Source organism: Lysinibacillus odysseyi 34hs-1 = NBRC 100172 (genome assembly GCF_001591965.1).
GTDB classification, from domain to species: domain Bacteria; phylum Bacillota; class Bacilli; order Bacillales_A; family Planococcaceae; genus Lysinibacillus_B; species Lysinibacillus_B odysseyi.
On the sequence record NZ_BCVX01000004.1, the window covers coordinates 57,672 to 173,014 of the forward strand.

Annotated in this window: 119 protein-coding genes, 1 tRNA gene, 1 other RNA gene and 1 pseudogene (2 of these 122 cut by a window edge); 88 read left to right on the forward strand and 34 right to left on the reverse strand. The window is 42.2% G+C overall.

The window, feature by feature from the left end; all coding sequences use genetic code 11:
• From BOD01S_RS07575 to BOD01S_RS07585, 3 genes are all read left to right on the forward strand, one after another.
• Positions 1–532, forward strand: partial view of an HAD family hydrolase gene (locus tag BOD01S_RS07575; RefSeq protein ID WP_036157505.1) — the 3' portion only. The gene continues 257 nt to the left of window position 1, outside the view; only the last 532 of its 789 coding nucleotides appear in the window; its start codon lies off the left edge, out of view; its stop codon occupies positions 530–532.
• 408 nt (positions 533–940) lie between these two features.
• Positions 941–1,276: a hypothetical protein gene (locus BOD01S_RS07580; RefSeq protein WP_036157501.1), complete on the forward strand. Its 336-nt coding sequence runs from the start codon at positions 941–943 to the stop codon at positions 1,274–1,276.
• A gap of 57 nt (positions 1,277–1,333) precedes the next feature.
• On the forward strand, positions 1,334–2,149 hold the full coding sequence (locus BOD01S_RS07585) for a hypothetical protein (protein WP_036157498.1): 816 nt from the start codon (positions 1,334–1,336) through the stop codon (positions 2,147–2,149).
• Positions 2,150–2,291: 142 nt separating this feature from the next.
• On the opposite strand, the gene serA is transcribed toward BOD01S_RS07585, so the two are convergent.
• Positions 2,292–3,914 (reverse strand): phosphoglycerate dehydrogenase, encoded by a 1,623-nt coding sequence (serA, locus tag BOD01S_RS07590; RefSeq protein ID WP_052124951.1) that lies wholly within the window; start codon positions 3,912–3,914, stop codon positions 2,292–2,294.
• A 661-nt stretch (positions 3,915–4,575) separates the two neighbouring features.
• Here serA and BOD01S_RS07595 point away from each other — a divergent pair.
• The 3 genes from BOD01S_RS07595 to BOD01S_RS07605 all read left to right on the forward strand — a co-directional run bounded on the left by BOD01S_RS07595 (position 4,576) and on the right by BOD01S_RS07605 (position 8,348).
• The gene (locus BOD01S_RS07595) at positions 4,576–6,222 is read left to right on the forward strand and encodes an FAD-binding dehydrogenase (protein WP_036157495.1); all 1,647 of its coding nucleotides are present in this window, start codon (positions 4,576–4,578) and stop codon (positions 6,220–6,222) included.
• Between the two features lie 60 nt (positions 6,223–6,282).
• Complete coding sequence (locus BOD01S_RS07600) at positions 6,283–7,065, forward strand: enoyl-CoA hydratase (RefSeq protein WP_036157491.1); 783 nt, start codon at positions 6,283–6,285, stop codon at positions 7,063–7,065.
• Positions 7,066–7,181: 116 nt separating this feature from the next.
• Positions 7,182–8,348 (forward strand): hypothetical protein, encoded by a 1,167-nt coding sequence (locus tag BOD01S_RS07605; RefSeq protein WP_036157488.1) that lies wholly within the window; start codon positions 7,182–7,184, stop codon positions 8,346–8,348.
• Between the two features lie 93 nt (positions 8,349–8,441).
• On the opposite strand, the gene BOD01S_RS07610 is transcribed toward BOD01S_RS07605, so the two are convergent.
• Complete coding sequence (locus tag BOD01S_RS07610; protein WP_036157485.1) at positions 8,442–8,627, reverse strand: YhzD family protein; 186 nt, start codon at positions 8,625–8,627, stop codon at positions 8,442–8,444.
• Positions 8,628–9,155: 528 nt separating this feature from the next.
• On the opposite strand from BOD01S_RS07610, the gene yhaM reads away from it, so the two are divergent.
• Entirely contained in the window at positions 9,156–10,091 is a 936-nt protein-coding gene (yhaM, locus tag BOD01S_RS07615; protein WP_036157482.1) for a 3'-5' exoribonuclease YhaM, read from the forward strand.
• Between the two features lie 88 nt (positions 10,092–10,179).
• Here yhaM and serC read toward each other — a convergent pair whose 3' ends face one another.
• Positions 10,180–11,268, reverse strand: a complete 1,089-nt coding sequence (gene serC / locus BOD01S_RS07620) for a 3-phosphoserine/phosphohydroxythreonine transaminase (protein ID WP_036157706.1) — start codon at positions 11,266–11,268, stop codon at positions 10,180–10,182.
• 336 nt (positions 11,269–11,604) lie between these two features.
• Between serC and BOD01S_RS07625 the strand changes: the two genes are divergently transcribed.
• Both BOD01S_RS07625 and BOD01S_RS07630 read left to right on the forward strand, forming a co-directional pair.
• Positions 11,605–12,246, forward strand: a complete 642-nt coding sequence (locus tag BOD01S_RS07625) for a TetR/AcrR family transcriptional regulator (RefSeq protein ID WP_081978037.1) — start codon at positions 11,605–11,607, stop codon at positions 12,244–12,246.
• A gap of 162 nt (positions 12,247–12,408) precedes the next feature.
• Positions 12,409–12,747 (forward strand): zinc ribbon domain-containing protein YjdM, encoded by a 339-nt coding sequence (locus BOD01S_RS07630; protein WP_036157476.1) that lies wholly within the window; start codon positions 12,409–12,411, stop codon positions 12,745–12,747.
• A gap of 266 nt (positions 12,748–13,013) precedes the next feature.
• Here BOD01S_RS07630 and BOD01S_RS07635 read toward each other — a convergent pair whose 3' ends face one another.
• Positions 13,014–13,847, reverse strand: coding sequence for a peptidylprolyl isomerase (locus BOD01S_RS07635; RefSeq protein ID WP_036157473.1), 834 nt, complete (start codon positions 13,845–13,847; stop codon positions 13,014–13,016).
• Positions 13,848–13,990: 143 nt separating this feature from the next.
• Between BOD01S_RS07635 and BOD01S_RS22495 the strand changes: the two genes are divergently transcribed.
• Positions 13,991–14,095, forward strand: coding sequence for a YjcZ family sporulation protein (locus tag BOD01S_RS22495; protein ID WP_081978036.1), 105 nt, complete (start codon positions 13,991–13,993; stop codon positions 14,093–14,095).
• Between the two features lie 53 nt (positions 14,096–14,148).
• On the opposite strand, the gene BOD01S_RS07640 is transcribed toward BOD01S_RS22495, so the two are convergent.
• The 6 genes from BOD01S_RS07640 to BOD01S_RS07660 form a co-directional block, all read right to left on the reverse strand.
• On the reverse strand, positions 14,149–14,334 hold the full coding sequence (locus BOD01S_RS07640; protein WP_036157470.1) for a hypothetical protein: 186 nt from the start codon (positions 14,332–14,334) through the stop codon (positions 14,149–14,151).
• A gap of 47 nt (positions 14,335–14,381) precedes the next feature.
• A complete protein-coding gene (locus tag BOD01S_RS22500) occupies positions 14,382–14,948 on the reverse strand; it encodes a DUF3267 domain-containing protein (protein ID WP_081978035.1) in 567 nt (188 codons plus the stop codon).
• Between the two features lie 225 nt (positions 14,949–15,173).
• A complete protein-coding gene (locus BOD01S_RS07645) occupies positions 15,174–15,734 on the reverse strand; it encodes an HTH-type transcriptional regulator Hpr (protein WP_174523073.1) in 561 nt (186 codons plus the stop codon).
• Between the two features lie 171 nt (positions 15,735–15,905).
• Positions 15,906–16,286, reverse strand: coding sequence for a YtxH domain-containing protein (locus BOD01S_RS07650; RefSeq protein WP_036157463.1), 381 nt, complete (start codon positions 16,284–16,286; stop codon positions 15,906–15,908).
• Positions 16,287–16,500: 214 nt separating this feature from the next.
• The gene (locus BOD01S_RS07655; RefSeq protein ID WP_036157459.1) at positions 16,501–17,028 is read right to left on the reverse strand and encodes a tryptophan transporter; all 528 of its coding nucleotides are present in this window, start codon (positions 17,026–17,028) and stop codon (positions 16,501–16,503) included.
• A gap of 283 nt (positions 17,029–17,311) precedes the next feature.
• On the reverse strand, positions 17,312–17,725 hold the full coding sequence (locus BOD01S_RS07660) for an HIT family protein (protein ID WP_036157456.1): 414 nt from the start codon (positions 17,723–17,725) through the stop codon (positions 17,312–17,314).
• A gap of 101 nt (positions 17,726–17,826) precedes the next feature.
• On the opposite strand from BOD01S_RS07660, the gene BOD01S_RS07665 reads away from it, so the two are divergent.
• Both BOD01S_RS07665 and BOD01S_RS07670 read left to right on the forward strand, forming a co-directional pair.
• Complete coding sequence (locus tag BOD01S_RS07665; protein WP_036157452.1) at positions 17,827–18,567, forward strand: ABC transporter ATP-binding protein; 741 nt, start codon at positions 17,827–17,829, stop codon at positions 18,565–18,567.
• A complete protein-coding gene (locus tag BOD01S_RS07670) occupies positions 18,560–19,756 on the forward strand; it encodes an ABC transporter permease (protein WP_036157450.1) in 1,197 nt (398 codons plus the stop codon). Before BOD01S_RS07665 ends, BOD01S_RS07670 begins: the two co-directional genes overlap by 8 nt.
• Before the next feature lie 11 nt (positions 19,757–19,767).
• Here BOD01S_RS07670 and BOD01S_RS07675 read toward each other — a convergent pair whose 3' ends face one another.
• Positions 19,768–20,274, reverse strand: a complete 507-nt coding sequence (locus BOD01S_RS07675; RefSeq protein WP_036157446.1) for an antibiotic biosynthesis monooxygenase family protein — start codon at positions 20,272–20,274, stop codon at positions 19,768–19,770.
• A 346-nt stretch (positions 20,275–20,620) separates the two neighbouring features.
• On the opposite strand from BOD01S_RS07675, the gene hemE reads away from it, so the two are divergent.
• The 8 genes from hemE (at position 20,621) to BOD01S_RS07710 (ending at position 28,028) form a co-directional block, all read left to right on the forward strand.
• The gene (gene hemE / locus BOD01S_RS07680; protein WP_036157444.1) at positions 20,621–21,673 is read left to right on the forward strand and encodes a uroporphyrinogen decarboxylase; all 1,053 of its coding nucleotides are present in this window, start codon (positions 20,621–20,623) and stop codon (positions 21,671–21,673) included.
• Positions 21,657–21,815, forward strand: coding sequence for a hypothetical protein (locus BOD01S_RS23520; RefSeq protein WP_218016440.1), 159 nt, complete (start codon positions 21,657–21,659; stop codon positions 21,813–21,815). Before hemE ends, BOD01S_RS23520 begins: the two co-directional genes overlap by 17 nt.
• A 73-nt stretch (positions 21,816–21,888) precedes the next feature.
• Complete coding sequence (hemH, locus tag BOD01S_RS07685; RefSeq protein WP_036157441.1) at positions 21,889–22,821, forward strand: ferrochelatase; 933 nt, start codon at positions 21,889–21,891, stop codon at positions 22,819–22,821.
• Positions 22,822–22,835: 14 nt separating this feature from the next.
• The gene (hemY, locus tag BOD01S_RS07690) at positions 22,836–24,272 is read left to right on the forward strand and encodes a protoporphyrinogen oxidase (RefSeq protein WP_322786797.1); all 1,437 of its coding nucleotides are present in this window, start codon (positions 22,836–22,838) and stop codon (positions 24,270–24,272) included.
• A gap of 233 nt (positions 24,273–24,505) precedes the next feature.
• Positions 24,506–25,462, forward strand: a complete 957-nt coding sequence (locus tag BOD01S_RS07695; protein WP_036157434.1) for a YncE family protein — start codon at positions 24,506–24,508, stop codon at positions 25,460–25,462.
• Positions 25,459–26,151, forward strand: coding sequence for a response regulator transcription factor (locus BOD01S_RS07700; RefSeq protein ID WP_036157430.1), 693 nt, complete (start codon positions 25,459–25,461; stop codon positions 26,149–26,151). Before BOD01S_RS07695 ends, BOD01S_RS07700 begins: the two co-directional genes overlap by 4 nt.
• Positions 26,148–27,533: a sensor histidine kinase gene (locus BOD01S_RS07705; protein ID WP_036157427.1), complete on the forward strand. Its 1,386-nt coding sequence runs from the start codon at positions 26,148–26,150 to the stop codon at positions 27,531–27,533. The genes BOD01S_RS07700 and BOD01S_RS07705 overlap by 4 nt, the downstream gene beginning before the upstream one ends.
• A gap of 3 nt (positions 27,534–27,536) precedes the next feature.
• Positions 27,537–28,028 (forward strand): FixH family protein, encoded by a 492-nt coding sequence (locus tag BOD01S_RS07710; protein ID WP_036157425.1) that lies wholly within the window; start codon positions 27,537–27,539, stop codon positions 28,026–28,028.
• A gap of 275 nt (positions 28,029–28,303) precedes the next feature.
• Here the strand turns inward: BOD01S_RS07710 and yhfH are convergent, their stop codons facing one another.
• On the reverse strand, positions 28,304–28,429 hold the full coding sequence (gene yhfH, locus BOD01S_RS22505; RefSeq protein ID WP_081978034.1) for a protein YhfH: 126 nt from the start codon (positions 28,427–28,429) through the stop codon (positions 28,304–28,306).
• Positions 28,430–28,569: 140 nt separating this feature from the next.
• Here yhfH and BOD01S_RS07715 point away from each other — a divergent pair, with 140 nt between their 5' ends.
• The 30 genes from BOD01S_RS07715 (at position 28,570) to BOD01S_RS07860 (ending at position 58,137) form a co-directional block, all read left to right on the forward strand.
• Entirely contained in the window at positions 28,570–29,562 is a 993-nt protein-coding gene (locus BOD01S_RS07715; RefSeq protein ID WP_036157423.1) for a lipoate--protein ligase, read from the forward strand.
• Between the two features lie 95 nt (positions 29,563–29,657).
• Positions 29,658–30,362 (forward strand): response regulator transcription factor, encoded by a 705-nt coding sequence (locus BOD01S_RS07720; RefSeq protein WP_036157420.1) that lies wholly within the window; start codon positions 29,658–29,660, stop codon positions 30,360–30,362.
• Positions 30,362–31,348 carry a sensor histidine kinase gene (locus BOD01S_RS07725; RefSeq protein WP_036157416.1) on the forward strand — a complete coding sequence of 329 codons (987 nt, stop codon included), beginning with the start codon at positions 30,362–30,364 and terminating at the stop codon, positions 31,346–31,348. The genes BOD01S_RS07720 and BOD01S_RS07725 overlap by 1 nt, the downstream gene beginning before the upstream one ends.
• A 10-nt stretch (positions 31,349–31,358) precedes the next feature.
• Positions 31,359–31,787: a hypothetical protein gene (locus BOD01S_RS07730; RefSeq protein ID WP_036157413.1), complete on the forward strand. Its 429-nt coding sequence runs from the start codon at positions 31,359–31,361 to the stop codon at positions 31,785–31,787.
• A gap of 10 nt (positions 31,788–31,797) precedes the next feature.
• Positions 31,798–32,571, forward strand: coding sequence for an ABC transporter ATP-binding protein (locus tag BOD01S_RS07735; RefSeq protein ID WP_036157410.1), 774 nt, complete (start codon positions 31,798–31,800; stop codon positions 32,569–32,571).
• A complete protein-coding gene (locus BOD01S_RS07740) occupies positions 32,543–34,471 on the forward strand; it encodes an FtsX-like permease family protein (RefSeq protein WP_036157408.1) in 1,929 nt (642 codons plus the stop codon). The genes BOD01S_RS07735 and BOD01S_RS07740 overlap by 29 nt, the downstream gene beginning before the upstream one ends.
• 148 nt (positions 34,472–34,619) lie before the next feature.
• Positions 34,620–36,173, forward strand: a complete 1,554-nt coding sequence (locus BOD01S_RS07745; protein ID WP_036157405.1) for a fatty acid--CoA ligase family protein — start codon at positions 34,620–34,622, stop codon at positions 36,171–36,173.
• A gap of 191 nt (positions 36,174–36,364) precedes the next feature.
• Positions 36,365–36,625, forward strand: a complete 261-nt coding sequence (locus BOD01S_RS07750; protein ID WP_036157401.1) for a (4Fe-4S)-binding protein — start codon at positions 36,365–36,367, stop codon at positions 36,623–36,625.
• A 176-nt stretch (positions 36,626–36,801) separates the two neighbouring features.
• Positions 36,802–38,772: a S9 family peptidase gene (locus BOD01S_RS07755; protein ID WP_036157398.1), complete on the forward strand. Its 1,971-nt coding sequence runs from the start codon at positions 36,802–36,804 to the stop codon at positions 38,770–38,772.
• Positions 38,773–38,927: 155 nt separating this feature from the next.
• A complete protein-coding gene (locus tag BOD01S_RS07760; protein WP_036157395.1) occupies positions 38,928–40,166 on the forward strand; it encodes an EAL and HDOD domain-containing protein in 1,239 nt (412 codons plus the stop codon).
• Between the two features lie 184 nt (positions 40,167–40,350).
• Positions 40,351–41,202, forward strand: a complete 852-nt coding sequence (locus tag BOD01S_RS07765; RefSeq protein WP_036157392.1) for a YitT family protein — start codon at positions 40,351–40,353, stop codon at positions 41,200–41,202.
• Positions 41,203–41,254: 52 nt separating this feature from the next.
• Positions 41,255–41,599 carry a cytochrome c551 gene (gene cccB, locus BOD01S_RS07770; RefSeq protein ID WP_036157391.1) on the forward strand — a complete coding sequence of 115 codons (345 nt, stop codon included), beginning with the start codon at positions 41,255–41,257 and terminating at the stop codon, positions 41,597–41,599.
• A gap of 370 nt (positions 41,600–41,969) precedes the next feature.
• Complete coding sequence (hprK, locus tag BOD01S_RS07775) at positions 41,970–42,911, forward strand: HPr(Ser) kinase/phosphatase (protein ID WP_036157388.1); 942 nt, start codon at positions 41,970–41,972, stop codon at positions 42,909–42,911.
• Between the two features lie 14 nt (positions 42,912–42,925).
• Positions 42,926–43,747 (forward strand): prolipoprotein diacylglyceryl transferase, encoded by an 822-nt coding sequence (gene lgt / locus BOD01S_RS07780; RefSeq protein WP_036157386.1) that lies wholly within the window; start codon positions 42,926–42,928, stop codon positions 43,745–43,747.
• 165 nt (positions 43,748–43,912) lie between these two features.
• Positions 43,913–44,551, forward strand: a complete 639-nt coding sequence (ppaX, locus tag BOD01S_RS07785; protein WP_036157383.1) for a pyrophosphatase PpaX — start codon at positions 43,913–43,915, stop codon at positions 44,549–44,551.
• 3 nt (positions 44,552–44,554) lie between these two features.
• The gene (locus BOD01S_RS07790) at positions 44,555–45,088 is read left to right on the forward strand and encodes an acyltransferase (RefSeq protein WP_036157381.1); all 534 of its coding nucleotides are present in this window, start codon (positions 44,555–44,557) and stop codon (positions 45,086–45,088) included.
• 371 nt (positions 45,089–45,459) lie between these two features.
• Positions 45,460–46,626 carry an ATP phosphoribosyltransferase regulatory subunit gene (locus BOD01S_RS07795; RefSeq protein ID WP_036157378.1) on the forward strand — a complete coding sequence of 389 codons (1,167 nt, stop codon included), beginning with the start codon at positions 45,460–45,462 and terminating at the stop codon, positions 46,624–46,626.
• Positions 46,623–47,246, forward strand: coding sequence for an ATP phosphoribosyltransferase (gene hisG / locus BOD01S_RS07800; RefSeq protein WP_036157375.1), 624 nt, complete (start codon positions 46,623–46,625; stop codon positions 47,244–47,246). The genes BOD01S_RS07795 and hisG overlap by 4 nt, the downstream gene beginning before the upstream one ends.
• 13 nt (positions 47,247–47,259) lie before the next feature.
• A complete protein-coding gene (hisD, locus tag BOD01S_RS07805) occupies positions 47,260–48,540 on the forward strand; it encodes a histidinol dehydrogenase (RefSeq protein ID WP_036157372.1) in 1,281 nt (426 codons plus the stop codon).
• A 1-nt stretch (position 48,541) separates the two neighbouring features.
• The gene (gene hisB, locus BOD01S_RS07810) at positions 48,542–49,138 is read left to right on the forward strand and encodes an imidazoleglycerol-phosphate dehydratase HisB (protein ID WP_036157369.1); all 597 of its coding nucleotides are present in this window, start codon (positions 48,542–48,544) and stop codon (positions 49,136–49,138) included.
• On the forward strand, positions 49,135–49,755 hold the full coding sequence (gene hisH, locus BOD01S_RS07815; protein WP_036157366.1) for an imidazole glycerol phosphate synthase subunit HisH: 621 nt from the start codon (positions 49,135–49,137) through the stop codon (positions 49,753–49,755). The genes hisB and hisH overlap by 4 nt, the downstream gene beginning before the upstream one ends.
• Positions 49,749–50,501, forward strand: a complete 753-nt coding sequence (hisF, locus tag BOD01S_RS07820) for an imidazole glycerol phosphate synthase subunit HisF (protein ID WP_036157364.1) — start codon at positions 49,749–49,751, stop codon at positions 50,499–50,501. The genes hisH and hisF overlap by 7 nt, the downstream gene beginning before the upstream one ends.
• Entirely contained in the window at positions 50,498–51,112 is a 615-nt protein-coding gene (gene hisIE, locus BOD01S_RS07825) for a bifunctional phosphoribosyl-AMP cyclohydrolase/phosphoribosyl-ATP diphosphatase HisIE (protein WP_036157360.1), read from the forward strand. Before hisF ends, hisIE begins: the two co-directional genes overlap by 4 nt.
• Before the next feature lie 485 nt (positions 51,113–51,597).
• On the forward strand, positions 51,598–53,115 hold the full coding sequence (locus tag BOD01S_RS07830; protein ID WP_036157357.1) for a tetratricopeptide repeat protein: 1,518 nt from the start codon (positions 51,598–51,600) through the stop codon (positions 53,113–53,115).
• Positions 53,116–53,188: 73 nt separating this feature from the next.
• On the forward strand, positions 53,189–54,133 hold the full coding sequence (trxB, locus tag BOD01S_RS07835) for a thioredoxin-disulfide reductase (protein ID WP_036157353.1): 945 nt from the start codon (positions 53,189–53,191) through the stop codon (positions 54,131–54,133).
• 232 nt (positions 54,134–54,365) lie between these two features.
• Positions 54,366–54,830, forward strand: a complete 465-nt coding sequence (locus tag BOD01S_RS07840) for an NUDIX hydrolase (RefSeq protein ID WP_036157350.1) — start codon at positions 54,366–54,368, stop codon at positions 54,828–54,830.
• A gap of 24 nt (positions 54,831–54,854) precedes the next feature.
• Positions 54,855–55,748, forward strand: a complete 894-nt coding sequence (rapZ, locus tag BOD01S_RS07845) for an RNase adapter RapZ (protein WP_036157347.1) — start codon at positions 54,855–54,857, stop codon at positions 55,746–55,748.
• Between the two features lie 28 nt (positions 55,749–55,776).
• The gene (locus BOD01S_RS07850; RefSeq protein WP_036157344.1) at positions 55,777–56,760 is read left to right on the forward strand and encodes a gluconeogenesis factor YvcK family protein; all 984 of its coding nucleotides are present in this window, start codon (positions 55,777–55,779) and stop codon (positions 56,758–56,760) included.
• A gap of 49 nt (positions 56,761–56,809) precedes the next feature.
• Positions 56,810–57,757 (forward strand): DNA-binding protein WhiA, encoded by a 948-nt coding sequence (gene whiA, locus BOD01S_RS07855; RefSeq protein ID WP_036157341.1) that lies wholly within the window; start codon positions 56,810–56,812, stop codon positions 57,755–57,757.
• 122 nt (positions 57,758–57,879) lie between these two features.
• A complete protein-coding gene (locus tag BOD01S_RS07860) occupies positions 57,880–58,137 on the forward strand; it encodes an HPr family phosphocarrier protein (protein WP_036157338.1) in 258 nt (85 codons plus the stop codon).
• A gap of 95 nt (positions 58,138–58,232) precedes the next feature.
• Here BOD01S_RS07860 and clpP read toward each other — a convergent pair whose 3' ends face one another.
• The gene (clpP, locus tag BOD01S_RS07865) at positions 58,233–58,814 is read right to left on the reverse strand and encodes an ATP-dependent Clp endopeptidase proteolytic subunit ClpP (protein ID WP_036157335.1); all 582 of its coding nucleotides are present in this window, start codon (positions 58,812–58,814) and stop codon (positions 58,233–58,235) included.
• Positions 58,815–58,993: 179 nt separating this feature from the next.
• Between clpP and BOD01S_RS07870 the strand changes: the two genes are divergently transcribed.
• The 4 genes from BOD01S_RS07870 to BOD01S_RS07885 all read left to right on the forward strand — a co-directional run bounded on the left by BOD01S_RS07870 (position 58,994) and on the right by BOD01S_RS07885 (position 62,079).
• Positions 58,994–59,068, forward strand: a tRNA-Arg gene (locus tag BOD01S_RS07870).
• Positions 59,069–59,839: 771 nt separating this feature from the next.
• Positions 59,840–60,631: a basic amino acid ABC transporter substrate-binding protein gene (locus BOD01S_RS07875; RefSeq protein ID WP_036157332.1), complete on the forward strand. Its 792-nt coding sequence runs from the start codon at positions 59,840–59,842 to the stop codon at positions 60,629–60,631.
• Positions 60,632–60,652: 21 nt separating this feature from the next.
• Positions 60,653–61,360 (forward strand): amino acid ABC transporter permease, encoded by a 708-nt coding sequence (locus BOD01S_RS07880; RefSeq protein ID WP_036157328.1) that lies wholly within the window; start codon positions 60,653–60,655, stop codon positions 61,358–61,360.
• A complete protein-coding gene (locus tag BOD01S_RS07885; RefSeq protein WP_036157326.1) occupies positions 61,357–62,079 on the forward strand; it encodes an amino acid ABC transporter ATP-binding protein in 723 nt (240 codons plus the stop codon). Before BOD01S_RS07880 ends, BOD01S_RS07885 begins: the two co-directional genes overlap by 4 nt.
• 52 nt (positions 62,080–62,131) lie before the next feature.
• Here BOD01S_RS07885 and BOD01S_RS07890 read toward each other — a convergent pair whose 3' ends face one another.
• Complete coding sequence (locus BOD01S_RS07890; protein ID WP_036157323.1) at positions 62,132–62,743, reverse strand: spore coat protein; 612 nt, start codon at positions 62,741–62,743, stop codon at positions 62,132–62,134.
• 98 nt (positions 62,744–62,841) lie between these two features.
• Here BOD01S_RS07890 and BOD01S_RS07895 point away from each other — a divergent pair, with 98 nt between their 5' ends.
• The 9 genes from BOD01S_RS07895 (at position 62,842) to eno (ending at position 72,162) form a co-directional block, all read left to right on the forward strand.
• A complete protein-coding gene (locus BOD01S_RS07895) occupies positions 62,842–63,432 on the forward strand; it encodes a LemA family protein (RefSeq protein WP_233153076.1) in 591 nt (196 codons plus the stop codon).
• A 162-nt stretch (positions 63,433–63,594) separates the two neighbouring features.
• Entirely contained in the window at positions 63,595–64,317 is a 723-nt protein-coding gene (locus BOD01S_RS07900) for a TPM domain-containing protein (RefSeq protein WP_244887292.1), read from the forward strand.
• Between the two features lie 79 nt (positions 64,318–64,396).
• Positions 64,397–64,630 carry a glutaredoxin family protein gene (locus BOD01S_RS07905; protein WP_036157700.1) on the forward strand — a complete coding sequence of 78 codons (234 nt, stop codon included), beginning with the start codon at positions 64,397–64,399 and terminating at the stop codon, positions 64,628–64,630.
• A 259-nt stretch (positions 64,631–64,889) separates the two neighbouring features.
• A complete protein-coding gene (locus tag BOD01S_RS07910; RefSeq protein WP_036157321.1) occupies positions 64,890–65,909 on the forward strand; it encodes a sugar-binding transcriptional regulator in 1,020 nt (339 codons plus the stop codon).
• A gap of 48 nt (positions 65,910–65,957) precedes the next feature.
• Positions 65,958–66,968, forward strand: coding sequence for a type I glyceraldehyde-3-phosphate dehydrogenase (gap, locus tag BOD01S_RS07915; RefSeq protein ID WP_036157319.1), 1,011 nt, complete (start codon positions 65,958–65,960; stop codon positions 66,966–66,968).
• 324 nt (positions 66,969–67,292) lie between these two features.
• A complete protein-coding gene (locus tag BOD01S_RS07920) occupies positions 67,293–68,480 on the forward strand; it encodes a phosphoglycerate kinase (RefSeq protein ID WP_036157317.1) in 1,188 nt (395 codons plus the stop codon).
• 12 nt (positions 68,481–68,492) lie between these two features.
• Positions 68,493–69,254, forward strand: coding sequence for a triose-phosphate isomerase (gene tpiA / locus BOD01S_RS07925; protein WP_036157314.1), 762 nt, complete (start codon positions 68,493–68,495; stop codon positions 69,252–69,254).
• Complete coding sequence (gene gpmI, locus BOD01S_RS07930; protein ID WP_036157312.1) at positions 69,247–70,806, forward strand: 2,3-bisphosphoglycerate-independent phosphoglycerate mutase; 1,560 nt, start codon at positions 69,247–69,249, stop codon at positions 70,804–70,806. Before tpiA ends, gpmI begins: the two co-directional genes overlap by 8 nt.
• Before the next feature lie 63 nt (positions 70,807–70,869).
• Positions 70,870–72,162: a phosphopyruvate hydratase gene (eno, locus tag BOD01S_RS07935; RefSeq protein WP_036157310.1), complete on the forward strand. Its 1,293-nt coding sequence runs from the start codon at positions 70,870–70,872 to the stop codon at positions 72,160–72,162.
• A 240-nt stretch (positions 72,163–72,402) separates the two neighbouring features.
• Here eno and BOD01S_RS07940 read toward each other — a convergent pair whose 3' ends face one another.
• Positions 72,403–73,368, reverse strand: a complete 966-nt coding sequence (locus tag BOD01S_RS07940; protein ID WP_036157308.1) for a nuclease-related domain-containing protein — start codon at positions 73,366–73,368, stop codon at positions 72,403–72,405.
• Between the two features lie 426 nt (positions 73,369–73,794).
• Here BOD01S_RS07940 and BOD01S_RS07945 point away from each other — a divergent pair, with 426 nt between their 5' ends.
• The 6 genes from BOD01S_RS07945 (at position 73,795) to smpB (ending at position 79,798) form a co-directional block, all read left to right on the forward strand.
• A complete protein-coding gene (locus tag BOD01S_RS07945) occupies positions 73,795–75,099 on the forward strand; it encodes a hemolysin family protein (protein WP_036157306.1) in 1,305 nt (434 codons plus the stop codon).
• An 88-nt stretch (positions 75,100–75,187) separates the two neighbouring features.
• Entirely contained in the window at positions 75,188–75,493 is a 306-nt protein-coding gene (locus tag BOD01S_RS07950; protein ID WP_036157304.1) for a hypothetical protein, read from the forward strand.
• Between the two features lie 113 nt (positions 75,494–75,606).
• Positions 75,607–75,834 carry a preprotein translocase subunit SecG gene (gene secG, locus BOD01S_RS07955; protein WP_036157302.1) on the forward strand — a complete coding sequence of 76 codons (228 nt, stop codon included), beginning with the start codon at positions 75,607–75,609 and terminating at the stop codon, positions 75,832–75,834.
• 81 nt (positions 75,835–75,915) lie between these two features.
• Positions 75,916–76,662 (forward strand): alpha/beta hydrolase, encoded by a 747-nt coding sequence (locus BOD01S_RS07960; protein WP_036157300.1) that lies wholly within the window; start codon positions 75,916–75,918, stop codon positions 76,660–76,662.
• A gap of 37 nt (positions 76,663–76,699) precedes the next feature.
• On the forward strand, positions 76,700–79,099 hold the full coding sequence (gene rnr, locus BOD01S_RS07965; RefSeq protein ID WP_036157298.1) for a ribonuclease R: 2,400 nt from the start codon (positions 76,700–76,702) through the stop codon (positions 79,097–79,099).
• Between the two features lie 234 nt (positions 79,100–79,333).
• Positions 79,334–79,798, forward strand: a complete 465-nt coding sequence (gene smpB / locus BOD01S_RS07970) for an SsrA-binding protein SmpB (protein WP_036157296.1) — start codon at positions 79,334–79,336, stop codon at positions 79,796–79,798.
• A 219-nt stretch (positions 79,799–80,017) separates the two neighbouring features.
• Here the strand turns inward: smpB and BOD01S_RS22895 are convergent, their stop codons facing one another.
• From BOD01S_RS22895 to BOD01S_RS08000, 7 genes are all read right to left on the reverse strand, one after another.
• Positions 80,018–80,191, reverse strand: a complete 174-nt coding sequence (locus BOD01S_RS22895; RefSeq protein WP_088321724.1) for a multidrug transporter — start codon at positions 80,189–80,191, stop codon at positions 80,018–80,020.
• A gap of 95 nt (positions 80,192–80,286) precedes the next feature.
• Positions 80,287–80,649 (reverse strand): DUF2294 domain-containing protein, encoded by a 363-nt coding sequence (locus tag BOD01S_RS07975; RefSeq protein ID WP_036157698.1) that lies wholly within the window; start codon positions 80,647–80,649, stop codon positions 80,287–80,289.
• Between the two features lie 711 nt (positions 80,650–81,360).
• Positions 81,361–82,302, reverse strand: a complete 942-nt coding sequence (locus BOD01S_RS07980) for a methyl-accepting chemotaxis protein (protein ID WP_036157294.1) — start codon at positions 82,300–82,302, stop codon at positions 81,361–81,363.
• Positions 82,303–83,015: 713 nt separating this feature from the next.
• Positions 83,016–83,375: a YxeA family protein gene (locus BOD01S_RS07985; RefSeq protein ID WP_036157292.1), complete on the reverse strand. Its 360-nt coding sequence runs from the start codon at positions 83,373–83,375 to the stop codon at positions 83,016–83,018.
• 22 nt (positions 83,376–83,397) lie between these two features.
• Positions 83,398–84,132, reverse strand: a complete 735-nt coding sequence (locus tag BOD01S_RS07990) for an ABC transporter permease (protein WP_036157291.1) — start codon at positions 84,130–84,132, stop codon at positions 83,398–83,400.
• Positions 84,133–84,149: 17 nt separating this feature from the next.
• Complete coding sequence (locus BOD01S_RS07995) at positions 84,150–84,905, reverse strand: ABC transporter permease (protein ID WP_036157289.1); 756 nt, start codon at positions 84,903–84,905, stop codon at positions 84,150–84,152.
• Positions 84,905–85,816 (reverse strand): ABC transporter ATP-binding protein, encoded by a 912-nt coding sequence (locus BOD01S_RS08000; RefSeq protein ID WP_036157287.1) that lies wholly within the window; start codon positions 85,814–85,816, stop codon positions 84,905–84,907. The genes BOD01S_RS07995 and BOD01S_RS08000 overlap by 1 nt, the downstream gene beginning before the upstream one ends.
• Before the next feature lie 169 nt (positions 85,817–85,985).
• Here BOD01S_RS08000 and BOD01S_RS08005 point away from each other — a divergent pair, with 169 nt between their 5' ends.
• The 3 genes and pseudogenes from BOD01S_RS08005 to BOD01S_RS23915 all read left to right on the forward strand — a co-directional run.
• On the forward strand, positions 85,986–86,699 hold the full coding sequence (locus tag BOD01S_RS08005) for a response regulator transcription factor (protein ID WP_036157285.1): 714 nt from the start codon (positions 85,986–85,988) through the stop codon (positions 86,697–86,699).
• Positions 86,699–88,087, forward strand: a complete 1,389-nt coding sequence (locus tag BOD01S_RS08010) for a sensor histidine kinase (protein WP_036157282.1) — start codon at positions 86,699–86,701, stop codon at positions 88,085–88,087. Before BOD01S_RS08005 ends, BOD01S_RS08010 begins: the two co-directional genes overlap by 1 nt.
• A gap of 359 nt (positions 88,088–88,446) precedes the next feature.
• Positions 88,447–88,580: pseudogene (locus BOD01S_RS23915) on the forward strand (Tn3 family transposase); the annotation flags it as partial.
• Between the two features lie 58 nt (positions 88,581–88,638).
• Here BOD01S_RS23915 and BOD01S_RS08015 read toward each other — a convergent pair.
• From BOD01S_RS08015 to BOD01S_RS08045, 8 genes are all read right to left on the reverse strand, one after another.
• Positions 88,639–89,637 carry an NADP-dependent oxidoreductase gene (locus BOD01S_RS08015; RefSeq protein ID WP_036157280.1) on the reverse strand — a complete coding sequence of 333 codons (999 nt, stop codon included), beginning with the start codon at positions 89,635–89,637 and terminating at the stop codon, positions 88,639–88,641.
• A 26-nt stretch (positions 89,638–89,663) separates the two neighbouring features.
• A complete protein-coding gene (locus BOD01S_RS08020) occupies positions 89,664–89,999 on the reverse strand; it encodes an ArsR/SmtB family transcription factor (protein ID WP_036157278.1) in 336 nt (111 codons plus the stop codon).
• Positions 90,000–90,366: 367 nt separating this feature from the next.
• Positions 90,367–91,110, reverse strand: a complete 744-nt coding sequence (locus tag BOD01S_RS08025; protein WP_036157276.1) for an amino acid ABC transporter ATP-binding protein — start codon at positions 91,108–91,110, stop codon at positions 90,367–90,369.
• A 12-nt stretch (positions 91,111–91,122) separates the two neighbouring features.
• Positions 91,123–91,788 carry an amino acid ABC transporter permease gene (locus BOD01S_RS08030; protein WP_036157274.1) on the reverse strand — a complete coding sequence of 222 codons (666 nt, stop codon included), beginning with the start codon at positions 91,786–91,788 and terminating at the stop codon, positions 91,123–91,125.
• Between the two features lie 32 nt (positions 91,789–91,820).
• A complete protein-coding gene (locus BOD01S_RS08035; RefSeq protein ID WP_036157273.1) occupies positions 91,821–92,603 on the reverse strand; it encodes a transporter substrate-binding domain-containing protein in 783 nt (260 codons plus the stop codon).
• A gap of 348 nt (positions 92,604–92,951) precedes the next feature.
• Complete coding sequence (locus tag BOD01S_RS23820) at positions 92,952–93,086, reverse strand: hypothetical protein (RefSeq protein ID WP_280520956.1); 135 nt, start codon at positions 93,084–93,086, stop codon at positions 92,952–92,954.
• Between the two features lie 4 nt (positions 93,087–93,090).
• Positions 93,091–93,726: a hypothetical protein gene (locus tag BOD01S_RS08040; protein WP_036157271.1), complete on the reverse strand. Its 636-nt coding sequence runs from the start codon at positions 93,724–93,726 to the stop codon at positions 93,091–93,093.
• A complete protein-coding gene (locus BOD01S_RS08045) occupies positions 93,727–94,806 on the reverse strand; it encodes an ankyrin repeat domain-containing protein (protein WP_036157268.1) in 1,080 nt (359 codons plus the stop codon).
• Positions 94,807–95,488: 682 nt separating this feature from the next.
• Between BOD01S_RS08045 and BOD01S_RS08050 the strand changes: the two genes are divergently transcribed.
• The 7 genes from BOD01S_RS08050 (at position 95,489) to BOD01S_RS08080 (ending at position 103,426) form a co-directional block, all read left to right on the forward strand.
• A complete protein-coding gene (locus BOD01S_RS08050) occupies positions 95,489–96,358 on the forward strand; it encodes a MurR/RpiR family transcriptional regulator (RefSeq protein WP_036157266.1) in 870 nt (289 codons plus the stop codon).
• Positions 96,359–96,363: 5 nt separating this feature from the next.
• Complete coding sequence (locus BOD01S_RS08055) at positions 96,364–97,500, forward strand: M20 peptidase aminoacylase family protein (protein WP_036157264.1); 1,137 nt, start codon at positions 96,364–96,366, stop codon at positions 97,498–97,500.
• Positions 97,497–98,312, forward strand: coding sequence for a GNAT family N-acetyltransferase (locus BOD01S_RS08060; RefSeq protein ID WP_036157262.1), 816 nt, complete (start codon positions 97,497–97,499; stop codon positions 98,310–98,312). The genes BOD01S_RS08055 and BOD01S_RS08060 overlap by 4 nt, the downstream gene beginning before the upstream one ends.
• Entirely contained in the window at positions 98,312–99,418 is a 1,107-nt protein-coding gene (gene menC / locus BOD01S_RS08065; protein WP_036157696.1) for an o-succinylbenzoate synthase, read from the forward strand. The genes BOD01S_RS08060 and menC overlap by 1 nt, the downstream gene beginning before the upstream one ends.
• A gap of 105 nt (positions 99,419–99,523) precedes the next feature.
• Positions 99,524–100,618 carry a YkvI family membrane protein gene (locus BOD01S_RS08070; RefSeq protein ID WP_036157260.1) on the forward strand — a complete coding sequence of 365 codons (1,095 nt, stop codon included), beginning with the start codon at positions 99,524–99,526 and terminating at the stop codon, positions 100,616–100,618.
• 250 nt (positions 100,619–100,868) lie between these two features.
• Entirely contained in the window at positions 100,869–101,927 is a 1,059-nt protein-coding gene (locus BOD01S_RS08075; RefSeq protein WP_036157258.1) for a YkvI family membrane protein, read from the forward strand.
• 62 nt (positions 101,928–101,989) lie between these two features.
• Complete coding sequence (locus BOD01S_RS08080; protein WP_036157256.1) at positions 101,990–103,426, forward strand: hypothetical protein; 1,437 nt, start codon at positions 101,990–101,992, stop codon at positions 103,424–103,426.
• 53 nt (positions 103,427–103,479) lie between these two features.
• Here BOD01S_RS08080 and BOD01S_RS08085 read toward each other — a convergent pair whose 3' ends face one another.
• Together BOD01S_RS08085 and BOD01S_RS08090 are read right to left on the reverse strand one after the other, a co-directional pair.
• Positions 103,480–104,169, reverse strand: coding sequence for a zf-HC2 domain-containing protein (locus BOD01S_RS08085; protein ID WP_036157254.1), 690 nt, complete (start codon positions 104,167–104,169; stop codon positions 103,480–103,482).
• Positions 104,166–104,648, reverse strand: coding sequence for an RNA polymerase sigma factor (locus BOD01S_RS08090; protein ID WP_036157252.1), 483 nt, complete (start codon positions 104,646–104,648; stop codon positions 104,166–104,168). Before BOD01S_RS08090 ends, BOD01S_RS08085 begins: the two co-directional genes overlap by 4 nt.
• An 898-nt stretch (positions 104,649–105,546) precedes the next feature.
• On the opposite strand from BOD01S_RS08090, the gene ssrA reads away from it, so the two are divergent.
• Positions 105,547–105,903, forward strand: a transfer-messenger RNA (tmRNA) gene (gene ssrA, locus BOD01S_RS08095).
• Positions 105,904–106,051: 148 nt separating this feature from the next.
• On the opposite strand, the gene BOD01S_RS08100 is transcribed toward ssrA, so the two are convergent.
• Both BOD01S_RS08100 and BOD01S_RS23475 read right to left on the reverse strand, forming a co-directional pair.
• Complete coding sequence (locus BOD01S_RS08100) at positions 106,052–107,209, reverse strand: site-specific integrase (RefSeq protein WP_036157250.1); 1,158 nt, start codon at positions 107,207–107,209, stop codon at positions 106,052–106,054.
• Positions 107,210–107,415: 206 nt separating this feature from the next.
• Positions 107,416–107,682, reverse strand: a complete 267-nt coding sequence (locus BOD01S_RS23475) for a MerR family transcriptional regulator (protein ID WP_174523071.1) — start codon at positions 107,680–107,682, stop codon at positions 107,416–107,418.
• A 543-nt stretch (positions 107,683–108,225) separates the two neighbouring features.
• Between BOD01S_RS23475 and BOD01S_RS08110 the strand changes: the two genes are divergently transcribed.
• The 8 genes from BOD01S_RS08110 to BOD01S_RS08145 form a co-directional block, all read left to right on the forward strand.
• Positions 108,226–108,447 (forward strand): helix-turn-helix domain-containing protein, encoded by a 222-nt coding sequence (locus BOD01S_RS08110; RefSeq protein ID WP_052124950.1) that lies wholly within the window; start codon positions 108,226–108,228, stop codon positions 108,445–108,447.
• A gap of 38 nt (positions 108,448–108,485) precedes the next feature.
• A complete protein-coding gene (locus BOD01S_RS23245) occupies positions 108,486–108,674 on the forward strand; it encodes a hypothetical protein (RefSeq protein WP_036157248.1) in 189 nt (62 codons plus the stop codon).
• Positions 108,675–108,920: 246 nt separating this feature from the next.
• Positions 108,921–109,898 carry a hypothetical protein gene (locus BOD01S_RS08120; protein ID WP_156117058.1) on the forward strand — a complete coding sequence of 326 codons (978 nt, stop codon included), beginning with the start codon at positions 108,921–108,923 and terminating at the stop codon, positions 109,896–109,898.
• Positions 109,899–110,196: 298 nt separating this feature from the next.
• Positions 110,197–110,778, forward strand: coding sequence for a restriction endonuclease subunit S (locus BOD01S_RS08125; protein WP_036157244.1), 582 nt, complete (start codon positions 110,197–110,199; stop codon positions 110,776–110,778).
• Complete coding sequence (locus BOD01S_RS08130; RefSeq protein ID WP_036157242.1) at positions 110,779–112,317, forward strand: type I restriction-modification system subunit M; 1,539 nt, start codon at positions 110,779–110,781, stop codon at positions 112,315–112,317.
• 122 nt (positions 112,318–112,439) lie between these two features.
• Positions 112,440–113,279 carry a DNA damage-inducible protein D gene (gene dinD, locus BOD01S_RS08135; RefSeq protein ID WP_036157240.1) on the forward strand — a complete coding sequence of 280 codons (840 nt, stop codon included), beginning with the start codon at positions 112,440–112,442 and terminating at the stop codon, positions 113,277–113,279.
• Positions 113,280–113,340: 61 nt separating this feature from the next.
• A complete protein-coding gene (locus BOD01S_RS08140) occupies positions 113,341–114,543 on the forward strand; it encodes a restriction endonuclease subunit S (RefSeq protein ID WP_052124949.1) in 1,203 nt (400 codons plus the stop codon).
• Between the two features lie 45 nt (positions 114,544–114,588).
• Positions 114,589–115,343: the start of a type I restriction endonuclease subunit R gene (locus tag BOD01S_RS08145; protein ID WP_036157238.1), read on the forward strand. Its footprint extends 2,347 nt past the window's final position; the window shows 755 of its 3,102 coding nt (coding positions 1–755); it begins with the start codon at positions 114,589–114,591; its stop codon lies beyond the right edge, outside the window.

Consider the following 115,343-nt stretch of genomic DNA (forward strand, 5'->3'; position numbering starts at 1 on the left):
CCAGAAAATGAAGGGAATTGTCGGGCAGTACCGTGCCAATGCATGGACAAATGGTCTTCAAAAGCTTGGAATTAAGGACGAGGAGTTCGGTCGTGAACTAGGTGAGCGATTTGTGGAAGAGCGTAAAGCTGCTCCGTTTTTATATGAGGATACATTTGCTGTGCTGGACGAGCTGAAGGGTCGCTATCAATTAGTCCTTTTAACAAACGGAGCACCAAGTCTGCAAAATTTGAAGCTTGAAATCACACCGGAAATCGCCCCGTATTTTGATCACATTGTGATCTCAGGAGACTTCGGTAAAGGAAAGCCAGACGCTTCTATTTTTGAATTTGTCCTGAAAGAAAACAATCTGCAGCCGGAAGATGCCATCATGGTAGGCGACAATTTAATGACTGATATTTTAGGTTCATCGCGTGTCGGTATGCGGAATGTATGGATCAATCGTGAAAATAAGCCGCACAGCCCGCATGTTACACCTACATATGAAGTAACATCACTTACAGAGTTTTCTGAGCTTTTAAAAGAGCTTTAAGTAAAAAGCATATAAACACAAACAAAGCTCCTCTTTTGCAATATAGATGATAGTATTTCGCTGTAAGCACTGCTGGATGAATGGTTTACAGTAGAGATTTATTTTGAAGAAAGGCTGTGCTAAAAGTTAACGTAACTTTTAACACAGCTTTTTATATTTAGTATGAATATTTACTATGAATACTAGAATAGTATAAAGAGAACAGGGCGATTTAATAGAGGTAATATGTATTGGCGAATTATCTTTCTTTTCTTCTTTCTTTCAGCATGATTCACTGTTCTTCAAATCGGCACGGAGAATTAGGTCAATGGCAATTTGTTTTCACGACCAGATAGCCCAAATAAGTGTTTGAATAGTCTGACTACTATTGGTATACTTGAGTGAATGAAAGTTGAAAGGAGCTCGCTCATGCATACTACATGTGAAAATTGCAGCCGTCCGTATACAGAATTAGCCACTTTAACAATGGAGGGGCATGCCGCAGACCTTTGTGTAACATGCCAGCATATATTGGCGCAGAATAAAGAGCGATTTCTTCAACTTGTGCGATCTAAAAGTATGGCTGAGTCCAATGTTGAAATGAAAAGGAAACATAGAATGTTATCCACCTTACTAGTAGCAGGTGTAGCAGGTGTTACTTTCATCATGGGAGTGGGAGCAGCCGAAAGTATCGGTATTTTTACCGAAAGCCAATCGATTGGTCAAACTGAATATTTATCATTTGCATTGCTTAAACAGCTATAGTGATCTGACGCCCGCATACTCCTTGTGGGCGTTTTTATATGAAATGAGGGGAGCCATATGAGAAAAACAATTCAAGGAGAATGTTTTAGCTGCCATGACAAGCAGCCGATGAATTTTATGCCGCGTGCAGTAGTGAATGGAGCGGATGTCATTTTATGCAGGAGCTGTAACTATCATCTGGAAAACTACGGATCAACTCCGCAGCCTATTATTTTTCCTCCCGCACCCATTCATTGTGATCAATGTAAGAGACTTTATACAAAGGTGGATATTTATCAAATAAACGATCGGAAGCTGTGCCTGCTGTGTGAATCGGTAGTCAAACGCAAAACGAAGCCTCCAGTTAGAAAAGCGCGATTATCCTTTTCCTGGAGAACCGGCATTGTGATTGTTATTTTGCTGGGAAGTCTGATCGGTGTGACAAAAGGGGAAGAGTTTTTCGATCCCTTGTATACGACACAGCAGGAGATAAGTGATTATGTACAAACAGTAACGAATCCATTAAATGAATTGAATAATCAATTGATGACGGATTTGGGAGTAGCTGGAGTGAGCATGGACAAGCAGAAAGCAATTGATTATGAAGAACAGCTGGAACGCATTGCCTCCTATACGGCAAGCAAAGAAGAAGAGCTGATAGAGTTAGTAGAGAGGGAGAAACACAAAATTGAGATTTTGAAAAAAATGATTAAAACTTCCCAACTGCCAGATCCAAAACAGCGAACTGCGGATATAGAATCATTAGTAAGCGAACTGCAGAATGCCCATGAACAGGGGAATAAAATTTTGACAGATTTATTTAATGAAAAGGAAATAAAATATAATCAAAAAGAAGGAGAGTTAATGCACTTTTATTATATAGGAGGGAAATAGAGTAAGATTACTATACAGTGGAGACCGGAGATAAATGGAGCTTTCCGAAAATGAAAAACCTTCCGGAAAGCTCTATTTTCCATGATTGCTGCTCAAAAGCAGTCCCTTGAAGAAGGGAAACGTCCTTATCTTTTAATCGAGTTTATAGTGTGATTGATTTTACCTCATCAATATTTTCAAGCTGGCTTACGTATAGAAGATCCTCTTCTGTAACTTCATTATCCACTACAAGCATCATAACGGCAGAACCGCCGATTTCGTTACGACCTACTTGCATTGTGGCGATATTGATGTCTTTTTCGGCTAACTTTGTTGCTACACGGCCAATTGCGCCCGGTTTATCCGTGTTTTTAATGTAAAGAAGATGACCTTGTGGAATCACATCCACGACGAAGCCTTCTACTTTCACGATACGTGCGCCAAGACCGTTTAGCAGTGTACCGGCTACTACATGTGTTTCTGTTTCAGTTTTCACTTCAACAGTTACTAAATTTGTGAAGCCTTTTGCTGTTGTTGTTTTGTGTTCATTGATTTGGATGCCTACACGTTCAGCGAGGTAACGAGCATTTACATCATTGACATGTGTGCCGTGGTTTGTTGACAATAATCCTTTAATTGTATTGGCAGTCAGCGGACGAACATCATAATTCGCTACCTCACCTGCGTAAGAAATATTCAATTCTTTTACTGTGCCCTCTGATACTTGGATAAGGAATTTGCCAAGTTTTTCAGCCAATGCAAAGAAGGGTTCTACTTCAGCAAGCTTTTCTTTTGGAATAGATGGCATGTTGACAGGGTTTGTTACTGTACCTGTTTTAAAGAATTTGATAATGTCATTTGATACGTCTACTGCTACAGATTCCTGCGCTTCTACAGTAGAAGCACCAAGGTGAGGTGTAGCGATCACTTGCGGTAGTGTAAGCAGCTTATGATCTGTTGCAGGCTCTTCTATGAATACATCAAGTGCTGCACCTGCTACTTTTCCTTCCAGGATTGCGTCATACAGGTCATCTTCATTGATAATGCCGCCGCGTGCACAGTTAATAATTCTCACGCCGTCCTTCATCATCGCAAATTTTTCCTTATTGATTAAGTTTCGTGTTTCCGGAAGAAGCGGTGTGTGTACAGTAATAAAGTCCGCCTGAGTACAAATTTCCTCCACCGTCGCTTTTGTTACGCCAAGCTCTGTAGCCCGTTCTTCAGATAGGAAGGGGTCATATGCCATAACGTTCATACGAGAGCCTTTCGCACGGTAAGCCACTTCAGCACCGATACGGCCAAAGCCGACTACGCCTAATGTTTTGTTTTTCAGCTCTACCCCTACATAAGATTTACGGTCCCATTTGCCGTTTTTTAATGTATTGAATGCCTGTGGGATATGGCGAGCTAAAGACGTCATCATGGCAATCGTATGCTCAGCAGCTGAGTTTGTGTTTCCATCCGGCGCATTGACTACAATAATTCCATGCTCTGTTGCTGCTGCTAAATCGATATTATCGACACCTACACCGGCCCGTCCGATTAATTTCAATTTTTTCGCACACTCGATAATTTCACGTGTCACAGTTGTCTGAGAACGCACTAAGAGCACTTCTACATCCGCAATCTTTTCTTTTAATTGCTCTGGTGATAAACCCGTGTCAATGATGACATTTAAATCTAATTCAGTTTCCAGGCGAAGCGGCTGAATGCCATCCTCGCTTAGTGGATCTGCGATAAATACATTAATTGTTTTTGTTGCTCTCTCAATTGTTTCAGTTGCCATTTGATTGTTTCGCTCCTCTTTTAATATAAAATAAAAAGCCTTCCCGTCCCCTTACAACAATGTGTAAGGGGCGAAAGGCTGTTAATGAACATACTTACGCGGTGCCACCCTTTTTCGCTGCGGGAATTTTCAAAGTAAAACCCTGCAACCTTCGTTCAACTGCGTAACGTGCATGTGACGGATAGGCATACTCTATTTCTGCCTACCTATTCAGGAGTTGAACTCAATCCGATTCTTACACCGATTTGCACCATCCACCGGCTCTCTTGAGAAAGAAATTCGAAGAGCATGTCTCCATCTTTATAGTTATTCTTGATTAAATTTGTTAACATCATAATCCGATTGTTCACTTCTGTCAACAATATTTAGAAAATTAATTAAAAATAATGTTTATTTTACGGGTTTATAAACTTTAAAGGCGAACTATTTTATATTATATATTAAGTAATGTTCGTATATTGTATTTCTTAATGAAAGCGTTACCGTTCCCTATATCTCCTAATGTGACTGAATTTACAGAAAAATCGAGTCTGCTTTTTAAAAGAGAGATAGTAAACAGCAAAACGAACATTCCAAAAAGGACACAATTTTGACAAGAAGGGCAGGGAAAGGAATGCCGCTTCGAGAAAGTAAATATTATACAAGTATTGGGGGTATGGGGATGAAATACGATGTAATTGTAGTAGGGGCTGGCCTTGCTGGACTAACAGCGGTATGTGAATTAATTGACACAGGAAAAAAAGTATTGCTGGTCGATCAAGAACTGGCCTCCTCTATTGGTGGACAGGCATATTGGTCGTTTGGTGGATTATTTCTGGTCGATTCACCTGAACAGCGAAGGATGGGGGTTAAGGACAGCTATGAGCTGGCTTGGCAGGATTGGATAGGGACCGCCGGATTTGACCGCCTCGAAGATGAGGATTCATGGGGGTATAAATGGGCGAAAGCTTATGTGGAGTTCGCTGCCGGCGAGAAGTATACATGGCTGAAATCAAAAGGAATTAAGTTCTTTCCGGTAGTCGGATGGGCAGAGCGGGGAGGAAGCCTAGCGGGAGGACACGGAAATTCTGTCCCGCGGTTCCATATTGTGTGGGGAACAGGCCCGGGGGTAGTCGAACCGTTTGCACAAAAGGTGTTAGAGGCTGCTGGGAAAGGGGATATAAAGTATAAGCCCCGCCATAAAGTAACGGATTTATTAGTAGAGAATGGGGCCGTTGTAGGCATTATAGGAAAAGAGCTTGAAGCGGATGATGTGGAAAGAGGAAGAGAAAGCTCACGTGTTGAAATAGGAGAATTTGAGTACCGTGCTGATGCGGTCGTAATAGCAAGCGGCGGCATTGGAGCCAACTTAGAGCTTGTGAGGGAAAATTGGCCATCCCGTTTAGGCACCCCGCCGAACGAAATGGTAGCGGGCGTTCCTGCATATGTTGATGGGAGTATGCTTAAGATTGCAGAAAAAATCGGCAGCCGTCTCGTAAACAAGGATAGGATGTGGCATTATACAGAAGGTCTGAAAAATTGGAATCCAATTTGGCAAAATCACGGAATCCGTATATTGCCAGGACCTTCATCGATGTGGTTCGATGCCACAGGAAATCGTTTTACAGCACCGAATTTTCCGGGCTTTGACACGCTAAGCACACTGGAGGCGATTCAAAAAACGGGATATGATTATTCATGGTTCATTTTAACGGAAAAAATTATTGAAAAAGAATTTGCGCTCTCAGGATCAGAACAAAATTTGGATCTTACAAATAAAAGCATTCGGGATGTCATCAAACGGGCTCTTCCTGGACCGCCGGTTTCTGTGCAGGCGTTTAAAGAGTATGGAGAGGATTTTATCATTGCAAACAGCCTCAAGGAACTAGTGGAGGGGATGAATCAACTGGCAGGTAATGAAAATCTTGATTTCCTGCATATAAAAGAACAAATTCTGGCCCGTGACAGAGAAATTGAAAATACATTCACAAAGGATGCCCAAGTGACTGCTATACGCGGCGCACGAAACTATATAGGTGACAAACTTATTCGTGTAGCAAAGCCTCATAAACTTCTTGATCCGAAAGCAGGACCGCTTATTGCTGTCAGATTAAATATTTTGACACGAAAAACGCTTGGCGGTCTGCAAACCAATCTTGAGGGAGCTGTGTTAAATGAGGAAGGTAATAGAATTCCCGGGCTGTTTGCGGCAGGAGAGGTATGCGGATTTGGAGGGGGCGGTGTCCATGGATACCGTTCGCTGGAAGGAACTTTCCTTGGAGGATGTTTATTTACAGGGCGTCAAGTAGGGAAATATTTAAGTAATTAAAGGGTTTTAAAAGAAAGTGTCGAAATAGTGAATGAGGATTCATAAAAAGGGGTGTAGAAGATGAATTATGAAACAATTGTGTTGGAAATATTAGAACGGAAGGCGATTTTAACATTAGATCGGCCAAATGCCATGAATGCCATGGACTTTACGATGATGCGTGAGCTAGCGGACTGCTTTGAATCGCTACATAATGAAAAAGACATCCAAGTTCTGGTCATTAAAGGAGCAGGAAAGGTGTTTTCAGCAGGCGGAGATATAAAAATGATGCTTGCTTCCAATGATTTTTCAGACTTTGGGGATATCATGGGACATATATCCCGGTTAGTAAAAGCTTATTACACACTACCGATGATTACAGTAGCCCAAATCCATGGTGCTTCAGCGGGGCTCGGCTTCAGTCTCGCACTAGGAAGTGATATTATCGTAGCGGAGGAAACAAGCAAGCTGGCGATGAACTTCATTGGAATTGGTCTGATCCCGGATGGTGGAGGTCACTTCTTTATGAAGGAGCGGTTAGGTACGCCAAAAGCAAAACAGATGATTTGGGAAGGCAAGGTGCTTAATGGGGAAGAGGCTCTCTCCCTTGGATTAGTCGATTATAATGTCCCAAGCGGCACCTTGGCAGCGACAGTCGATCAAATTGTTGGGAAACTGCTTGCTTCACCAATCGCTGCTATGCTGGAAACTAAAAAAATATTGCATAATGCAAAGCTGGCAGAGCTTGAAGCTATTCTTGATGCAGAGGCGAAAGGACAGACAGCAATGCGTCATACAAAGGACCATTTAGAGGGAATTGAGGCGTTTGTTGAAAAACGATCTCCGGAGTTTATCGGAAAGTAATAAAAGAAGGGATACCTCGCTTTAGGCGGGTTATCCTTTTTAATTGCGATTAAAACCTGTACAGCGCCAGTGCAAATAATTATGATGATGCAGGGCTGAAAAATGGGGGATTATAAATGGAACAAATAATATACTGTCTTCAAGAAGGTCAGCTCATTCATCATATATACTGCCCGACAGCTGAAGAAACAATCGCTGTATGTGAGGCAGAGCTTGCAATGTTGCAGGGTGATAAAAAAATTTACGTTGAAGTCCCTTTTGAACAGTTTGAACGCATATTTTTATATTTTGACGAATTGGACTCGATCAAACAGGGGGCTTTTACGTATAGACAAGCATGGCATATTGCAAAGTCAGGTAATATCCGTCATTTAATGATAAACGAGTATGACCGGGTCTTCTTCGAAAAAGAAGCAATTGGCATGAGCACCGCTTTGGCATTTGCACAAAGTAAGTGGAATGGAGCTTCCCGGGAAGAAGCGCTTGAAAATGCAGTCATGACAGGGTTGGCTGTTATAGGTGAGGCATTTATAGCTGAGCTCATCACTGCTTTTGAGCTATGTGCCAATGAAAATAGGAAACTGCAGGCAGAAGATGGAGCGGCAGATGCAAGAAGAAACAGGATAAAGACTATCGTAAACAGAGTAGCTGAGAAAGCTGCAAAAAAAGTTATGTACAGTTCTTTCATAGAGAAAAAGACAACTGCGATCCTGCATGCCGATATAGTGACAGGAGCGCTTATTACAGGGGGAATGTCAGGTGCAGATATCACAAGAATTATCAAAGGACAGATGTCACCTGCCGAGTTATTTAAAAGTGTTCCTAAAAGTGCTGCCAGTATAGTTGGGAGTATCATCGGCTTACTAATCGGCGGCGGTATAGGGTTGCAGATTCCGGATGTCAGTACAGCAGTTATTAGCTTGATCGGCGGGATAACCGGTCTCATTCTTGGAAGTATGCTGGCGGCGAAAATTGTAAAGAGAGCAGTAAATTTTTTGATGAAGGATGATACAGCGAAAATGTTAGAAGTTTTTAATGAGCAGCTGGCGGTAGCTGCTGAAGACTTTCTGCTAAATGAACAGGAACTGCGGCAGGCATTAAGCATTTTCAAGGAAAGGTATGACATGCTAAAAGAGCTTCGAGCCATGCATGCTGCAAAGGATCGAAAAGCGTATGCTAATTCGCTCATTGGGGATGAATTAATCCGTATTGTCAGATCACGCCTGTATCTGCAAATGCCGACAAATGGAGAACTTTACCAGGCTATTGAAAGACTGCAGTAAAAAGAGATGCCCCTGGGTAAACCTATATCTTAAAAAGTATCGAAGAAAAACATAAAGACAAAGTCAGAAATGACTTTGTCTCACTATGTAAGCCTACACATGAAAAAGAATTAATTTCCCCGATTTATTGACTAGTCGGTGTGTTTTTTCAGCAACACCTTTTTCGTCAATTTGTTTTTGCCCCTCGACCTTGGCCTTATCATCATTTTCGAAAGTCCACACTTCATCAAACAATGTTTCCCCAGTTTTTTCAAATGCAGTGAATCGATAGTTTTCCATTTTACTCACCCTTTATTTTACAAGATAAAACTATTATACATGAAAATTCTCATTAATTCACAGAACTATCTGTATAATGTCGGAGATTTTCGAAAATATGACATGTTGATGAACGATAAAAAATAGTTCATCCAAGGTTTTTAACAGATAAAATAAGAAATAAATGATAGAACAGAACTTTTGTCTGTCTATTTAGGAAGTTTCGCTATAAGTTGGGGATAACAAGCTAGTTTTATAACAAGTTGGTTAGAGCGGCGCCCGGTGATTCCTTTCGGATCGGCACATGCAGAAAATCCAATCGTTTTGAGGTCTATCTTCTAAATCATTTAGTTGGAGCTGTACCTCCGGGGAAGCATCCAGCCAGAATGGAAACCGATCCTAGGTTCCGGGGATGAACTTATTCAGGGCTTCACTTTTAAATTTTGGAAATAAACCCTTTTCAATCGAAAAGGGCGACAAATGCATGATACAATAAGGGAGTAGCAAAAAAGGACAGTGAGTTAACAGTTAGTAAAGGAGCGATTGTTCGTGAAAGGGATTACGAGACTCCAGGTGGGGGAACAGGTTGATCAATATTTATTAATAAAAGAAGCAAAAAAAGGCGTCACAACGGTGGGGAAGCCTTTTATGTCACTTATTCTTCAGGATCGCAGCGGAGATATCGAGGCAAAGCTATGGGATACAAATGAGGAGCATGAACAAACATACCGTGCGCAAGTAATCGTTCGGGTAGGGGGAGAAATCCACGATTATCGTGGGAAAAATCAATTACGCATTAAACAAATTCGGGTGGCGCGTCCAGATGAAAATATTCAAATTAGTGATTTACTTCCTACTTCTTCAATTCCAAAAGAACAGCTATACGAGGAGCTAACACAATTTTTCTTTGAAATAAAAAATCCGCACATTTCACGTATTACTCGTCATCTCATTAAAAAGCATCAGGAGAGCTTGATGATTTACCCAGCGGCTTCTAAAAATCATCATGATTACGCGTCAGGGCTCCTTGATCATGTTGTATCAATGCTTCGCTTAAGCAAGGCAATCTGTGAGCTCTATCCAACGCTGAATAAGGATTTAATGTACGCAGGTATTATTCTGCACGATATAGGGAAAGTCATCGAATTAACAGGTCCTGTCGGTACGGCATATACAGTAGAGGGCAACTTACTCGGCCATATTACTATTATGGTGAATGAGATTGGCCAGGCTGCGAAGGAATTGAATATTGAAGGCGAGGAAGTAATGCTGCTTCAACATTTAGTATTGTCGCATCATGGGAAGGAAGAATGGGGCAGTCCAAAAAAACCGATGATCCAAGAGGCGGAGATCCTGCACTATATCGATAATATTGATGCGAAGATGAATATGCTGACACGTGCACTTGATAAGACAAATCCTGGGGAATTTACAGAACGGCTATTCCCGCTTGATAACCGCTCATTTTATAAGCCATTAATTTAAAGAAGATGGTTCAGTATCCCATCAACAAACAACCTCAAGGTAAATACCTTGAGGTTATTTGTTTTTAGAAGAAACATCTGATCAACGCTTACTGATGATCCTGCTGGAATTTTACCATGAAGTCAGCTAGTGCCTGGCAAGCTTCACGTGGTACGGCATTATAGGCAGATGCGCGGCAGCCGCCAACTGAGCGGTGGCCGTTCAACCCGACAAATCCTGCTGCTTTTGCTTCAGCCAGGAATTTTTTCTCCAATTCCTCATCTGTCACGCGGAACGTAATATTCATGAGTGAACGGGAATCTTTTTCGGCATGACCTTTATAGAATCCGTTAGATTGGTCAATGACGTTATAAATTAAAGCAGCTTTTTCCTCGTTATTTTTAGCTACCTGCTCTAGTCCGCCCTTGTTTTCTACCCATTTTAATACTTCCCCAAGCATATAGATACCGAATGTTGGTGGTGTATTGTAAAGAGAGTTGTTGTCGGCATGCGTAGAATACTTCAACATTGTCGGGATATTTTGGTTTTCTTTTTCCAGTAAATCCTTGCGCATAATGACAACCGTTACACCGGAAGGGCCCAAGTTTTTCTGTGCGCCTGCATAAATAATACCGAATTTTGAAACATCCACTGGTGTAGATAAGATGTCAGAAGACATGTCTGCCACTAAAGGAACATTCCCTGTATCGGGGAATACCTTCCATTGTGTTCCGAAAATCGTGTTATTGGAAGTTAAGTGTACATATGCATCATCTTCATTCCATGTGATCTCTTGAATGGAAGGGATATTGCGGTACTTATTTTCTTTCGTAGAGGCAGCAGTAGCAATATTCCCGAATAATTTCGCTTCTTTTACCGCCTTTTCAGACCATGAACCCGTTTGGATATAGCTGGCTGTTTTACCTTCCTGTAAAAAATTCATCGGAATCATTGCAAACTGAAGGCTTGCCCCGCCTTGAAGGAATAACACCTCATAATTTTCAGGGATGCTATAAATTTTACGAAGTCGCTCAATGGCACCATTATGTACTTCTTCGAATGTGGCACTGCGGTGGCTCATTTCCATAATGGACATGCCTGTGTTTTGGAAATCCAGTAATTCTTTTTGAGCCGTTTCTAATACTTCATATGGTAAAGCAGATGGACCGGCATTGAAGTTATATGCGCGTTTTGTCATAGTATTCAAATGGAACACTCCTTCAGTAGGTTTGTTTATTTATTATAATATAATGTTCTATAAAATAAATGGGAAAATTCTCAATAATTTTAACGGAAATGGCTGAAATGAAGGAAAAACCGTACTAACAGCAGTTGTTTGTGAAAAAATGTTCGTTTTCTAATGTATATTTTAATGGATGTCTTTCTCAATGGTCGTATTTGCTTATGCATGGCTAAAAATGAATGAAACGATAAAGAACAAAGGCAAATGAGGGAGCCATTCGGTCACAAGGTCGATGATGTTCTTTTCATCAGCTTACTCTTTTGGGATAGTCAGCTGCATAACCGATAACAAGTGCTAACCATAGAGAACAATGTTATAATCAAGGCATTTGAAGAACGCTTTACTGGGGTGAGCAAATTGGCAAGAGAAAGGAAATTTACTGCCGAAGAAATCTTTCATGAAACAGAGAGACTTCTTTTAGAGGTAGGCTATGAGGGATACAATATCAGTCTGCTGGCGGAAGCATTGAATGTCTCCCGCGCGGCGATTTATAAGTACTATACAAACAAAGAGGAATTGGTTGTTGATTTTATGCTTCAGCATATTTTGCGGATGATTGAAGCCTTTGGAAAGGTAGACAACACACAGCCATTTCAGGACCAGCTGGAGGAAGTATTGGATATTGTATTAGCATCCAAGGATCTTCACCGCATCCTTTCGATCGCCCATGTTGTGGATACGAGGGGAAATGAAGAAATCGCCGGGAAACTGGTGCGCCTGAGCGAGCTGCATAGGGAAATGTATATACCGCTATATGCAATGGTAAACAAGGGGAAATCAGAAGGAATCTTGAACGAAGATATTCCAAACGAACTTATGATTGCTTTTATCTTTCAAAGCATTGATTTACCGAATCATATGCAGATACCGGAAGAAACGTTTATTCAATCGGTCAAACAGCTTGTACGTACAGGCATTATGAGAACAAAATAATATAGGCAGGAGGGGGCAAAAGCTATTTTGCGCCCTCCTTTTTATACGAAAGGGCTTGGACTTTTAGTACGGATGTTAAACTATAACCTTTTTAGAAACAGGTTGTCCTGTTGCCAAAAATATGCCAGTATAGAAGGGAGTAATGACAAGGAGGATAAAAGTATGGCGAATTTGCCAAATTGCCCCCAGTGTAACGGGGAATATACATATGAGGATGGCGTCAATTATGTATGCCCTATGTGTGGTCATGAATGGTCACAAACAGCAGAGGAACACGCTGAGGAAGGGCTGGTAGTGCGCGATGCTAACGGAAACTTGCTCCAGGATGGCGATACGGTGACAGTAATCAAGGATTTGAAAGTCAAAGGGAGCTCACAAGCCTTAAAGCAGGGAACAAAGGTAAAGGGTATTCGTTTAGTGGAAGGCGATCATAATATTGACTGTAAAATTGATGGCTTCGGTGGTATGAAGTTAAAATCGGAGTTTGTAAAGAAAATCTGATTCTTTTTATTGAAAAGGCAAATAGACGCAGCTGGGGTTATACCCGGGCTGCGTCTATTGTTTGTAATAAAATAAAGAAACGGTATGCAGTGAAACATGAGAAAATCATAGTTGTCCAACTGTCATGTTTCATGCAAGCATTGCTTTACAAAGAAGCAGGGGAGTCAAGAAACCTTGTGTAAAGTGCGGATTGCATGATCTTTACCTAAGGATCGTTCTTTTAAAAGGAACTCCGATGCTTAAAAGAGCACGAAACTGCTGATTGCTTATTTGAATGCATCTTTTAAGTCTTTATCTTTTACTTCCACTTTTGCATCTTTAACTAATTTTGCCTGAATAGTAGGCCAGTCCGCTTTTTGGTTACGGATAGCTTCAGTAATTTCGTCTTTTTTCTCTTCCAACGTGCCGTAGTCTTTTACATCACGTTTTTCTAATACCTCGATAATATGGTAGCCATAATCGGATTTTACAGGCTCGGAAATTGTTTTTGGCTCAAGTGCGTACGCAGCATCATTGAATTCTTTTACCATTGCGCCGACAGAGAACCAGCCTAAATCGCCGCCTTCAGCTGCGGAAGCTGTATCTGTTGATTTTTCTTTTGCGATTTTAGCAAAGTCGCCGCCGTTTTTCAGCTCTTTAACGATTTCCTTGGCTTCTTCTTGAGTCGCTACTAAAATATGACGGGCATGCAGCTCTTGGCTTGCCTGGTCATAGTATTCTTTCACTTCTTTGTCGCTTACTTTTACTTCAGCTTTTGCTTTTTCCTGTAATAAGTTGAAGCGGATGTTTTGTTTGAAAGTCTCTTCAGTTAAACCGTTTGCCTCTAATACAGCTGCCATTTGGTCGCCATATTGCTTTGCATACGTATCATACTGCTTTTGTACTTCCTTGTCCGATACTTCATATTTGTCGTTTAGAATTTTATCCATCACAACCTGCTGAAGTAATTGGTCACCTGCAATTTTTTTTATTTCCTTATAAAACTGGTCCTGTGTGATATCGCCCATTTCTGTTTTAACGACTACTTCATCCCCAGGGTTGCTACAAGCGGCTAATCCAAGAGAAGCTGCAAATGTTAAAGCGAATAACGTTTTTTTCATAATTTTAACTCTCCTAACGTTTTTCCAATGCAATAGATACTATAACATAAACGAAAAAAAAACAAAATGGTTTCCCACGTCAATTGCCTAACTTTTACATATTGGCACGCATAGCATATAAGGTAGTAAAGGAGGTGTGAGATATGAGCGGTGGAGGCTACGCTGGTGGCGGTTACGGTTCTGGCTTTGCTTTACTTGTAGTCCTATTCATTTTATTAATCATTGTAGGGGCTGCGTTTATCTACTAGTATAAAGAGGTAATAAAAAAGGCGAGATCTGCTTTATAGCAAATCTCGTCTTTTTAAACTGCAAATAGCACTTCCACATAAAACGATACTAGCAAGATGGTGATGAGTACATTAATTGTACGGAAAATTTTTGGGTGCCGTTCTTCGGGAATTTCACGCCGCATACAAAGCGCATAGGTCATACGGTTAATTTGGAATAAATAAAATACTGAGAATAGCACTACGATTAAAAGTAGCAATTCTATTCCTCCCCTCTATCGCTTCTTCAAGAATATCAAATGACGTATTATGGAGACAAGTTTGAGCTATCTTCCGGAAACGTTGGAATCAAAATTTCGTACCCTCTCGGTGTTTCCTCGATTATAGCATTTTTAGGCGCTTTCCATAAATCCTTTACATACAGCAAATCGAGCAGACAAATACTGCAATGAAGAGCAAACAACAAACAAAAATAATGAGAAAAAACCGGCCACACCAATGCCCCAATAAGGAAAGTGGGATTCAAAAGGAAAAATGGCGCGAGCAAGGAGAACATGTATCTCCGTTTAGGGATAGGATCCTGCAGACGCATATGCAATATAGGCACGTAGGAAAACTTGATTTTAATCCGGTAAGAAAGTGATGTTCTATAATTTAGTAAAGACAAGTAGTGAACAAGCTTGTGTATCGGGTAAAGAAGGAAAAACACAAGCAGGAATTTCAAAAAATACGTGTCTGAATGTGCGTACGTATGGGTAAGACCGATCAGAATATACGAAAAGCAGAACGTAAAGATAAAGGTAATGCCTGTCAATAAGAAAATCCGTGGTGTTCCATATTCATATTCGATGTTAATGGTTTTTATACAATTCATACATATATTACCCCGTTAATGAAAATATGTGCCTTTACCGTGTAAAGAACGAATGGAAGAATGTGAAAGCTGCCTTTTTTATAAAGGCCGGTCTCCTTCAGCAACTTCCGGCATGCAAGATGTCCCTGACCGTAACTGACAACAATTTAATATAACAAAGCATAGGGGAAAAATCCACTAATCAAAATAAAAAAGAGTGTACAAGAAGTATACACTCTTTTCCCATTATTGTGGAATGGAAGCCTTCTCTTCCACTTTTTCTAAGCTTTCTTTAAAATTATCGAATGATCGTTCGAAAATTTCGATAAAATCATCACCATATATATTACGGATGACTGCCATGACATCTAAAAACTCTGGGAAGCGTCCATATAACTCTCTTAAAGCTAGAGAACCAGTGAGGATCGAATGATGGGTATCATGGTAATGTTCGTACATGAGAAGGATTAAATCATTGCCGGCATCCGTCAGCTCTACATACGTGTTTCGCTTGTCATCATCCCGTTTGGAGAATTTGAGCAGGCCCCGCTCCTCCAATTTTTTAGAGAAGTTAAACGCAGTTGATACATGCATTACCCCGAACTTGGCGACATCAGAAATAGAAGCACCTTTTAAATGGAATGCGATCCATAAAATGTGGTGCTCATTGATGTTTAAGTCATAAGGTTTAATCCAAGATTGCCAATCTTTTTCGACAGCCTTCCAAAGAGCTTTAGATAGCTGAGCAATACGTTGACTATATAACATAGCTTCTTTCATTGTGTATAATTCCTCAGACATTGCAATCACCTTCTTCTTTCATAGCGTTTTGAAAATATTATAGCAATAAAAGAAAAAAGTTTAAAGTTAGAAAAATTAATTAATTGAAATGTGATTTAAAATTGCAATATAAAAGGCGTATAATAATAAAAATAATGCTTAAAGCAGCTAAAATTTGGGCATATAAACCTACGCGTTCTACTGGCTGTTTCGTGTGCTTTTTCTGTTTTGAGGTAGATTTTTCTCGATTTCGCTAATGGAATTCTGTAAACTCTCGATTTCTTGTTTTAATTTTGCTGTTTCTGGTTCGATCTCTTTTTTGAAGTTTATAATAGTATCTTTCATTTCATTTATTATTTTTGGTATATTATTTTTCGCTTCACCAGTAAAAGCGGTAATAGAATGTTTTACATTATTTGTTTCATTCTTTATATCGGTAAGCTGATGTTTAAGCGTGCCTGTGCCACGGGCGATTGTAGACCGCAGCTGCTGGCCGGACTGGGGTGCCGTAGCGATTGCCGTAGCTATGCCGGCAAATAGTCCGATTGATAATCCTGTGAAAAATGTTTTTGCTTTCATATTGCCATCTCCTTTATTAAATATAAGTCAACTGTAGGAATAGTAAGGTTATTTCAGTATGTTTCCCACTCATATTCTTATTAAACCATGAAAAAGAAAATAACAAAATGAAAAAAGAAGCTAGCCAAAATGGCTGCTTCTTTCATTTTTTGCCTATCATACTCGGGAAAATTCCTCTCGCAAAACGCTATTCATGGATTGCGGAGTATGAGTGTCAGGCTTGTGATACAGAAGTTTTGAAATTTGAACGCTTGATGAGTCCGATAATAATCGGATAAATAATGATAAAAGCAATTGCATTCAACGCTACGGCTGGCAGGACGACCGTCATAAACAGGACGGCAAAATCGACCGGTACTTCCGTTAGTAGCAGGGCCATTAATAAAAATACACTTCCTGATAAAATAGTGCCCCCTCCTACTAAAACAGTAGCCACCGCCATTTTCTGTGCGAAGTGGCGGATTGCAGCCACAACGGCAAAGAAGACAAAAGCTGTCACAAATTTATCGACCACATTTGGTACAAAGCCCCCTGGAAAAGTAGAAAACAAGCCTGATATAATGCCAGTGGAAATTCCTAATAGCAACGTTTCTTTTATCCTAGGGAATAATAGAATGCCGATGAACATCATCGTCAGCATAAAGTCAGGCTTCATCCCTCCGTTGATTCCTGGGATCATTACATACAGAGCTGCTCCTACACCAACTAAAAGCGCCATCAAAACTAAATTTTTCGTATTCATTTTTCTCGTCTCCTCTAAACTTTTCTAGTCTCGGTTCTCCTTATGTGCTCTTGTTGCCATAAGCGAAAACTTATATTGAATTTTACGGCTGAATCTTCTAAAAATCAATTACTCTCATATTATTTGATATAGTGAGGATAAAAATAGATATAATCTTCTATCTATATACATCACTACAGCAAATTGGAAACTTGGCCACACGTGCCTTAATCAATTCAACCTTTCTATTACCTGTTTAATTTGTCTGTTGTAGCACCTCCAGCGAAAAAGGAGGGGAAAGTGGCTACAGATTAGACTTAATTGCCTCCGCAAAGCCGGCTAATTCGTCCATTTCGAATTTTTTAGAGTCCCAACCGACCTTCAAGCCGTCTGTTTCATCATAGCGGGGAATAAGATGCAAGTGATAGTGGAATACCGTCTGGCCTGCCGCTGCGCCATTGTTGTTTACCGTATTCATACCGACTGGATTGAATGCAAGCTTAATTGCCTTCGCTACTTTCGGGGCTGCTTTATAAAGGTTAGCTGCTATTTCCTCCGGCATTTCAAAAAGGTCCGGACAGTGTGTTTTCGGAATCAGCAGTGTATGTCCCTTTGTTAATGGCATGATATCCATAAAAGCATATACATGTTCGTCCTCATAAACTTTTGTACTTGGGATGTCGCCGTTAATGATTTTACAAAATAGGCAATCGCTCATCTTGAATCATCCTTTCCATCTATTTTTATCTATTTTAGCATATGCCGACTGAATGTTTTCTAACTTTTTGATAAACTAAGGACAAGAACAGGAGTGAAATGATGACAATTTTACAAGTATCGAATGTTTCCGGCGGCTATACACGGAAGCCCGTCATAAAAGATTTATCATTTTCCATTGAAAAAGGGGAACTTGTTGGGCTGATTGGCTTAAACGGAGCCGGTAAAAGTACCACTATCAAACATATTATTGGCACTCTTTTGCCGAGAGAAGGGGAAATACGTTTAAATGGTGTGACCTTACAGGAAGATATGGAAGCATATCGCGGTAGTTTTTCCTATATACCGGAAACCCCCGTTTTATATGAAGAGTTAACATTAAAAGAGCATTTGGCTTTAACTGCTATGGCTTATGGAATTGATGAAAAAACATTAGAAGAGCGCTCTGAAAAGCTGCTGAAAGAATTTCGAATGGAAAAACGGCTCACTTGGTTCCCCTCTCATTTTTCGAAAGGGATGCGCCAAAAGGTGATGATTATGTGCGCTTTCCTTGTGAATCCGAACCTTTATATTATAGACGAGCCTTTTGTCGGACTGGACCCATTAGGTATCCAGTCGCTGCTCGATCAGATGGATGCGAAAAAACGGGAAGGCGCCTCTATTTTAATGTCCACCCATATTTTATCGACAGCGGAAAGGTATTGCGACCGGATTATCCTTCTTCATGAGGGGCGGGTTCGTGCACAGGGAACGATGGATGACTTGCGTGCAAGCTTCAAGATGCCAGGTGCAACTCTTGATGACCTGTACATCGCGATGACAAAGGAGCAGGCAGGTGAATAGCATGCAAAGTATCTGGTCAAAGCGTTTCCTCCATTATATAGGGGAAGTGCAGAAGTATATGCGCTTCGTATTTACAGGACATTTGGCAATCGTCTTCGTCTTTGCTGTCGGGGCGGCAGGCTATCAATATAGCGAATGGCTGAAAGTGGCCCCGGATAGTTTTCCTGCTGAGTGGTTAGTTGCCGTTATTATTGGAGCCATTCTATCTTTCAGTGCGCCTACAACTTTAATCCGGGAGCCTGATCAAGTATATCTACTGCCGCTTGAAACGAAAATGCCTCTCTATTTTAAAAAAGCATTGAACTGGACATTTGTCTCTCAAATCGTACTTCCGGCAGTTGCCTATATCATTGCGATTCCACTGTTAAATGCGGTGACAGAACTTTCTGCTGCCCAAGTGTGGACCGGGCTGTTAGTAGTAGTCGTCTTAAAGTACCTTAATATCCAGATTGAATTCAATTATCGTTACGGAAATCGCGGACAGCTTATATGGGTTGACCGGGCAGCTCGCCTTGTGATCTCCATATTGACGCTCCAAACTATATTAGCAGGCAGTCTGTGGGTAGGGGCTCTTTTTGTCCTCATTCTACTTGTCTATAATATGGCATTAAAGAAAAGAACGGCAGGACAACCAGTGCCGTATGAGCATTTTGTAAAGCTGGAACAAAATCGCATGATGCGTTTCTATCGGTTCGCCAACTACTTTACTGAAGTTCCACATCTCCGCGGGTCGATCCGCCGAAGAGCATGGCTGGATTTTCTGTATAGCTGGATTCCCTTTAAAAAGGAAAAGGCACAGCTATACCTCGTATTCCGTACATTTATACGTACAGATGACCATTTTTATCTGTGGGTCCGTTTGACAGCAATTTCTGCTTTAGTGGTTGCATTTGTAGATATTCCAGTAGTCTCTTGGATTGTAGCAGGTGCATTAGCGTTCGCTACAACGATCCAACTGAAGTACGCGCTCTTATCGTCAGTAGAGTTTCGAATGGACATGCTATATCCATTACCGAAAGAGCAGCGTAAGGAAGCTGTAACGGCATTGCTGCGATTCTTCCTTATCCTTCAAGCTTTGATTGCAGCGGCTTGCAGTATCGGTCAGCCGTTATTCCTTATTACACCGGTGGTTATTCTCGTTGTAACGGAGCTGACATTGCTATTCACAAAAAATCCCGGCGCTAAGTAGCGCCGGGATTTTTAATTTGCCGGTGGAGCGGTATAAGTTGTCGTATAGGTTTTGGCATTGAATAGATTTTGTGTGGGAGAACTTGATGAATCAAGAAGGGCTGCCAGCCCATCTTGGAATTGATGTGACTTTGTCCACGTATCGAAGGAGGCAGGACCTGCCCACTGTGTGATGACGACATAGATTTCTGCCTTTATAGGGCGCAATACCCGGTAGGCAATCAACGAAGGTTCATTTTTTAGCGGGGCGATGCTTTTTAAAAGCTGTTCTTCGAATACAGGCCGCGCTTCATCCATAACAGGTACATTTTGCATCGCCACGAAACCGCGCTGTTCAAATGTTCCCGTACCATCGAGCACTTCAAAGCTGCGAGGTGTGGCAAAGACGCTTTTCTTCGTTGTTTCATGCATCACTACCGAATTACCGCCGCCATGCAGTAAAATCATATTTTCCTTTCCGTGCTTATTCACCAGTCTTTCCATAAAATCAGGTGTCCCCGATGTTAAATAAAAATTCATAAAATTCTCCTCCCTTACAATATTTATTACCATTTAAAAGCTAATGAAACATGTTTGTCAAAAACGGGCTTTGATTAAAGAACAATTTTATGACATTTGATTAAGAAAACTATACAATAAGCTAGGAACAGTTTATATTGATAACGGATATCAATCGTTACAGATTAAGCCTTCGGCGGATGTCATCGATTCGGAAGGGTGATGCCTGGGAGGAAGCCAGTCATTACCGCATCGTGCAGGGCCAGCTGACTGACAAGTGTTTGCTGTTCATGCACAAAGCCGAATGCCATCAACATTATGCCGAGGCATTATTTATTACATTTTTCTGAGGGGAAGGTACTCTTTCATGAGAACAATTAACGATACATTGTTGCGCGCAGCACGTGGGGAACAGACAGATTATACACCAGTGTGGTATATGCGCCAGGCAGGACGTTCACAGCCTGAATACCGGGAAATTAAACAAAAATATTCACTGGAAGAAATTACGATGCAGCCGGAGCTTTGTGCATACGTGACACGTCTGCCAGTTGAGCAATATGATGTGGATGCAGCGATTCTTTATAAAGATATCGTCACGCCTCTACCAGGCATCGGTGTAGATGTGGCGATTAAGGCCGGAGTAGGTCCTGTCATTTCTAACCCAATCCGCTCAGCAGCAGATGTAGAGAAATTAGGCGAGTTCAATGCGAAAGAGCACACACCTTACGTATTAGAGACGATCAGCATGCTGACAAAAGAACAGTTGAACGTACCGCTTATCGGCTTTGGCGGTGCACCATTTACATTAGCCAGCTATATGATTGAAGGCGGTCCTTCTCGTAATTACGCAAAAACAAAGTCATTCATGGTCTCAGAGCCAAAAGCTTGGTTTGCCTTAATGGACAAGCTGGGCGATATGATTATTTCCGATATTTCCGCCCAGGTAGAAGCAGGAGCAAAAGCAATCCAAATTTTCGACTCCTGGGTTGGTGCGTTGAATGTAGAGGATTACCGCATTTTCATTAAACCGGTGATGACACGCATATTTGGCGAGCTTCGCAAATTAAATGTGCCGTTAATTCAATTTGGTGTAGGTGCATCTCATCTAGTAAACGAGTGGCACGATTTACCGATTGATGTCGTGGGACTGGATTGGCGCTTGCCGATTCGTGAAGCAGAGGCACGGGGAGTGACGAAAACTGTACAAGGAAACTTGGACCCGACACTTTTATTAGCTGACTGGAATGTAGTGGAAGCGCGTGCGAAAGATATTATCGATCAGGGGATTGCTCATGAAAAAGGCCATATTTTCAATTTAGGCCATGGTGTATTCCCGGAAGTAGACCCGGCAGTGTTAAAGCGCCTGACTGCATTTATCCACGAATACAGCCGTGAAGCGCGTGCGAAAAATAAATAATGACCATTCCTATTTACTGAATGCCGGCAGCCCGGATATTATAGCTGCTCATTTATATTTCGTATTTTTACGATTGGATAAAGCGGGTAAACAGGCTGTACCGGCATATCGGTCTATAATAGAAAACAAACAGGTGTTTTAAGCTTATACAAATGCCAGGGGAGCATAGATAGAAATTCCCTATATGCAGATAAAACTTTAGAGGTGAAAATTTCATGAAACCAGTACGCGGTTTATTAGTAATGGCTTACGGAACGCCATATAAAGAGGAAGATATTGAACGTTATTATACACATATCCGCCATGGACGCAGACCATCCCAGGAGCATATTGACGATTTGACAGAACGCTACCGTGCGATTGGCGGGATTTCTCCGTTGGCCAAAATGACGGAAGCGCAAGCGGAAGCTTTATGTGCACGCTTAAATGAAGTCCAAGACGAGGTCGAGTACAAGTTGTTTATCGGTCTGAAGCATATTGAACCATTTGTGGAAGATGCAGTAGAAGCGATGGTGAAAGAAGGTATTAGCGAAGCGGTATCGATTGTATTAGCACCACACTTCTCAACATTTTCAATCAAGTCTTATAACGGGCGTGCGCAGGCACATATCGAAAAGTTAGGCGCAGATTTAAAGCTTACTTCTGTTGAATCATGGTATGCGCAGCCGAAGTTCATTGAATTCTGGAAGCAGGCAGTAAATGGAGAGCTGGCAAAAATGTCACCAGAAGAACGTACCAATGCATGCTTGATCGTGTCGAATCATTCACTTCCGGAGAAGATTAAATTGGCTGGCGATCCATATGAGGAGCAACTGATTGAAACAGCTCGTCTCATTAAAGAAGCATCTGATATTGAAAATATAGAAGTAGGCTGGCAGTCGGCAGGTCAAACACCAGAGCCGTGGCTGGGACCGGATGTACAGGATTTAACACGCACGCTTTATGCTGAAAAAGGGTACAAAGCGTTCATTTATACACCAGTTGGCTTCGTAACAGAGCACTTGGAAGTTCTTTATGACAATGATATTGAGTGCAAGGTAGTATGTGACGAAATCGGTGCCAGCTACTATCGCCCAACAATGCCGAATACGCATCCATTATTTATTGATGCTATGGTAGATGCAATTAACGATAAATTAGCGAAATAATATAGAGAGTGATGATGAGGGTGACTTTAAAAAGACGAAAGGTAGTCGTAATAGGCGGTGGCGTTACAGGTTTAACGACGGCGTTTTATTTGCAGCAGGCTGCAAAAGAACAGCAATATCCATTGGATGTAGTAGTGGTGGAAGCTTCCCTGCGAGTAGGGGGGAAAATCCAGACAATGCGGAAAGATGGATTTATTATTGAGCGTGGTCCTGAATCTTTTATCGATGATTCAGGTAACGTCTGCCGTTTGGCGCATGATTTAGGTATTGCGCATAAGCTGGTATACAACAATGTTGGACAGACCTATGTAGCCGTCGGTAAGGAACTGTATCCCATCCCAGGCAGCCTGCTGCTGGGGGGACCGCCGAAAGTCTCCTCATTTATTACTTCTGGTCTAATTTCTTTAACTGGTAAAATTCGTGCAGCGGGGGATTTAGTGATTCCACGAGCGGCTGAAAACCAAGATGAACCGATTGGTGACTTTTTCAGACGACGCTTTGGGAAGGAAGTAGTGGAGAATTTAGTAGAGCCGCTTATGGCGGGAACGTTTGCCGGTGATATTGATCATTTAAGCATTCAATCCATGTTCCCGGAGTTTTCCCAGTTGGAGAAAGAACACAGAAGTCTGCTGCTTGGCATGAAAAGAAAGAAGGCTGGCCGCCTGGCTATCGACCATTTCGCTGAACAGCCGCTTCAGTACGGGACGTTTGAAGATGGTCTTGAGACATTGATCGAAACGTTGGAAGAGCAGCTTGCGCCAAGTACAGTATTGAAGGGTGTAAAGGTGGAGGCAATCGAAAAGCTTCAGGACGGTTCTATGAAGGTAGCATTAAATAATATTTCACCTATCCAGGCTGACGCGGTCATTATGACAACTCCTTTTAATGCGGCAAAAACAGTCTTTGGGAAATATGAAGTGATGCAGCACCAGCCGTTGATGAAGTCTGCAACTATTGCTACAGTGACAATGGCCTTTAAGCAGGAGCAGCTTCCGAAATATAAGGATGCATTAAACTTCTTTGTTTCGCGAAATAGTGATTTAGCGATCACTTCCTGTACGTGGAACAACCGAAAATGGGATGGAGTAGCTCCGGAAGGCTATGATTTGCTGCGTGTCTATATAGGACGTGTAGGTGATGAGGCTATCGTTGAATTATCAGATAGTGAAATCGAACGTACGGTTCTTGAGGATTTACAGAAGGCAGTCGATCTAAAAGAAGGTCCATTATTTACGGTAGTAACACGCTGGAAGCAGGGGATGCCCCAATATACAGTAGGGCATGAAGAACGGGTGCAGCAAATGAAACGGGAATTATACGAGGAATTTCCGAATGTTATGCTTGTCGGCAGCTCGTATGAGGGAATCAGTGTACCGGACTGTATTGAACAAGGGCGTGAGGCAGCTGCAAGGATGCTGAACAAAATGATGGAAACAGAAACTGTGCAGTAGTATACTGTACAGTTTTTTCATGTTGTGTTGGAAGTATGAAAGGGTGATTACTCGCTGCTCTCCTAAAGTGTATGGAAGCAAGTAAGGCTCGCTATTTATGAAAAAACCTTTTAGACCATTCCACCAGGCCGAAAAGCAAATGTCTTTCCCTGTCAGTCTTGTTCACAATTTTACCGTGTTTACTTCATTGTTATTTCACAATTATCGAGTACGATGAGGAGGGAGGGATTTATGTGAAGAAAATGATAGTTGTTCTGTTAATGTGCATTTTCTTAATAAGCGGATGCAATGAAGAGCGCTTTACAAAAATCGATTCCCATCAGCCATTTGTAGCCTCAGTAAATATTCTGGACCCTTCACTTTCCTTTTTTGATAATGAGGGAAAGGAAATAGCGGTGTGGGATTTCGATGTTGCTTATACAGGCGCGGCACTTATTCAGCATGACCATGTATTGATGTATGGGCATGATTTGACTGAAGCACATTTATACAGCCTCTCGACAGGGAAACGCGAGGCGGTCATAAAATGTGGGGCCGGAACGACAAATGCGTATTATGATGAACAGACAGAACGCTTTTTCCTGACTAACAGCAAGAAAAATACGGTCACAAGCTATAATTTGCAAGCTGCCAAAATAAGTGAACAAAAGCTATATAATTACCCGATGTCTATGGCATCAAATGCAGGACTGCTGTATGTATTAAACTATAAAGATACGATTTTATCCGTATTGGATATTGAGACATTGCAGGTGGTAGATGAATGGGAAATTCCAAAGTCTTCCCATGGCATTGCTATTCTTGCAGACCAGCATGCGGTTTGGATAGGGGGGCACGGGCAAGGAAACAGGCCGAACGACACGATAGATGTGTATAATCTGGAAACCGGCAAAAAGCAAAAGGAAATCAGTATGCCGCTTATGCCGGTTGGAATATCAACAAAGGAACAGGAAGTGGCTGTTATTAGCCATGGTAAAAGCACACTTTATGTTGCAGCCGCAGATGGCGAAGTTTTATGGTCTCAAAAAATTGGCGCAAACCCCTTTGCGACAACTTATTTTGAAAAATGGATTATCATAGCAGGCTATGATGACCAGACAATTTATTTTGTAGATGAGCAAGGTATTGCGAAGAAAGCAAAAACAAAGAAAGGACCGTTCCAATTGCTAGCAAGGGAGGATACGAGATGACAACGGTTTTAATTGTGGAAGATGAGCTGGATATGCGAAAATTGGTTGAAATGATGCTGACAAAATCGGGATTCCGTACACTTTCTGCCGAAAGTGGACTAGGGGCATACGCTCTTTTAGAGAAGGAGCAAATAGACATTATTTTACTTGATGTCATGATGCCGAACGAGGATGGTTTCCAAGTATGCAAAAATATTCGCCTGACCTCCAATATTCCTATTATCTTCTTAACAGCACGGGATGCGAATGATGATAAGGTCAAGGGCCTGACGATCGGAGGCGATGATTATATCCTGAAGCCGTTTACAGCAAGCGAGCTGGTCGCCCGTATTCATGCAGTATTGCGGCGGACTGGCCGTCTGCTGTACGAGACTGAGCAAAGGCAGCTCGTCCGGGGCTGTATCAAGCTGGATGAAATTTCTCGCAAAGTTACAGTAAACGATGTTCAAATCCCCTTAACACTAAAGGAATATGAATTGCTCTATTTGTTCATGCAAAATCCGGATAATGTCTATTCGCGCGAGCAGCTGCTGGAGAGAATTTGGGAGATGGAGTATAGCGGCGGGACACGTACGGTCGATACACATATTAAAACGCTTCGGCTTAAATTAGGTAAACAGTCGAAGGAGGCAAGCGATTACATACAGACAGTGTGGGGCATCGGCTATCGCTTCGAAAAGGCCAAATGAGAACATTTTCGGGTAAAATATGGGCGCTCATTGTTGGGTTTCTCCTTATTACGATTACTTTTATGTATGTTTTCACGGATTTTTTATATGAGCAGCTGTATGTTGAGGATACAGAGAAATCAATGATTGAGTTTGGGGAGAGACTGGCTACGAAATATAAAGGCGGAGCCGTGTCGGACGAGTTAATCGCGGAAATTGAAGAACATAACAATTACGGTGTTTTCAATGTGATCGCTGTCCGGAACCCAAGGGAACTCAGTGCATGTGTGCCGTTTGATATCGACTATCAAACATTAATTGGACCGGATGAGCGCAGCCAGCTTCTTGATGGGAACCCCGTGATGAAAATCGGATATGAAGAGCGCTTTGAACGGCAGATTATTTCAGTTATTTTGCCGTTTACTGATGAAAACCGGCTGGAAGGTATTTTATATTTATATTATCCGCTGGCTAAAATAAGTGAGCTGGCCAGCAAAGAGGTCGTGCTTTTAATAGCGGGAGTCGTACTGTTTTCTATTATGATAGGCTATTTAGTTTTCCGCGGGCTGCGGCGTATTATGTCTCCTCTTCGTGAGCTTCAGGGGGCTGTCCACCGCATGTCAACCGGAGATTACCGGGCAAGGGTGGCCGTTTCCTCTAAGGATGAGGTCGGGCAGCTGTCAGAGGCCTTCAACCAAATGGCTGAGGCTATCCAGCAGGAGGACGAAGAGCGGAAGGCATTTTTGGCAACGGTTTCCCATGAACTGCGAACCCCAATCAGCTATGTAAAAGGATATAGCGAATCGATCCAAAACGGCTTTATGGAAGGAGAACAAAGGGACGAGGCAATTGGTCTCATTGCAAGGGAAGCGAATCGGATGGAGAGATTGACGAATGAGCTGCTGCAGCTTGTCCATATTGATACAGACAAGGCAGACGAAATGTATCCTATCGCACTGGCTGAAACACTGCGTGATTCTGTAGCGCTTATAAAAGCAAAAGCGGTAGAAAAAGAGATTGGTATTCTCCTGAAAGTAGATGAAGACATAATCATAGAAGCCGATGAGGAGAAGATACGGCAGATTTTCATCAATTTACTTGAAAACGCCATACGCTATTCTAATAAAGGGACAAGCATCTCTCTTACATCCATGATAGAAGAGCAGTCAGCTATCATCCAAGTGAAAGACAAAGGAATAGGTATACCGAAAGAGGATTTGCCGAGAATTTTAGAACGCTTCTACCGGGTCAACAAGGCACGCAGTAGAGCAGATGGCGGCAGTGGACTTGGCCTTTCTATCGTAGACCAGCTTGTAAAGCAGCATCAAGGTACACTGCACATAGATAGTGAATTGGAAATAGGAACAACGGTGACGGTTAGGTTGCCATTAATGGAGGAATAGAAGATGAGAAAATTATGGTTAGCGGCGGCCGCAACAGCGGTCCTAGTAGCAGGCTGTGCAGAAAAGGAAACAGTTGATACAATCGATAACGGTGAGATGCCTGAGGAACTAGTGACTGAAGTAATCACTCCGGGAGAAGTAGCGCCAGCCGAAAAAATTGCACTGGAGGCAAAAGTGACCCAAGGTGACAAGGCAGTAAACGATGCAACGGTAGAGTTTGAAGTATGGGAATCCGGCCTTCGTGAAGAAGGGGAAATGCTTGAAGGGAAGCTATCAGAGGATGGTGTGTATACAGCAGACTATACTTTTGAAAAAGACGGTGTTTATTATATGTATGCCCATACAACAGCAGGGGCCTATCATGTTATGCCGAAGCATAAATTTATCGTTGGCGCGCCTGATATGAGCAAAGTGCTGGAGGATGATAGCACAAGCTCAATGGAGCATATGGAGCATGAGAAGGACTCAGAGGAAGAATCATCCGAAGGACATTAGTAAGCAGAACATGTCTTCCAGTGATAGACCCTGCCAAAATGTGTTTATTTATGTTTCCGTTATAATCAAGACAAAAGTAATTTAAAGAAAAAGGTGTAGTAGTACAGCGTTGTACTACTACACCTTTTTTAGGCTTTATAATGGAGATCCGGTTTTTCGGAAAGAAAAAACGTCCGGATATTGAGCAGATCCGGACGTCCAATGAATGTGTAAGCAATAACTCTATAGTGTTGTAAAATCATAAAGTGAAGCGTCAATCAGCAATATACTGTGAATTAAAGAGTGTTGCATTTCTCACAATTGTTGCTGTAGCATTCACTTTGTTCCTCAATCTTATCACCGCATTGAACACAAACTTTGTCAGGCAGGTTTTTGAAAAATTCAACTACATTTTCTAACATTGTGGATAGCCTCCTTTTCATCATCTGTTATATTACTGTTTTGATTGTTTTCATTGTATTATAACAGTTTATGTTCGTCAACACAAAAGTGTTAATTTAGGTTAAAATATTTATATATATTTTGTTAAGGAGTGAAATGGATGTATTTCATCGATAATAAAGGCATTACGGATCCGCGCATTAACTTAGCTATTGAGGAATATGTGCTGAAAAATATGGATATTGAAAAAGATGATTTTCTTCTTTTTTATATAAATCAACCATCCATTATCATCGGCAAAAATCAAAACACAATCGAGGAAATCAATACTGATTATGTAGAAGAGAACGATGTGATTGTTGTCCGTCGTCTCTCAGGAGGCGGAGCAGTCTATCATGACCTTGGGAACTTGAACTTCAGCTTCCTCACAAAAGACGACGGAAACAGCTTCCATAACTATAAAAAATTCACCCAGCCTGTTGTGGATGCGCTCGCCAATCTTGGTGTCAATGCCGAACTGTCGGGACGCAATGATATTTTAGCGGAAGGGCGTAAAGTATCCGGGAATGCACAGTTTGCTACTAAGGGGCGAATGTTCTCGCATGGTACCTTGATGTTTGATACAGAGATCGATGCGGTTGTATCAGCTCTAAAGGTAAAAAAGGACAAGATTGAATCAAAAGGCATTAAATCAGTTCGTTCGCGTGTAGCGAATATTTCTGAATTTCTGAAAGAGCCGATGACCGTGGAAGCATTCCGGATGGAAATTTTAAAATCCATTTTCGGCGGAGAAGACAAAATCCAGTATTATGAGCTGACAGAGCAGGACTGGGAAAACATTCATAAGCTGTCTGCGGAGCGTTATCAGAAGTGGGAATGGAATTACGGCAAGTCACCGCGCTTTAACATTCAAAAACAGCACCGTTTCCCATCAGGCAGCATTGATATCCGTTTGGAAGTACACAAAGGAATGATTGAAGAGGCAACCATTTTTGGTGATTTCTTTGGAGTGGGGGATGTGGCGGAAGTACAGGAGCTGCTTGTTGGCACAAAGTATGAGCGTATAGCCATCAGCGAAGCGCTTTCTTCTATTGACATTCCAAAATATTTCGGCGGTGTGACAAAAGAGGAATTTTTACAGTTAATTTATTAATTATCACGAATGACCTTCCTAAACTTTTTGAGGAGGGTCATTTTTTCATGTAAAATGAAAGAGTAGTGATTTTTAAGGAGTAAAGAGGTGACAAAATGGAAAAGCACCGTATTTATATAGTAGAGGACGATGTGAAAATCGCCTCATTGCTTGCTGAAACTTTACGCAAGTACCAATATGAGGTCGCCATAGTGGAAAATTTCGAGGCGATTATTGAAGAGTGTAAACAGATGGATCCACATATTGTCCTGCTAGATATTAATCTGCCTACATACGACGGCTATTATTGGTGCCGGCAATTACGACAGCATACAAAGTGTCCGATTTTATTTATTTCTGCCCGTTCTGGTGAAATGGATCAGATTTTTGCGCTGGAAAATGGCGGGGATGATTTTATTACAAAGCCCTTCAATTATGAAATTGTTTTAGCGAAGATTCGGAGCCACTTGCGCCGCACTTATGGTGAATATGCTCCAAAGCAGGGAGAGCGGACGATTAAGCAGGGACAGCTGACACTATATTTGGAACGAATGGAGCTTCATTTAAAGGAGCTGGTCATTCCTCTTCAGAAAAAGGAATGCATCATATTGGATTTACTGATGGGAAATGCGCCGAGAGTTGTATCACGGGATCAGCTGCTGGAACATCTATGGGATGATCAGGCATTCGTGGACGAAAATACATTGAACGTGAATATGACACGAGTACGAAAGAAATTAGCCGATTATGGAATTGCCTCTTGCATTGAAACTGTGCGGGGTGCGGGATACCGTTTTATTTTAAATACGGAGGAAATGTAATGGGGGCGGGACTAAAGCTATTTATTACTGAGCACTTGTCTTATATCATCTTTCAGGTATTTCTTGTATTGTTCATTTTAATGTTATATTGGCTGGAAGGCTTCCGCAATTTTGAAACGGCTCTTTATTCCATTGTGATGAGCATTATACTGATTGTTTCCTTTCTTACGATACGTTACATGCTGAGAAGACGCTATTTGAAAAAAATTGTCGAGCTGCCTAAGCAGATGGAGGATGCACTTCAAAAAAATGCAAAAACGATGGAGTATTATCATACGGAAGAATATATCCATGAGCTGTATAGATTGTATCAATATGAGGTGCAGGCACTTTATGCAAGACAGGAAAGGCAGTATAAGTTTACAAATCAATGGATTCATCAGATGAAGACGCCTGTAGCTGTATTAGACCTGCTTCTTCAGGAGGAGGACCTTGATAAGCGCAGTGTGCAGGAAGAAGTGGAGAGGTTGAAGAGAGGACTGGAAATGGTGCTTATGAACGCGCGACTTGAAAACTTCCAGGAGGACCTGCAGGTAGAGCAGGTGAACTTAAAACAGCTGCTCACGTCTACTATTAATGAAAATAAACGGTTATTTATTACGAACCGGGTGTTCCCGGAAGTGAAAATGGAAGAAGATACGATTGTCATGAGTGATTCGAAATGGCTGAAATTTGTTATCATGCAATTTATCACAAATGCCGTGAAATATACATTTGAAGAAAATAAGAAAATTATTGTTGAGGTTATCAAGGAGAAAGATGGTGCTGTGCTTTGTGTGGCAGACCAAGGGATCGGTATTCCGAAATCGGATCTTTCACGCGTAACAAAACCATTCTTTACAGGGGAGAATGGCCGTAAAACAGGAGAGTCGACAGGTATGGGGCTTTATATTGCACAGGAAATCTGCACAAAATTAGGCCATGAACTCATAATTGAATCAGAGGTGGGTGTCGGCACAACTGTTAAAATAATTTTCCAGCACTAGGGGGAGTAAAGTGGAACTTGTACAGATTGGGGATTGGGAGTTACTCGTTGATATCCCGAAAACAAAGGCATTTTATGAACAGATGGATGTTCAAAATGACATTTTACATTGGTTGAATTATATAGAAATAAGCAGCTTTATTGATTTGGAGATACAGGCTTTTTTCGATTCATTCGGTATCGATATAGTGAAGCCGAGCAATCTATCCTGCCATCCGGTAGAAGACGGTTCAAAAATGATGTATACAGGGAGTTATCATCTGTACGGAGAGCGTCTTAAAGGTGAGCTGGACGGGTGGGACCTGATTGTTGGCGACTACTGCTTTTCCATAACAACGGAGATGGAGGCAGTGCCGGAGGGAATGAACGGAAATATTACAGAAATCAGCTTTGAGGTTGTACTTCCATGGATGCTTCCACTACCGATTTCATCTATGTAAAGGAGATACTATGTCGATTTTAAACATCAATGAAGTAACAAAAGTATATGAGGGAAAAGTCACGACAAGGGCCTTGAACCAACTGAGTTTCGACGTGGAGAAGGGCGAGTTTTTAGCGGTTATGGGACCATCAGGAAGCGGCAAGACAACATTGCTTAATCTGATTTCCATGATTGATACACCTACTACCGGAGAAATTATTTTTAACGGAATGCGTCCGCAAAGTCTTAATAGTACGGAGCTCGCTTATTTTCGCAGACGTGAGCTAGGATTCATCTTTCAGGATTTTAACTTGCTGCCTATGCTCACAGTGGAAGAGAATATTATCCTTCCGTTGACATTGGATGAGAAGCCTGTAGCGATGATGGAGGAGCGGATGGAGGCATTGGTGGATAAACTTGGCCTGCAGAGTATATTGGAAAAACGTCCAAATGAAATTTCAGGGGGACAGGCTCAGCGTACAGCAATTGCTCGCGCCCTCATTCACGAACCATCTCTTATATTAGCGGATGAACCTACAGGAAACCTGGATTCCAACGCTTCCCGTGAAGTACTGGAGCTATTATCGAAAATGAATAAGGAAAAGAATGCGACAATTATTATGGTAACGCATGATCCAATCGCCGCAAGCTATTGTGATCGTGTGCTCTTCATTAAAGATGGGGAATTTTTTAATGAAGTGTATAGGGATGACCGCAGACAGGCATTTTTCCAGCGCATTTTAAATGTACTTAGCTTATTAGGGGGACAAGTTGGTGACTTTTCGTCAATTCGCTTACCGTAATGTCTTCCGGAATTTCCGCAATTATGCGGCCTTTTTCATGGCCAGCTTTTTCTGCGTCTTTGTGTTTTTCCTTTATTCCATGCTTATGTTTCATCCGGAAATGGAGCATGGATTTATAGGTGATGTCTCGATCGTCGGGATGGTAATTGCGGAAATCATTCTCGTATTGTTTTCTTGGTTCTTCATTTTTTATTCGGTGAAAGCCTTTTTGGAGGCCCGTTCAAAAGAATTTGCGATTTTATTGCATTTAGGAATGGAACGGCGGCAGCTGGGGAAGCTTGTCTTTTTGGAAACGATGATTATCGGGCTGCTCTCTAGTATGAGTGGTATCCTTTTTGGATTTGCCTTTTCGAAGTTTTTCTTTATGATTATCCGCGAAATATTAGGGTTGGAAAATTTACCGTTGTATGTTTCATGGGAGCCTTTCTTATTGACATTTTCCGTCTTTATGGGGGCCTTTATCATTATAGCGATTGGCAGTGTCGCCTATACACCTGCCACAAATCTTAATAGTCTGCTGCGGGGGCGTTCTGTCGATGTTTCACCGCGTTATTCCAGGCGCCGCGCTATTTTAGGGGTCATCTTAATTTTCGTCGGTTATATACTGGCCCTTATTACAACGAAAACAACGTTGTTTACTTTTACATTACTCATTCCTATTTTTGTGGCATTCGGCACTTTTTATTTCTTTACGGATTCTGTCTTTTTATTATTGGATTTACTAAAGCGCCAAAAGTCATTCTATTGGTATAAAGCACGTATGCTGTCGGTTGCCGAGCAAATTTATACAATGCGCCAAAATGCAAAAATGTTTTTTGTCGTCACGATGGTTTCGATGCTGGCACTGCTATGTGTCGTGCTGCTTGCTGCACTTTCCTCGTATACGGCCCAATATGATAAATTAAATCCTTTGGGCATTGTTTATAAAGGACATGTCGATAACCCTTATGAAGCGGAGCATGTGCTCAGTATTATAACGGAGCTTGAGGAGCAAGGTTTCTCCTATCATATTACACGGTTCGAAGTAATTAAACAGACTTCTTTAGCAACATCGAATGAAGTGGAAGTATTCAAAGAAACAGATATTAACCGTATGCTGTTTTCCTATGGCTTACCGCTTGTAAAGATGTATCCGGGGGAGGGGATGTTCATCCCTTATTCTGATGAGTCCATTAAAAAATTAAAGAATGTTACCGTGGATACTGTACTGATGGAAAATGATTTGCCGATTACAATTGATCGGGTCTATCCGGAGATTATTTTCCCGACATCCATTATTAGCCGGAACTCGATCATTATCAGTGATGAGGATTTTGATCGTCTGGTCAATCCGTTAGCTGTCGAAGGGGAAACACCTGCCTACCATTTGTTTGCCTTTGATATCCCGCATTGGATCCAGGCAAAGGATATTGGTCTTGGCATCCAGCAGATTGTGTCACATGAATATGTGACAAATCCTGTATATTCCCTGCCTTTTTACTTTGAAAATACAGGATTGAATTATTCCTACGTACTAGCAACGTATTCACTGTTTACAATTGTAGGGATACTTGTTGTCGTGGTTTTCCTGCTGGCAGCGGGTAGCTTTATATACTTTAAGCTATATGCAAATCTTGAACGGGAGCGTCAGCAATTTATCGTGTTAAAGCGGATGGGACTGACAGATTTGGAGCAGAAGCGCTTGATTACAAGGCATCTTGCACCGCAGTTTTTCCTTCCGTGGGGAGTAGCCCTGCTTCATAGCACATTTGCCTTTATTGCCCTTCAATCAGTATTGAAGGATATTGTTAATCTCATTATTGTGAAGGAAATCATTGTCGCTTTTTGCTTGTTTGCTATTGTACAATTTGTCTACTTTTACATGATTAGATGGCGTTATATCGCCCATCTCAGAGATTGAATAATGAGAATGAAGCAGAGAAAAATATTGTTTTTCGACAGAAATTAGGAATAAAAAACAATTCCTCTATTGTTTTATCAATATATCTATTTTATAATGTTAGGAAAATGAATGGAAATTCATTTACGCACAAAGGGAGATGGATGTATTGAATTTAGTTGAACAAATACGGCAACAAGCTTTCGAACAGCCAGAAAAGACTGCGTATTATTTTATGGGGGAAAAAACGAGCTATGCTGAGTTAGAGCAGACAGTAGGACGTTTTGCAGCAGCGCTACAGGACATGGGAGTGCAAAAGGGGGACCATGTAGCATTACTGCTTGGCAATACTCCTCACTTTATTATTTCCTTATATGCAACAATGAGAATCGGAGCGACTGCCATTCCGATAAATCCTATTTATACGCCGGATGAAATTTCCTACATCATTCAAAATGGAGATGTAAAAGTAGTGGTGGCACTCGACATGCTATTACCGCTTGTGGAAATGGGAATGAAGGTATTCCCTGAGGTAGAAAAATACATCATTTGTGAAACGACGCCGGATATTGGGGAGAAGTATACTGCGTTAAGTGATGGGGTGAAGGAAAAGGCAAAGCTATTTACGCATGTATTAGCAGGCTCAGCGAAAACAGTGGAGCCGGCTGCAGTGCATACGGATGATACGGCCGTTATTTTATATACGTCAGGAACAACAGGTCATCCTAAAGGAGCGATGCTGACACATGGAAATCTTTATTCCAATGCAAGGGATGTAGGGAATTATTTGCAGATGTCAGCTGAGGACCGAGTAATCACGACATTACCTGTGTTCCATGTATTTGCGTTGACAGTCGTTGTGAATGCCCCGCTGATGAAGGGAGCTACACTTTTATTGACACCGCGCTTTAGCCCGGGAGAAATTTTCAAGATAGCAGACGAATATAAGGCGACTGTTTTTGCAGGTGTACCGACAATGTTTAACTTCCTCTATCAATTTGAAGGAGGGGATCCAAAGGCGTTTACACATCTTCGCCTGGCGATTTCGGGAGGAGCCTCTTTACCTGTCGCATTGCTTCATAACTTCGAAAGGAAGTTCAATGTACGGGTGTCAGAAGGCTATGGCTTATCGGAAGCATCCCCGGTGACATGTTTCAATCCATTGGATCGGGAGCGAAAGGCCGGATCGATAGGACAATCAATCATGAATGTTGAAAACAAGGTTGTAGATGTAAACGGCGAAGAAGTGCCTGTAGGTGAAGTAGGGGAGCTAATTGTACGCGGTCCGAACGTGATGAAGGGATATTATAAAATGCCCGAAGAAACAGCTATGACCATTCGTGATGGATGGCTCTACACCGGAGATCTTGCGAGAAAGGATAAGGAGGACTACTTCTATATTGTCGATCGTAAAAAAGATATGATTATTGTAGGAGGCTACAATGTCTATCCGCGCGAGGTAGAGGAAGTGCTGTTTACACACCCGAATGTTGTGGAGGCAGCGGTAGTAGGCTTCCCGGATCCTGACTTTGGGGAAGCGGTTCATGCCTATGTCGTACTGAAGGATAAAACAATGGCAGCAGAAGAGCTGAAGGAATACTGTGCAGAGCGTATCGTGAAATATAAAGTACCACAAACGATTGAGATACTAGATGAGCTGCCGAAAAATTCAACAGGGAAGATTTTGCGCCGTTCTTTAAAAGGTGCCGTATCGGTTAAATAGAATAAAAGAAAAATGGGAGCAGTCCGGAAAGTCAGAACTTTCACGGCTGCTCTCCTTTTTTTATAACTGTTTACGAAAAAATAGTACAGCACCTTCTTGAAAACATCAGCTCATATATCTTTCTGGATAGCTCTTTCCAAGTATAAAAGTATCTTTTTCGAGGGTATAGTCAAAAAAGAGGAGATGATTTTATGGATGAAGAGAAGTTACTGCAAGAGGGATACCGTAAATATTACGGCAAAGAAATTGATGTATTTTTTAAAAAGGAGCTGTGTATCCACGCCCAAAGCTGCCTGCACGGTAATCCGGCGGTGTTTAATGTAGACCGCCGCCCTTGGATACTGCCTGATGCGGAGCAGAAGGTAGAGGAAGTGATGAGGGCAGTGAATTCATGCCGGGTTGGAGCTTTACAATATATTCTGCATGAAAGAAAAGAAAACGATCAAGAGTAGATAAGCGGGGATCAGTAAAAAAGCGCATACCGATTTTTTTAAAGTGACTGGGAAGTAATGCTCCTGCATAAATTGAAAAAATAGTGTGTATTTTCAAAGAAAGGCTTTGGAAAAGGAAGAGATAGATGATACACTGTTGTTACGGAAACCGAAATAAATTGAAATGAGGGGAAAGTATGTTAACAGCAGAGCATTTATTAACGTTGCAATCGGTCGCAAACCCGGTATTATCACCATCTGAGACAGAGGCGGTCTTTACGCGTACGCTAATTGATAAGGAAGACAATAAATATTATTCTCATTTGTTCCATCTACATATCGAATCAGGCGAAATAACGCAATGGACATTTGGAAAAGAGCGTATTAGCAGCCCGAAATGGTCACCGGATGGCACGAAAATTGCATTCCTTTCTAACCGGGATGAAAAAAAGCAACTGTATATCTTACATAGCCGCGGAGGGGAAGCAAAAAAGGTAACCGATCTTGCCAATGGTGTGTCTTCCTTTCTATGGAGCCCGTGTGGGGAAAAGATATGGCTAACAGCAAGCGTTAAACAAGGAAAAGCAGTGACGGACAAGGCCGAAAAAGAGGAAAATAAATTCCCGCAGGCCTATGTAGTAAACGGTATGAAATATAAAATGGATGGCCTTGGCGGAGCGGGGCTGCGTGCACAGGATCAATTTACGCAAATCGCCGTACTGACAATTGCAGATGAAAAGCTTGAACAATTTACGACAGGCGATTTTCACCACGGTCTGGCGGGCATCTCCCGTGATGGAAACGAAATTGTCATGAGCGTCAATCGTGCAGAAAACCTGGACTACGAATTCCGTACTCCCCTCTATATTGTCGATACAAAGACAAAGGAAGAAAAGGTACTTGTAGAGGCAGAAGGATACTATGGGGATGTTTCATATTCATATGACAACCGGTATATTGCCTATGTCGGCAGTGACACCTCGTATAAAAATGCCACACATAACAATGTGTATGTATATGATCGGCGTACAGGTCTTACACAGCAGCTGACAGAAATGCTGAATGCGCCAGTAGGTGACCTCGCTGTAGCAGATGTTCAGCAAGGAGTAGACGCACCGGGTGTTGTATGGACAGAAACAAATGCCTTGTACTTCCAATTATCAACAATGGGTGACGTACGTTTGTATTATGCAGATCTTGAAGGCAGTATTTTCCCGGCAAGCCCTGAAGGCGAACATATTTACAGTTATGATGTAGCACGAAGTGGAAACTGGGCCATTGCAGCGATTTCCAATCCGGTATTCCCAGGAGAGCTATTTTTCCTGGATATAACATCTGGAGAGCGACGTCAATTGACAAACTTCAATGAAGAATTTATGAGGGAAGTACCGCTGTCTGTTCCAGAACCTATCGTTTATCAAACAACAATCGGAGATGTACATGGCTGGATCATGAAGCCGATTTCCTACGAAAAAGGAAAGAAATATCCATTAATCGTAGAGGTACATGGCGGTCCGCATACAATGTATGCCAATACATTCTTCCATGAAATGCAGCTGCTTGCTTCCCAAGGCTACGGTGTTTTGTATGTGAACCCTAGAGGAAGCCACGGCTACAGCCAGGAATTTGTAGATGGCGTACGAGGCGACTATGGCGGCGGCGATTACGAGGACATCATGGCTGGTGTTGATTATGCATTGAAAACCTATGACTGGATCGATGAAAGCCGGTTAGGTGTGACGGGAGGCAGCTACGGCGGCTTTATGACGAACTGGATTGTCGGTCATACAAACCGCTTTAAAGCAGCAGTCACACAGCGTTCCATTTCCAACTGGATCAGCTTCTCCGGCGTATCGGATATCGGCTACTACTTCAATGATTGGCAGCACCTTGTGGATATAAAGTCGGTCGATAAACTATGGGACTTTTCACCATTAAAGTATGCTGAAAATGTAGAAACACCATTATTAATCCTGCACAGCGAAAAAGATTTTAGATGTCCGATCGAGCAGGCAGAGCAGCTTTATATTACGTTAAAATCTCTTGGCAAAGAAGTAGGTTTCGTACGCTTCCCTGATAATGATCATAATCTCTCTCGAACAGGTACACCGAACCTGCGGATAGAGCGTTTATCACAAATTATTGGCTGGTTTAATAAGTATATATAAAACAAGGGGGTAGAGGCGTTCTTACGTCCTACTCTTTTTTCATTTTGCTAGATAATTTTCTCTTAAAAAAAATGTTTTTTCTAAAGAAATTTTAATAATTTAGTCATATCATTATGGTATAATTTTGAAAAGAAACATAAAGAGAGGAAATTTGTATGGAAGTTTTTATTGGCCGACAACCTATATTTAATTTACATGAACAAGTGGTTGCCTATGAACTCCTTTACCGCAATAAAGACGGAAATTCTTTTCCCATCATTGATTCGGATGCAGCAACTGTAGACGTGCTTGTCAATTCCTTCGTGAATATTGGGGTTGAGGAGGTAAGCAAGGGGCGTCCCAGCTTTGTCAATTTTACATATAATTTACTGATGGGTCCCTTAACTGATTACTTGGAGCCGGCGAAAGTTGTGATAGAAGTACTCGAAGATGTGCCGATTACAGAACAACTTGTCGGGCGTTTACGTGAGCTGAAAAATAAAGGGTTTAAAATAGCGCTTGATGATTTTATATTGGATGAAAATGTGCAGATTTATGATGAACTGTTTGCTTATGTCGATTATATAAAGGTAGATTTCCTGCTTTCTCCGCTGCTGGAGCGAATGGAAATCGAGAAAAAGGTAAAAGCAAAATTTCCGCATATTAAGCTTTTGGCGGAAAAGGTGGAAACCCGTAATCAGTTTGATGTGGCAAGGCACTCAGGCTATACACTTTTCCAGGGGTATTTCTTTGAAAAGCCGCAACTGATTAGATCGACGGATATTCCGGCTAATACACTTCAATATTTCCAAATCCTTGCGTTATTGCGGGATGAAGAACCTAATATAAATAAGCTGGCAGAAAGTATCGAACGGGATATTTCAGTCTCCTATAAGCTGCTTCAATTAATCAATAAGTCAACGAAACGAACAAAATCAAAAATCCGGTCGATTAAACAGGCGATTTTGATGCTCGGCTTAACAGAATTGAAGAAATGGGTTTATCTGCTGGCAATGCGTGAAATCAATAGCCGGGATAAAACAGATGTATTCAGTGAACTGATGCGGATATCGCTATTCCGTGCGAAAGTCTGCGAAAAGGTAGCAAAGCTCAATTACCGGCAGAACTTTTCCGAGTATTTTCTGATCGGGCTGTTTTCGCTAATCGATTCATTATTACGCAGACCTATGAGTATGATCCTGCAGCAATTGCCGTTTTCGGAGGAAATCGCAGAAACAATTGGCGGCGGCGAGACAGAAATGACTCCTTATTTACAGTTTAGTATTGCACTCAGTAAAGCAGACTGGGAACAAGTCAAGAAATATGCGGAAGAGCTGGGGCTATCAAAAGAGGCAGTCATTCAAATCCAGGTCGAGGCTGAAGAATGGGTAGAAGAGACATTCGAAAGTTATTAACTGATGATCCTATAGTGGAAAAGCTATAGGATTTTTTTGTGGAAAACGAACGATGATAGCTGGCGTATGGAAGGCTTATTCTTCCTCCCCTCAATTGTAAGAAACTTCACTATAATGAAGTTCTCATAATGGATGGCATTTGTTATAATCATGGCTAAGTTGATTCTAAAAGGTAGGGGAAAAAGTGAATAATGAGAGAATTCCTGCAAAGGATACAATTATTGAGTATTTTTATGTCATCGCCGGAGCGGCTATAGTTGCAGTTGGCTTTAATGCATTTCTCTTTCCAAATCAAGTAGCTTCAGGCGGAGTAAGCGGGATCAGTACAATCCTGCATGGCATATTCGGCTGGAATGCAGGTATTGTCCAATACGCCTTTAATATTCCGCTGTTTATAGCGGGGGTTCTCGTATTAGGAAAGAAGTTTGGCGTAAAATCATTGGTCGGCACTCTTGCCCTTCCGCTTTTTGTCATATTGACGGAGGATTGGAATGCCTGGACCTATACTCCTCTGCTCGGGGCGATTTTCGGGGGCATATTTGTTGGATTGGGGATTGGCCTCGTATTTAAAGGGAAGGCCTCGACAGGCGGCACAGATTTACTTGCTCAAATCATTACGAAGTATACAGGGCTGACATTAGGGACGAGCGTGCTGTTGATTGATGGGCTGATTGCGATTAGTGCAGCGATTGTATTTGACATTGAAAAAGGGCTGTATGCATTAATCGGTCTTTATGTAACAACGAAGACGATTGATATTATTCAGCTTGGTTTTAGTCAATCGAAAATGGTGTATATTATAACAAATAAGCAAGACGAGATCCGGGATGCGATTTATAAAGAAATTAACCGTGGTGTGACAAAAATTCCCGCAGTCGGCGGCTATACAGAAAGTGAGAAGCCTGTATTGATGGTTGTTGTATACCAGACAGAATTCACAAAGCTGAAACAAATCATCCAAACAGTTGACCCATCAGCCTTTGTCATCGTTTCGGACGCCTATGAAGTACTGGGTGAAGGTTTTAAACGTGCATAAAAATGCTATAATAGCCATATGTAAGTAAATTCATCTTTGGAGGGGTTTCAAAATGAAAAAGAGATGGTTAGCAGTTTTCATGCTAGGGTCTGCACTAATGTTAGGAGCATGCGGCGGCAATGACTCAGATAACGCAAAAGATAATGGTAATACAAATGAAGAAAGCGGTGCTTCTGTCGATCCAAGCGAAAAGGTAGCACAGCAACGCTGTACAACATGCCATGGCGGCAACCTGCAGGGGATGGGCAATACACCGGCATTAAATAATGTAGGCTCCCGTTATTCCGAAGAGGAAATTTTAGATATCATTGAAAATGGTAAAGGGAATATGCCTCCAGGTTTAGTACAAGGCGAGGAAGCAAAAGCGCTGGCAGCTTGGTTAGCTGAAAAGAAATAATATAGAAGAGAATAAAGGGTGAATGGAGTTTTTCGGTAAGCGCAGCTTACCGGGGAGCTCTTTTTTTTATGAATAGGTATTTTGCTGGATATCCGATTTTCCGGTAAATTGAAGGAGTCTTTCGATGTAAACGGTTCGACAATGGCAGATGGCGTGTTAAAATAAAGTGAAACTTCAAACAGCAGGGTTAATTCCCCCCTCTGATTGTTAGTAAAGCCAATCAGGTTTTTACGAGCAGTTGAACTCCCGCCCATCCGTTTAGTCTGATAAAGGTGGGGCTGCATCTGTCACTATGTCTTTTAGTACAGATCACTTACTGCTCGTTAATCCGGAATAAGACAATATAAGTTGGAGGATTGGAGAGGTTGCGATGATTCAAGTAACAACAAGAGACGTAATGGAGAAGTTCGATTTAGAACTTGTCAGCGGCCAGGAAGGAATCGGGCGCTATATTACGACAAGTGATATTTCCAGACCTGGTCTTGAAATGGCGGGATATTTTACGCACTATCCATCAAATCGCGTCCAGCTTCTGGGAAAAACGGAGCTTTCCTTTTTTGAAATGCTGCCGGCCACTGACCGGCGTGATCGCATGATGAAGCTGTGTGCGCAAAATACACCGGCAATCATAATTTCGCGGGAGCTTGAAGTACCGCAGGAACTGATTAATGCGTCTGAAGAAAATCATGTACCTGTATTGAAAACAAAGCTTACAACGACGCAATTTTCAAGCCGCCTGACGAACTTTCTGGAAAGTAAGCTGGCGCCGACAACAGCCATTCATGGTGTACTTGTAGATATTTATGGGATCGGCGTTTTGCTTCTCGGAAAAAGCGGCGTCGGGAAGAGCGAAACAGCGCTTGAACTGGTAAAGAAGGGGCACCGGCTGGTAGCTGATGACTGTGTGGAAATTCGCCAGGAATCGGAAAATATGCTTATTGGCAGTCCACCGCCGTTACTTGAGCATCTTCTGGAAATTCGCGGTATTGGCATCATCGACATTATGACATTGTTTGGAGCCAGTGCAGTTCGGCCGTATAAGCGTATTACGCTTATTATAGAGCTTGAAAACTGGGATCCGGATAAAACGTACGATCGTCTAGGGTTAGATGAGGAAAAAATGCGCATCATTGATACGGATTTGACAAAATTAACGATCCCTGTACAGCCGGGAAGAAATGTTTCGGTCATTATCGAAGTAGCTGCGATGAATTACCGTCTGAAAAAGATGGGTGTCAATGCAGCCCAGGAGTTTTCCCGCCGGTTAGATGATATGATTGCCTCAAATGATGAAATAATGGATGATTTTTAAAAAAGGAGAATGTTATGAGCTATACATTACTTGCTATTGACCCGGTAGCCTTTCATTTAGGACCACTTGCTGTGAGATGGTACGGGATTTTGATTGCCACAGGTATCGTGCTTGCCTATTTTTTGGCTCAGCGGGAAGCAGTACGCTTAGGACTGCATGAAGATTTTATCGGCGATATGCTGATTTGGGCAGTTCCGATTGCCATTGTCTCTGCCCGTATTTACTACGTTTCAATGAAATGGGACTACTATGGGCAGAATCCCGGGAGAATTATCGAAATCTGGACGGGTGGTATCGCGATCCACGGGGCTTTAATCGGAGCCTTCATCACTGCCTATATTTATACGAAAAAACGCGGTGTGAGCTTTTTACGGGTTGCAGATATTACTGCACCAAGTATTCTAATCGGCCAAATAATTGGAAGATGGGGAAACTTTATTAACCAGGAAGCATATGGCGGTCCTGTTTCCCGCAGTTTTTTGGAAAACCTTCACCTCCCGAACTGGCTGATTGAACAAATGTATATTAAAAAAGAAGGTACATATGTACACCCGACATTTTTATATGAGTCGGTTTGGAATATTATCGGTTTAATTATTTTGCTCGTGGCACGCAAGTTTAACTGGCGGCGCGGGGAAATGTTCTTTTTCTATTTGATTTGGTATTCAGTAGGCCGTTTCTTCATTGAAGGTATGCGTACAGACAGCCTGTACTTGATCGGCGATTTACGCTCGGCACAGATTGTATCTATTTTAGGGGTTGCGATCGGAATTATAGCAATTGTCTACCGCCGTGTGAACGTAAAACCCGCCGTACGCTATTTAGATAAAAAATAACGAAAAAGCGGGATGGAGATAGTGAAAAGGGCGTAACCACCGGGTACTAAATGGCGTGAAGCCAAATAAATTCAAGCTTCTTATTACGTCCTTTATAGTAACGGCAATCATCGACTCTATGTGAAAACGTACAGAACAAAGGGAAACTAAAGGAGCAATACAACGATGACAAAAGCATTATTATTTGATTTTGATGGAACACTGCTAGATACAAACGGCTTGATTATTGAAACATTTATGCATGTACTGAACGAACGGTTCCCCGGACAGTATCAGCCGCAGGATTGTGTCCGTTTCCTTGGTCCTTCACTTGCAGAGACGTTTAAGGAAATTGCCCCTGATGAAGTGGATGAGCTGATCGGCAAATACAGAGCATGGAATTTGGAACATCATGATGAGCTTGTAAAAGAGTATGAAGGTGTTGTGGAAACTTTGGAGAAGCTCAAGGAGATGGGGCTGCGGTTAGCAATCGTATCCACAAAGAGAAGAAATACGATTGCTCGCGGATTAGAAATCATCGGGGCAACGCATTTATTCGAGGTAATTATAGGAGTAGATGATGTCTCGCATGTGAAACCCGACCCGGAACCGATTCTCCTTGCCTTGGAAAAACTAGGGTTAAACCAAAGTGACGTCATTATGATCGGCGACAATTCACATGATATCGAAGGTGGAAAAAATGCAGGCGTCCGCACAGCAGGGGTTGCCTGGGCATTCAAGGGGAAAGACTTCTTACAGCAGTTTAATCCGGACTATATGCTTAATCATATGTCCGATTTAATTTCAATTGTAAAGGAAGCGTAGTGGATGAGGAGAACGGAGCGTTATCAAGTTAAAGGGGCAAATTCATTATGGAATATGTATGATACGGTATCGTTCTGGAAAGTGATGAAGTGCTTTATCATAATTACAATTGGTCGGTTTGTACCTTCTTTACGGGTGAAAAATTGGCTGTACCGGACATTTTTGAAGATGAAGATCGGGAAGCAGACGTCCCTTGCTTTGATGGTAATGCCTGATACGATGTTTCCCGAGCGTATATCCGTTGGAGATAATACGGTCATCGGATTCAATACGACAATCTTAGCGCATGAATATTTAATTGAAGAATATCGGCTCGGTGATGTAGTGATTGGCAGCAATGTGATGATTGGCGCTAACTCAACTGTATTGCCGGGAGTGGAAATCGGGGACGGAGCGATTGTATCGGCAGCTACACTGGTCCACCGCGATATTCCACCCGGCTGTATGGCAGGGGGAAATCCAATGCGGATCATCTATACGGCAGAGCAAATGGCCGAACGCAAAAGAACAGATAACCCACAATGGCATAATGGATAAGTAAATCAGGGAGGTCCAACAGATTGGATTTCCCTGATTTTTTATTTAGCAATTTGGAATTGTCATTTTTTACAGCTGATGAATGGAGCATTTGCATTGGTCATATCGTGCGACATTATTTTGTACTCAACATTTTGATGAACACAGGAAGAGAAAAGGGCCGTTATCCTGTTTTATGCTGAAAGCGGAAGCGATAGCGCATTTGTATTTTACGATAGTGTATAATGGTAGCAAAATAATTCAGAAGATTAGAGAAAGTGAATCTTTTGTGAATTCATTGACTAAGTTGCAGAAGAGAAGTAAAATTACTTTCATACATTAGTAATCTACTACTCTAGTACGTTAAAGTAAAAAGTTTAGGATGTGTCAGTATGTCATCAATTAAAATGTTCGAAAAGCCGCTCGGGATGCGTGATACATTCCCGCAAATTTATGAAAAGCTTGAAGCAGTAAGGGAGACTGGAAGAACTCTACTTCGCACAAAAGGGTATGATTTTATCAAAACACCTACTGTTGAATATTACGATACAGTTGGCAAGGCCTCCGCTATTCATGATGCTACACTCTTTAAATTAGTTGACAGCCAGGGCAATACGCTAGTGCTTCGTCCGGATATGACAACTCCTATTGCACGGATTGTCACATCAAAGCTGCTAAAGGAAAAAATTCCGCAGCGTTTGGCGTATTTTGAAAATGTCTTCCGGGCCCAGCAGCAGGAAGGCGGCCGTCCAGCCGAATTTGAACAGATGGGCATTGAGCTAATTGGCGATCATTCGGTGTATGCAGATGCAGAAGTCATCATAACAGCGATTGAGCTTTTGCAGGCATATGACATCCGCTCCTTTAAAGTAACGATTGGGCATGCCGGTGTGCTGAGCTGTATTTTAAAAGATTACACCGAGAGCGAGAAACAGGCAGCTGTACTGAATGAACTGCTCGTAAAGCGCAACTATGTGGGCTTTGAGGAAGCGGTTCTTACATTCGATTTGCCAAAAACAAAATCCGATGCGCTGCTGGCATTCATCGAGGAGGCCGTCAGTTTATCTTCAATTGAAGCAATCGAAAAATATGTGCGTAAAAATGATGCACTGGACTATATGCAAAAGCTATGGAAGCTGCTTGCAGAGGCAGGGCTTGAGAAATACATAGCGTTCGATTTTACGTTATCAAGCCATATGAGCTATTACACGGGTATGTTATTTGAAGTATTTGCTGCAGGAAGCGGATTTCCATTAGGCAATGGTGGTCGGTACGATGGACTGCTGGAGCATTTTGGGGCTGTTGTGGGAGCAACCGGCTTTGGGCTGCGTGTTGACAGGCTGCTGGAGGCAATGCCCCAGCAGCATATAAAAAATACAACAGCTCTTGTATTATTCGAGCCAGGCGCTTTTGGAAGAGCGCTGCAGCAGGCATCCTTACTTCGCGGACAGAACAAGCGTGTGACGATGCAATCGACAGTTGGGTTAGTTGATGCGGAGGCATTTAAAGAGCAGTTTCAGGAAGTGGTTTACTGCTATAAGCAGGAGGAAGAACAATGAGTGAATTAACAATTGCAATGCCGAAAGGGCGAATCTTCGAGGAAGCATATGAAATGCTATTGGAGGCGGGATTTAATCTACCGGAGGAAGTGGAGATGTCCCGCAAGCTGATGATTGAAATCCCGGAAGAGAAAATACGTTTTATCCTTGCGAAGCCAATGGACGTGCCTGTATATGTAGAGCATGGTGTAGCGGATATTGGAATAGCGGGAAAAGATGTTTTACTGGAGCAGCGCCGCAGCGTCCATGAACTGCTGGATTTAAAAATCAGCCAATGCTATATCGCATCTGCGGGCTTGCCAAATACGACAATGAATGAGATTGCCCCGCGTATTGCGACGAAATATCCGAACATTGCGATGAAATATTACAAGGGCTTAGGGGAGCAGGTGGAGATCATTGAGCTGAATGGTTCGATTGAGCTGGCGCCGATGATCGGCCTGGCAGACCGTATTGTTGATATTGTTTCGACAGGTCGGACGTTAAAGGAAAATGGACTTGTTGAATATGAGCATATTACAGACGTCTCATCTCGTCTGATTGCCAATCCGGTAAGCTACCGAATGAAGAGTGACCGTATTCAGGATCTTGTATCACGTCTGAAAAAACGTGTGGATTAGGAGAAGGATAAAGATGAACATTACTACATTGACTAGTGAGATTTCATTAAAGCGCCAGCTGGAAGGCGGGAATGAAGAACAGCTGAAAACTGTACGCCAAGTAATCGCAGACGTACGGGAGCGCGGGGATGCGGCAATCCGTATGTACAGCGAGAAATGGGATGGGTTTGCCCCGGCAAAACTCCGTGTTACGGATGAAGAAATAAAGGAGGCAGTAAAAGGATTTGATGAACAGCTATATCAGGATCTTACAGAGGCTGCTGCTAATATCCGCCATTACCACAGTGCCCAAAAACGCCACGGCTACGAACTGCCATTAGCAGACGGCTCCTGGCTGGGGCAGCGCATTACACCTCTTGATGCTGTTGGGCTTTATGTACCGGGAGGCTCGGCAGCATACCCATCTTCTGTGCTGATGAATGTAATCCCAGCCCAGGTAGCGGGTGTTAAGCGTATTGTAATTACATCGCCGGCTTCTCAGGATGGAAAACTTCCGCCGGCAGTACTGGTGGCCGCTCATATTGTAGGCGTAAAGGAAATTTATAAAGTCGGCGGCGCACAGGCAATCGCAGCACTTGCGTACGGAACAGAGACGATTGCACCGGTAGACAAGATCACCGGTCCCGGCAACATTTTTGTGGCTCTTGCGAAACGGGAGGTATTTGGCGAAGTAGCGATCGATATGATTGCGGGACCATCAGAAATATGTGTACTGGCCGATGATACGGCCTATGCCGATGAAATTGCTGCTGATCTGCTGTCACAGGCGGAGCATGATGCAATGGCATGTGCCATCTTAATTACAACAAGCGACACACTTGCAGAAACGGTGGCAGAGGAAGTGGAAAAACAGCTGCAAAAGCTTCCACGTGAAGCGATTGCAAGAAAGGCGATAGAAAACTTCGGTCATATTTATGTGGCAGAATCAATGGAAGAAGCGATTCGTGCGGTCAATTCATTGGCGCCTGAACATTTAGAGGTGATGACTGACAAGGCGGTAGAAACAGCAAGGCGCATTACCCATGCAGGTGCCATTTTTATCGGCCGTTACAGCTCAGAGCCGGTAGGAGACTATTTCGCGGGAACAAACCATGTGCTGCCAACAAATAGTACAGCCAGGTTTGCAAGCGGTTTGAATGTTGATGACTTTATAAAACGGACAAGCATCGTCTATTACAGTGAAAAAACATGGGCACAAAACGCCCCTAAAATTGCCCGGCTTGCCCGCCTGGAAGGATTAGAGGGGCACGCGCGCGCAGTGGAATCACGGCGCTGGGATAAAGGAGAAGAATAGGATGGCACAACGTTTTGCACGGATCGAGCGCAGTACAAATGAAACAAAAATACAAGTGGAATTAAACCTGGACGGCAGCGGCCAGGCGGAAATCAAAACAGGCATCGGCTTTATGGACCATATGCTGGACCTATTTATCAAGCATGGGCTGTTTGACGGTAAAATTATCGCAAATGGTGACACATGGATTGATGATCACCACACTACTGAAGATATAGGCATTGTGCTTGGACAAGTATTCCGGGAAGCACTCGGTGATAAAAAAGGGATCAAACGCTACGGAAATGCTTTTGTACCAATGGATGATGCGCTTGCACAGGCTGTTGTAGATTGTTCGAACCGTCCACATCTGGAATACCGGATAGAGCCTATGCTGAATGCAAAGGTCGGTACATTTGATACGGAGCTTGTTCATGAGTTTTTATGGAAATTTGCGCTGGAAGCCCGTATCAATTTGCATATTATTGTTCCGTATGGACAGAATACACACCACATAATCGAAGCAATCTTTAAGGCTTTAGCACGTGCACTCGATGAAGCAGTACAATTCGATCCGCGTGTAAAGGGCGTACCATCAACGAAAGGACTGTTAACGTGAAAATCGGCGTAATTGACTATAGTATGGGAAACCTGTTCAGTGTGGAGCAGGCACTAAAACGATTGGATGCAGAGGTAGTAGTAACGAGCGATAAGCAGGAGCTGAATACAGTCGATGCCCTTGTACTCCCGGGTGTCGGGGCCTTTCCGGACGCAATGAAACGATTAGAGGAAACAGGCCTGTTTGATTTGATTAAACAGAGTGACAAACCAGTGCTCGGTATTTGTCTAGGTATGCAGCTGCTGTTCGAGGAAAGTGAAGAAGTAGCAAAGACGAAAGGACTTGGCATCTTTAAAGGAAGTATTAAACGTTTTACCGGTGTATCGCGTATTCCGCATATGGGATGGAATGAATTAGAGCTTGCACAGCTGCCTGCCTGGCTGAAAGGAAAGACATTACCGGCCGATCAACATGTCTATTTTGTACATTCCTTCTATGCTACAAATATGAAACAAGAAGAGCTGATCGCCTCTGCGGACTACGAAGGTGTCCTTGTGCCGGGTATCGTCGTTTCCGGTCATTTTACAGGGATGCAGTTTCATCCTGAAAAGTCAGGACAGTTCGGTCTGTTTTTATTACAGCAATGGTTAAAAGGCGTGGAGGTGGAAGTATGCTGACAAAACGAATCATTCCGTGTCTTGATGTGAAAGATGGACGTGTTGTAAAAGGAGTACAGTTTGTTGAGCTCCGTGATGCGGGCGACCCGGTAGAGCTGGCAAAGTTTTATGATGAGCAGGGTGCAGATGAATTGGTGTTTTTAGATATTTCCGCCTCACATGAGGGACGGGAGACGATGATTGATGTTGTCCGGCAAACAGCAAGTGCGCTTGCTATCCCGTTTACAGTAGGGGGAGGTATTCGCACCCTGGATGATATGAAACGTATTCTGCGCGCAGGAGCAGATAAAGTATCTGTGAATACATCCGCACTTGAGCGTCCGGAGCTGATCAAGGAAGGGGCAGATTACTTCGGTGCCCAGTGTATCGTCTGTGCCGTTGATGCGCGTTTCTCGGAAGAAGACGGTACATGGATGGTTTATACACATGGCGGCCGCAATAAAACATCAAGAAAGGCGGTGGATTGGGCAAAAGAGGCTGTGCGTCTTGGAGCTGGCGAAATTCTGCTGACAAGCATGAACAAGGATGGCGAAAAGACAGGTTTTGATGTGGAGTTGACAAAAGCAGTGCGTGAGGCAGTCACTGTTCCTGTCATTGCTAGTGGAGGAGCGGGGAATGCAGAGCATTTTCGTGAAGTACTGCAGGAGGCAGATGCAGCTTTGGCGGCATCGATTTTCCACTATAAAGAAACGAGCGTAGCCGAAGTAAAAAGCTACCTTAGAGAAAAAGGAGTACATGTACGATGAACGTTAAATTTAATGAGCAGGGGTTAGTCCCAGCTGTTGTGCAAGATGCACAGTCTAAAGAAGTACTGACAGTAGCTTATATGAATGAAGAATCGCTCCAGAAAACGATCGAGACGGGGGAAACATGGTTCTATTCCCGTTCTCGGCGGGAACTCTGGCATAAGGGCGCTACAAGCGGCAATATACAAAAGGTTGTATCGATCAAAGCTGACTGCGATCAGGATGCGTTAGTAGTAGAAGTCATCCCGGCAGGCCCGGCCTGTCATAACGGCACGACGTCTTGTTTCACAGAGTCTATCTTCGAAAACGAACGCCCCGGCTCAGTAGCGATTCTGCCGCAGCTGGTAAAGGTCATCAAGCAACGCGAAATCGATATGCCGGAAGGGGCATACACTACATATTTATTCGATAAAGGCATCGATAAAATTTGCAAAAAAGTCGGGGAAGAAGCAACAGAGGTTGTCATCGGAGCAAAAAACCGTGACAAGGAAGAAGTCAAATGGGAATCAGCAGATCTTCTATATCACCTCCTCGTCCTCCTTCAGGAGCAAAAGGTAGACATTTACGAAGTATTAGATGTATTACAAAAACGCCACGAAGGCAAGAAATAAGCAGAATATCCCCTTTCTTTCTGCGTCGAAAGGCAAAGCCGCCAGACGCAAAAAAGTGGATATCTATGAGGTATTAGATGTATTACAAAAACGCCACGAAGGCAAGGAATAAGCAGAATATCCCCTTTCCTTCTGCGTCGAAAGGTAACGCCGTCAGACGCAAAAGGTAGACATTTACGAAGTATTAGAAGTTCTGCAAAAACGCCATGAAGGCAAAAAGTAAACAGAAGGCCTTTTACCAGGAGAGAAATAAGCTGCATGTAGAATAGGCTTTCGTACTGTATATAATTGATGAAAATTCGTCATGAACAGATATAGCGGTATTTTGTACTGTTTGTGCTATAATAGGGACAATTATGAGGAACGTGTAAAAGCGTTCCTCATTTCAGTGAGGAAATAATCTTGTGGAAATCCACATAAGAAGGGACACTACCTTTCCTTATGATAGGGGGGTAGGTCCTTCTCATGTTTTGGAGGAAATATTTTTGGAAAATAAACGTCAAATAAAAAAAAGAAATAACGTCGTTTCGTTTATTCCGAACGGTGATTATTATTATCAAAAAGCACTGACAGCCCTCGAACGCGACCAAACAGATAAGGCTTATAAATACATTAAGCGTGCCGCCGAGCTTAGTCCAGATGACGGCTTGATTTTAATGCAGTACGGTGTGCTGGAAATGGAGCTTCAAAATTTTGAGCACGCTTATGAACTGATTCACAGCGCCTACCATCTAGATCAAAATGAACCGGAAATTGTCTTTATGCTTGCTGAGGTCTCAGGATGTGTAGGAATGATTCACGATGCCCAAAAATATGCGCTGAAGTATTTAGAAATGGAACCGGAGGGTATGTATTCCGTAGAGGCGCAGGAAATTTTGGATTTTGTGGAATTTGAAAAAGATGTACTGGAAAACCTGGATGAGAGCGACTCAGAAAAAATGGTCGGACAGGAAAAAGCACGTCGCCTAATGGAAAACGGTGATTTCAATAAAGCGATTGAAGTATTGGAGGAGCTGATCGAGCGGTTCCCTGATGCTTGGGCAGCCTATAATAATTTATCGCTCGCCTATTTCTACATTGGGGAGGCGGAGGAAGCGCGTGCCTTATTGCGGCATGTGCTACGTGAGAATCACGGGAATCTCCATGCTTTATGCAACTTGGCGGTGTTTGCTTATTATGAGAAAAACGAAGAAGAGCTTTCCTCCCTGCTTGCCATTTTAGCGAAAATCCAGCCATATGAATGGGATAATCGCTATAAGCTCGGTGCAACCCTTGCATTAATCGGGCAGTACGAACAGGCATATAAATGGCTGCGCTCAATGAGCAAGCGCGGGTATGAGGGAGATCCCGGCTTTTATTTTTGGCTGGCGCAGTCCGCCTATTTTTCAGGTCATGAAGAAGCGGCAAAGCAGGCGTGGGCTTATTTAGTCAAGATGGATCCTACAAAAGAGGGCTTTGAGCCATGGCAGGATGGCGCAGGAAAATCAACCTCTCTTGAAAACAGCCGGGAGATTATCATCGACAAGATTAACAGCCGTTTTACATCCGATCGGTTATTTGGCTTTTTCCTTTTAAAGCGTTCAGCGCATAAACAGGAAATTATTGCGCATCCAAAATGGATTGATGTCGCAAACTATAACGAGGTTGAAAAACTATGCCTTGCCTATGCGCTCGGACATGAATTCAGTAAAAATGCAAAAGGACAGCTCAGCATTTTAAGAGGCATGGAAGTAGCGGAAGTAGTGGCGGAAAAATATGGTGTCATTCAGCATGAATCGGCCCATGTTCTCCAGCTTTGGTTTGCCCTGTTCGAACTGGCAGTGCAGGCAGATTATCCTTTTAGAAATGTAAAAGCATTGGCTGCCTCAGTTGATTATATGTTCCATTCGGCTATGGATGAAAAAGTAACGAAAAAACAGTTTACAGAAAAATACGGAATCAGTGCTGCCACATTGACAAAGTACAGCGATGAGCTCGTTGATTTTGTTCCAACAGATGTGTAAGCATATAAATTGAAACGAATATAAATATCGCATACGATATAAATGAGAGATGTGTTATGAGGAGGATTTCAAAATGGCAGAAGAAAAAATTTATGACGTAGTAATCATTGGCGCAGGTCCTGCCGGTATGACAGCAGCGGTCTATACATCCCGTGCGAAGCTTTCAACATTAATGTTAGAACGCGGAATTCCAGGCGGTCAAATGGCCAATACAGAAGAAGTGGAAAACTATCCAGGTTTTGATACAATTTTAGGCCCTGAGCTTTCTACAAAAATGTTCGAGCATGCAAAAAAATTCGGGGCAGAATATGCTTACGGGGATGTTACGGAAATCATCGACGGCGAAGAATATAAAACGATTATCGCTGGCAAAAAAGAATATAAAACACGCACTATTATTATTTCGACAGGTGCAGAATATAAAAAAATGGGCGTACCGGGTGAAAAAGAGCTTGGCGGCCGCGGTGTAAGTTACTGTGCAGTGTGTGATGGCGCATTTTTCAAAGAGAAGGAGCTTGTTGTTGTCGGCGGCGGGGACTCAGCTGTTGAGGAAGGCGTATATTTAACTCGCTTTGCGAAAAAAGTGACAATTGTCCACCGACGCGAAGAACTTCGTGCCCAAAAAATCCTTCAAGAACGCGCCTTTGCGAACGACAAAATCGACTTCATCTGGAATTCTACGGTGAAGGAAATTCACGAAGCAGACGGCAAAGTGGGCAGTGTAACACTCGTATCAACAGTAGATGGTACGGAAACAGAATTTAAAACAGATGGTGTGTTCGTTTACATCGGTATGCTTCCACTGACAGGACCATTTAAATCTTTAAATATCCTGAATGAGCATGGCTATGTTGTAACGAATGAGAACATGGAAACAGCGGTGCCTGGTATTTTTGCTGCTGGCGATGTACGGGATAAAATGCTCCGCCAGATTGTTACAGCGACAGGCGATGGCAGTATTGCCGCTCAAACAGCACAGCATTATGTAGAAGAACTAAAAGAAAAGTTCGGTTTTTAAATTAACCATACCTTAACCAGATTGTAACTTCCTTGCAATAATGAAACAGTATAATAAAAGGTGAAACTGACTATTATCGTTAAAAAAGTTCTACTCCCTTTTTATACTTACTTTAGGCTGTTTGACAGGCGCTGGCCTGAAAAACAGCCTCTTTTTTTGCGTGAATTTTTGGAACGGAAGTCGCAGACAAGGTATAATAAAGAAAAGAGCATCAGGATTAGAGGTGTAATTTATGCAGAGGATTGCAAACTTATTAGCGGTTCAAAACGATCAGGTGCTATTGCTTCAGAAGCCGAGGCGCGGCTGGTACGTTGCCCCGGGCGGCAAGATGGAGAGCGGAGAATCCATCTATGAGGCAGCTGTGCGGGAATTCCATGAGGAAACGAATGTAACACCTCTTGATGTACATCTGAAAGGCGTTTATACGATGGTCATCAAAAATGGAGAGCAGGTTATCGATGAATGGATGCTCTATACATTTGTTGCCCGGGGAGTAAAAGGAACCCCTTTTAAGGAAACGCGTGAGGGGAAATTGGCATGGCATCCTGTCGGGGAATTACAAACACTTCCTATGGCAAAGGGTGATCGTACGAATTTATTGTTTGCTGCTCATCAAAAAGGGACACAGTATGGCACATTTGAGTATACGGAAGATTTTGAACTGATTAGTGAACACATTCAATCATCAATAGAGTAGAAGAAAAGAGGAGTGAGGGGGAACGTGGGTAATAGTCAGCATTACACACATGAGTTAGTTATTATTACAGGAATGTCCGGTGCGGGGAAAACAGTAGCTGTGCAAAGCTTTGAGGATTTGGGCTACTACTGTGTAGATAATCTGCCGCCGGAGCTGTTAACGACTTTTTATACATTAATGAGAAATTCAGATAAAAAGATTTCGCGCATCGCTGTTGTAATGGATTTGCGGGGGCGTGAATTTTTTGATTCGATGATCGATGCGCTTGACACGCTTCTGCGGGAGGAAGATGTCAAACCGCATATTTTATTTTTGGATGCCGATAACGAAACGCTCGTACGCCGTTATAAGGAGTCGCGCCGCTCTCATCCATTGGCGCCGCTCGGATTGCCGCTTGAAGGAATCAAGCAGGAAAGACAAATGCTGTCAGAAGTGAAAGGCAGGGCGAAGACGGTATTTAATACGTCAAAAATGAAGCCACGCGAGCTGCGTGAACGCATTTCCCTCGAATTTTCCCATGCCAGCACACCGACATTCTCCATTAATGTCATGTCTTTCGGATTTAAACACGGCCTTCCTATTGATGCGGACCTAGTATTTGATGTCCGCTTTTTAAAAAATCCATATTATGTAGATGAGCTTCGCCATAAAACAGGTCTCCAGACAGAAGTTTCTTCCTATGTACTGGCTACGGATGAAACACAGGCGCTCATTACAAAATTAACAGACTTGTTCCAGTTTATGATTCCTCAGTATAAGGCGGAGGGGAAATCCCAACTCGTCATCGCTTTTGGCTGTACGGGTGGTCAGCACCGTTCTGTCACGCTTGCTGAATATTTCGGGAAATTATTAGGGCATACAGAGCAGACAGTCATCACACATCGGGATATTGAGCACAGCCATAAAAAGGATGAATAAATGGGGTCGTCATAGAAAGGATGATGGAATGCGAAAGAAAAGAAAGAAAATCGTCGTGATAGGAGGAGGCACGGGATTGTCGACACTGCTGAGAGGGTTGAAAATGCATCCCTTTGATATTACAGCAATTGTGACAGTAGCAGATGATGGCGGTTCCTCCGGCAGACTACGCGATGATTACGACATTCCGCCTCCTGGAGATGTCCGGAATGTCATTGCGGCTCTATCGGATGTAGAGCCGCTTATTGAACAAATGTTCCAGTACCGTTTTAACAATTCCAAAGAGCTAGGCGGCCATTCGCTTGGCAATCTTATGCTGACGGCGCTGACAGATATTACAGGTGATTTCAGCTATGCGATTGCCGAAATGGCCAAAGTACTGAATGTACACGGAAAAGTCATTCCTGCTGCGAATAAAAAAATAACATTACATGCAGAGCTGATAGATGGTACATATATACAAGGAGAATCACGTATTCCAGAGGCTACAGTGCCGATTAAGCGCGTATTTTTGGCTCCCCAGGATGTGACAGCTTTACCTGCAGCAGTCAAAGCCATCAATAGCGCTGATCTGATCGTTATTGGGCCCGGCAGCCTTTACACAAGTATCATTCCAAACCTGCTTGTCAAAGAAATTGGAAAGGCCGTTGTAGAATCAGCGGCACGGAAGATTTATATTTGCAACTTAATGACACAGCGCGGTGAAACAATCGATTATACCGCTTCCCAGCACGTGGAAGCAATCCATGAACATGTAGGGACACCATTTATTGAGGTGATTTTAATCCATAATAAGGAATTGCCCCCTAACGTTAAAGCCAGCTATAAAGAGGAGAACGCTGAACCGGTTTTATTTGATATTGAGAGGTTAAATGAGCTGGGGCTTCAAATCTTTAAAGAGGAAATAGCGATGATTGAGAAAGGCACAGTCCGGCACCATTCAGTAAATGTAGCGGAATGGCTGTGTCAATATACATTACAGATTGAAAAGGAACAATCTAGTTTATCATAACAATATGGTATGATAGTGCATACAGATTGTGTGGAAAGGGGGATATCAGATGTCATTTGCTTCAGAGACAAAAAAAGAGCTGACACAGGTTGATGCTGATGATTTGAGCTTGAAGGCAGAACTATCCGCCCTCATTCGGATGAATGGCTCACTAAGTTTTGCAAACCGCCAGCTGAGTTTGGATGTCCAAACGGAAAATGCTGCGATTGCACGACGTTTGTATACTATCGTTAAAAAGCTCTATAAATATAATGTAGAGCTGTTAGTACGCAAGAAAATGAGACTGAAGAAAAATAATGTCTATATTTGCAGGGTCCGTGAAGGAGCAAGAGAGCTGCTGACGGATTTATATATCATTTCAGATGATTTCCAGTTCAATCATACGATTGCGAAGGAATTAATCCCGAAAAACCAGCAAAAACGCGCTTATTTGCGTGGTGCCTTTCTAGCAGGGGGATCGGTGAATAATCCAGAAACTTCTGCGTACCATTTAGAAGTATATTCACTCTATAAGGAGCACGGAGAAGCACTGGCGGATTTAATGAATGAATTTTACCTGAATGCGAAAACGATTGAACGGAAAAAAGGCTTTGTCACTTATTTGAAAGAGGCCGAGAAGATTTCTGATTTCCTCAATTTAGCCGGCGCACACCAGGCGATGCTGAAATTTGAAGATGTGCGGATTGTAAGGGATATGCGCAATAGTGTTAACCGCATTGTCAATTGCGAAACGGCAAATTTAAACAAGACAATCGGTGCGGCAATTCGTCAGGTAGACAACATTCGCTTTATTGAAAATGCAATCGGCCTGGATCAATTGCCGGAAAAGCTTCGGGAAATCGCCCGTTTACGTGTGGAGTATCAGGATGTCACTTTAAAGGAATTAGGCGAAATGGTATCTACCGGAACAGTAAGTAAATCAGGAGTGAATCACCGTTTACGGAAGATTGATGAAATTGCCGATGCCCTCCGCCGAGGGGAATATGTGAAAAACTGAGCACAGTTGTGTGCCTGTTTTTAAAAAATGGCAACGATTTCAACAAGAAACATTGTTCTTTTCCTGTGTTTTCGCTAAGATAAAAATAAATGGATGCACGGTTGTGAAAGGGAGTTTTGCGAATGGTTGAAAACCAAGTACAAGTAAAATTAAAATCAGGGTTACAGGCACGCCAAGCTGCATTATTCGTGCAGGAGGCAAATCGCTATAAATCTGAAGTTTACTTACAAAAAGATGAAAAAAAAGTAAATGCCAAGTCGATTATGGGCATTATGAGCCTGGCGATTGCGAAGGGAACAGTTGTCACATTGATGGCTGATGGTGATGATGCCGATAAAGCAGTTACTTCACTGTCATCGTTGATCGAAAAAGAAGATTAATTTAGTAACACAGCTCTTTGGAGTTGTGTTTTTTTCTGCAAAAAAAATACATCCGTGGGATGCGGATGTATTTTTCAACATATTGTTGGAGCTGCTTATTTGCGATCCATAATATGGTCAATTAAACCATACTCTTTTGCACGTTCCGCTGTCATGAAGTTATCACGGTCTGTATCGCGTGAAATAACTTCAAGCGGCTGGCCTGTTCTTTCGGAAAGAATTGTGTTTAATTTTTCACGTAAGAACAAGATGCGTTTTGCAGCGATTTCGATCTCTGTCGCTTGCCCTTGAGCACCGCCAAGAGGCTGATGGATCATAACTTCCGCATTTGGCAGAGCAAAACGTTTGCCAGGCTCACCAGCAGCAAGCAGGAAGGCACCCATTGAAGCAGCCATACCGATACAGATTGTCTGTACTTTCGGTTTAATGAAGTTCATTGTGTCATAGATAGCCATACCAGCAGTGATCGAACCACCTGGTGAGTTGATGTAAAGCGAGATGTCCTTATCTGGATCTTCTGCTTCCAGGAATAAAAGCTGTGCTACGATAGAGTTTGCAACATTATCGTCGATGCCGCTGCCTAGCAAAATGATACGGTCTTTCAGGAGACGTGAATAAATATCATATGCACGTTCACCACGGTTCGTTTGTTCAATAACTGTAGGAATTAAATTCATAAAAAAATCCTCCTTTTAAAAAGGTAAATTCGAATACTAAATGCTGAAAAAGTACCTATCAGCTGTACCATTATCATACACGGATTAGTCAAGAAAGGTCAAATATAAACTCCGGATAGATTAGGTATTGATATTTCTTGGAGACATCTGTATAATAAATAAGGTACTGTTAATTATATGTCCTCGTGGTGTAATGGATAACACTGAAGATTCCGGTTCTTCCGCTGGGGGTTCGATTCCCTCCGAGGGCGCCAAATATGCTTTTTTAACCTTGTAAAGATCGCAAGGTTTTTTTCTTTGCTTGCTGCATGCTACTATATGCTCTCTATTTCTAGTCAAAAAACAGACAAATTTTCCTGGATAATCAAAATAGGAAAATAATTCTACTTGAAATATAGAACAATTATTAGTAAATTAATAAATGCTGCATTTAGTTGCAAGAAAAAAGCAAAAAAGTAGCCTGTTCGCATGAATTATGTCATACTTTGGACAGGTAATATTATAGCTATAGGCTTATTTTATATCATGCCCAACAAAAGGGCGCCATTTTACTGTTTCAATTATAAATCTTCAATAAGCAAAGTAATACCTGATTCTGTTTTGTTAGTTTAGCAGCCTGATAAAACGGAAGATGAATGAATAGGATAAAATGAAACAACTGTACCGATTCATTTTATCCTAAATTCGTTCTTCTTAAACTTCTTTTACAAAATTATTCTAAAACGAGATTTGTGAAATAAATTAGGTTACAAGATAGGTCGTCGCTTTTTAAGCGGCGGCTTTTTTTTATGGCCGTTTTCTATTGGACTATATAATTTATTTAATATTAGAATTATTCAGAAAAACGGATATTTATTTGATTTACCTCTAATTTTACATCAAATATGTTATAAAAATTCATTATGGTGAAAAAATAATCACTTTTTATAAAATTTAATGTTGTATATGAATTCGGAAATTACTATAATGATTAATATCAATCAACGACAACAATTAGCAGATAATTGACGAGGAGGAACATATAAATGAAGAAAAGCTTACTTAAGGTAATTGCCCCGCTGGCGGCTGCTTCCATGTTACTGGCAGCGTGCGGGTCAGACGATTCTACCGGAGCAGATGGAGAGATTAAGAAATTGGTAGCGGGTACAGAGGCGACATTTGCCCCATTTGAATACATGGATGATAGCGGGAAAATTATCGGCATTGATAGTGAAATTGTCGATGCAATCGCTGAAGAAACAGGCATAGAGATCGAGATGAAGCATGTTGGTTGGGATCCGATGCTCGAGCAGGTGAAAAATGGCGAAATCGAGATGGGTGCATCAGGCATTACAATCAATGACAAGCGCAAAAAGGTATATGATTTTACAGAGCCTTATTACGAAGCGAACCTAGTAATGGTAGTGAAGGAAGGGTCGGATGTAAAATCACTGGCTGATCTAAAAGGAAAAAAGGTGTCGGTACAGATCAATACAACCGGCCATGAAGCGGCAAAAAAAGCATTAGGAGAAACAAGCCAGGATATTGCAGCATTTGAAAATATGCCTGTAGCAATCATGGAAGTAATTAACGGTTCAACTGCTGCGGCAATTGGAGACAATGCGGTTGTTTATGAGTATTTGAAAAATAATCCAGATGCCAAGCTGACTGTCATTGAAGACACGGCATTCGAAAAGGAATACTACGGTTTGATGGTGAAAAAGGGCAATAAAGAAGTGCTGGACATTCTGAATGAAGGATTGAAAGCTATTAAAGAAAACGGCAAGCTGGACGAAATCGTAAAGAAATATACAGGTGTAACGCAAGAATTAGAATAATAGAGGTTGGAGGTGTTTCAGGTGGACTTATTTGATTTTCGCTGGGACATAATCTGGAACTACCGTGATTTTTACATTACCGGTATTTGGGTAACATTAGCCCTGACACTTGTCGGCTATATTGGAGGGGTATTCTTCGGGGTGCTTCTTGGATTGGCCCAGACGTCAAAAAACAAAATCATTTATTGGCCGGCTAAAATTTATGTCGATGTCTTCCGCGGAACACCGATGCTTGTGCAGATTTATATTATCCATTTAGCATTGATTCCGACGTTGTTCGGACAGTCGTATGGATGGTTTATATCAGGAGCTGCAGCTTTAATCTTGAATAGCGCAGCCTATAATGCGGAAATTTTCCGTGCAGGAATCCAGTCCATCGATAAAGGGCAGATGGAAGCGGCACGTTCGCTTGGTCTTACGCATTCCCAAGCAATGCGTAAGGTGATCCTGCCACAGGCGGTCCGCCGTATGGTACCACCGCTTGGCAATGAATTTATCACTCTTTTAAAAGATTCATCGCTTATCAACGTTATTGCGGCAACGGATATTCTCTACGCAAGTAAAATGATTGCTGGTACATATTCACGTGTATGGGAGCCGTATTTATTCGCAGCGTTCCTATACCTGATCATGACATTCATCGTAACAAAGGTAATCGCGTATATTGAGCATCGATTCAGTATTGAATACAATCCGAGAAAAAGTAAAAAGGAGCGTGCCGAGACATGATTAAAGTAGAGAACCTACACAAATATTTCGGTAAGCTTGAAGTTCTAAAGGGCATAGACTACGAAATCCATGAGTCGGAAGTTGTCTGTGTGATCGGGCCATCCGGATCAGGGAAAAGTACGTTTCTCCGCTGCTTAAACCTATTAGAAGAGGTGACGGACGGGGCAGTCTATATTGAAGGCGTCAAGATCAACGATCCGAAAACAAACATTAACGATATTCGAACAGAGGTGGGCATGGTATTCCAGCAGTTTAATCTGTTCCCCCATATGACAGTTATCGATAATATTACAATGGCGCCGATGCAAATACGAAAAATGAAAAAGGCAGATGCCGAGAAGCTGGCAATGGAACTGCTTGATAAAGTAGGATTACGGACAAAGGCGCATAATTTTCCGCAGCAGCTTTCTGGTGGACAGCAGCAGCGTGTAGCTATCGCCCGGGCACTTGCGATGAAGCCGAAAGTTATGCTGTTTGATGAGCCTACTTCCGCACTTGACCCCGAAATGGTCAATGAAGTACTCGATGTTATGAAGGATTTGGCTAAAGAAGGAATGACGATGATTGTTGTCACGCATGAAATGGGCTTTGCACGTGAGATGGGCGACCGTGTACTGTTCATGGATGGCGGCTATATTGTAGAGGAAGGCCAGCCGGATGACGTATTTGGAAACCCCCAAAATGAACGAACAAAAGCCTTTTTAGGAAAAGTATTATAAGAAAAAATCCATTCAAGACGGGCTGCTTGAATGGATTTTTTTGTTGCTTTTATTAGTTCGGCATATTTTTAGCTTTTTCCGCCTGTCCGTACATATTAAGCATGATGTTCATATCGTTTTGGGAAAGCTGTGGCACTTGGTAAAGACCGCGCTTGTTAAGGAAAAGAGATACTTCGTATGCCATTTCCACACAGTTTGGTACAGAGTCCTGCAGTACACGACGAACAACAGGGTTTGTAGATTCAAGAGCTGCTTGTGTTTTCCCGACAGCACCTGTTTTATGCATGGCAAGTAAAGAGCCTGCTAAAATGGCGTCGTTTACTTCATTAGCCGATTGGATTGGTTTTTTTGGTTCGCCTGCAGTTAAACCGTAATTTACATCATTACCCATTTGCATATTGTATGTTTTTGTCGGGTGTTTTGGATCATGACCTGTTTGGTAAGCTTCCCGCGTGATGTTGTATTCATCGAGCATGAAAGCATATTGACGGTCTAAAATCCCTAAAAGTTCAGGATCCTGGATTTGGTCGCGCATAAGCACGCATTGGTTTAAAGCGCCGATTGAAGCACTTAATACTTCATGTACATCCATAACTTCGTGTGCGCCGTGGTTCATTGACATTGGTTGACCATTATCTTGCGATTCAGATGATTGAGTGAACATATGATAATCCTCCATTCTTTTTGGGTACGATGTTATTATGGTTGCTTTTGTGTGAGCTATTCATAAGAAATTTTAAAAGTTAAAGGAGGAGAGGGCAAATGGCGAAAGGAAAAATGAGCAGTGCGATGGTCATCATCATAGCAATCATCGTGCTAATCGGTATTGCCTTGCTGCTGATCGTACCGAAGTATAATAGCCTGGTAAATGGAGAAGAACAAATTGAAGCATCTTGGTCACAGGTGGAAAACCAGCTGCAGCGCCGATTTGATTTGATTCCCAATCTTGTACAGACAGTGAAGGGATATGCTGCACATGAAGAGGAAGTATTCACACAAATTGCAGATGCCCGAACACGGTATGGCGGTGCTGCTACTGTTGATGAAGCTGCACAGGCAAATAACGAATTAACAAGCGCCTTAAGCCGGTTGCTGGTTGTCGTGGAAAATTACCCACAGCTAAAAGCAGATGTACAATTTACCCAGCTGATGGATGAATTGTCGGGAACGGAAAATAGATTGACTGTTGCCCGTCAGGACTATAACGAGGAAGTGAAGGCTTTCAACAGTGATGTCCGTTCATTTCCGGGGAATTTAATTGCCGGTATGTTTGGATTTGAGAAAAAGGAATATTTTGAAGCATCAAATGGTGCAGAAAAGGCACCATCCGTTAATTTTGATACAGATGAATAAGGCCGGGATCAATTGAATGAATTTCATAGTAGTTAGTATGCTGCTGCTTTTCATTAAACATACAAAGCATGGAGCAGTTTTTCTAAACCAGGTCTGACTGCGTACGCTTATTCGATTTTGTCAAAAGCAGCAAAGGAGGCGAGGAATATCCGAATTATTCGTTTGATTTTTTGTCTCATCTTGTTAGTGCCTACCGTTGCATCTGCTGAAATTCCCTCTAAGCCGGCATATAACAATTATGTGTATGATTACGGAAATGTTCTGGAGGATGATGTAGAAAAGCAGATGGTTCAAGTGCTTCAGCAGCTTGAAAAAAGTACTTCCAATGAAGTAGTTGTCATGACCATTGATACGATCGGAGATTTGGATGCTTTTGAATTTGGTACCCGCATGATGCGTGAATGGGGCATCGGGCAGAAGGAGAAAAATAACGGCATGCTGATTTTTGCCACGACTGAGCAGGGAACAGGCAAAAATGATGTGTGGATATCAGTCGGGCAAGGGCTTGAGGGTGATTACCCGGACGGGAAAATCGGCCGTATGATTGACACATACATGAAGCCGTATCTGGGGCAGGGGGATTATACGAGTGCTTTTGCTAATATAATCAATGTCCTGAATAAAGAAATGGGCGGACAAGCGACGGATACGCCGCTACCTACGGAAGATGAAGAAGGAGGCGGCTTTGGTTTTGGAATTCTCATTTTAATCCTCATTCTTTACTTCATTTTCAGCGGTTTCGGAGGCGGTGGTGGCGGCAGACGCGGGCCGAGACGCTATTATGTAGGCGGGTTTGGTGGAGGTGGATTCGGTGGATCAGGCGGCGGCTTTGGCGGTTTCGGAGGCGGAGGTTCTGCCGGCGGCGGAGCAGGACGAAAGTTTTAACGAAAGCCATCCCATCATTGAAGCACCTGATTACGCCGATTCCCCATTGATTGTATAATGGGAGAAAGGAGTGATGGATTTGAAAGTAAGGTTCTATTCTCGTCCGGACTGCCCATTATGCGAAGAGGGACTGCATACATTGAAGCTTGTCCAAGAGGACGTGCCTTTTGATATCGAAGTAAAAAATATCGAAGAGGACGATACGCTGCATGAAAAATATATGTTGATGATCCCGGTAGTGGAGGAAAACGGCAGGGTCATTCAGTATGGACAGCTGGATTATGTCACGTTACTAGAGGCGCTTGGAAAATAAGCTAAAGGCTTCGCCTACCGGCAAATGTTTACACATCATCTTAAGAAACCTGCCTTTCAAAAGAAAGGCAAAAAGATAGAGGGACAAAGCTGTGAACAGGTTTTGTCCCCTGTTTCCTAAGAAATAGCTTGAGGAAATGAATTGCATAATAAGGAACGGAAGGATATAATGAAAACAAGGAAATAAATTTTTTTACCATAAGTGGGACAGTAATGTAAAATATGGGACGGTTTTTGTCCCTTCGTGCAGGAGGTGACCTATGGACGACTTTTCTTGCTATAAAGTAGGACGTCAATTAATGCCGGAGATCGATACGCTGTTAAAAAAACGCTTTCGGATTTTGCAGGCGATTCAAGTGGCAGGACCGTTAGGAAGGCGTACATTAGCGGATTTCCTGCAAGCGACAGAGCGGGAAGTGCGAAATGAAACAACTTTGTTACATGAACAACAATTAATTGAAATAGGTCAAAAAGGTATGATTTGCACTCAACTTGGGTATGAAGTACTTGAACAACTAAAACCGTTGTATTACGAACTTTCAGGTCTTTCACAAAAGGAACAGCAGCTTGCTGAAAAATTTGGCATCAAGAAGGTCATTATCATTCCAGGGTCATTCCGGAACGAGGCGAGCCGCATTCTACTAGGGAAGGAAGCAAGTAAATTGCTCACAAGTCTTGTCGAGGAAGGAAGTAAGATTGCGGTTACCGGAGGAAGCTCCGTGGCAGCGATTACCCCTTATTTACAGCCGGTCGATTCCCTGCCAACTGTAAAGTTCATTGCAGCCCGAGGTGGACTCGGGGAAGAAATGAGCTTGCAGGCGAATATTCTGGTATCTCAATTTGCCCAGGCATGCCAAGCATCCTATAAAACATTGTTTATGCCGGAGTTTTTAAGTGAACAGGCATATGTGGCGATGAAGGCAGAGCCGAGTGTACAGGAGATTATCCGGCTTTATGAACAAGTCGATATTGTCCTGCATGGGATTGGGACTGCTGAGGAGATGGCGAAAAAACGCGGCAGCAGTGACGCGGACAAAGCGCTTCTAAAAGAAAAAGGCGCTGTTGGGGAAGCGTTTGGATATTATTTTGACGCAGATGGCCAAATTGTTCATCAAATACGTACAATTTGTATCCAGCCCGAGCATGTGAAACAGAGCCGATATGTCCTGGCAATAGCTGGTGGCGAGGAAAAGGTAAAGGCAATTGGGGCATACTTTAAAAATGCGGCCAAGCAGACAATTTTTATTACGGATGAAGAAGCCGCAAACGGGATGTTATAAATAGCCTCGGCGCTATTTTTATAAAATAACCAATTTGGAGGAGTTAACATGGCATTAAAATTAGCAATCAACGGATTCGGTCGTATCGGCCGATTAGTATTTCGTGAAGCATTAACACACGACGAGTTTGAAGTAGTGGCAGTCAATGACTTGACTGATGCAGGACAACTGGCACACTTGCTCAAATATGATTCGGTCCATGGTATCTACGATGCAGAAGTATCAGCAGAAGAGGATGCGTTCATCGTAAATGGAAAACGTATTCGTGTAATCTCCGAGAAAGACCCGCTAAACCTGCCATGGGGAGAGCTTGGCGTAGATGTCGTGCTGGAGTGTACAGGTAGATTCCGCTCTATGGAGGAAGTATCAAAACACGTACAGGCAGGCGCGAAAAAAGCAATCCTTTCTGCTCCGGCAAAAGGTGATATGCCGACATTCGTTATGGGTGTAAACGAAGGAGAATATGACTCGAATACTATGGACGTTATTTCCAACGCTTCATGTACGACAAACTGTTTAGCACCGGTAGCAAAAATACTGGATGAAAAATTCGGCATTAAACGTGGGATGATGACAACGATCCACTCATATACAAATGACCAGCGGATCCTTGACTTCCCTCACTCCGATCCACGTCGTGCACGTGCCGGGGCAGTATCGATGATTCCGACAACAACAGGTGCAGCAGTAGCAGTTTCGAAGGTGCTTCCACGCCTTAAAGGGAAGTTGGACGGCTTCTCGATGCGTGTTCCAACACCGAACGTATCCTGTATTGACCTTGTGGTAGAGCTCGAGTCAGATGTAACAGTAGAATCGATCAATGCTGCTTTAAAAGAAGCGTCAGAAGGTGATTTAAAAGGAATTTTAGGGTATAACGAATTACCGCTTGTTTCTATTGATTACAACGGAAATCACGCTTCTTCTACAGTAGACGGCTTATCTACAATGGTAATGGAAAACCGGATGGCGAAAATTGTTGCCTGGTATGACAACGAAATCGGTTATTCAACTCGCTTAATGGACCTGGCACTATATGTAGCAGGACACGGGCTTAAATAAGTTCCGACCCCAAAAATGATGAGTCAATAATTGTGTCATACTTTTAGGGATTTAATGAAAAAGTGTGTCACAATACAATAAAATGTAATGGAAAAGTATAGCCTTTAAGTAGTTGAACTATTATAATGATTAAAGGTAAAAGGGGCGAGCGGGATTTACCGACTCGCCCTTTTTTAAAGGCGATCTAGTTCATTCTTGTAAAATTGGGGGAGTCGCCCTGTGCTTACAAGAGACATTACATATTGACTTTTGTTACTATTTAAAATGGGAGTCTACTATTAAAGAGGCAACGCCTGTTTTTAAAATTGAAGGAGGGTTTTCTTCATGTTTTTAAAGAAGACGATGGATGATGTAAATGTAAAAGGAAAGCGCGTATTTGTACGCGTTGATTTTAATGTACCGATGGCGGATGGCGAAATTACTGATGACACACGCATCCGTGCAGCGATTCCGACAATCGAGGCGCTGTCGAATGCAGGAGCAAAGGTTATTCTGGCTTCCCATCTTGGCCGTCCGAAAGGCGAGGTAAAGGAAGATATGCGTCTAACAGCTGTCGGCAAGCGCCTTTCCGAACTAATGGGCAAGCCTGTCAACAAGCTGGACGAATCAATCGGAGAAGCGGTTGAAGCTGCAGTGGCAGAAATGCAGGACGGGGACATCATTCTTCTGGAAAATGTTCGTTTCCATAAAGGGGAAGAAAAGAATGATGAGGAGCTGGCAAAGGCATTCGCAAGCCTGGCAGATATTTATGTAAATGATGCTTTCGGTGCGGCTCACCGTGCGCATGCTTCTACAGAAGGTATTGCCAAACATGTAGAGGCAGCGGTAGCAGGTTATCTAATGCAAAAGGAATTGGATGTATTAGGGAAAGCATTATCAGAGCCGGAACGTCCTTTCACTGCTATTATCGGCGGTGCCAAAGTAAAGGATAAAATCGGTGTCATCGAAAATTTACTTGATAAAGTGGACCACCTAATCATTGGTGGCGGGCTTTCATATACATTTACAAAAGCGCAAGGCTACGATATTGGAAAGTCCTTGTTAGAGGAAGATAAGATTGAGCTTGCCAAATCGTTTATCGAGAAAGCAAAAGAAAAAGGCGTGGAGCTGCATATGCCGGTCGATGCTGTTGTAGCAAATGAATTTTCAAAAGATGCGGAAACTAAAACGGTCGCAATCGATGCAATTCCATCTGACTGGATGGGACTTGACATTGGCCCAAAAACGGCAGCTCATTATGCAGAGATTATTAAAAGTTCAAAACTGATCATTTGGAATGGACCAATGGGTGTATTTGAAATGGATAAGTTTGCAAATGGTACAAAAACAGTAGCAGAAGCAATGGCAGAAACAGATGGCTATACGGTCATTGGCGGAGGCGACTCAGCAGCGGCTGTTGAAAAGTTTGGCGTAGCCGACAAGATGGACCATATCTCTACTGGCGGCGGAGCTTCCTTAGAGCTTATGGAAGGCAAAGAGCTTCCGGGTATCTTAGCATTGAACGACAAATAATGGAGGGATTATATGCGGAAACCAATTATTGCAGGCAACTGGAAAATGTACAAATCATTTGACGAAGCAGTTGAGTTTGTCGAAGCAGTTCGGGAAGCGGTTCCTTCAGAGGAAAAGGTAGATGCAGTCGTTTGTGCACCTGCAATCTATTTGCCGACTTTAGTCGATATTGCAACAGAAACAGATCTAGCAATTGGCGCACAAAATATGCACTTTGAAGAAGAAGGTGCATTTACGGGAGAAATAAGTCCCGCGCAGCTGGCTTCCATTCATGTGGATTATGTAATTTTAGGACATTCCGAGCGCCGTGAATTGTTCAATGAAACGGATGAAGCAGTTAATAAAAAAGTAAAAGCAGCACTAGCGCACGGCATCGTTCCGATTATTTGCTGCGGCGAAACATTAGAAGAGCGTGAGGCTGGCAATACAGAAGCGAAAGTATCGGGTCAAATCCGTGCAGCTCTTGAAGGTTTCTCAGCAGACGAAGTGGCGCACATGGTTCTTGCCTATGAGCCAATCTGGGCAATCGGCACAGGCAAAACAGCAACAGCTGATGATGCAAACCAAGTATGCGGTGCCATCCGGGATGTCGTGAAGGAATTATACGGAGCGGAAACGGCAGAAGCCATCCGCATTCAATACGGAGGTTCCGTGAAGCCGGAGAACATTGTTGAGCTTCTTTCGAAGGAGCATATTGACGGTGCTCTTGTTGGTGGAGCGAGCTTGCAGGTGGAATCTTATTTAAAATTATTGGAGGCCGGCGCCAATGCCTAAAAAGCCAGTAGCATTAATTATTCTAGACGGTTTTGCCTGCCGTGATGAAGTAAAGGGCAATGCTGTAGCACAAGCAAACAAACCGAATTTCGACCGATATTGGAATACCTATCCTCATGCAACCTTGATTGCAAGTGGAGAAGCAGTTGGTCTCCCGGAAGGCCAAATGGGAAATTCCGAAGTAGGACATATGAACATCGGTGCAGGCCGTATTGTTTATCAAAGTTTAACACGCATTAACAAATCCATCCGTGAAGGGGATTTCTTCCGCAACGAAAAATTCCTGGCAGCGATTGAACATGCTAAAAAATATGGCGCAAAGCTTCACCTGATGGGGCTTCTTTCTGATGGCGGGGTACACAGCCATTATGAGCATCTTTTTGCGTTGCTGAAGCTCGCCAAGGCAAACGATATCAAGGAAGTATACGTGCATGGCTTCCTTGATGGGCGGGACGTAGGACCACAAACAGCACTTGACTTTATCGCGGAGACGGAAAAGCAGATGGAGCAGATCGGTGTAGGGAAGTTCGCATCGATCCACGGACGCTATTATGCGATGGACCGCGACCGCCGCTGGGAGCGCGTCCAGCTGACATACAATGCACTGGTTGATGGAGTCGGACAGACAGCGGCGACTGCTGCTGCCGGTGTACAGTCCAGCTATGACCGTGATATTACCGATGAATTCGTTGTGCCGTTTGTCATCACAGAGGAAGGAAAGCCTGTTGCGACAATCGATACAAATGATGCCGTCATTTTCTTCAATTTCCGTCCGGATCGTGCCAGTCAGTTATCGGCCGCCCTTACAAACGAAGCGGTTACAGGTGTGAAAATTTCTGGAAAGCATCCAACGAATTTGAATTTTGTCACGTTCACACATTACAGTGAAGATGTCCGTGCCGTTGTAGCGTTTGAAAATGACAACTTAATCAATACGGTCGGGGAAGTCATTGCAGCAAACGGTTTAACCCAGCTCCGTATTGCCGAGACTGAAAAATACCCTCATGTCACATTCTTTATGAGTGGAAGACGTGAGGAGACATTTACCGGTGAGGAGCGCATTTTAATTGCCTCTCCAAAGGTCGCAACATATGATCTGAAGCCTGAGATGAGCGCCTATGAGGTAACGGATGCATTGCTTGCAGCCATCGCAGCAGAGAAGTTCGATGCGATTATCCTTAATTTCGCCAATCCTGATATGGTCGGGCACAGCGGTATGCTGGAGCCGACAATTAAGGCGGTTGAAGCAGTGGATGAGTGTCTGGGCAAGGTAGTAGATGCCATTCATGCAAAAGGCGGCACAGCGATTATTACAGCCGATCACGGTAACTCGGATGAAGTGGTAACACTAGACGGAAAACCGATGACAACCCATACTACAAACCCTGTTCCGGTCATTGTCACAAAGCCCGGCGCCCTACTTGCAACAGACGGTATTTTGGCCGATTTGGCGCCAACGATGCTCGCTCTGCTAGGTTTAGCACAGCCTGCTGAAATGACAGGGAAATCTTTACTTGTAAGTTCCGAGGATAATACCCCAGGCCTCGTTTGAACGAATAAAAGCTTTCGGTAGGTTCTGCCGGGGCAAAATTGATAATAGAGGAGAATGAAAACTATGCCATTTATTACACAAGTATATGCTCGTGAAGTGTTAGACTCTCGCGGTAACCCGACAGTAGAGGTAGAAGTATTTACAGAATCAGGTGCATTCGGCCGTGCAATCGTCCCATCAGGTGCATCAACAGGTGAATACGAAGCGGTAGAGTTACGTGATGGCGACAAATCACGCTACCTAGGTAAAGGCGTGTTGAAAGCGGTAGAAAACGTCAACACAATTATCGCTGAAGAGCTAGAAGGCAATTATTCTGTTCTTGACCAAGTTGTGATCGACAAAGCGTTAATCGAACTTGACGGAACAGAAAACAAAGGAAAATTAGGCGCAAACGCTATCCTTGGCGTCTCTATGGCCGTAGCTCACGCAGCAGCTGACTACTTGGATGTACCTTTATATCAATACCTTGGCGGCTTCAATTCGAAGCAGTTACCAGTACCAATGATGAACATCCTAAACGGCGGTGCACACGCTGATAACAACGTGGACATCCAGGAATTCATGGTTATGCCTGTAGGAGCAGAAAACTTCCGCCATGCATTACGCATCGGTTCTGAAATTTTCCACCACCTAAAAGCTGTATTAAAAGAAAAAGGCTACAACACAGCAGTAGGTGACGAAGGCGGTTTCGCACCAAACCTTAGCTCCAATGAAGAAGCAATTACTGTCATCCTAGAGGCAATCGAAAAAGCCGGCTACAAAGCAGGCGAAGAAGTTCGTATTGCGCTTGACGTAGCATCTTCAGAGATCTACAACAAAGAAACAGGCAAATACGTATTAGCTGGTGAAGGCGTAGAGAAAACATCTGAAGAAATGGTTGCATGGTATGAGGAATTAACTTCTAAATATCCAATCATCTCTATTGAAGACGGTTTGGACGAAAACGACTGGGCAGGCCATAAATTGCTGACTGACCGCATCGGCGGACGTGTACAATTAGTAGGCGACGACCTATTCGTAACAAACACTGCGAAATTATCCCGCGGTATCGAAGAAGGTGTCGGCAACTCGATTCTAATCAAAGTAAACCAAATCGGTACACTGACAGAAACATTCGAAGCAATCGAAATGGCAAAACGCGCTGGCTACACAGCAGTCATCTCTCACCGTTCAGGTGAATCAGAGGACAACACAATCGCTGACATCGCCGTAGCAACAAACGCAGGCCAAATCAAAACAGGTGCACCATCTCGTACAGACCGCGTAGCGAAGTACAACCAATTACTTCGCATCGAAGATCAGCTAGGTGCCACTTCTCAATTCCTAGGATTAAAATCGTTCTATAACTTAAGATAATCATGAGGGCCCCTTCACATAACGAAGGGGCCTTTTTTCTTTTGGAGCAGGGAAGGACTTGCCCAGTGATGGCTCTCATAATAGACAATCCCGTCGTATTAATAGACAAAAACACTCTCATAATAGACAAAAAGCTCTTGTTAATAGACAATCCCGCTGTAATAATCGAAAACCCATCCTACATAATAGACAAAACCCCTTGATTAATAGACGATGCCTATTAATCAAGGGGGAAGCTCTTCATTTATCCGCTGTCCAATTCTCGGGGATAATATAAAATCTGCCGCGCTTATCACCTACTTTTTCGAGACCGAGTCTTGAGAGGACTTTCGAAGCGACATGCATGGAATAAATTCCTGTAAAGTCCCGGAATTCCTTATTTGTAATACGTTCACTTACTAATAGCCGGTAGTCATCTAAAGCTTGGCGCAATGCTTGTTTATTATGGGTGCCGCAAGAGCTGCATTGCCAGTTCCCTGCGGTATAGTGCATGACGGCCTGAAATTCACAACGTGGGCATAATACACCCTTTTTCAATCGGTCAAGCGACACCCGCCGTTTTGGTATGGAACGGTGCAGGGCATCTATAAACCGCTTGCCAGCTTTTTCAAATGCTTCTTCTGTCATACATGCATCGGGGTGTTTTACAAAGAAGTAGTTAATGGAACGCCGCAGTCCGCTTACGTGAAAGATGGGATAGCCTTGTAAAGAGTCATCAAGCATAGCATTTTGATTGGTGATGACGATCGCATATTCCACGGGCGTAGTTATGCCCCATGAACGCAGCAAATTCTCTGCAAATGTTTTGTGGCGGTATGCCTGCTCGAACGGATCTGAAAAGTTTTCCTTTGTTCCGTCCATTCGGATCCGGCTGAATTCATGATGATCCGGTTTGTAGCATAACTGTCCGGTTATGTTTTTAATTTCTAGTATGAGTAAAAAATGAAGAGAAAAAACAATGGAATCAATTTGATGAGAAAAGCCTTGAGGATTCAAAATTTCCAAATTGTGAAGAAAATAATGCTTATGAGGAATCGTGAAGTCTGCTAATTCGCGGTCCGACCGCTGTTCGCCATAGAAGCCGGCCTCGAGATTGGAAAGCCGTGCATGATAGTCAGGCAATTCCTCATCAGTGCGGCACATTCGGCGAACGAGCGCCTGTGTATAATGCAATTGATGGGGCTTTGTTCGTTCAAGTGATAACATAGTCCACCTCCTGCTTCTATATTATTACCAGTATACTGGTAATTCAAGTTTCTTTGTTCAAGTTGTATAGGTGGAGTCCGTACCCTTGTTGAAAAATTGCACGATAAAAAAGTGTTCTCCCCTAAAATTCACGCATGTTTTATTTACCTCGCAGAATATAGTTTACTATCCTTTAAGAAAGCGCCTCCAACAAGGAAAAGGCAACCTTCTCTCCAACGTGCCAAAAGAAGAAGCATAAGTGCTGATGATTTGGGATAAGGTAATCCATAGGTGGATGAAGGAAATGAATACTATTATAAAAGAGTTGCAGAAGAAAGTAAGGGATGTAAAAATCTGTTATACTAAAAAGCGAAAAGATTATAGGTGTTTCTACATATCATGATGTTCTAGGAGGTGAAGTCTTACTTTGACGAGTAAGACGGCTGCTTGACCATAGTGAAGTTAACTGTTTTTACCATACTGATTGCCTTAACTGCCTTTTTCGTGGCGACTGAATTTGCCATCGTAAAGGTGAGGCAATCACGAATCGACCAGCTGGTTGCTGAAGGCAATGACCAGGCCATAGCAGCAAAGCTTGTCACATCCCATCTCGATGAATACTTATCCGCCTGTCAGCTAGGGATTACGGTAACGGCACTCGGCATTGGGATGGTCGGCGAGACAACATTTGAATTTATTCTCCATCCATTCTTTACATGGCTGGGCTTAAACACAGAATATGTTCAATGGTTTACGATCGGGTCTGCTTTTTTGATCGCCACATTTTTGCATGTCGTGGTGGGGGAGCTTGCGCCAAAAACGTTTGCCATTCAAAAAGCGGAGGCAATCACACTCGCGTTTTCAAGACCAATTATGCTGTTTTATAAAATCCTCTATCCCTTCATCTGGTTCCTTAACGGATCAGCCCGTCTGCTTGTCGGTATATTCGGGATGAAACCGGCCAGCGAGCATGAGCTGTCCCATACAGAAGAAGAGCTGCGATTGCTGCTGACGGAAAGCTATAAATCCGGGGAAATTAACGGAAATGAATTGAAATTTGTCAATAATGTGTTTAAATTTGATGATAAAATTGCAAGAGAGATCATGGTGCCCCGTACGGAAATAGCCGGATTTGAAGTAGGCGCTACTTATCGTGACGTATTAACCCAAGTTTCCGAGGAGCGGTATACACGGTACCCAATTTACGAGGGAGACCGCGATAATATTATAGGCTTTCTCAATATAAAGGATTTTTTAACGCAGGGTATGAGCAACCGGATAACGGAAAGTAATTTTTCGCTCAGAAATTTTCTAAATCCGATCATCAAAACAATTGAAACAACACCGATCCAGCAGCTTCTGCAAAAGATGCAGAAGGAGCGCACCCACATGGTGATTCTTTTAGATGAATACGGCGGCACGAGCGGTCTTGTAACAGTCGAGGATATTTTGGAGGAGCTTGTCGGTGAAATCCGGGATGAATTTGATGAAGATGAGCAGCCGCCTGTGCGCAAGCTGGGAGAAGGGCATTATATTATTTATTCAAAGAACCTGCTGTATGAAGTAGATCAGCTGCTTGGACTTGCGCTTGATGAGGAATATCCAGAAGTTGATACGCTGGGCGGCTGGTATTTTACTAATGATATGGAGCTTGATATGGATGGATATGTAGACCATGAGAAGTACCGGTTTACCATTCATGAAAAGGATGGCATGCAGCTCTATTATATTGAAGTGCGGCAAATTTCATAAACTTGGAGAAAAAATCAGATAGATTTCTGGTTTTTTCTCTTTTTTTCCGGGTAAACACATATCAAACAAGCAGGGAGGTTAGTATAAAATGAAAAAATCATGGATATTATTATCAGCACTTACATTATCACTAGGATTGGCAGCTTGTGGGGACGATGAGGATCCAGTAAACGATACAGATATTATTGAAGAAGACGGGGATAACGTGGATACTACTGATGACCCGGTAAATAACGAAATCGAAACTGAAACTGAAACGGAGACTGATACAAATACCGATACAGAAACAGATACCGAAACAGATACTGAAACAGATACTGAAACTAACACAGAAGGCGGTACAACCGGCACAGACGGTTCTACTGATACAAACTCTACCGACGGCAACAATTAATCTAGAAACTATTACCTAAATTTTCTCAAAAACTTCAAAGCAAGTTGTCACCTTACCCTCTTTTTGCTATACTGTTATTTGTTGTAATGTTTCAAATGAAAGAGGTGGACATTTTGCATACGGTAATAACTGTTTCATTAATCATCGTTGCTTTAGCTTTAATCGTCGTAGTATTATTACAATCTGGTAAAAGTGCTGGTTTATCGGGGGCCATCTCTGGTGGGGCAGAACAACTTTTTGGTAAACAAAAAGCACGGGGTATGGACCTTGTATTGCATCGTGTAACAATCGTGTTATCCGTGCTGTTCTTTATCCTGGCACTGGCTATTACAAAATTTTAATACGAATGATCAAACGCCTAACCGACAATGGTTGGGCTTTTTTGTTAATATAAAGACAAATAAGCGAATCGGAGGACCATCATGCGAAAGGCAGAAAATAAACCTTTTTTCTTTGAGGCAGGACCACGGGCAGTGCTGCTCCTTCACGGATTTACCGGGAGCTCGGCGGATGTAAGGATGCTTGGACGCTTTTTAGAAAAAAAGGGCTACACTTCTTTAGCACCGCAGTACAGAGGGCACGGAACAGCGCCTGAAGAGCTCATTACGACAAATCCCGATGAGTGGTGGCAGGATGTACAGGAAGCGTACAGTCGTCTGCAGGAAGCCGGCTATCAGGAAATCGCTGTAGCGGGCCTGTCTCTTGGCGGCGTTTTTTCATTAAAATTAGGACTAAATCAGCCGGTTAAGGGAATTATCACTATGTGTGCGCCGATGACAATGCGTACGCTCGATCTGATGTTTGAAGGAGTATTGGCTTACGCCAAGCAGTATAAGCAATATGAAGGGAAAACGGCGGACGATATCGAAAAAGAGGTGGAAGCGATTCGTCAAAAAGGTATGCCTTCCTTGCCTGAACTGCAAAAGCTTGTCTCGGATGTCCGGGCGGAGGTTGATTTGGTGTATTCACCGCTATTTGTCGTCCAGGCGACAAATGATAACATTATCGACCCAAAATCTGCGCATTATATATACGAAGAAGCGCAGTCTAATATGAAAGAAATCAAATGGTATGAACATTCCGGCCATGTTATTACACTCGGCCGGGAAAAGGATCAACTGCATGAGGACATCTATCAGTTTTTAGAAAAACTTGACTGGAGTGTCTGATGTTGAAATAGAGATTCCCATTAAAGGAGGGACATGAATGACACAAAAAAATGAATTACAGGAGCGTATTCTCGCCTTCATGAAGGATGAGGACTATAAACCGCTCACAGTCGCTGAAATTGAAGACGCCTTCGAATTAGAAGAAGCGGATGAATTCAAAGAGCTTGTAAAGACGCTTGTCAAAATGGAAGCACAAGGATTAGTCGTGCGTTCCCGCTCCAACCGTTATGGTTTACCGGAACGGATGAATTTATTACGCGGGCGTTTTATCGGACATGCAAAGGGCTTCGGCTTTGTTACACCGGAAGAGGAAGGAATGGATGATATTTTCATCCCCCCGCATGATATTAACGGGGCCATTAACGGCGATACGGTGTTAATTCGCGTGATGAAGGAAACGTCAGGCGACCGGCGCGAGGGAACGGTCATCAAAATTGTCGAGCGCGGCAAAACAACCTTTGTCGGGACATTCCAGGCAAACCGTGGTTTTGGGTTTGTTGTACCGGATGACAAAAAGCTGAACATGGATATTTTCGTTGCCAAGGAAGATACACTCGGTGCGGTCGATGGCCATAAAGTTGTCGTGGAAATTACCGACTGGCCGGATGATATCAAATCTGCAGCAGGAATCGTGACAAAAATTCTCGGTCATAAAAATGATCCGGGTGTTGATATCCTTTCGATTATCTACAAACACGATATCCCACCGGAATTCCCTGCTGAAGTGGTCGATGCTGCCACAAAAGTACCGGATGAAATTTCCGAGAAGGATCTAGTCGGACGGCGGGATCTCCGCGGCGAAACAATCGTGACGATTGATGGCGCGGATGCAAAAGACCTTGATGATGCCGTTACCGTGACAAAAAATGCAGACGGTACGTATAAGCTTGGTGTACACATTGCAGACGTCAGCTATTATGTAACGCAGGACTCAATCATTGATAAAGAAGCATATGAGCGTGCAACGTCTGTTTATTTGACGGACCGCGTGATTCCAATGATTCCGCACCGCCTGTCAAACGGAATTTGTTCTTTAAATCCACAAGTGGACCGTTTAACGCTTTCGTGTGAAATGATCATTGACGGCAACGGACAGGTGATCAAGCATGAAATTTTCCAAAGCGTGATCAAAACAACGGAACGGATGACTTACTCCGATGTGTATATGCTGCTGGAAGAGCGGGATGATCATCCTGAGCTGGTAGAGCGCTACGAGTCATTGATCCCGATGTTTGAAATGATGGCGGAGCTGGCAGAAGTTCTGCGCAACAAACGGATGAGCCGCGGTGCAATCGACTTTGACTTCAAGGAGTCGAAGGTACTTGTAAATGAAGATGGCTGGCCGACCGATATCGTTCTGCGTGAGCGTACGGTAGCAGAGCGCCTCATTGAGGAATTCATGCTGGCTGCCAACGAAACAGTTGCCGAGCACTTCCACTGGATGGAATTGCCGTTCCTGTATCGTATCCACGAAGATCCAAAGCCGGAGAAACTGCAGCGCTTCTTCGAGTTCGTCACAAACTTCGGCTTGGTTATCAAGGGGACAGGTAATTCTGTTCATCCAAAAGCGATGCAGGAAATTATTAAATCGATCGAAGGACTGCCGGAAGAACCGGTCATTTCGACGATGCTGCTACGCTCCCTGCAGCAGGCACGCTACTATCCGGAATCGATTGGCCACTTTGGTTTATCGACGGATTATTATACTCATTTCACATCGCCGATCCGACGCTATCCGGATTTGATCGTACACCGCCTGATCCGTACGTACTTAATCAATGGGGACACATCAAAAGAAACGGTTGTCCACTGGAATTCGGTGATGGATGAAATCGCAGATCATACATCCGAACGTGAACGCCGTGCCGTTGATGCAGAGCGTGATACGGATGCACTGAAAAAGGCGCAGTTTATGTCCGATAAAATCGGCGAGGAATTTATCGGTATGGTATCGTCCATTACGAACTTTGGGATTTTCGTCGAGCTGCCAAACACGGTAGAAGGTCTTGTGCATATCAGCAATATGACCGATGATTATTACCGCTTCGAGGACCGTATGATGGTCATGATCGGCGAGCGTACAGGACGCCAGTTCCGTATTGGGGATGAAGTAAAAGTACGTGTTGCGAATGTCGTGATTGAAGAATCCTCGGTCGACTTTGAAATCGTCGATATGGTGCAATCTGCCGGCAGCCGTCCGCGTAGAGTGGCGCCGAAGGTTATTACGGCAGGGCGTCCTGACAAGAAACGCGGCGAGCGTTCTGAGCGTCGTGATAAACGCGGCGGAAAAGGAAAGCGCGGGGAAAAGGACAAAGGCGGAAAAAGTTCCTCTTCAAGCGACCGTGACCCACGCGGCCGTCGCAAGGATGGAAAAGAAAAGCCAAAGTTCTACGAAGGCATCGCGAAAAAAGGTAAAAAGAAAAAAGGAAAAAGATAGTCTGTGCCAAGTGGCAGGGCATGTAAAAAACGGGCTGGGGATGGCGTGTCTCCAGCCGTTTTTAAAATAAGGATATACAATATTTCTGCGTGATGGAAACATTCGGGCATTCGCTCCCGCTGCTAGAGACTGCTTTTAATAGCCTGCTGCAGCAAAACGGGAGCGAAGGCGCTTTTCTTGCGCTATAATAGGAATAACCTGCAAGGGAATGCTTGCACTGAGGAGTTGTGACATATGGCTAAAGGACAAGGGAAAGTACTGGCCCAAAATAAAAAGGCCGGCCACGATTATTTTATCGAGGAGACGATTGAAGCGGGCATGGTCCTCACGGGAACGGAAATTAAGTCGATCCGTGCGGGGAAGGTGCAGCTGAAGGATTCATTCGTACGTGTCCGTCATGGCGAAGCATGGATCGTCAACATGCATATTTCTCCATTTGACCAAGGAAACCGCTTCAACCATGATCCACTGCGCGAGCGGAAGCTTTTGCTACATAAGAAACAAATCAGTGAGCTTGTCGGTGCTGTCAAACGTGATGGCTATACGATCGTGCCGCTGAAAATGTACATCAAAGACGGCTATGCAAAGCTTTTGATCGGAATTGGAAAAGGGAAGAAAGATTACGATAAACGCGATGACATGCGTAAAAAAGAAGCGAAGCGCGAAATGGAAAGAGCGTTCAAGGCGCGCAATCAATAAGTATGTATCCTTTTCTTTGCCTGCTGGATCAGCAGCATAGATAAAGAGAGGGGATACACTAAAGCATGAATGGGCATCATTACCGGTCCGTTCATGCTTTTTTATTTGGAAGAAGTGTAGGAATTTCTTCACAAGCAAAAAAGAGCACAATTCTATTTCTAGAATTGTGCCTGATTATTGTTAAGAGAGAAATGCTGTTTCTGTTCTTTTTCCCCAACATCAACAGGGGCAGAACAATGTTAAATTCTTTAGCATTTCACGATTTTTCTCTATGATTTCTTTGTTTTTAGCTATCGTTTCCTTAATACTTAAAGGCTTTTCATTATCGATAGCTTTAGGGTTATTTTCTACATTTGCATCTGGTTGAGGTACTGATGTCTTATTCTTATCCATATCAATTTAAGCCTCCTGTATGTCGTTTTTTTATTAAGTGAATACAAGATTTATGTTGAAATCTTGTGAAAAAATGAAACCATCCAATCGTTACATCATAATTTACTTTGCAGATCCTCTGAAAGCCTAAAGACCATCACGCGTTCCCCGGTTTTTGTGCTCAAGTCGGTATGAAAACTCACCACTTCAAAACCCGTTATCGTTGATAGTGCTTCTTTTATTTCTTGCACTCCTGATTCCACCAGGCTATTTCGCATTTTTTTAACCGATAATAGACCTTCTTTTTCTTGGCATACTGCATATTCAGCAGGTGTTAAGACACCTCTCAGCACAACAACTACCATATCTCGCACGATATCTGATTTAACCGACACGGATCCGCGCCCAAGATAATTTTTTTCCCAATGAGTTAACACTTTACTGATCTCAGCTTCAAGAACACCTTTTGTTTTATCCATCATGATTTTCTTCCTTCCATTTCACAAATGATTGTTAGCCATATATTTGAAAATTTTGTATAGTCCATATCCTTTAGCTTTTAACTATAAGCTAAAAACATACTTTTTCCTATATGGCACAAGTCTCGATTTGTGAATGGATAGATAACTGAAAACCACTTCCTACAAGGTCCCTTTGAATCAGCTAAGGGCAATCGAATTCAATGTGTTGAATAGATAAATTTCCTCTCATTGGGTCATTTCTACCAAGTTAATTGCTTTTATGGACAAAAAAACCGACAATTAAAAAGATAACGGCCCAAAATAAGCATACCATTATACTTTGAAAATTGTCGGTTTACTTTTAACTAACCTAATCAAGGTTCTTTAAATCGTCTACCTAATATTTACAATAACTTTATTCTAGGTTCCTTTTTGATTTTAGATTGATAATCAATGTCCTAAATGGGTTGACTATCAGACTAAAAATAATAGGAACGGATAAAACTTTATTTATAGTCAAAATTCTATTATTAAATTAACTTTCTGTCAAGGTCAATTTCATTAAATTTTTGTTTTGTTCCCGTTAATCAACTAACTTGCTTACCATCGTTTACTATATTAACCTCTAACTTTCTTTTCCCTTTGCATAATTTCAAGAAAAGGTCTTCCATATAAAAAGAGCGCTTATTCCTGGTAAGAATCGCGCTCTTCTCTTGCAAACCAATTATTCTAACTCTCCGTATGTCCTCTCAACTGATCCAATAAAGTTCTTGCCTGGTTATCAAGCTGACGGGCTGATTCGTCAATCTCAATAAATTCACTTATTGCCTGTCCGATACGGGTTTGGCTTTCGGAAATTGACTTTTCCGAACGTTCTGTTCCTAAAGTAACCTCAAAAACCTGCTCTGTAATACTTTTCACATTAGACTGGACATCTTGAGTCGCTTCCTTCGCTTGATTGGCTAACTTTCGTACTTCTTCCGCAACAACACTAAAGGCACGCCCATGCTGCCCGGCATGAGCTGCTTGAATTGCTGCATTCAAAGCTAATAAATTCGTTTGCGAGGCAATCTCATTGATGGTTTTCACTATACCATGAATAGCTTCTGTTTGGGTTGCAAGCTTATGTAACACTTCCATGTTTTCTTTATTTTGTTCAACAATTTCTTTTATAACAGATTCAACTTCATGACTGCGGCTAATTCCTTTTTCTGCCCGTTCTTTTAAATTACCCGCCATATGCCGCAAATTATAGGTGACATTAGCAGCTCTATTTTCACGATCTGTAATATCCGTCGCCACTTTTATTACGGCTTGAACTACTGCATGTTCATCAAAAACTGGTGTATACGTTGCTTCAAGCCATATGATACTTCCTTGTTTCGTTACTCTTTGGATTTTTTGCTGAAAGGACTTTCCCTTTCGGAGATTTTCCCAAAATGTATTATACTCTGGACTTTTGACGAATTCAGAGGTACAGAATTGCCGATGATGCACATTAGACAATTCCTCGATCCTATAGCCCATTGTCCGTGCAAAATTATGATTTACCCAAAGTACATTCCCATAAGGATCAAATTCAATAAGCGCTAATGATGTTTCTAAAGCAGCAAGTACGGAATTTTGATTTAATACTTGCGTACTTGTAGTTTTTGAAAGGGAGTTAATCATTATATTTTTATCTCCAATTTTCTCATATTTTATCTTTAGTGAACTCTATGTATGGTAAGTGCCGAGTCTTATAAGATGTTTGAATAGTTTTTATAAATAAAACGAGTATTCCTTTAATAATTTTTAAATGAGTTCTACGATTTATAGTTTTCCATAAACAAAAACATTGAGCTTTTATCCCATAAAACGGTATTTAAGTGCAGTAAGAAAAAATCCTGCATTTTAGAACAGGAGATGAATCAAGCTAACATACATTTGAAAGAGAGCTGCTGCCGATTTATCTAGTTAGTTTTGTTTATCTTCAGCCGAGGTTACCTCAATTGGTAAAGTTCTTAGGTAGTCTAACAATAGCGGCTAAACAAAATCTGAACAAATTCCCAATTGACTCTGTTTATATACAGCGTCCTCTCTTAACTTTAATTAACCGTAATTAATGATTTTTTATTTATATAAGTTATTTTCATCATTCCAAACCATATGATTAGCGCTTTGAAATAAAGTCTGATTGAAAAATGCCGGTCAATCCATATTGAAAAGCAAATGCAAAACCTCCATTTTGAAAAATGGAGGTTTACGTTTTTGTTAGATATGAGATTTTGATAAAAAGGCTTAATTGTTTCCATGAGTGTTGCTCAGCTATTGCGACCTTTAATGGAGTAAAGAATAATGATTCATTCGGCAGTGGTTCTCACATATAAGCCACTTTCAGCTTTTTATTTAGAATATATACTCTTGATTTGTTCAGGTAATTCTTCAAACTGCAACTCCTGCCAGTAGGTAACACCACGAAATGGTGCAACATACAATTCTAAATATGCGCCTTCTCGTAATTGCTTGCTACTAGTAAAGGTAAGGTTCTTTTTTTTTCCACTTTCATCAAAAGCATCTAAAGTATATTCATATCTTTGATTTTTGCCTAATATTTCTTTGTCATCATCCTTAACGATTATAGTATAATAACGAGTTTTCCCTTCAGGTTTTTCTGGGTTTAGCTTATTGGGATTATAAAAGAAGACGGAAAAAGCAACGATAATCACTAGGACTAGACCCATTCCAAACACGAATTTTTTCATGTCATCACTTCCTTTTAAATGTTTATGCTACTACATCCTTCCTTCTCATCCACCGAATGGCCACTAAGCTAATAACAATAATGTAGAGTAGATTAGTTATCAAAAATAAAATATACTCACTTTGGGATGAAAAATCCGATTGACTAAGTACACCCATTCCAGTAGTCAGTAGGGAATGAGGAAATAGCATTCCTAAATCCAATACGTACATTGCCAAACCTAAAAAAGTAGCGCATAAACCGATACCAATTGGAACTGCGAAACTACGATAACGCATCGAAAGAGCCAATTGCATAGCGCTGATTGTAAGACTAGCTATCCAGCCTTGAATGAACCATTCAAATAATTCACTAGGGGGCGCGGAGGTTAGCCCTACTAGTTTTCCTCCAATAAGATATAATAGGAAAAATAAAATTTGAACAAAAATTAGCAACAAACCGACAACTAGCATCTTAGATAGAAAGATACTGGCCGCCGATACTGGAGCGGTCATAATCATATTCCAGTTTTTGTTTAAATGTTCTAATCTCCACGAATACGCACAACAAATGGAAATAAGGATAGGAAAGAAAAATTCTCCGTAAAATAAACCGACCTGTGACCACAGGCTATACCATTCCTTCGCCAATACGCCTTGATTTATATAAAAGTTGGCACTCCCAATTAATACGCTTATAATCGGAAGGGTAACTAGTATTATCCATATACGGGAATGTCGTAATTTCAACCACTCTGCAGAAATGCAACGTATTAACATAATCAAATCAATCCTCCTTATACCTCTTGTCTAGATATTTGGATACTACCAGCTAGATAGGTAACAATCCCGGCTATTATTAGGAAAGCCATCAATGGTAGTAAAATACTTAAATCCTGTATAGTAAATTGCATTTGTTCATTTACATAGTTTTGCTTAACGGGGCTTAGACCTGTGTAATAGGACCAAACAAAAAATCTTCGAACGTCTAATGGGAACAAATCAGCTGCCATGCCGATGAATCCTCCAATCATCCCAACAGTTAAAGCAAAAGCTTGATTTTTTAATGCCATTGATACCCATTGTTGTAGTGCTACGATAACCATGTTGGTCAAAATTGTTCCTGAAAGGAATTGAGCTAATATTAAAAATGGAACTGGTTCCTCAATGCCTTTGATAATACCAAAGGCAATGACAGAAAAAATTTGCAATATACATATCCACAACATAACAAGACATGCACAAATATATTTTGCTGCATAGAGGTGTCCTCGCTTCACAGAAGCTGTGAGTAACAGTTTCCATGTATTTCCCTTATGTTCCATATCACAGATGCGGGAGACGCATATCGCTGAAAGAATAGGTAAAAACAGGCCATTCATAGTGGATAACATCAAAATAAGTGTTTCCCATCTAGCGATTAATGGATTACGAGTTATTGACATGCTGGTTGCCATGAACGCCCATCCTATTTCTACAAGTAAAAATAGGGTGGTCATCAAAAAAAGATGCTTATGGCGCAATTTGTAAAATTCGAGACCAATCAATTTCATTACAGGCTTCGCTCCTTTCCCGTAATTTCTAGGAAAATGCTCTCTAGATTCTTCTTCTGTTCCTCAATACGCAGTACGTCAATATTAGCTGTAAGTAAACTTCTATTCGCCTGTATTACCTGCTCATCCGTGAAGTTTTCAAACACTAAAGAATCTTTACGATAAAAGGGAAATAAGCCTTTCGTAGAAAGTAGTTCCTGTGCCAACCTATTGTTACTTGTTTTTATCATAATAGTTTGTTGGCTCTTTTTTTTCAGAACATCCATGCTACCTTGAAAGATCATCTTTCCATCGTTGATAATGCCGACCGAGGTTGCAATTTGCTCAATTTCTGAAAGTAGGTGACTAGAGATTAGTACTGTTATTCCATAACGTTGGGGTAAAGATTTAATCAATTCCCGGACTTCACCGATACCGGCAGGGTCAAGACCATTTGTTGGCTCATCCAAAATCAAAAGCTTTGGAAAAGATAAAAGCGCCATTGCAATCCCTAAACGCTGTTTCATGCCGAGTGAATACTGCCCCACTCTTTTATCCTTTTGATTTTCCAATCGAACGATTTTCAAAACTTCCGCTACATTTTTATCGGGAATATCCCGTAGCCTCTGTACAATACGCATATTTTCTAGTCCTGAGAGATGTCCATAATAGGATGGAGATTCAATAAGGGAACCTGTTTGGCTTAAAATTAGTCGGCGGTTTGCTTTGAAATCCTTTCCAAAGACCTTTACTTTACCATCAGTAGGTCTGGCCAGCCCTAATATCATTTTTAAAGTGGTAGATTTACCTGCACCGTTTGGTCCAAGAAATCCAAAAATCTCCCCTTCATCTACAGATAAATTTACATCCTTCACACAATACGTATCCGCATACCGTTTGGAAAGATTATGGGTAGTAACTATTTGACTCATGCTCTCTTCCTCCAATTCGTTTTATCAATATCCTTCTATACAAAGGATAAAAAGGTAACCTTTCGTCAGACTGAAATTTACCTTACGCTAACCTTAAATTAGAGCCATGAAATGGCCTATAGGAGGAATCTAGAAAAGGGTATTGTATAATTATGGTGGGTGATTTTATATGGGTGATATAAAAAACAAAAAGCTGCTTATCGTAGATGATGAATATGAGATAAGGAATATGGTGGATGGGTTCTTGCGTAAAGAAGGATTTGGACGTATTTATCAAGCCTCTAGCTGCACAGAAGCGTTACAAGTTTTCCATACTGTGAAACCTGATCTAGCCATTTTAGACATAATGCTTCCTGATGGTGACGGATTTTCCCTTCTATCGTCCTTACGTCAAACCTCAAATATTCCTATCCTTTTTTTAACTGCAAGAGGTGAAGATGAAGATCGATTGCTAGGACTTGGACTTGGTGCAGACGATTATATTATTAAACCTTTCTTACCGAGAGAACTAGTTCTCCGCCTATCTGCAATCATGAGACGTGTTTATTCACCTCCTAAGCAGGAACAGCGTCCTATATTTCAATTGGGAAACTATAATATTGATTTTGAAAGTGGTATTGTTCAGAATGATAAAAACGAATATCATTTGACAGCAAAAGAACATGCATTGCTGTTTAAGCTATATGAAAATCGAAACCGTATCGTGACTAGTGATGCACTTTGTCAGGCAGCATGGGGAGATGATTACTATGGCTATGAAAACACATTGATGGTTCATATTCGCCGTATCCGCGAAAAGATTGAAGCCAATCCTTCTAAACCTGAATATTTACTGACTATTCGAGGGTTAGGATACAAGTTGATGGTAAAGGAAGAGGAATGATGGAAGGAACACTCCGTATTTTAAAGCGTTTTATAGGTTCAACTATGATGATTTCCGCTTTTTTACTAGCTTTCAACTTTATCTTCCTAGGTATTTGGATATTTAATGGTATGAACAAGGGGAATTCTCCTGGCGCAGTTGTTCAAAATGTGGCAGAGGGCTTACATCGCTCGTCCGATACTTATTCTTTAGATGCTATATCAGCAAAATTACTTAAGGAAGATCATGCATGGGCTATGCTAATTAATGATTCAGGAAAAGTAGCATGGAATTATATGCTTCCCGAGGAAATTCCGAAAACCTACTCGTTAACCGATGTAGCCAAGTTTACTCAAAGTTACTTAATGGATTATCCAGTTTTTGTATGGGAACATGATGAGGGATTGGTAGTTATCGGATTTCCAAAAGAGAGCTTTGCAAAATATCCACATATCCTTCCAACAAGTTGGGTCTCTTCATTGCCGTTGAGGGTGGTTGCTTTGCTTATTATAAATATTGGTTTGGCATTATTATTGTCACTTCTCATCGGCTATAGACTTATCCGTTCTATTCGTCCACTAACTCAAGGGATACAAGCTCTTGGTGAGGACAGAGAGACATTTATAGAGCCAAAGGGTATATTAGCCGATCTTGCCAAAAACGTAAACAGCGCAGCAGCTTTACTGCGCAAAAAAAATGTTAGTTTAAAAGAAAGGGATGAAGCACGATCCAATTGGATTGCGGGTATTTCACACGATATCCGAACCCCACTTTCTATGGTACTTGGGTATGCAAGCGACTTAGAAGAAAATAGCGATATTCCAAAAGAACAAAGAAGGAAAGCTAGTATTATCCGTAAACAGGCAGAGTATCTAAGGTCTCTTGTGAGTGACTTAAACCTTGTTTCAATGCTGGAATATGAAATGCAGCCATTAAACAAAAAGCAGATTCGTCTTTCCGTACTGGCAAGACAAATCGCATCCGAATTTCTAAATAACGGATTAGATGAACGATTTATAATAGAAGTGAAATTTCCAGATGAAAGAGTTCAGGTGAATGGGGATGAACGGCTATTAAAGCGTGCTATTATTAATCTGGTACAAAATAGTATTAACCATAATCCTGACGGCTGTGTGATACTTCTACAAACAGCCTTTGATGAAAGTAGCAGAACCTGTAGTTTTATCGTGGAGGATAATGGTAATGGAATACCTCAAAATGAAATACCTAATCTATTGGAATTACCCTTTTCCTCTAAAAGAAAACGATCTAGCCATAATGGGCATGGTTTAGGGTTACCGATGGTTGCAAGAATTGCAAAGGCCCATTTTGGGTGTTTAATTTTATCAAGTGATGTCGGAAAAGGGTTAAAAGCAGAACTTGTATTGCCCTCCGTAAATCCCAATTGAGAGAAAGCGTATTTTTTCATAGAAGATAAGGCTTTATATACAAGCTAGCATAAAACCTTGTATATAAAGCCTTTGCATCCAACAGAGGGCATCATTTACTACTATAATTTCAAAACTTACACTCAATCTACTACAAATAATTATTGATTTCTTCCACATTTGTCTCCGTTAATAGAAGGTAGAGTTATGCAAAGAATAATAATCACTGTCCAAAGAGAATTACTTGTGTTGAATACAGATAAAATTAGACTACATATAATGGCCCTTCAGTGGAGTAACATAAAGAAAAATCCTGTTTAAATTAATAGAAGATGTTAATCAAACTTTGTTATAAAGCCACTTGAGATGGGGTGAATAGGAAAAGTATCTTTATTTTGAATTATATTACAGGTGAATCTTTAAGAAGGAACATACAAAAGGGCTAAACAAAAGAGATACCATGAAAGGACAGGCAAGAGCTATTTTCTTCGGGAAACAGGAAGAACCTCAGGAATGAACCATACAGTATCAATTACAAAGAGCTGGTGCCTTACACATAAACATAAATGCCATTATTTGATTTTTATTATTACTTTCCCTTTAGCCCTGCCAGACTCTGCATATTCCATTGCTTTTTGAAAATCACCAAAAGAAAAAACCTTATCAATTACAGGTTTGATTTTACCTGATTCAATATAGTCTGCGATAATACGTAACTGTTCGCCGCTTGGCTCCATAAACAAAAATGTATATTGAACATGATGCTTTTTTTCAAGAGCAGTAAGTTTACTGCTCGCTGCTGAAAATAACAATGTTTTGAAAAATCCTGAACCATATTCTTTAGCGAAACGGGCATTCGGTAATCCCGAAACGGAAACAATTTTACCGCCTTCTTTGACAACATTAAACGATTTTTCTAATATCCCGCCCCCAAGTGTATCAAACACTGCATCATAATTTTTTAATACATCCTCAAATTTTTCTGTTTTGTAATTAATAACTTCATCTGCACCAAGAGATTTTACTAAATTCATACCGGCTTCACTGGCAGTAGTGGCAACAGTAGCCCCCATCAATTTTGCCAGTTGAATGGCAAAAGTACCGACACCACCAGCTCCAGCTTGAATGAAGACCTTTTGTCCTTTTTGTAATTGCAGTCTGTCGGAAAAAGCCTGGTACGCAGTTAGCCCAACCAATGGGATTGATGCTGCTTCCTCAAAAGTTAAATTTTTAGGCTTTAAGGCGATATCATCTTCATGAACAGAGATGTATTCAGCAAAAGTGCCAATTTTGCTCTTACGTGGACGTGCATATATTTCGTCACCAGCTTTAAAAAGAGTCACTTTTGAGCCTACTTTTACGACGACACCGGAAAAGTCGTTACCAAGAATAAGGGGCATTTTATATGTAAGTAACATTTTCACTTTTCCATCACGTATCTTAAAATCAATAGGGTTGATACTTGCTGCATGAATTTCTGCGAGTACCTCGTATTCCTCGATTTCGGGTACAGGCATTTCCGCCAAGCGCATTGGAACCTTCCCGTATTTATCTATGACTACAGCTTTCATTGCCTGCTCCTCCACATAACATATTTTTAATGAAAATCTTTCATAAACTTGTCGATATTCATCACAAGATTTTTTAATAAATCCAATTTTGACCGTATATTAATAAAATAAAAATTCTTTGTACCTTCCTTACGCATCAAAATAATACCGGCATCTCGTAATACCTTAAGGTGGTGTGAAACAGCAGGTCGGGAAAGATGCGTTTGTTCCGTAATTTCGCCTACACGCAATCCTGTTTTACATTCCGTTTTCATTAAAACTAATAAGATGGATTGACGGGTTTCATCGCCAATTGCCTGCAATACTTTTTGGGAATTAATGAAGTTCTCTTTAATCCTATTTAGTTGGTCGTGTTTATCCATTCAGCGAAATACCTCCTATAGTCAGTCGAATGGTTTAAGTTGATGAGCGATATGATTGAACACAACGATATAATATTTTTATACTTGGTGCAATATTGGGAAAGTAAATCGAGACGAATCACTTCTTCTGGATAAGCTTCATATCTTCCTGACGAATCCAGCTTGTCTTCTCAATCGTTTGAATCGTTATTAAACGTAAGAACCAGTAAAGCTCATTCCATTACTAATCAATAGAATGGGCTATTTGAACGAAGACTTTCTTTGTTCATTTGAACCCTCTTTTTTATTATGCTATCCGTCTTCCTATAAAAATCCCGGCTCCAATAAAAAAGGCCCTGCCTAAATAGATAGACAGGGCCCTGCAGCGTTATTTAAGCGATGTCGATTTTAAAAATTCGCGTGTTCGCTCTTCTTTTGGATTATTGAAAAACTGCTCAGGTGTACCGTGTTCGACAATTCTTCCCTCGTGCATGTACACGATACGGTCCGCTACCTCTTTAGCGAATCCCATTTCATGGGTTACGACAACCATCGTCATGCCTTCTTCGGCCAGGTCTTTCATCGTTGTTAAAACCTCGCCGACAAGTTCGGGATCGAGTGCCGATGTCGGCTCATCAAACAGCATAATGTCCGGTTCCATCGCAAGTGCTCTGGCAATCGCTACCCGCTGCTTTTGCCCCCCTGACAGTTTACTAGGGTAGACATCCGCCTTATCCTCCAAGCCTACTTTGCTTAGTAGCTGTTGTGCTTTGGAAATCGCATCCTCTTTGCTGACACCCTTTACCTTGATAGGTGCTTCGATAATGTTTTCCAATACCGTTTTGTGTGGGAATAGGTTGAAGTTTTGAAACACCATCCCGACTTTTTCCCGGATCTTGTTCAGATTATCGGTCCGCGGATTGACTTCTTTTCCTTCAATGATAATCTGGCCGTTATCCTTTCTTTCTAAAAAGTTCAAACAGCGGAGGAGGGTACTTTTCCCTGAACCACTCGATCCTATTAAACAAACAACATCGCTTTCGAAAACGGTCATATCGATATCTTTCAACACATGCAAGTCGCCAAACGATTTATTTAATTGATGTATTTTAATCATTTCTCTCATGTTCATTCTTTTTGCCTCCTATCTGTCGCTTATTGCTAATTTTCGTTCAGCCCGGTTCACTACAAGTGTCAACAGCGCCACCAGCAATAGGTAGTAGACTGCTACGATGAGTAAGTAGGTCATTTCGTCGAAATTATTAGAACCAAGCGTTGTCGCCACATTGAACAGCTCATTCATGGAGATAAATGCGGCTAACGAAGAATCTTTTAAACTGATGATAAATTGGTTGCCTAGAGGCGGCAGCGCCCGGCGGAATGCCTGCGGAAGGATAATGCTTCGTAATGTCAGTGACTTTGTCATCCCTAAAGAGCGTCCTGCCTCAAGCTGGCCTCTGTCGACCGACTGGATCGCTCCGCGGAGGATCTCGGAAATATAGGCTCCGTTATGTAACGCCAGAGCAAGTGAAGCAGCCCAAAAATCCGGAAGAAGGAAAATTCCGCTAATCCCGAAGTATAGAATAAAGATTTGAACGATCAGCGGTGTTCCGCGGACCAGGTAGACGTATACATCTGAAATAAGCTGTAAAATTTTTACCCTGGATATTTTTAATAAGGCAAAGACAAGACCGATAACGATTCCGAGTATAATCGAAACAGCCGTCAGCTCCAATGTTAAAAGCATTGCTTTTAGGAATACACCTTTTGTTTCTGCTAGTATGTCAAAAAAATGTGAAAAACTTGGCAAAGTACTACTTCCTTTCTTTTTATAGGATGGATTTATTCTGGCTTCTTCGTAATGTCCTCACCAAAATATTTGATGCTGATTTTTGACAGTGTCCCATCTTCACGGAGTTTTTCCAAAGCTTCGTTTACCCGCTTCAATAGCTGAGGATTATCCTGGGGCAGTACAATCGCCTGTTCACTGCGGTTAATCAGCTGCTGGCCTTTAATCTTAAACCCTTCCTTGGCAGCCGTTTTCCCTGTAACAAAATCCGTGACGACTGCATCATGACGCCCGCTGCTTAATGCTTTTAAAGCGGTAATATCGCTGTCATATGTTTTTACGTTGTCTGTGTACTTGGAAGCTGTATCGGCATATGTCGAACCTTTTGCTACAGCTACTTCCTTTCCCTTTAAATCTTCGACAGTCTTAATATCGCTGTCCGGTCTAGTAAAAATCTGCGGTCCCGAATAATAGTAGGGGGTAGAGAAGGAAACATGTTTGCTACGCTGCGGATTAATCGTGTGACTGGCAACGGCTGCATCCGCACGGCCGGTTTTTACCCCTTCTACAATCCCTTTGAATTTGATTCGCTTCTGAACCGGCTCAAGGCCCAATTCCTTTGCAACTGCTTCGCCGACCTCAACATCAAAGCCTGACATAGTGAGATCGTCATTTATGTAACTAAATGGCTTAAATTCACCGGAAGCGGCGAAAACAAATTGATTTTTATTGATCAGTTCAGAGCCGTCGTCAAGTTTGTCCTTCTCGGCACAAGCAGATAAAAAACAGACCATGATTATACTAAAAACCAATAGTAACTTTCTCTTCAATAACATGTTGGCTATCAACCCTTTTCCTCTGATTTCTTTCTGCAATGCCTTTAGCTAAATAGCTTGCTTATGAAAGTAAATACCCTGTTTACCTCTGATAAAACAAAAAGCATCAGGTACCTGTCACGGTTCCCGATACTTTCTGCATCCTCTACACCTTATGTATCCCTCGTTTCTGTAGGGTTTTTTCTCTCATAATATTTTTTGAAAAAAGTTAAAAAAGAGCAGGGAAAAGAGCCATTGCATGAAAAACTTGCAGTGTTTTTTTGTATGAAAATGACATTATGAGAATGTGATATATGGAAAAGTGAAGGTTTGCTGATTCTGCCTTTTTCCTGCTTAGGGTAGGGGAACTCAAAATGGTTTACTTATAGAGCGGTTCATCGCATCATCTATGGAGCAAAAGAAAAAGGCACCCAATTCGGCGCCTTTTAGCTTCTCATGTAAGCAGTCATACCCAAGTGCAAAAGCTTCGATCTTTTCACCCATTAAATCAAGAGAACTGCCAAAAACCCGCTACTGGCTCTTGTATCTCATTCGTTCCCATTTTGGCGAAAATATAGAGTGAGCCAAAACCAAAAGGATAGCTGTAACCGTCCCGGAGCAGCGTGTCAGGGTAACCGTCTTCATCTACCTGAAAGAAAAAAGAAAATGATTCCTCCGTCAGCTTCGCAAAATAATAGTCTTCATGTTGAATAAGTCTTGGGTTTCCGCCAAGTTTAATCAAAAAAGACTGCGCCATTGATTTTTCGTCATTGCTGATTTCACCGTCTGAAATCGCATGTTTTATAAGACCCGGATGAGTAAACAGTTCTTTGACGCTTTCCGCTGAAATGGGGTGCTCCATCACCTTTACCGAACAATTCGGATAGATGTTGTTGTCCACATATTCCTCATAGTCCTCCGGGATAAAGATTGACATCATGCTCTCGGAGTCAAAAGGATGGGGGAGGCACAAGTAAAAGTAATATTTTTGGGTACCTTCATGGATAAGGTGTGCCCGGTCGTCAAAGAAGTCAGGTGCATTCCCGCCGATCCAGCCTGTACCGTATTCGTTCGGCAGGGCCGGTTTTGCATAATAAAGAATACAGTCCGTTCTCTCGGCTAAAATATTCGTGCGGTTCTTCATTTACAGCTCTCCCTCAAGAAACTGAATGAGGTATATTTCAGGTTGCGTAAGGAACTCCGGAAAGCTGCATAAATCCGCATAAGTCTGGTGCTCCACGTCATAGCAGCCTATCATGCCTTTTTTCTTTGGATTCCAGACAAGCTGCAGATCAGAGTAATTGTCGATATCAGCTGAAAGCCGCAGCAGTTTTTGCCCGCCTACTTTCATCTCGATTGTATCGGTCAAAGTGAAAAAGTCGATATATTCGATATCGAATTCATTTTCTGCCAGCTCAAGACGGAGATTGTCTCCGGTAAGGAAGCTGACCAGCTCATCCGGGAGTTTGTATTTCTTCAGCTCATACTTCTTGTTTTCTACATTATGAAGGTCAGCCGGCTCCAGTGCTCTCAAATAGTCAGTCATGGCGGTATCCTTGTTGCTGACTGCAATCGTATACGGCCGCTCACCGTCTTTTTCTGCTAACGTAACGTCCGCCCCGTGTTCAATTAAAAATTTGACCATAGCCAAATTCCCGATACGCGCGGCTACCGTTAGCGGAGTCGCTTCATAAGGATAGACCATATCGGGTGTATTCGTATTGATGTCTACCCCCTGATCGAGCAAATAGGTAAGTGTCTTATAGTCATGGTTCGATACGGCTTCACGCAATACAGTACCACCATGCTGCTTGATATCCAATCCCAGCTCCTGGATAAGAGGGATATTTTTCTTGTTTCCGTAGTAGGCTTGTAAATAGGCGCCTGACCCTGTTTGATTGACCTTGTCCAGCTCGGCTCCTTGCGCTGCAATATACCTCACGATGTCTTCCTTGCAATGGCGGACAGCCCGTAAAAATGCCGGATTATGATGGACATTCAGGTCGGCCCCGTGCTCTACCAGCAGCTTTACAACCTCCATCTTCTGCGATACAAGCGCCAGATCCAACGGACTTAATGTAATATACTTGCTAAGTCCAATTCCTTCCTCAATGTTCCAGCCTGCTTCAATGGCAGCCTGCAAAGCCGGCATATTTCCTTCGTAAATATGCATGGCGATTTCCGGTAGCTCCTTGAACTTCCCGATTCCTTTTAAAACAATCATCCCAAACCCCTCCTACATTTACATTAGTTGCTTATCTAGTTATGAACTGCGGCGCCGATTTCTTATTGTGCCAGCGTACAGTAATAGTACCGTTCGTCATTTCAGAAATAGGGTGAAAACACCTTCCGGCCGCATTGGCTTCATAACAAATCACTTCCGCTTTCAGAAATCCTCGAACATCCAATTTCAACATGAATATTACCTCATCCATAAACCCGACAGATGGGATTCGCTCCGCGAGAAACTGTGACAAGATTGATGGCAATCACCCATTTAATATGTATCATATTTCCATTATAATGACCGTTTATCCTGAATACACTTAATTTTCACCTGAACGATGAAGATAGGAGAGATTCAGGAACTTTGCTCTATTTATGAATTGGTTCATCAGGACTAATAGAATCCTGTTTGGAATGGACAATCCATTCCCGGGAATATGGCTCGGTTGTGGAAGAAAAAATTCTGTCTATCAATATAGGGATTTTGCGTAATCTTTCTTTTAAAGTAACAAGTTTTATTTAAATAATCACCTTTTCTATCAAACTGCTTTCACCACATAAAAGATAGACTAATAAGAAATTTCAGAAAAGTATTGCAACTATAATTTCAACATGCTAAAGTAATCCGTATATTTGAAGTGTGAACTTCATATTTTACTAGAAAAAAGGAGGCGCTTCTTTTGAGTGATGCAATAACGATCAAAGAAAAAATCGAACAGCACTTCAGCTCGTTGTCAAAGGCACAGCAAAAGGTAGCGTCCTTTGTATTACATAATCCTACGTATATTGGTGTCCATTCCGCCACGGAAGTAGGGGAACGGGCGGGTACGAGTGAGACGACTGTCATCCGCTTCTGCTATGCCATTGGGTTAAATGGATATGCCCAGCTGCAGAAGGAGCTCACGATGTATTTATTCGAGCACAATACGAACAGCACACTCGGCAATTATGTATCTTCTAAAGAAGAACTTTTCAAAGAGCAGGCACTTTGCGAAAAGGTGATGGGCCAGATCAGTAATCAAATTGTCGGAATTGCCGGTCAAATAGATAAAGAGCAGTTTTCACAAACGACGAAAAGGCTGCATGAAGCGAAAACGATTTATCTTGTCGGGGCAGGGGCATCGAATTTTGCGGCCCAATGGCTCCAGTTTACGCTGAATATGCTCCGGCCGAATGTCAAGCTCGTGCAAGGTGAAACGAGCATGCTGATCCGTACATTGCAGGAAGCGGATGAAACGGCAGTCGCGATTGTCATTTCCCTGCACCGCTATTATAAGGAGCCGGTCCAGATTGCGGAGGAATTCGTCAAGCGCGGCGTCTACACGGTCGCGATTACGGATGCAAATGTAGCACCGATTCGGGCTGTTGCAAATGAAGCATTCGTCCTGCAGCAGGCGGAGCTTTCTACAATCGATATGATGCCTGCATTGATTTCCTTTTTGAATACGATCGTCGTCGGCATGATGTCGCATGATGCAGCTTACTATAATGAACAGCGTGTAAAGTTTGATGATTTTCAAAATAGCTTTATTGCGAACCGATGGAGTTGAGAAAAATGATGGAACAACAGTTAAGAGAGCGGATGCAGCATGTTTTTACCCACCTGCATGCCCATCCTGAAATCAGCTGGCAGGAGAAGGCAACGACAGCTTATCTGGCTGCCATGCTAACGGAGGAAGGACTGGAGCCCCGGACATTTGATGATATGACGGGCTTCTATGTCGATATTGGCGAAGGGATTCCGAAAGTCGGCTTCCGGACAGATATGGACGCGCTTTGGCAGGAGGTAAATGGTGAATTTAAGGCCAACCATTCATGCGGACATGACGGCCATATGACAATGGCAATCGGCGCGGCATTATTACTAAACGAACAGAAAGAATCATTGCCGGGTGCTGTCCGGTTCATTTTCCAGCCGGCTGAGGAAAAGGCGCAGGGTGCAAAGGCATTCGTCGAAAAAGGTGTTGTTGACCCGCTGCAGTTTCTATTCGGTGTCCATGTCCGGCCCCTTGTGGAATTAGCGGACGGTATGCATGCCCCCGCACTATACCACGGGGCGGCAAAGCTTTTTACCGGAACAATTACCGGGATAGAGGCACACGGAGCACGGCCGGAGCAGGGTATCAATGCGATAGAAGTAGCCGCTGCTTTAGTCGATGCCCTAAAGCGGATCTGGATCAGCCCGACAGAATCGGCATCGATCAAGATGACACAGCTGCAGGCAGGGGGATCGGCGACGAATATTATTCCGGGCTCTGCTACATTCAGTATCGATGCACGTGCCCAAACGAACACGGCGATGGATGCACTGACAGCGGGCTTGCAAAGAGCGGTTGCTGCTGTGGAAACATTATACGGAGCAACGATTACGACAACGATGGACGCGCATATCGCAGCCGCCCAGGTAGATGAGGAAGCAAAGGCGATCATGAAGCAGGCGATCATTGATGTTGCAGGGGAGGAGCACTGTGCACCGGATGTCGTAACACCCGGCGGGGAGGACTTCCATTTTTATGCCTATAAAAGACCGCAGCTGCAGACAACATTGCTTGGACTAGGATGCGGCGTCACGCCAGGGCTGCACCATCCGAACATGACATTTAATGAACAGCAGCTGCCAACCGGTGCCCGGATCATCACAAGAGCCATCATGCTGGCATTACAGAAAGCAGAAGGAAGCGATACAGAATGATTTCCATAAAAGAGCTGACAACAATCGAAGAGATGGAACAGGTGCAAAAGCTGGAGGAAGAGGTATGGGGAATCACGCCGCTGCCGACGCATCAGACATTAACAGCCTCCAAAAATGGAGGCATTCTTGTCGGTGCGTATGACGGCGAACGTTTAATCGGATTTAGCTACGGCTTTGCAGGAGTAAAGAACGGCAGGAGCTATTTATGCTCCCATATGCTCGGCATCGATGAAGCATACCGCTCACAGCGCATCGGTGAACGTCTGAAACAGGCTCAGCGGAAGCTGGCGATTGATAAGGGCTATGATTTGATGGTGTGGACATTCGACCCGCTTGAAACAAGAAATGGCTATTTGAACTTAACAAAGCTGAACGGCATTTGTGATACGTATATAGAAAACTGCTACGGCGAAATGCAGGACGGCTTCAATAAAGGACTGCCATCCGACCGCTTTGAGGTGCATTGGCATCTGAAAAGTGACTATGTCAGCAAGCAGCAAACACCGGCTGAAGCGGCACATGCTGCAGCAATCGGTGACATTACATTCGATGAAAACGGCTTGCCTCTATTAAGCTGTAAACTACTGGAGAATTTCGAGGAACCTGCCTACCGCTTACCGGTACCGAAGGATTTTCAGGATCTCAAAGGAAAAAGCCAGGAGCATGCCATGCACTGGCGCCTTGCGACACGCGATGTTTTCCAGGCGATGTTCGCAGCCGGATACGCAGCGGTCCGTTTACAGGTAAATGAGCAGTGGAATGATTACATTTTTGTGAAAAAAGCATCACTAGCACTTGGAGGGAACAAATGATGAAAATTACCGAAATAACAATCCGACATTTACAGATGAAATTGAAGGCACCGTTCACAACAAGCTTCGGCACATTTACAAATAAGGACTTTCTTCTATTGGAAGCAAAGGATGAGGACGGCACAATCGGCTGGGGCGAATCTGTTGCATTCCATTCACCGTGGTACAACGAGGAAACGCTAAAAACAAACTGGCATATGCTCGAGGATTATTTAATCCCGCTCATTTTAAATAAAGAAATTACCCATCCGGATGAAGTAAGCGAAATTTTCGAGCCGATCCGCAAAAACAATATGGCGAAATCCACAATCGAAGGAGCCATCTGGGACATTTACGCACAGCAGACGAATCAATCGCTTGCCGCTGCTCTCGGCGGGACAAAGGACAAAATTGAAGTAGGGATCAGCATCGGCATCCAGCAATCGATTGAGGACCTTGTAGCGCTCGTAGATGAGTATGTGAAGGAAGGCTATAAACGCATCAAAGTAAAAATCAAGCCGGGCTGGGATGTAGAGGTCATGCGTACACTGCGTGAAAAATTCCCGGACGTCGCGATTATGGCAGATGCAAACTCGGCGTACCGTCTGGCGGATGCAGAGCTGCTCAAGCAGCTGGATGCGTTTGATCTCACAATGGTCGAGCAGCCGCTTGCATCTGATGACATCATCGACCATGCGACACTCCAAAAGCAGATGACAACACCGATCTGTCTCGATGAAAGTATCCATTCATTGGAGGATGCACGAAAAGCGGTCGAGCTCGGAGCAACGAAAATTATCAATATTAAAATCGGCCGTGTAGGCGGCTTGACGGAAGCGAAGAAAATCCATGACTACTGCCAATCCGTCGGTGTACCGGTATGGTGCGGCGGCATGCTGGAGTCAGGTATCGGCCGTGCGCATAACGTTGCGTTAACGACCCTGTCAAACTTCATCCTGCCAGGCGATACAGCAAGCTCGAACCGCTACTGGGAAAAGGACATTATCGAGCCGGAAGTCGTGGCGGAAAACGGCTATATCCATGTGCCGCAAACAGCAGGCATCGGCTATGAGGTAAACCGGGACACAGTGGAGGATTATACGGTGGAGAAGAAAACGTATAAATGATCTTTCAGCCTTAAGCATTGAAAGGTGCTTAAGGTTCCTCTTACATTTATATTTTCTGAATTTTTAAATATATTGACAAAAAAATACTAAAGAGCGGGTGAATATATGAAAAGAAGTTTACAGATTGGCGGGGCATTCGTCGGGTTGATTGTCGGCGCGGGCTTTGCTTCCGGCCAGGAAATCATGCAGTATTTTACGAGCTTCGGTCTTATGGGGATTCTCGGCGGAATTATAGCAACGGCTGCTTTTGCCTTCCTCGGAATGGCGCTTGCACAGCTCGGCTCCAAGCTGCAGACATCATCCCATAAAGGGGTTATCTATCATATCGGGGGACCGTATATCGGCTTTGTTCTCGACTTTCTCATCACGTTCTTCCTGTTCGGTGTAGCAGTCGTCATGTTTGCCGGCGCGGGCTCTACGTTCCATCAAATGTTCGGCATTAACCCGATGCTGGGGAGCATCATCATGGTAGCCGCGACGATTTGCACGCTTCTATTAAACGTAAAGAACATTATCAATCTTATTGCCGTCATTACACCATATTTAATGGTCGTCATCTTCATCATTTTGATTTATTCCATTTTCACGATGGACATTTCCTTTACGGAAGCAAATGAGATGGCGCAGACACAAAGCGCAGCGGCTTCTAACTGGATTGTCGGGGCATTGCTATATGTATCGTACAATATCGCGGCAGGTGCAGCGATGCTGATTGTGATGGGCGGTACGGAAAAGGACCGGAAAGTTGCGGGTCTTGGCGGAGCGTTCGGCGGATTGATGCTCGGAGCACTGATCATTTTAATCAATCTTGCGATGTTTATGAAAATGGACGCTGTGGCAGGAGTGGACATGCCGACACTTGAACTGGCAAACCAGATCCACCCGGCAGTCGGGGTGCTGATGGCCATTGCACTGCTTGGCATGATGTATAACACGGCGGTCGGTATGTTCTATGCCTTTACGGTACGGTTTGTGGAACCGGATCATAAAGCATTCAAGCCGGCTATCGTCATCATCGGTCTTGCAGGCTTCGGCGCAAGCTTCGTCGGCTTTACGACACTTGTCGGAAAAGTGTATTCGACGATGGGCTATCTAGGCTTTGCGTTAATTATCGCGGTCATCATTGCATGGATGAGAAAAGATAACAGACCGTCTCGAGCAGAAGTCACGATCAAAAATCAGGCAGGGCATTTGGAATGATTTCATTCCAAATGCTCAGCCTGTTGACAAACGCTTTCATCCCGCGTTGCTTGTCTGGCAAGCGTTTTCAAGACAGGCTGGATGAGCCTTCCTATCTCGATATTACTTAAAAAAGCAGTTGGAATAATTATATTCCAACTGCTTTTTTATATGAGGCATTGTCCATTCATGCCCCGTGCGCTGTGAACATAGGCTAGTACAACAGTATTTGGCAGGCAGCACGGAAAAAAGATGGACAAGTAGGTGTTGTATGAAGAAGAGCTTTCAAATCGGCGGTGCGTTCGTCGGGCTTGTGACGGGGGCGGGCTTTGCGTCGGGGCAGGAAATCATGCAGTATTTTACGAGCTTTGGTGTCATGGGAATCGTTGGCGGACTTGTCGCCACGATTGTATTTGCCTTTCTAGGGATGATTCTCGCACAGCTCGGCTCGGATCTGCAGACGACCTCCCATAAGGAAGGGATCTATTATATCGGCGGGCGTTTTCTCGGTCCTGTGCTGGACATGTTTATTACGGCTATTTTATTTGGTGTGGCGGTCGTCATGTTTGCTGGTGCAGGCGCTACCTTCTACCAGACATTCGGCATCGAACCGGTCATCGGTAATATCGTGATGGTGATAGCGACGATTTTGACATTGCTGCTTGATGTGAAGAACATTCTGAAGGTCGTTGCGATGCTGACCCCTTATTTGATGGGCATCATTTTTGTTGTTTTGCTTTATTCCTTCTTTACGATGGACTATTCAATCGGTGAACTGGACGTGCTGGCCCGGGAGCAGCCGGCAGCGGCATCGAGCTGGTGGATGGGTGCCATTTTGTATGTTTCGTACAATATTGCAGCCGGTGCAGCGATGCTCATTGTGATGGGCGGTACAGAAAAGGACCGTAAAATAGCAGGGCGCGGGGGCATACTCGGAGGCGTCATGCTCGGTATCCTCATTGTCCTTATCAATCTTTCGCTGTTTGCCAAAATGGATGTAGTGGCGGGTGTGGATATGCCGACACTGGAACTGGCAAAGCAGATCCATCCGGCAGTCGGTATCTGTATGGCGCTTGTGCTGCTCGGCATGATGTACAACACAGCAGTCGGCATGTTTTATGTCTTTACCGTACGCTTTATTTCTCCTGACAAACCAATGTTCAAGCCGACTATCGTACTTGTCGGGTTCATCGGCTTCGCGGCGAGCACAGCCGGCTTTACGACTCTTGTAGGGAAGCTGTATTCGACGATGGGCTATCTTGGCTTTATACTCGTCATCGCCATTATGCTGGCATGGGCACGAAATGAAGACAGGAGAAAACGCCATTAGCGCGAATGTTTAAAAGGTGGAAAATAGTTTATAAGAAGGATAAAGCAAAAAGGGGGCATATCGTGAAAAAACTACTCTTAACTGCTGGTATCCTTTGCCTGGCCGGCTGTACGGAAAATGAAAGACCGGAAGCAGAAGAAAAACAACCCGTCCAAAAGGAATCAGAGATACAGGAAAAGCCTGAACTGACGGAAGCAGAAATCAAGCAAAAGCAGCAGCTCCTTAATGTACTGGAGGGTGTAGCCTACGGTTTCGGTGTCGTCCCGGACCGTTCCTCCTTCAGTGACAGCCGCTATGGACTTGCACATGCTGAGTTAGTTGATGTAAACCAGGACGGACAGGACGAGCTGTATATGCTGTTCAGGGGCTCACCGCATCATAAGGATGAGCTCGACCACCGCAATCAGGACGGCTATACACTGGAAATCTGGCAGGCGAATCCGGAAACGAAACAAGCGGCACTCCTGCATTATGATTTCATCAACCTAGATTCCGTTGCGCCTACAGATATGAGTATTTCCTTTGTGACAACAGGCAAGGGGGAAGTACTGCTGAAGAACAGCTACTTCCAATCGGATGAACAGGAAAACTTCGATGAATCGACGTATTATGCATACCGTGACGGAACATTCGAGCAGGTGCTAGCAGCCTACCACGGGGCGGGAGAGCAGGAAGAGTACCGGCTGGATGATAAAAAAGTCGACAGGGAAACGTTTAAACAGCGGATGAAGGATGTCGAAGGTGAAGAAGTCGCCATCGTAAAAAGCGAGGAAGGGGAAAAGACATTTGCCTTTGAGACAGCGGATATTTCAGGCAATATCGGCAGCGTATTTTCCGATTTGACGGAAAGGTTCAATACGGCATTCGAAAACGGGAAGGAGCCTTCCGAGGAAGAGATGGCCAAAATCGAGGAAGGGATGTCCGGGTTAAAGTATTCAGGCAAGATCGATCAACGGAACCCGGAAACGTATGAGCCAATCATCACAAGCATGATTGTAACGGGAGATGTACCGCAGGACGGCGGCAACCTGGATTACTTCATGGGCTATAAAGAAGAAACCGTAGCGAAGCAGATAAAGGCACTCCATAATATCGATTTAGACGGGGCGGCTCTTGGGCTGCCATCCCCGCAGAAGCTGGACAATACAACACTTCTGCACTATGGGAACGGGGTATTTTACGTCCCGCCGAGTGACTTCCATAATCAGCATGCGACGCGTGAAGTAACAGCGGCAGCAAAGGTAACGGACGATACGTATTTTGTCACGTTCCGCGATGCATTCTTTGACCTCATGGGCTATACGGATGCAACAGAGGACGACAGCTTTGACCCGGACAAATACGAGAACGTCCCGGTCACTGGGTGGCCAAAGGAAACACAGGACTACATCTCGAACGGCATCCCGGGCTATGCTGTCGTAAAGCTGGTGGACGGCAAGGTACAGATTCCCTATATGGGCTACCGGAACTTAACGGAAGCGGAGCTGAAGAGTTTTTAATAATAGAAGAAGCGCCTGTTTGAACGAATATTCAAACAGGCGCTTTTTTACGGTTAGTCAAAATTGAAACGGCTCTCCACTTCAGGGCTTGCTTTCGGCAGCTCCATCCCTTCTTTCCAGACAAGAATGGCATCATCAGGTGCGCCGTAATAAATCGCTTGTATATCCGGTCCTTTCCCGTCTTCCTTATACATGTCGAGTTTGATGGCATCATACCAATTTTCCAGCTTATATGGCAGCTCGGACTTCTCCTTGATGATCGGCCGTAACGGAATCATATAGAAATTGCCGTCCTCGTCTATGTCATATTTCAGCTGGTACAGCGCATAGCCGTCCGTAATCTCTGCATGGTAGACGATTCTGCCGTCAGCGAGTAGGCTGACATCGGAAATTTTTACATCCTCTGAGGCAACGGTCGTAATATTCCATTTACACAATCCGTAATAGCCGCCCACTAGAAGCAGGCACAGCACAGTCGTAATCGCTATGCCTTTGAGAAAAGCTTTTTTTCTTGTCTTATTCCAGAAGACCGACATGCTTTTCAGTACAGTCCCTTCCTGTTGATTGTTCCTGATATCAGCAGGAGTCAGCTGGATATCCTGCTTGATGGCTGCCAGCTCGGCCCGGCAGTCTTTACAGGTCGACAGGTGCTCCTCAATCATCTGCCTGCTCGACTCGCTGCACACCTCATCGTGATACAGCGGCAGCAGGTCCCGTACGACATCACACGACAATTTGCTCATTGTTCTTCCTCCTTAAGCCTCGTCTGCAGTTTCTGTTTGGCCCGGTGAAATGTAACCCGCGCCCAGCTCTCCGTCTTCCCGAACAGCTGGCTGATCTGCCGAAACGATAATTCACCAAAAATCCGCAGCGTAAACACTTCCTTGTACGGCTCCTCCAGCCGGTGCAGCGCCTGATGGATCCGGAATACATTTTCCTTATCCGTCATCAAATCCTCAATGCGCACACCTTCCTGCTCGGGCACATCCTCGTCAGAAAACCGCTTCTGCTTCTCCAAATAAGTAAAATATGTATTTTTCGCAATCTGACACAGCCATACGTGCAGCTTGCACTGACCGTGGAATGACTCAATGCCTTTCAGCGCCTTAAAAAACGTCTCCTGCGTAATCTCCTCGGCAACCTTGTCATTGCGGCTGAGCGAATACACAAAGGCATACACATCCTTGAAATACCGCTCGTAAATATCCCCGAACTCCGTCACATTCCACCCTCCCTTCCTATATAAGACCTGGCTAAAGGTTATTCGTTACAAAATTTGTGCGTAATTTTTGTCTTGCGATAAGATATACATGGCTGACTGCACATTCCACTACGGGTGGACGCTTTCCACGGGCGAGGCCAAGCCTCCTCGTCGCTTCACTCCTGCGGGGTCTCGGCTTTCTCGCTTTTCCCGCTGGAAGCTTTGCTCTGCATCGAAAGCGTAGCGGCAGATGCACTCGCCACCCTTCGTTACATGTGCTTTTTCCTCTATAAAAAATAACCGTTCCTTCTAGTATACTTTCAATGTCTGGGAGGGAGGGCTAGCATTTTATATAAGAACGCTTTGATCTTCCAGCACAGTGCATCTTAACAAGTACTTTTAGCAAACGCTAATTGCTTAGGACTCCAAAATCTTAATGGAAGATTTTTAAACAGCCAAAACGACTCTCTGCTGATTTTGACATACAACTTAAATAAAAATAAAAGACAATCTACATAACGTTTATTTTACGTTATGTCGTATATGGATTTGGCTGTTTTGCAATATGCAGCTGCTAAAGAAGGACAGAACAAAAAAGGATCTGTATCTATTTTTGTAGCAAAGGAATTAGAGCTGTAATTCCAAGTATGTCGGAAGTTTTCGGATGACGTAAAGAAAGGAGATTTCCATAGAAAAGGAGGAAGAGAATGATTTGGCAGCGGCGCCAGTAATCAATAGGGAAAAGAGGCAGGCACTTCTCTTGAAGTTATGCCGTTCACGCGTTATAATAAGTACTGTAAGTTGCCAGTGGGTATCTACTCATACGATACTCATTATAGAACAAGTGCGTTTTGTTCTACCCGTACACGACACAGCTCGTGACCCGGACATAGTGCGTATTATACGCCTTCTATTATTCGGGGACGTTACGGATTCGACAGGGATGGTTCAAGCTCTAGTCGCGCGTCGGAGGTCTCGGCTCCGTCATCAACGGAAGTTATATAATAACTGGCAAACAACAAAATTTAGCTTTCGCAGCGTAAGCTCGTAAGCGCTCCGCCTCTGCATCGCCCATGTGCAGTCCGTGGGGCCCAACTTTAGTGGGATACGACCTGCTGGTACCACCTGAGTCAGCGGTAAGAGATTTCCAGGTTAGTGCACAGGACGCCTGTTTGTCGGCATAATGCTGCATGAATCGCAAGTAGACAAACTACACGCGTAGAAGCTGGCGTATTGGAGTTTCTGGACGCGGGTTCGACTCCCGCCGTCTCCATAATATGGATTTCATTGAATTTCATTTGATTTCAATGAATCTCAAAACCCTTGATATTCAAGGGTTTTTTGCTTTTTTAGAGATCCATTTACTTTCATCTGGTTTCATTCAATTTCATCTTTATAAGGTCAATTTTATGGTCAATCTATGGTCACGATTTTAAGGAGTTGGTGAATAAATTAACCGTTTCTTTTTCGGCATGCGCAGTTAAGTGCGTGTAGATGTCCATCGTCGTTTTTATGTCTGAATGACCGAGGCGTTGTTGGACCTGTTTCATATTTGCACCTGACTCGATCAAGAGCGAAGTATGAGTGTGTCTGAGGCCGTGGGTGGTAAGTGGTGGAGGTTTATATTTATTAATTACATAATTGAGCCACTTACGAGTTTTAGTCTGTTGCAAATAATTGTTTTCTTCATTGGGCATCACTAACTGCTTCTTCTTTTTAAATCGTCTACCTAAATTGTTTTTAAGGTCAAATTGCCACTCTTTTAATAGATTAATCGTTTCATCATCTAAACTAATTGTTCGGCTCGTACCTGTTTTAGTAGATTTCTCGTACAAATTATTTTCTACTCCACGCCCTATGGATTTATTGATTGTCATTTCTTTTTTGTCAAAATCAATGTCTTCCCAAGTCAGCGCTGTTAATTCTCCTATACGCATCCCTGTAAAAGCTAATACGTGAATTGCCACATATGCTTTTCGATTGCTTTCTTCCTTCATAAGAGAAAGTAGTCTATTTAACTCTTCCTTCGAATAAAAGTTACGCTCAACTCGATTTATGCTTTTTTTAGGTGCGCGCTTTTTCGGCATTTCTACTAATTTAAATGGATTTGATTGAATAAGGTCACGTTTAATAGCGTAATCTAATACCTTTGAAGCGTATGCTTTAACTGTCCGCGCTTTTACTAATTTCTCATGAAGCCTGTTAACAAATTTCTGGCAAATATCCACATTTAACTGTTCAATACGATAATCACCGATTGCAGGTAGAATATGATGCTCGAAATATTTTAGTGTTTTATTTAGGGTACTTTCTTCAACTGTATTTTTATATGATTCTACCCACGCATCGTATAAATCGCGGTATGATTCGTAAGTTCTTTTTTGAAACGTCCCGTTCGCAATTTCAAACTGAATTCGCGTAAGAGCAGATTGTGCCTCTTTCACAGACTTAAAGCCACGACGCGTTGTGTATTGAGGTTTGCCAGTCATAGGATCCAAGCCGAGATAAACTTTGAACATATAATAAGTCTTACCATCTTTTTTCTTGTACGCTTTAATCGGAGTGTTTGATTTCTTTGGCATAGTTAGTATTCCTCCTATAATTACGGGGACAAATTACAAAGGGAATATAACCAGCGTTACTTAATGAAACACCTATATTATAAAATTACGGGTTCGAGTTGTCTAAAAAATAGCGTAATTTGCCACCGTAAGTTATTTTAAAGTTTTGAGTAATGGAAATTTTGATTAGCAGATTGCTAATAGAAAGGGTTGTTTACAACGTGGAATTAAAATGAATGTTCAGTAAGGAAACGATCGATTTCGCTTTTTGATACGCGTTTTATGCCGTCAATTTCAGCAACCTTTAGTCCCATAATGCGGAACTTATTAAAGGTATTGTGGGATACACCAATATAGTTGCGCGCTTCTTCAATTGACATCCATTCCTTTGGTTTATCTTTCTTATTATTAACAATTTCCTCAAGTAATTCAGTGAATGTATTCAAAACGATTGCCTGTGTGGTGGATTGAATATCTAATGCATTTAACTCCATTTAGATTGACCTCCTAATTAAATTGTTAATAAGTCGATAAGGTTGCAAATGTAACTACATAGCGTGTTCCTCCTTTCGTAATATGTAGGTAATTTGATTGGCAGGAGGAAGGCGGGCAAAATAAAAAACTGGCTTATTTAAAGATACAGTCTTACTTAGAAGGTGCAATTAGCCTATAAATGGGCACACTACACCCATTGTTTGCTAAAAAGCATTCTAAATAAAAACATGTACATTTAAATAAACCAGTTACAAAATATCAAAAGCTATTAAATAAAAATCCATATGTTATTTGTCTATATTCAATTTTCAAATATAAAATACAATAAAATTTTTTTAGAGTCAATATTTTTTATAAAAAAAATTTAATGAGAACCAGACGCATCCAGCTTCCTTAAGTGCAAGCCGAGGCAATACACCGCGATTAAATAAATTATAGCATTTGTTTGCAAAAAATAGTTATAAAAACCTGATGCGCTTCTAAAATATAAAAAAACAAATCAAGGAGTACCATAGCGGTATATATTAGGAGGAGGCAAGGATATGAAATCTGTAAAGGTATTCGATGAAGCATTTGGGGAGAAATTGAAGCGTTTGCGTAAAGCCCGTGGGATGTCGTTACAACGAGTGAGCGTTGAGAGTGGCGTAAGTCCGAGTTATATCTCGCGATTGGAACGCAACGAAAAGCAATCTCCATCGTTCCCAATTTTAGTGGAACTTGCGCTTGCGTTAAAGGTAGATGTATTGACGCTGGCAGAAGGTTAGTTGAGCAAGAAGATGAAGTAGTAGATCTGTATTCGTTAATGTTCAAGTCGCCGTTGCGCGTTGCGGACAAGATTTTAACTGAAGAGGAAACAAGGCAGGTAATTCATTTAATTGAACGGATTGCGGAGTTTGACTGGAATGAACAAACAATGTGGTGCGAACTTTGTGAGGTAGGGAGTTTAATAAGTGCTTTCAAGGAAATGTACGCTGTTGAGCCGAGGACGTAATTGTTCTCGGTCTTTTTTATTACATAAAACGGGGTCCGACATGGTAAGGGCTTTTCAAAATCATTTTGCTTTGTATAATCATCTTTGATTACGAAATTTTCAGCCTGAAAAAAGAAATAATAATAGTTGAGTCGGGATAAAAAAATGTAAAGAAACCTAATCATATCAATGGTTTGACTTATCCCGCATTCCAAATGTATAGCTTCTATCATGAAAGGGGTAATTTGAATGCTTCATACGTTTCAAATGAACATTGGCATCAAGGAGGAGGACTTAAACACTTTAGAAGAAACTGTCGGCGGTAACTATAAACAAGTAAATGATTATATTCAAATGCATTATGCTGAATATTTTAATAATGCGTTTACAGTTAGAGTAGTGCGCCATCCAGGCAAGATCTATCTTTCATTAGTCGTTGACGTAATACTTCTTTTAAGGAAATCGGATATACAGGAATCAGATTATCTTGAAGTCAAGCAACGTATTATGGAATTGCTCATGATGCTTATAGGTCACGCACCTTATGAAGACCATATTTTAGTGCGAATCGATTATCGCTACGATGTCATTCTGCCGAATAAACAGTTACGGGAGCTATATTTTCATTTGATTACAAAGCATGTTGACCGCTATCGTTTTCAGCATAAATACAAAGGAAAGAAGAGTGCATCAGGTGAGTTTGAAAAGTATAAAACGACAATCTACCATAGCTCAGGTTCTATTGTTACAACTGCATATGATAAGGAAGCAGAAAGAGAAGCTAAGGAATGCGAAACTCAAGTATACGAAAAAGATGTTGTACGATTTGAAGTGAGATTGATGTATCAACATTTATACTATAAAGCGAGTGCACGCTGTCCTAATCCTATCTCGATGCATTTATCAAATTATTTTAAAGAAGAGCCGTTTAATGAATATCTTCAAAAGTATTTAATCCCAATTTATCCTCAAGGGGATTATTACAAATACTCCGAGGCTGAGCGAATTATTTGCGACTCTCAGCTTAGCGCTTTCGATAAAAGTCTTCTAAAAGAATTTCTCCTAAAAACATCTTCTCATAGTTTAAGTACCCCAAAAAAGCATGTGTCGCCACACAAGTATAAAAAAGCGATGCGTCTGCTTCAAAATCTGGGCATAAATCCAGTATGCATACCCAAAAATTACCCAAAAGCTCCTAAACAGTTCGATAATCCGCTGAATAGTTTATTTTCGATATTCGAATAAATTCTATTTGTTGTTCTATTTAAAGTAGAGTCTAATCGTAATTTCGCATAACTTAGCTTCGAATTCTATTCGCGATTGTATGTCAATTCGAATTATGTTTGCGATTATAATAGTGATTCGATTAGATTATCCTTGCGCAATTAAACACACTGATGCGAAGCGAAATGGTTAGCTTTGTAACAGAATCAAATAATTTGAAAAATTTTCTCACAATTCGTTTGCAAACACTTCTTTTTTGTTATATGATTGATTTAACTTAAATGTTAAATAATTAATTTAACGATTTGGAGGTGTGATTTTGCAGTTAGGAGATATAGCGGATATTCGCGCGGGAATGGTAATTACGCGTAAAAAAGCATCTACTTCAAGTGAAGTAAAAGCAACGTACCGTATGTTTACGATTAAAAGTATTGATTCTTTAGATGAATCATTTGAACTGTTCGAGAGCAATGAGGTGCTAAGTCCGCATTATTTCACGAAGGAAGGGGATATACTGTTCCGTTTGAATTATCCGTATTCGGCGGTCTATATTGATGAATCAAAAACGGGACTATTAATTCCTTCGTCATTTGCGGTGATTGATGTTCAAGTGGATTTCATTTTGCCCGAATATGTAGCGTGGTATTTGAACACGGCGCCAGCGAAAAAAGAGTTAGAAAAAGGACAATCAGGTACGCGAATTCCAAGTACGAATAAAGCGACGTTAAGTGCAATACCGATTGAATCAATGCCTCTCGAAAAGCAACGAAGTATTATTCAATTGTATAAGCTTCATTTACAGGAAACACAGTTACTAAATCAATTAATAGAAGAAAAAGAAAAGCTATTCCAAGCGCAGACAAACAAAGTGCTTCAAGGAATGGAATTAGGAGGAAATTAGATGGCAGAGAAAGTTTCGCAAGATCAAATCAATAGTATATTATGGCAGGCCGCGGATACATTCCGCGGAAAAATCGATTCAAGTATTTATAAGGACTACATTTTAACGATGATGTTCATTAAATATTTAAGTGATTCATATAAGGAACATTTAGAAGAATACACAGAGCGTTATAACGGTGATGAACAACGTATTCAACGCGCATTAACACGTGAGCGTTTTGTATTAGATAATGAGTCAACATTTGATTATCTGTACAGCAAACGTAATGATGCTGAAATCGGTGAAATCATCAATAAAGTGTTAGAGCGCATTGAAAACGAAAACACTGGTAAGCTTCGTGGCGTATTCCGCAACATCGACTTCAATAGCGAAGCGGTTTTAGGGAAAGCGAAAGAGCGTAACGCAATGTTGCGTACATTATTAGAAGACATTAATAAACTAAATTTAAAACCTTCTGTAATTGGAAGTGAAGATGTTATCGGTAACGCTTATCAATATATGATTGAGCAGTTTGCCTCAGATGCGGGTAAAAAAGGCGGGGAGTTCTACACGCCTACAATGGCTTCTGAATTATTAGCACGTTTAGTGAAGCCACAAGAAAATGACCGCATTTATGACCCAACATGTGGATCGGGTTCATTATTAGTTCGTGTTGCAAAGCAAGTACCAAATAATAAAGTCGCGATTTACGGGCAAGAGCGTAACGGCGCAACACATTCATTAGCGTTAATGAACATGTACTTACATGGCATTGATGACGCTAATATCGAGTGGGGCGATACGTTAGCGAATCCGCTACATTTAGAGGACGGTAAGCTAATGAAGTTCCAAAAAATCGTAGCTAATCCGCCGTTCTCATTAGATAAATGGGCAATGGGCTTTGCAAATGAAACATCTAAAAAAGATAAAGATGAAAAATTTAAGATGGAAGCAGGTTTAGATCCATATCGCCGTTTCGAATGGGGCGTACCGCCAACATCTAAAGGTGATTATGCATTTGTACAACACATGTTATATTCATTAGCTGAGAATGGGACAATGGCAACGATTTTACCTCATGGTGTATTATTCCGAGGTGCGAGTGAGGGAAAAATTCGTAAAGAGATTATCGAAATGAATTTACTTGATGCGGTAATCGGTTTACCAGAAGGTCTGTTTTATGGTACAAGCATTCCAGCGTGTATTCTTGTATTCAAGAAAAATCGTGGGCGTGAAGATGTGCTATTTATAGATGCATCAGGTGAAGGTAACTACGAAAAAGGTAAAAATCAAAACAAGCTACGTGAAGAGGACTTACAAAAAATCATCACTACTTATGATAGCCGTAAAACAATTGATAAGTATTCATACAAAGCTACTAAAAAAGAAATCCAAGAAAATGACTATAATTTAAATATTCCTCGTTATGTTGACACGTTTGAGGAAGAGGCTCCAATCGATATGGAAGCAGTGAAGCAAAATATCTCGGACATCAAGAAGGAATTAGCTGTTGTGGAAGCTGAGATGGAGAAGTATTTGAAGGAATTAGGGTTATAAGTTATCGATTAATTTTTTAACAGTGAACTATTCGATTTTTCCGAATGGTTCATGAATAATTAACAAAGGGAGTCGAACATGTAAGTAACTCTTACAGGTTGGAAGAAAAGGGGATACAGTATATGAGTGAAATTGAAAAATATAGTGAACAAACTTTCGAACATTATCGTAATGTCAATGAATATGGGGAAGACTTTTGGTATGCAAGAGATTTAGCTCAAATATTAGACTATAAACGTTTTGATAAATTTTTGAATGTTATAGATAAGGCGAAAACGGCTTGTTTAAATAGTGGTTATGAAGTTGAAGACCATTTTTCCCAAGTGGGAAAAATGGTTGAGCTCGGATCAGGAGCAATAAGAGAAGTAGAAGATTATGAACTTTCACGATATGCTTGTTATTTAGTTGTACAAAACGCTGATCCTAAAAAAGAAGTTGTTGCTTTAGGACAGACATATTTTGCGGTACAAACAAGAAAACAAGAACTTCAAGAGCAATTTGAAACATTAGATGAAGACAAAAAACGATTAGCAATTCGAAACGAATTAAAAGCGCATAATAAATCTTTACAAGAGGCGGCCATGCTTGCGGGTGTAGAAACGAATTTTGATTATGCAACTTTTCAGAATCACGGTTATAGAGGTTTGTATGGTGGGTTAGATGCTAAAGGAATACATGCCCGAAAAGGTCTGAAAAAAAGTCATAAAATTTTAGATCATATGGGAAGTACAGAACTCGCGGCCAACTTATTCCGCGCAACACAAACAGATGAAAAGCTTCGAAGAGAAAATGTTCAAGGTAAAGAGAATGCCAATCGCGCGCATTACGAGGTAGGTAAAAAAGTAAGACAAACTATTGAAGAACTTGGTGGAACAATGCCTGAAGATTTACCAACTCCTGAAAAAAGTATTAAGCAGATTGAGAAAATTGAACAAAAGAAGTTATTAAATAAGGACAAATAAGATTGAGTAGTCAATTTGTATTATTGAACTTAATCATTTAAAAGAAACAGAGGTGTAAGGCATGCAAGCGCCCGAGATAAAAACAAAAGAATGGAAAACTGTTCAACTACAAGAAGTTGTTAGAGTATTTCGAGGAGCAAGTCCAAGACCAAAAGGAGATCCACGTTATTATGGTGGACCTATTCCAAGGGTATTAATAGAAGATGTTACGCGTGATGGTAAATACGTTACCCCACGCGTAGATAGTTTAACAGAGGAAGGTGCTAAAAAGAGCAGATATTTAGAAAAGGGTTCCGTAGTTCTTAGCTGTTCTGGAACAAGGGTAGCAATTCCAGGGATATTGGCTATTCCTGCATGTATCCACGATGGTTTTTTTGGGTTTGATGACTTTAAAGAATTGGAACCTGAATATCTATATTATTTGTTTGAACAATTACATGAGAAAATGCAATCATCAGCGACTACGGGTGGGGTTTTTAATAATTTAACAACGCAAATAATGAAAGAGATGTATATAGACATTCCGAGTTTATCAGAACAAAAGAAAATAATTTCTCTATTAAATATCTGGGATAAAGCGATTGAACTGAAGGAAAAGTTAATTGAGCAGAAAAAAGAGCAGAAAAAAGGGTTAGAACTAAAGCTTCTAAGTGGGAAAATTAGGTTATCTGGTTTTAGAGGAAAATGGGAAATACAGCCGATTGAAAAAGTTTGTGATTTAAATATGGGAAAAACGCCAAGTAGAAATAAAGCTCTATACTGGGGAAAGGGATATAGTTGGATAGCAATATCCGATATGAAGGGGAAATATATATCTAAAACCCGTGAACAAATAACGGAATTAGCTATAAAAGAGTCTGGAATTAAAATTATACCTAAAGATACAGTAATAATGAGTTTTAAATTAACTATTGGTAGACTGGCAATTACGAAAGAAGAAATGTATTCCAACGAAGCAATTGTCAGCTTCGGTGTGAAAAACTCTGGAATTCTTGACAGTGAGTATTTGTATTACTATTTAAATTCAATTGATGTTACACAATATGGTTCAAGGGCCGCAAAAGGAATTACTTTAAATAAAGATTCTTTGAAAGAAATTATGGTGAGATTTCCACCTTTTGAAGAACAACTTGAAATAAGAAAAATACTTTCAAATGCGGATAGGGAAATTGATTTATTAGGAGGAGAACTATTACTTCTAAATAAACAAAAAAAAGCCTTGATGCAACAACTCCTTACAGGAAAAATTCGAGTGGAAGTGTAAAACTTTTCCTCCTTTTCCTTCATTAAATAGATTGGAGGTGGCGATGTGTCCACTGAGCAACTTTATGATGAAATTAATATAAGTCAACAGCCTGCGCTGGAAGTGTTACAAAGTGTGGGATATACCTATATCCCAACAGAGCAAGCAGAGCGAATGCGCGGGAATCTTCATAAAGTATTACTTCGAGATGTGTTGGAAGATCAACTGCGAAAAATTAACCGTTATGAATCTAAAGGAATGGCGTATTCATTTACCGAAAACAACATTCAACAAGCAATTCGCGATTTAGACGAGCCGTTAACGAATGGACTTGTAAAGGCGAATGAAGCGATTTATGAAACAATTATGTTAGGACGTAGCTACACAGAGTTTCTTCCTGACGGCTCAAAGAGATCTTTTACAATACAGTTTATAGACTGGGACAATATCGAAAACAACGTTTTTCATGTCGTTGAAGAGTTTTCGGTTGAGCGCGCGGACGGTAAACTTGCACGTCCTGACATTGTACTTTTCATAAATGGTATTCCGTTTGCGGTCATTGAGTGTAAAAAATCCTCTATTTCCATGAGCCAAGGCATTAGTCAAATGATTCGCAATCAAAAAAATGATTATATTCCACAACTGTTTAAGTTTATTCAAATTGTCATGGCGACAAATAAAAACGAAACGCAGTACGCAACTTGTGGTACGCCTAAAAAGTTTTGGTCCATTTGGAAGGAAGAAGAGCAAGATTGGTTAGAGCAATTGTTACAAAAGGCTGTAACAGACCGTTTACCAACAACGCAAGACAAAAATATTAT

Bases quoted from the DNA above. Each gene is read 5' to 3' on its own strand.
- hisF (WP_036157364.1), top strand. From the start codon at position 49,749: ATGCTGACAAAACGAATCATTCCGTGTCTTGATGTGAAAGATGGACGT.
- BOD01S_RS08130 (WP_036157242.1), top strand. From the start codon at position 110,779: ATGGCAGAGAAAGTTTCGCAAGATCAAATCAATAGTATATTATGGCAG.
- BOD01S_RS07750 (WP_036157401.1), top strand. From the start codon at position 36,365: ATGGATGAAGAGAAGTTACTGCAAGAGGGATACCGTAAATATTACGGC.
- BOD01S_RS07610 (WP_036157485.1), bottom strand. From the start codon at position 8,627: ATGGAAAACTATCGATTCACTGCATTTGAAAAAACTGGGGAAACATTG.
- BOD01S_RS08120 (WP_156117058.1), top strand. From the start codon at position 108,921: ATGAACATTGGCATCAAGGAGGAGGACTTAAACACTTTAGAAGAAACT.
- BOD01S_RS07940 (WP_036157308.1), bottom strand. From the start codon at position 73,368: ATGTTATCACTTGAACGAACAAAGCCCCATCAATTGCATTATACACAG.
- BOD01S_RS07890 (WP_036157323.1), bottom strand. From the start codon at position 62,743: ATGTTCACTCAATCATCTGAATCGCAAGATAATGGTCAACCAATGTCA.
- dinD (WP_036157240.1), top strand. From the start codon at position 112,440: ATGAGTGAAATTGAAAAATATAGTGAACAAACTTTCGAACATTATCGT.
- BOD01S_RS08045 (WP_036157268.1), bottom strand. From the start codon at position 94,806: ATGATTGTTTTAAAAGGAATCGGGAAGTTCAAGGAGCTACCGGAAATC.
- BOD01S_RS07630 (WP_036157476.1), top strand. From the start codon at position 12,409: ATGGCGAATTTGCCAAATTGCCCCCAGTGTAACGGGGAATATACATAT.
- hisB (WP_036157369.1), top strand. From the start codon at position 48,542: ATGGCACAACGTTTTGCACGGATCGAGCGCAGTACAAATGAAACAAAA.
- BOD01S_RS07920 (WP_036157317.1), top strand. From the start codon at position 67,293: ATGTTTTTAAAGAAGACGATGGATGATGTAAATGTAAAAGGAAAGCGC.
- hemE (WP_036157444.1), top strand. From the start codon at position 20,621: ATGAGAACAATTAACGATACATTGTTGCGCGCAGCACGTGGGGAACAG.
- hisIE (WP_036157360.1), top strand. From the start codon at position 50,498: ATGAACGTTAAATTTAATGAGCAGGGGTTAGTCCCAGCTGTTGTGCAA.
- BOD01S_RS23245 (WP_036157248.1), top strand. From the start codon at position 108,486: ATGTTCAAGTCGCCGTTGCGCGTTGCGGACAAGATTTTAACTGAAGAG.
- BOD01S_RS07655 (WP_036157459.1), bottom strand. From the start codon at position 17,028: ATGAATACGAAAAATTTAGTTTTGATGGCGCTTTTAGTTGGTGTAGGA.
- BOD01S_RS07720 (WP_036157420.1), top strand. From the start codon at position 29,658: ATGGAAAAGCACCGTATTTATATAGTAGAGGACGATGTGAAAATCGCC.
- BOD01S_RS07595 (WP_036157495.1), top strand. From the start codon at position 4,576: ATGAAATACGATGTAATTGTAGTAGGGGCTGGCCTTGCTGGACTAACA.
- BOD01S_RS08035 (WP_036157273.1), bottom strand. From the start codon at position 92,603: ATGTTATTGAAGAGAAAGTTACTATTGGTTTTTAGTATAATCATGGTC.
- serC (WP_036157706.1), bottom strand. From the start codon at position 11,268: ATGACAAAACGCGCATATAACTTCAATGCCGGTCCATCTGCTTTACCA.
- BOD01S_RS07715 (WP_036157423.1), top strand. From the start codon at position 28,570: ATGTATTTCATCGATAATAAAGGCATTACGGATCCGCGCATTAACTTA.
- BOD01S_RS08140 (WP_052124949.1), top strand. From the start codon at position 113,341: ATGCAAGCGCCCGAGATAAAAACAAAAGAATGGAAAACTGTTCAACTA.
- BOD01S_RS07875 (WP_036157332.1), top strand. From the start codon at position 59,840: ATGAAGAAAAGCTTACTTAAGGTAATTGCCCCGCTGGCGGCTGCTTCC.
- hprK (WP_036157388.1), top strand. From the start codon at position 41,970: ATGATTCAAGTAACAACAAGAGACGTAATGGAGAAGTTCGATTTAGAA.
- BOD01S_RS07985 (WP_036157292.1), bottom strand. From the start codon at position 83,375: ATGAAAAAATTCGTGTTTGGAATGGGTCTAGTCCTAGTGATTATCGTT.
- ppaX (WP_036157383.1), top strand. From the start codon at position 43,913: ATGACAAAAGCATTATTATTTGATTTTGATGGAACACTGCTAGATACA.
- BOD01S_RS07790 (WP_036157381.1), top strand. From the start codon at position 44,555: ATGAGGAGAACGGAGCGTTATCAAGTTAAAGGGGCAAATTCATTATGG.
- smpB (WP_036157296.1), top strand. From the start codon at position 79,334: ATGGCTAAAGGACAAGGGAAAGTACTGGCCCAAAATAAAAAGGCCGGC.
- rnr (WP_036157298.1), top strand. From the start codon at position 76,700: ATGACACAAAAAAATGAATTACAGGAGCGTATTCTCGCCTTCATGAAG.
- BOD01S_RS07850 (WP_036157344.1), top strand. From the start codon at position 55,777: ATGCGAAAGAAAAGAAAGAAAATCGTCGTGATAGGAGGAGGCACGGGA.
- BOD01S_RS08060 (WP_036157262.1), top strand. From the start codon at position 97,497: ATGATTTCCATAAAAGAGCTGACAACAATCGAAGAGATGGAACAGGTG.
- BOD01S_RS08005 (WP_036157285.1), top strand. From the start codon at position 85,986: ATGGGTGATATAAAAAACAAAAAGCTGCTTATCGTAGATGATGAATAT.
- BOD01S_RS08020 (WP_036157278.1), bottom strand. From the start codon at position 89,999: ATGGATAAACACGACCAACTAAATAGGATTAAAGAGAACTTCATTAAT.
- BOD01S_RS08055 (WP_036157264.1), top strand. From the start codon at position 96,364: ATGATGGAACAACAGTTAAGAGAGCGGATGCAGCATGTTTTTACCCAC.
- tpiA (WP_036157314.1), top strand. From the start codon at position 68,493: ATGCGGAAACCAATTATTGCAGGCAACTGGAAAATGTACAAATCATTT.
- BOD01S_RS07760 (WP_036157395.1), top strand. From the start codon at position 38,928: ATGGAAGTTTTTATTGGCCGACAACCTATATTTAATTTACATGAACAA.
- BOD01S_RS07665 (WP_036157452.1), top strand. From the start codon at position 17,827: ATGACAATTTTACAAGTATCGAATGTTTCCGGCGGCTATACACGGAAG.
- BOD01S_RS07950 (WP_036157304.1), top strand. From the start codon at position 75,188: ATGAAAAAATCATGGATATTATTATCAGCACTTACATTATCACTAGGA.
- BOD01S_RS07990 (WP_036157291.1), bottom strand. From the start codon at position 84,132: ATGTTAATACGTTGCATTTCTGCAGAGTGGTTGAAATTACGACATTCC.
- BOD01S_RS23475 (WP_174523071.1), bottom strand. From the start codon at position 107,682: ATGGAGTTAAATGCATTAGATATTCAATCCACCACACAGGCAATCGTT.
- BOD01S_RS08000 (WP_036157287.1), bottom strand. From the start codon at position 85,816: ATGAGTCAAATAGTTACTACCCATAATCTTTCCAAACGGTATGCGGAT.
- clpP (WP_036157335.1), bottom strand. From the start codon at position 58,814: ATGAATTTAATTCCTACAGTTATTGAACAAACGAACCGTGGTGAACGT.
- BOD01S_RS08015 (WP_036157280.1), bottom strand. From the start codon at position 89,637: ATGAAAGCTGTAGTCATAGATAAATACGGGAAGGTTCCAATGCGCTTG.
- BOD01S_RS07705 (WP_036157427.1), top strand. From the start codon at position 26,148: ATGAGAACATTTTCGGGTAAAATATGGGCGCTCATTGTTGGGTTTCTC.
- menC (WP_036157696.1), top strand. From the start codon at position 98,312: ATGAAAATTACCGAAATAACAATCCGACATTTACAGATGAAATTGAAG.
- BOD01S_RS07650 (WP_036157463.1), bottom strand. From the start codon at position 16,286: ATGAAAGCAAAAACATTTTTCACAGGATTATCAATCGGACTATTTGCC.
- BOD01S_RS07980 (WP_036157294.1), bottom strand. From the start codon at position 82,302: ATGATTAACTCCCTTTCAAAAACTACAAGTACGCAAGTATTAAATCAA.
- BOD01S_RS07960 (WP_036157300.1), top strand. From the start codon at position 75,916: ATGCGAAAGGCAGAAAATAAACCTTTTTTCTTTGAGGCAGGACCACGG.
- BOD01S_RS07860 (WP_036157338.1), top strand. From the start codon at position 57,880: ATGGTTGAAAACCAAGTACAAGTAAAATTAAAATCAGGGTTACAGGCA.
- whiA (WP_036157341.1), top strand. From the start codon at position 56,810: ATGTCATTTGCTTCAGAGACAAAAAAAGAGCTGACACAGGTTGATGCT.
- BOD01S_RS07660 (WP_036157456.1), bottom strand. From the start codon at position 17,725: ATGAGCGATTGCCTATTTTGTAAAATCATTAACGGCGACATCCCAAGT.
- BOD01S_RS07635 (WP_036157473.1), bottom strand. From the start codon at position 13,847: ATGAAAAAAACGTTATTCGCTTTAACATTTGCAGCTTCTCTTGGATTA.
- BOD01S_RS07735 (WP_036157410.1), top strand. From the start codon at position 31,798: ATGTCGATTTTAAACATCAATGAAGTAACAAAAGTATATGAGGGAAAA.
- serA (WP_052124951.1), bottom strand. From the start codon at position 3,914: ATGGCAACTGAAACAATTGAGAGAGCAACAAAAACAATTAATGTATTT.
- BOD01S_RS07580 (WP_036157501.1), top strand. From the start codon at position 941: ATGCATACTACATGTGAAAATTGCAGCCGTCCGTATACAGAATTAGCC.
- BOD01S_RS07605 (WP_036157488.1), top strand. From the start codon at position 7,182: ATGGAACAAATAATATACTGTCTTCAAGAAGGTCAGCTCATTCATCAT.
- BOD01S_RS07755 (WP_036157398.1), top strand. From the start codon at position 36,802: ATGTTAACAGCAGAGCATTTATTAACGTTGCAATCGGTCGCAAACCCG.
- BOD01S_RS07995 (WP_036157289.1), bottom strand. From the start codon at position 84,905: ATGAAATTGATTGGTCTCGAATTTTACAAATTGCGCCATAAGCATCTT.
- cccB (WP_036157391.1), top strand. From the start codon at position 41,255: ATGAAAAAGAGATGGTTAGCAGTTTTCATGCTAGGGTCTGCACTAATG.
- BOD01S_RS08110 (WP_052124950.1), top strand. From the start codon at position 108,226: ATGAAATCTGTAAAGGTATTCGATGAAGCATTTGGGGAGAAATTGAAG.
- trxB (WP_036157353.1), top strand. From the start codon at position 53,189: ATGGCAGAAGAAAAAATTTATGACGTAGTAATCATTGGCGCAGGTCCT.
- BOD01S_RS07910 (WP_036157321.1), top strand. From the start codon at position 64,890: ATGGACGACTTTTCTTGCTATAAAGTAGGACGTCAATTAATGCCGGAG.
- BOD01S_RS08075 (WP_036157258.1), top strand. From the start codon at position 100,869: ATGAAGAAGAGCTTTCAAATCGGCGGTGCGTTCGTCGGGCTTGTGACG.
- hisG (WP_036157375.1), top strand. From the start codon at position 46,623: ATGAGTGAATTAACAATTGCAATGCCGAAAGGGCGAATCTTCGAGGAA.
- BOD01S_RS08010 (WP_036157282.1), top strand. From the start codon at position 86,699: ATGGAAGGAACACTCCGTATTTTAAAGCGTTTTATAGGTTCAACTATG.
- BOD01S_RS07600 (WP_036157491.1), top strand. From the start codon at position 6,283: ATGAATTATGAAACAATTGTGTTGGAAATATTAGAACGGAAGGCGATT.
- BOD01S_RS07675 (WP_036157446.1), bottom strand. From the start codon at position 20,274: ATGAATTTTTATTTAACATCGGGGACACCTGATTTTATGGAAAGACTG.
- BOD01S_RS07885 (WP_036157326.1), top strand. From the start codon at position 61,357: ATGATTAAAGTAGAGAACCTACACAAATATTTCGGTAAGCTTGAAGTT.
- BOD01S_RS08025 (WP_036157276.1), bottom strand. From the start codon at position 91,110: ATGAACATGAGAGAAATGATTAAAATACATCAATTAAATAAATCGTTT.
- BOD01S_RS08100 (WP_036157250.1), bottom strand. From the start codon at position 107,209: ATGCCAAAGAAATCAAACACTCCGATTAAAGCGTACAAGAAAAAAGAT.
- gap (WP_036157319.1), top strand. From the start codon at position 65,958: ATGGCATTAAAATTAGCAATCAACGGATTCGGTCGTATCGGCCGATTA.
- eno (WP_036157310.1), top strand. From the start codon at position 70,870: ATGCCATTTATTACACAAGTATATGCTCGTGAAGTGTTAGACTCTCGC.
- hemH (WP_036157441.1), top strand. From the start codon at position 21,889: ATGAAACCAGTACGCGGTTTATTAGTAATGGCTTACGGAACGCCATAT.
- BOD01S_RS07725 (WP_036157416.1), top strand. From the start codon at position 30,362: ATGGGGGCGGGACTAAAGCTATTTATTACTGAGCACTTGTCTTATATC.
- BOD01S_RS07895 (WP_233153076.1), top strand. From the start codon at position 62,842: ATGGCGAAAGGAAAAATGAGCAGTGCGATGGTCATCATCATAGCAATC.
- BOD01S_RS23820 (WP_280520956.1), bottom strand. From the start codon at position 93,086: ATGGGTGAAAAGATCGAAGCTTTTGCACTTGGGTATGACTGCTTACAT.
- lgt (WP_036157386.1), top strand. From the start codon at position 42,926: ATGAGCTATACATTACTTGCTATTGACCCGGTAGCCTTTCATTTAGGA.
- hemY (WP_322786797.1), top strand. From the start codon at position 22,836: ATGAGGGTGACTTTAAAAAGACGAAAGGTAGTCGTAATAGGCGGTGGC.
- BOD01S_RS07585 (WP_036157498.1), top strand. From the start codon at position 1,334: ATGAGAAAAACAATTCAAGGAGAATGTTTTAGCTGCCATGACAAGCAG.
- BOD01S_RS08070 (WP_036157260.1), top strand. From the start codon at position 99,524: ATGAAAAGAAGTTTACAGATTGGCGGGGCATTCGTCGGGTTGATTGTC.
- BOD01S_RS22495 (WP_081978036.1), top strand. From the start codon at position 13,991: ATGAGCGGTGGAGGCTACGCTGGTGGCGGTTACGGTTCTGGCTTTGCT.
- BOD01S_RS07795 (WP_036157378.1), top strand. From the start codon at position 45,460: ATGTCATCAATTAAAATGTTCGAAAAGCCGCTCGGGATGCGTGATACA.
- hisD (WP_036157372.1), top strand. From the start codon at position 47,260: ATGAACATTACTACATTGACTAGTGAGATTTCATTAAAGCGCCAGCTG.
- yhfH (WP_081978034.1), bottom strand. From the start codon at position 28,429: ATGTTAGAAAATGTAGTTGAATTTTTCAAAAACCTGCCTGACAAAGTT.
- BOD01S_RS07975 (WP_036157698.1), bottom strand. From the start codon at position 80,649: ATGGATAAAACAAAAGGTGTTCTTGAAGCTGAGATCAGTAAAGTGTTA.
- BOD01S_RS07840 (WP_036157350.1), top strand. From the start codon at position 54,366: ATGCAGAGGATTGCAAACTTATTAGCGGTTCAAAACGATCAGGTGCTA.
- BOD01S_RS08040 (WP_036157271.1), bottom strand. From the start codon at position 93,726: ATGAAGAACCGCACGAATATTTTAGCCGAGAGAACGGACTGTATTCTT.
- BOD01S_RS22500 (WP_081978035.1), bottom strand. From the start codon at position 14,948: ATGAATTGTATAAAAACCATTAACATCGAATATGAATATGGAACACCA.
- BOD01S_RS07710 (WP_036157425.1), top strand. From the start codon at position 27,537: ATGAGAAAATTATGGTTAGCGGCGGCCGCAACAGCGGTCCTAGTAGCA.
- gpmI (WP_036157312.1), top strand. From the start codon at position 69,247: ATGCCTAAAAAGCCAGTAGCATTAATTATTCTAGACGGTTTTGCCTGC.
- BOD01S_RS07700 (WP_036157430.1), top strand. From the start codon at position 25,459: ATGACAACGGTTTTAATTGTGGAAGATGAGCTGGATATGCGAAAATTG.
- BOD01S_RS08085 (WP_036157254.1), bottom strand. From the start codon at position 104,169: ATGAGCAAATTGTCGTGTGATGTCGTACGGGACCTGCTGCCGCTGTAT.
- BOD01S_RS22895 (WP_088321724.1), bottom strand. From the start codon at position 80,191: ATGGATAAGAATAAGACATCAGTACCTCAACCAGATGCAAATGTAGAA.